The following is a 113,212-nucleotide window of genomic DNA, read 5'->3' as shown; positions in this document are numbered from 1 at the left end:
TCAGCGGTCTTTCGTTTGAAGAAAAAGAGAAAAGAATTTTGGAACTCATACCTAAGTACAAAAAAACAGCTGCTGTAGAAGGAGCTGGTACTGGTGCAGGCGGTATCCTTTTAGGTGCAGCAGATTTCCCGCTTCTTCTTTCCATAAAAATGAAGTGCTTATTTGACATTGCCGCTACATATGGTTTTGATGTAAAAGAAAAAGAAGAACGCATTTATATGCTGTATATTTTTCATCTTGCCTTTTGCAGCGACGACCATAGAACGAAGCTGCTCGAAGTAGTAGAAAACTGGGAAGAAAAGAAAGAGGAACTTCTTGAGCTTGATTGGAAAGCTTTTCAACAAGAATACCGTGATTACATTGATGTCGTGAAAATGTTTCAACTTATGCCGGGAATTGGAGCTGTTATAGGTGCATATGCTAATTATCAGCTTCTTGACCATCTCACAAAAGTAGCAATGAACGTCTATCGCTTCCGTATATTATCTTCGTCTCCAAAGTAGTCTAAAAACGTAAAAAAGCTCCTTTCGGAGCTTTTTTTTACGTTAATTTTTTATTTACATATGCATGTACAAATAAGTGAATAAATACAGCACCTGCTGCCACGGAAAGCAGTGCAGCAACTATATTAGAAAAAGCCACCGCTATGGCGAGCACAAGAATTTGTACATACAGCGCTTTTTTCCATACGTCCAAAAATGCCTTTTTCCGTTCTTTAGCTTCAACCGGATAAAGAGAAAGCCATAAAATCTGTTTGTGCTGCTTCCAAAGCGGGAGTAATTGAAAACCCGTCATGTATATAACAAATAAAACAACCACTATATTGCCGTATTGAAACGGCGCAGCTACAATTAAAAATCCGCCAATGACAGTTAAGCGAACGAGCAAACTTAAATAATCTCCTGATCGTAAAAATGTTCTGGTGTATAAGTAATGGTAAGTGGCACTTTGATGAAATGGAATACGTGCTACTAGCCAATCTAAATATCTACGGCGTTTGATTCGCTCTTTCACCTGAGGAACGTCCGTAAATAAATTAGCTAATCGATAAAAATAGCCCATACGCTTTTCTTCTAAGTCAATTAGCTTTTCCCATTTGATCGGCTTTCTTTTTGTAAGGGAGCGATAATAAATAGCTAGCGCAATCATAATCACCGCTACGACTCCTGTAAACAATACGTATGCATGGGAAAATAAGAAGTACGTAAAAACTGCGTTCAAGAAAAACCTGACGATATAATCTGTCCACTTCGCCCACTTTTCTTCAAACCATACAGCCCACCAAGACATGCCTAAGTTTACAACTTTCAAGATGAGTAATAGCAGAAAAAACACAAAAACGTTTGAGTAAGAATCATGCATTACCTTTACGTGAAGAGGTGCTGCTGCACCAGTTGCAAATAATAAAATATAAAGCTGAATCGTAAAGGTAAACCAAAAAGATTTTTTAAAATAAGGCTGCAGCTTCGTCTCTAAAGGAAGTAAAAAGACTAAATCAGGTCGTTTTAAAAACGTTTGAATTTGACCCATGGTTAAAATCAATCCCATAAGTATCGCAATCACTACAGCCGAAGGAAACGCAGGTGTTAATGTACTCAACCACTGTTGATAATAGTAGGCCAAACCGCCAATCGCAAAAATTAACACTAATTTAATGTGGTCATTTAAGATATATTTTGTATATCTTCTTACATCCACTAAATACTGCTGAAACCGTTGCTTCCATAATGCATCAATCTTACTCATAGCCTTCTTCCTTTGTTAATTCAATATAAATTTCATCAAGAGTAGCATTGCGCATCTGAAATTCTTCTTGAAGGTCTTTAAGCGTTCCTTGCGCTCTTACTTCTCCGTTATGTAGAATAACAAATTTATCGCAGTAGCGTTCCGCGGTCGCCAAAATGTGTGTGGACATTAAAATGCCTGCACCTTGCTTTTTCATATCCGTCATCAAATCAAGTAAAGATTGAATACCCAGCGGATCTAAACCTAAAAAAGGTTCATCAATAATATAAAGAGACGGCTGAACCAAAAAAGCGCACATAATCATAACCTTCTGCTTCATTCCTTTTGAAAAATGCGCAGGGAACCATTTTAACTTCCGGTCTAAACGAAACTCTTTTAAAAGCGGCTGCAGACGGGCTTCATATGTTTGAGGCTCAAGTCCATAAGCCATAGCTGTCATATCTAAATGTTCTTTTAATGTTAATTCATCGTATAGCACAGGAGTTTCTGGAATAAACGTAAACTGACTTCGATAACCTGTCGGATCTTGTTGAAAGGTTTTATTATTAATGGATACACTTCCTTTTTTTGTTTCCATTAATCCAATGATATGTTTAATCGTTGTACTTTTGCCGGCTCCGTTTAACCCGATTAACCCGACTAATTCACCTGCATTTACATCAAACGATACATCTTTTAAGACGGGAGTTTTTGTATATCCCCCTGTAATATTGTTAATTTGCAATAAAGAACCCATCACGATCTCCTTTTATTTGTTCTTTTTTGTCTCCAAGCGCAAGCGCTATTTGCTCTATTGTACCAAATCTTTTTCTTCCTCACATTGTTTTCAATTTTTTTTGGTTAATTTTTCAAGAATATAATCGAAATATCGGGACATTCTATATAGGGAAGAAGGAAAACAAGTTATTGATTACAACTAATCATTACAAAGCTTCTTACATTTGGGATGAGGTGTCTACAGCAGGCATATTTCAGAAAACCTTATTGTAAATCGATGTATGTTTGATTCATAAGGGGATGGTAGTCATGAACGTAGTAAGAATATATATAATGGGTAGACAATAATGTTCATTTATTACTGTGTAGATGAGGTGTTTGTCAAAGACCAAGAACGATTTCGTTCACATTGTATATTTTTTAGCTCAATGCTTAAATGAGGTGTTTGTTAAAGAGAATATACTTTTTCAAGTTACTGTTTCATTAGGCAATGCAATTACGTAAATGAGGTGTTCCTTAAAGATCATATGCTGCATTAAAAGCTATTTTTTCCTTCTTCACATGACGGGATGCATAATCGTTTGCATCCTGTTTTTGTGTATAAAATGCCAGCAGCTATTTCTTGCCTGCTGATTGCATTTCTACTTTGTGGTAAAATAAACATACATGTATACCCATACATTTATATTGGTAACGGAAGGTGAATATAATGAGCACACATGATGAAAACTGTATTTTTTGCAAAATTACTCGCGGTGAAATCCCAGGTGCAAAAGTATTTGAAAATGAACATGTATTAGCTTTTTTAGACATTAGTCAAGTAACAAAAGGGCATACGCTGGTGATTCCAAAAGTACATAAAAAAGACATTCACGAACTAACGCCGGAAATTGCGCGCAATTTGTTTGAAGTAGTTCCTCAAATCGCAAATGCAATTAAAGAAACATACAGCCCAATCGGCTTAAACATCTTAAATAATAATGGTGAAAAAGCTGGTCAATCCGTTTTTCATTATCATATGCACATTATTCCTCGCTATGGGGAAGGCGATGGATTCGGTGCTGTATGGAAAGAGCATACAAGCGAATACACGCCTGAAAAACTTCAAGAAATCGCTGGCAATATTTCTTCTCACCTTTCTTAAAACAAAAAAAGCTTACACATGTAAGCTTTTTTTGTTTTAACTATTCATTTAACACATGTTTAATCAGTTTGTGATATAAAATATCGTGCGGCTTTTCACTTATTATGAACGACTTTCCGCCTTAACTTCTAAATTCATACGTTCTTCAATCAATTTTGTTAATGCTCTTGATCCTTCAGGTACCAAGTGGACACCATCTGATGTAAAGTATTCAGGGTGCTTAGAAGCCTCTGAGTGCCAATCTACGAGCGTGACATGATCAAACTTTTCAGAAGCAGCTTTCAAATTCTTGTTCACGGTGCTTTCCCAGGAACGAGGAACGCGCGTATTCACTAAGTAAACGTCCGCGTGTGAAAAAGCTTTTAACAGTTGTTCCAGTTCTTCATTTGTAAAATAGCCATTTGTTCCTAACTCAATAATCACTGCGCTGTTCGGATTATTAAATGCTTGATAGCTAGGAGTTAGCTGCAGTGCTTCATTGAGCTGCCTTCCTACTTTTCCGTCAATCGTAATACTAAGCGGCATCTCTTTAAGATTAGGAGCAATATCCAGCATGACCGAGTCTCCAATCGCAAGAACATCTCTGTAAGAATTCGGCTGCTGTTTTTCTTTGGCATCAGATTTTTCTTCCCCGGAACTCTTTTCCGCGTTCTCTGCTTTTTTATCAGCCGCTTTGTTCTTGTCTTTGACAGAAGTTGAAGCATTTTCTTTATGATTCGTTTGAATTTTAACCTCTGTCTCTTTCGCTGTCGTTTCATCCTTTTGCTGCGTACTAATAGCAAAGCTTGTCATATCTGCTGTAAACAGCGCCAAAAAGAAAATGAGACTGCCCAAAACCGCTTGTCTCGAACGAGAGAGATTACGCCATTTAAAAAGCTCTCTCGGATGGTAGTGCCTGAAATAATAGCGAAAGCCGCGTGTGCGGATAGGCACTTCAATGTAACGGTAAGAAAGTTCAGCAATGATAAATGTAAGGCCTACTTGTAGCAGCGCATGCCAATAGACCGGGCGGCCAATCTCGGATACAGGTGTTGTAAGAACAATAACCGGATAATGCCACAAATAGATGCCATATGATCTAGTACCAAGCCAGCGAAGCGGTTTAAACGACAGAGCTTTTCCTAAAAAACTACTAGGATGACTAATCGTTGCAACCAGTACAGCAGCGTTTAAACAAATCAGCAGCATTCCACCTTGATAAAGAAAAGATGCATGAGTATACTCATCAACGCTCCATACGCAGAGAATAAATACAAAGAAACTCACCATACTTACCGCGTTTAATACTTGCTTGCCTACGGCTGGAAGATTTTTTGATGATAAACGATACATCGGCCAGGCAAATGCAAGTAAACAGCCGATTAAAAGGGCAAATAGCCGAGTGTCGGTTCCATAATAAATGCGGCTAGGATCTCCTCCTGGCTCATATAAAAAAGACATTAGAATAGCTGAGGCCATTACTCCAGCTAAAATGAATAGAGAAAGAATTCCTTTCTTTTTGATAAATTTTAAACCCAATAATAAAACAAGTGGCCACACAATATAAAACTGCTCTTCAATAGCCAGTGACCATAAGTTCTTTAATGGTGACGGTGACCCAAAACTATCAAAATATGAAACTTTATGAAAAATAAACCACCAGTTACTCATATAAAAAATAGACGATAATGCATCGCCTCGTAGCGTTGTTAACAACGGCCGGTTAAATAAAATAACCCAAGCTGCAGTTAATACTACCATCACATACACAGCTGGAAGAAGTCTTCTCGTTCGGCTAATCCAAAAATGCTTCAAATTTTTCAAAGGATTTTCCCAAGATTGCACCAGTAAAATCGAGGTAATTAAATACCCTGATAATACAAAGAAAACATCAACTCCTAAAAACCCTCCAGATGCCCATCCAAATCCTAAGTGATATGCAATGACAGACATAACAGCGAAAGCTCGAAGTCCATCCAAACTATATATATACCTATTTTTCTTTTCCTTTGCACTCATAAAAATGCCTCCAAGCAATATGTACAACAAATTTCTTTCTGAACCAACATTAAGAATATTACGTAATTGTTACATTTTTGTTACAAAAATCATTATATACAATATTATTACTTTCTTCAATATATCACTTACTTAAAATCAAAGAATAAGCAAAAAGAAACAAATTCATTATCTATCTTATTCATAAATTACTAATTTAGTAGTAGTCATATCGATTCTATCTGCGCAGTACTAAAGCCTAACATCTTTCTTTCATCTTACCCGTTTCAGAAATAGAAAAACTTCACACAATTGGTGAAGTTTCTAAGGTGTCTTTAGCATATCTACGTGGGGAAGCCCTTCATCTGAATAAATATCGGAAACAGGTCTAAAACCAAACGATTCATAAAATGTTTGAAGTCTGCTTTGAGCTTGAATTTTAATTGTCTTCTCGTGCAACTCATTCTCTAAAAAATCAATTCCTCTTGCTACTAGTTCTCTTCCGAGACCCGTACCGCGCTGTGCTTGTTTTACAATAATGCGCCCAAGAGAAGCTTCCTGGTAGCTAATTCCTTTTGGTAAAACTCTAAGGTATGCGATAATTTTCTCATTCTCTTTTTTGAACAAGTGATAAGCAAGTTTGTCTTTTCCATCTACTTCTAAGTAAGCACACTTCTGTTCAACAACAAAAATAGCGGTGCGAACCTGTAGAATTTCATAAAGCTCATCGTTTGTCAGCTCTTGAAATGATTTTATGCACCAAGTCATGATCCGCTCACCTTTTCTTATTGTTCTTTTTCAATTAAATTCAGCGTGCGTTCAAGCCAATTGATATAGCTTGTCTCCCGGTCTTGAGCGCGAGATAGCACCAAATAATGACCAAATTGAGGAGACGAAACGGTAATGTGATGATTAACTTGTTCCAAAAGGTCATCCATTCGTTTCTTTAAAAAAGTTAGCTTCACTTTCCTGCTTGATAGCTGATTATCTATTTGTTGCTTTAACTCTTCTATTGACATGGATGAAGCAAAATAAGCTTTTAACATAAATTCATCTTTAGTTGTTTCAGGAATAGGATCAATTGTAGTGAGCCACTTGCTTAACTCGGCTCTTCCTTCTTCCGTTATCGAATACATCTTTTTTTCTAATTTCTTGCCTTGAATCACGGTTTCATAGCGAATAAAACCCTCTTCTGTTAATCGCTTTAACTCGGGATAAATCTGGCTGTGCTTAGCACTCCAAAAATTACCGACCTCTTCTTTAAAAAGTCTGGTAATGTCATACCCGCTGAGCTCCTTCTGATCTAAGAGCCCTAATATGGCATATTTTAATACTCTCATTCTGTTCCTCCACATTATTTCTTCCATCAGTATAGCATATAAACATTTCATTTACATGTTTGCCAAAACATGTTTGCATATACTTTTCATTTATCTTTTTTCTATTATTTTCTCTTTACAGATTAATTTAAATTTTTGAAAAGTTACCTCCACAATCAATGGTTTTCATGATAGTATAATGATATTCTTTCTGACATCAGTCATTAGCCATTTTGTATGATGAGTGTTCGAACTAATTTGAGGAGGAATTAATGTGATTACGTTAAACAGAGCTTATAATTTTAATGCAGGTCCGTCTGCGCTTCCCCTACCTGTCTTACAACTTGCTCAAGAGGAGCTAGTTAATTTTAAAAATACGGGTATGTCTGTGATGGAATTATCACATCGCAGCAAAGAGTTTGAAGATGTATTAACACATGCTAAAGAAACACTCACGGAATTGCTTAACATTCCAGATACACATGAAATTTTATTCCTGCAGGGCGGAGCAAGCCTGCAATTCTCTATGATTCCAATGAACTTTTTAGCTCCCGATCAAGTCGGTGCATATGTCCTAACCGGAGCATGGTCGGAAAAAGCATTAAAAGAAGCAAAGAAACTTGGAAAAACAGCAGTTGTTGCTTCTACTAAAGAAGAAAATTACCGCTCTATTCCATCTCTAGATGATATAAAGCTTCCAAAAGAAGAGATTGGATACTTGCATATCACGTCCAACAATACCATCTTTGGTACACAATGGGCTGACTATCCGTCTATCGAAGGAGTAGACTTAATTGCCGACATGTCAAGCGACATTCTTTGCCGTCAAATTGATGTATCTAAGTTCTCTCTCATTTATGCTGGTGCTCAGAAAAACCTCGGACCATCTGGTGTCACGGTTGTCATTTTGAAGAAAGAATTACTTAAACGTATTCCTGAAGGTTTACCAACAATGCTGAATTATGAGACACATGTAAAGAGCAACTCTCTTTACAACACTCCTCCAACGTTTGGCATTTACATGCTTTCACTTGTTTTAGATTGGATTAAAGAACAAGGTGGCGTTAAAGCAATTGAAGCCCAAAACCATAAAAAAGCTAAGTTACTCTACACAAGCATGGAACGTTCAAATGGTTTCTATACCCCTCACGCTACAGAGGAAAGCCGATCAATTATGAACGTAACGTTTACTTTACCGACCGATGAGTTAACGGCTGTGTTTTTACAGCAAGCAAAAGAAAAAGGCTTCGTAGGATTAGCTGGACACCGTTCAATCGGCGGATGCCGCGCTTCTATTTACAATGCTGTACCGCTTGAAGCGTGTGAAGCTCTTGCCGCCTTTATGGATGAATTTGCACAAGCAAACGCATAATTGGCAGAATTAACTGATCCTTTTTTCACATAAATATGTTATAATCAGTATGTAAATATATGCAATGGGCATAGACGCACTATTGGTATATTTCGAGCTTAGCTTAGAAGAGGAGAGATGAGAAATGAATACAAAGGTTTTAGTTTCTTTAGCGTTATTAGTCGGAATTGGAGCGGTTCTCCACACGGTGGTACCTCCTATTTTATTTGGAATGAAGCCAGATATGATGTTAACAATGATGTTTTTAGCAATCCTGTTGTTTCCTAGCATAAAAAATGTTGCATTGGTTAGCTTAACCACAGCGGTTATTTCTGCTTTAACAACAAGCTTTCCTGGCGGACAAATTGCAAACTTGATTGATAAACCAATTACAGCATTTGTTTTCTTTGCATTATTTATGCTTGTGAAAAAAGCAACAGGCATTAAAACACCAGTTGCCGCTGCTTTAACAGCTGTTGGCACACTCGTATCAGGAACCGTATTCTTGTCTGCTGCCGCGCTAATCGTCGGCTTACCGGGCGGAAACAGCGTCATGGCGCTTGTTACTGCGGTTGTATTACCTGCAACAGTAGTGAACACAATCGTTATGGTCGTTATTTATCCAATTGTTCAATCCGTTCTAAAACGCACAAGCATCAAAGCAAAATTATCGTAACGTCAAGAGCCTGATTTAATTAAGAATCAGGCTCTTTTTTTACACCAAAAGCTCAGGCCCGCCAAAGCGTGGCGGACCTTTAGATAAAACGGTTCATTCATAGTATGTTGCTGATCTTTTAGAGACAATCTACAGTTCGACTCTTAACTTTTTGTTTAAAAAGAAATGGTACAGAATGCTTTTCACTTAAATTTCATTTGCAGCTCATACAATAGGTATGAAGACTTACTATGTAATAAAGGTTTAAGTTCTCCATCCTAGGTTACATAATAAAGTATAAGCGCCAATAAAAAACTCGCAAAAGCCACTGTCGCACATGTAAGAGACTTTTGTTTCAGTACATGTTTAGGTGGATATGATGCCGTTCTAGTCGTAAGGCTAAACCATTTAAAGGCAGCCAGAAAAAAACTCAGGCTAATTATCAAAAGAATGAATAAAGCTACCCCATGTTGATAACCTCCTTCTTTTGTATAAATTTATGCTATTTTTTTATGATTATGTCAGAAGGAAGTGTTAGCAATTACTTTACTACATAGGAGGAAATAAATAATGAGCAGAATGAAAAAACTAGCAGCTGGAGCAGCAATCGGAAGCACCGTAGCCGCTATTACAACGCTTCTTGTTACTCCATATTCAGGACGAGAACTTAAACAGCGTGTCAGCTCTCGAAAAGACCGAGTTAACGCTTCACAACAAGAGCTCTCAACAAAAATAAAAGCTGTTTCTCAACAAGTACAAATGACCGCCAGAGAAGGAAATACTATAGTGAAAAATATCGCAAGTGACCTTTCTACTACCCTTGGTCAGTTTAAAGAAGAAATTGTCCCTCATAAGGAATCCCTTCAGCATCATTTGAAAGAAATCCAAAATTCTTTGTCAAACCTAGAGGAACATGTACAGACAACTAAAAATCCCAATGAAAAAATTGACAAAAAAGAAGGTTAAAACGCCTTCTTTTTTAATTTTTTAAAATTTTGTAAATTTACATCTTTATAATTTTTTATTTTATTGGCATAATAGAAGATAAATAAAAAAAGAGACTAAGTAGGTGGGAGAAGATGAAAAAGACTAGTGATCAAGATTACAGTTTGAAAGAAGCACTTCTATTTAGCCAACGCATTGCCCAATTAAGTAAAGCCCTTTGGAAAACCGTAGAGAAGGATTGGCAGCAATGGATTAAGCCTTATGACCTTAATATTAACGAGCATCATATTTTATGGATTTCATATCATTTAAACGGGGCTTCCATTTCCGAAATTGCAAAATTTGGAGTTATGCACGTTTCTACTGCATTTAACTTCTCCAAAAAACTAGAAGAACGAGGTTTGCTTGAGTTTTCTAAAAAAGAAAGCGACAAGCGAAATACGTACATTCAGCTGACAGATAAAGGCGAGGCCATTTTATTAGATTTAATGGAACATTACGAACCTTCTAATAATTCAGTGTTCAGCGGCGCACTTCCGTTGCGCGACTTATACGGCAAATTCCCTGAGTTTATGGAACTAATGACCGTCATCCGCAAAATTTACGGTGAAGATTTTATGGATATCTTCGAGCGATCTTTCCATCATATCGAAGAAGAATTCACTGAAGAAGATGGCAAGCTTGTCAAGAAAGATAAAGAGAACCACCAGGAGACTATTTCAAACTCTTAATGGTTAGTCCCTTATCCATTGAATAATTTCAAAAAATTCATTCATCACATCTTGATAAGAAGGTTGATAACGAAGCGATTCGACCGTCTCTCTGGGAGTTAATTTATAATTCAGCATGCCAACAAATTGTGTAAGAAGCGGAACAAAGTCTGTTAGACCTTCCGCTTTTTGCTCAATATATTCGTTTTTTGTATCTTCACACAGAATTAAAATCTCCTCTACTTCCTTCTTTGTAAGCTGATTTCTTACCACTAAATCAATAAATGGTTTAGCTTCTTGTTCAGATGTCCCAGATAACAGTTTTATGTAATATTCTAAACGTGATACTCGAGATTCTAAAGTTTCCATCCGCTTCCCCTACTCCTTCAACGTTCATATACCTCTACTCCATATTGTACATGATTCATTCATGTTCTTCCAAATAATTCTTTCTGCGTCATTCACATTTCCTGTTTAAGTAGCACCGTATAAAGATTTTCATATACTGATTATGTGCTCACTGCATATATTAATATAAATCCCTCTGTCCTTTTTAACATTCCTTTTGCACAATGGGTAATTGTTACTCATTTCTTATTCATTCACTTTGCTATTTCGTTTAAAACCTATTTCTCAACTTCTTAACTACCCTTTATAAAATAAAAACCGCATTTCTGTGTAAATACCTTTTGAAATTCTTTGCTCAACTGTATATATAACTATCTATTTTACCGCTTTTTTGGTAATGTTAATATAGATATTTGTAAATTCATACAAAGCTGTACTATATAAATGACTATAAGACTTTTTGTCTTCGTCACACTGATTTTGTTAGGGGGATTTTTATGTACATATTCTTTATTGTATTTGCACTATTCATTTTATTCTACATCAATGCACTAACAAATACATTGTGTATTCAAAAAGAAGTTCCAGCTGAAAAACAGCCTAAAGTTTTTCGTACGATTAATATATTAATTACCATTTTATTAGTTTCATCTTATATTGAAGTATCATTTACATAAAAAACGGTGAGATGTCTCACCGCTTTTTTATAGGCTTAGCAAAAACAGCTAGCTCCGATGATAACTAATAAGATGAATAATACGACTAATAGCGCAAATCCACTGCCGTATCCGCATCCGTAAGAACCCATATCTATCACCCCTTTCCTTTTATATTCATCTGTTTCCTAGTGGTAACATGCACAACCAACAATGACTAATAAGATAAACAGTACAACTAATAGTGCAAAACCGCCTCCATATCCGCCTCCGCTCATTTGAGCACCCCCTTTGTTTACTAATACTGCATCTTATGCATCAGCTCAAAAAACGTCTAGGCTTTTAGCCCAAACTCCATAATTTATTTCTCTTGCTTCTCGTTTGGAGATTACTCTGTGAGTTTGTCCATCATTTTGAAAACGCTTTATAAAAAAGCCATCATAAGCGTATAATCACTCCATGCTTAGTGGAAAATAAATGTAAATTTACGTGGTTTTAACTTCATTTGCTAACATCAGGAAATGTGATATAGTAAATCTTGAGTCAAGCTACATAAGTAAAAATGATGAGTAGGAGTGTTTACGTATGAAAAAAAGCTTAGTTGCACTAACAACGGCAGCCAGCCTCGTTGCTTTATCAGCATGCAGTGGGGGAAATGATGCTTCAAATGCAAACGATTCTTCAAAAGTAATTGTAGAAACAAAAGCAGGCAATATCACTCAAGGTGATTTGTATAAGCAAATGAAAGATACAATCGGACAAGACCAATTTAATACACTCGTACGAAGCGTTACCGAAGAAAAAGTATTGAGTAAAAAATATAAAGTAACGGATAAAGAGCTTGATCAGCAGCTGAACATTCTAAGAGAACAATACGGTGATCAGGTGGATTCAGTTATTAAGCAAAAAGGCGAAAAAGAAGTCAAAGATATGCTAAAAGTTGATATTCTCCGTGAAAAAGCTGCTACGGCAGGCATTAAGGTATCGGACAAAGAGCTGAAAAAAGCTTATGATGAATATAAAGCTCAAAAACCTCAAATTCGCGCAAGTCATATTTTAGTAAAAGACGAAAAAACAGCAAACGAAGTAGAAGCGAAAATCAAAAAAGGCGAGGACTTTGCTAGTCTAGCAAAAGAATATTCAACGGATCAGCAGTCTGCAGCTAACGGCGGCGATTTAGGCTACTTCGGTGAAGGCCAAATGGTTAAAGAATTTGAAGAAGCGGCTTACAAGCTGAAAAAAGGTGAAGTAAGTAAACCAATCAAAACAGAGTACGGCTACCATATCATCAAACTAGTGGATAAAAAGAAAGTAGAATCGTTTGAGAAAAAGAAACCCGAACTTGAGCAGCAAATCAAACGTTCAAAAGTAGATCAAGCAGAAGCGAACAAGAAGATTCAAAAAGAGCTTGATAAAGCAAAAGTGAAACCAAAAGATAAGGATGTAAAACCAATTTTCGAAGAAGGTGCGACAGATAGTCAATCTGGCGTAGAAACTCCTCAGCAGTAATGCTAAGAGCCTGTCACTCATGTGACAGGCTCTTTTATATAATCAGATGGAATCGCTGTTGCGTCTTTCTTTTTCCACTTGCATTCTTTCGATGAAGACTTGTCCCTCTTTTTCAATAAACGAATCATCCACTTGCTTATCATGTTGTGCAGCACGAATCGCCATAAATCCACTAAAGAAAATGCCTGCTACAACTAAATAAATCCAAATTGGTAGTGTCACCATATATTGATCCCCCATCACAGTTATTTACAACCACTATATGCGAAGGAAGAAAGACTTATACCTTTTTAATCAATCGTTGGTTTATAAAATGAGCGATTATCAAGTGCAAAAATACGCTCTGTAAACTCACCGGGCTTCACTTTTGTTAATGCTCGGTCCAGCATATTCATTTTAGCGTCTACATTGTCAATCAAATGAAGCATCTCAGCCTCTTTAATTAACGGCTTTTTCGGACTTCCCCACTCTTCCTTACCGTGGTGCGATAATACAAGATGCTGAAGAAGCATAACCTCTTCTCCTTCAATCGCTAATTCTTCTGCCGCTTTTCCAATTTCATTCACCATAATTGAAATATGGCCAAGCAGGTTCCCTTCGACTGTGTATATCGTCGAAACAGGACCTGAAAGTTCAAATACTTTGCCAAGGTCATGAAGAATAACTCCAGCATAAAGCAAATCGCGGTTTAAGCTTGGATAAAGGGTTGAAAATGACTCAGCCAGCTTCAACATAGACACCACATGGTAAGCAAGTCCCGATACAAACTCATGGTGATTTTTAGTTGCTGCCGGATATTCTAGAAATTCCGTTTGATATTTTTTAAACAAATGGCGAGTAATGCGCTGGACATTCGAATTTTTCATTTCAAATATACTCTTTGTAATATGTTCGACCATTTCTTCTTGAGATAAAGGCGCCACTTCTAAAAAGTCAGATGTGCGCACTCCGTCTTGGGGCTGTGCAGGACGAATGTTGCGTATTTTCAGCTGGTTGCGTCCCCGGTAATTCATTACTTCTCCAGCAGCTCGCACAATCTTTTGAGCAGCATAATTTTCCTCGTCATCTGGGGAAGCATCCCACAGCTTGGCTTCAATATCACCTGTTTTATCTTGCAGGATTACCGTTAAAAATGGCTTTCCATTGCTTGCAATTCCTCTCGTTGAGGATTTAATTAAAAAATAAAGATCAACTTGCTCTCCTACTTCGTATTGAGCAATTCCTTTTGTCATGATCTTTTCCTCCTTACCACTTCATTCTATGTATTTGATAACGAAGCTCTTATCGCTTCTTCCGCTTATTTACAGCTCTTTACATTTCATTTTACCATCGCTTGCCACCGAATGCACGGGTAGACGCTTTTTCATAAAAGATGAGATTGCGACATAACAAAATCAATGCAATCTAAAGACGAACAAATTGGATAAAGGCGCTGAACTGCTTGAGACACCGCTGTTGATTTCCGTGCAAGACTTCGCTTTCCGCGAGCGGGCGCTGAGCCTCATCGTCCCTTCCGCTCCTGCGGGGTCTCACCTATTCCGCTTTTCCCGCAGGAGTCTTCGTCTTGCTCTCCAATACACAGCTAGAAGCAGCCACATATATATGAAAACTATGGTCACTATAGCAATAAAAAAATCCGAACGAGTTGGATTCTCCCTCAAGAATCTAGGTTGTTCGTTCGGAACTTCCTTCAACTAAACTACTTTTATCTCAGCCTCTCACTTCTTTATGTTTCTTTTTTCGTTAGCTGCAGCGCCTTTTTAATATCTTTAAAAGAGGTAGATTGCCCATACATAAGGACTCCTCCTTTATACACACGGGCACCAAATATAGCTAAAGCAGTAATCGTCACAACTAAAATCCCTATCGATACACTCACTTCCCACACAGGAACATTTAACATACCTACACGCAAAAACATAATCATCGGAGCAAAAAATGGGATAAAAGATGTGACCGTAATGATTGTGGTTTCAGGATCACCAAGTCCAAACATAGCAATTAAAAAAGCAGCCACAATCACAAGGGTCATAGGCGTAATCATTTGCTGTACATCTTCAATACGGCTCACAAGAGAACCTAAAAAAGCCGCGAGCGTAGCAAAAAGGAAGTACCCCAATATGAAGAAGACAAACGCATACACGAATGTAGTCAGCGGAACATCATTAAATCCGAGATAAGAAAAGATACCGTTATGATTTGTTTCCACACTGGCTTTTAACGATGTGTAGCCCACGCTCAGTATCACTGCAAGCTGTGTTAAGCTGAGCAGTGCAATTCCAATGATTTTAGCAAACATTTGTGTAATAGGTGATACGCTCGATACAAGGATCTCCATAACGCGGGATGATTTTTCAGTAGCTACTTCCATTGCGATCATGCTCCCATACATGATAACAGCAAAATAAATAACAAACAGCAGTACATACACAAGACCTCTTGCTTGATTTAGCTCTTGTTCTGTTTTGGCATTTTCAACTAACGCTTTCTTTTTAAATGAAACAGGGCTGTAAAGCTGATCAATTTGCTTTTCTTCTAACCCGATTTTCACTGTAGCCATAGCCACTTTTGTTTGCTGTACCGCCTGTTCTAAGGTAGAAGAAAGGTTTGATTCGGCCAAAGAGTTAGCTTTGTACACAGCTTGAGGCAGCTGCTTATCGTTTAAAGATAAAAGTAAATAGCTATCGAGCTCCCCGTTTTTTACCGCTTGTTTTGCCTTAGACTCAGACGTAAATTCTTTTAAATGAATGTCTTTATCCATGGCATTTACATTTTGTTTGAACAACGTATATACGCTTTCAACTTCGTAGATGACACCCACATTTGTTCCATTATCGTCTGAATTAAAAACGTCGATAATTTTCTCCATATTTGTAAGAGCAACTAGAATAAGAGCAGTAATAATCGTCGTAATAATAAAAGATTTTGTTTTTAATTTATTAAGATATGTATGAAAGACAATGACCCAAAATTTATTCATAGGAAGCACCTACCTTTTCAATGAAAATATCATTTAATGAAGGCTCTTCCACTGCGAATTTAGATACAAATGAAAAGTATTTAAGTTCTTGAAAAATGAGTTGTGATACGGATTCATGTTGAATTTGAACAATCATGCCCTCAGCCGTTTTTTTTACCTTTACAACGCCTTCAAGCTCTGTAATTCTCTCAAACGGACCTTTTCCATGTACAATGACGTTTTTCTTTCCAAATGAACGTTTGATCTCGGGCAGCCTTCCATACACTACAGGCGTGCCATGATGCATAATACATAAATATTCACAAAGTTCTTCCACATGTTCCATTCGATGACTTGAAAAAACAATCGTCGTTCCGCGTTTTTTTAAATCAAGCACCGCTTCTTTTAATACCTCTACGTTTACAGGATCTAAGCCGCTAAAAGGTTCGTCTAAAATAAGCAGCTCGGGTCGATGAATAACAGAGGCAATAAATTGAATTTTTTGCTGATTTCCTTTGGATAGCTCTTCTACTTTTTTGGAAGCATATTGGGGAATATTGAATCTAGATAACCAGTGCTCCATTTCTTGCAGCACGTTCGCTTTTTTCATTCCGCGCAACCGTCCAAGGTATACAAGCTGATCTTTGACTTTTAATTTCGGATACAGTCCCCTTTCTTCTGGAAGGTAGCCAACTAGATGACTTCTACTGTAAGTTAAAGATTTATCATTCCATTGGATATGACCTGAGGTTGGTTCAATGAGCCCTAAAATCATTCGAAACGTCGTCGTTTTGCCAGCACCGTTTGCACCTAAAAAACCGAACACTTCGCCTTTTGGAATTTGCAGGGATAGCTCGTTTACAGCTGTAAATTCACCGTACCTTTTTGAAACTTCACGGATAGAAAGAGACATTTAATTCCTCCTTTGTAAATAAACCTATGTTTATTGTATGGAAAAAAATGATATCTGTAAACCTTAGCAGGATTTAGGGGAATAGGAAGAGAAATATGTTGAATACGCTTACAATTATACTATAAGAGGAGAGTAGATTTTATGAGTACTTACACATTAACCGCTTTTGAAAAGACGGGGGAAAAATTAATAGATGAAAGTTTTGAAGCAGCTTCTGAGACAGAAGCAAAGACTATCGGCACCAAGAAGTTAGAAGAGCTTTCCTATTTAGAAAAAACGCATCGATGCGTTAGCTCTAGCGGAAAACTTGTATTGTTTCATCGTTAATACAAAACGCCGGAAAGTTTTAGCTTTCCGGCGTTTTATATTACTTTACAGCTTCTTTTAGTTCCTTACCAGCTTTAAATGCCGGTACTTTTGATGCTGGAATTTGCATTTCTTCACCCGTTTGAGGGTTACGGCCTGTACGAGCAGCACGCTCGCGTACTTCAAATGTACCGAAGCCGATTAACTGAATTTTTTCACCTTCACCTAGCGTCGATGAAATTGTTTCTAGTAATGCATCAACTGCTTTAGATGCATCTGCTTTTGTTAACTCTGATTTTGTTGCCACTGCGTTTACTAAATCTGTTTTGTTCATTTCCAATCACCTCATTAGTTTCTACATTATCTTGTGTTACCACTGTTTTGCAACTTTTAAACATGCTCTATCAATATGATAGACAAAAATATTGGCTTTTAAACTAGTTCACTTAATTTTCGGAAATATCTTTTTCACTTTGATTAAAAACAGGCACTCGCTTTTCTAGAAACGCACGTACACCTTCCTTATGATCCGAACTTTGGCTCATAGCAAACTGACTTCTTTTCTCAAGCGCAAGCACTTGCTTTAATTGTGAAACAGATGTCTCCACATAAATTCGCTTTGTTTCCTTCAAAGCACGTGAAGGTTTTTTTAGCCAATATGAGAGATAATCTTCTACATGCTTCGCCAAATCTCCTTCTTTTATTTCATCAATTATGCCAAATTGATGAGCTTCCTCTGCTTTTAATGTCTTTCCTTCCCAAATTAGCTGTTTTGCACGATGAGCACCGATGCGCTTTTCTAGTAAAAAGTGACCGCCTCCGTCTGGAATTAGAGCAATACCGATAAAGTTCATCGCAATTTTTGTGTGTCTTTCTGCAATAATATAATCAGAAGCAAGCGCGATGCTCAGTCCTAGCCCTGCTGCCGCACCGTGCAGTACACTTATTGTCATTTGAGGGAGGCTATATAAAGTCAGCACGGCTTCATTAATCAAATCCATTACCTGCTCAAAACGTTCTGATTGTGAAGGTGACATCATCATATTAATATCTCCGCCTGCTGAAAATACTTTTCCGTTTCCTTTTACTATTAAAAAGTCCGCTTCACTTTCTTCGACAACTTTTAAACATTGAATAAACTGCTCTAGCACTTCTTCGTTTAATGCATTTAACGCATCCGGCCTGTTAAACGAAATTGTGGCGATACGCTCTTGCAAAACTAGTTCTACTGCTTTTAATTCGACGGTCATCTTACTCACCCTTTCTGATAATGATTGAGGACTTGTTCACGAAGCGTACGTTTTAAGAACTTTCCTACCGTTGTCTTCGGGATCTCATCCATAAATAAAATGTCATCTGGAAGCCACCATTTTGCGAACTGCGGCGCTAAAAATTCGAGCAGCTCTTCTGACGAAACGATGCCTTTGTATGCATCTTTTAACACGACACAAGCCACCGGACGCTCTTGCCACACCTTATGAGGGACTGCTATTACACAGGCTTCGAAAACAGCTTCATGGGCAATAAGCGCGTTTTCTAGATCAACCGATGAAATCCATTCTCCTCCGCTTTTAATTAAATCTTTTGTTCGGTCTACGATTTTGATCGTTCCCTCTTCGTCAACCGTCACAATATCTCCGGTGTACAGCCAGCCGTCTTTAAACGTATCTTCTGTTCTTTTATCCTTGTAATATTCAGAAGCTACCCATGGGCCCTTTAGTAATAGCTCACCCATTTCGACTCCATCCCAAGCAATTTCTCCATTTTGACCTATTACTTTCATTTCAACGCCAGGAACTAAGAAACCTTGCTTCGCTTTTACGTTGAGCTGATACTCAAAGTCTTCGCTGTACTGATAGCTTTTTAAGCGGGAGACGGTCACCACAGGGCTTGTTTCCGTCATTCCGTATGCATGCATAAATTCAATTTGATATTTTTCCTGAAATTCTCGAATGACGCTTTTTGGGGCCGCTGATCCGCCACATAAAATAGCTCGCAAACTATCGACTGCGTAAGGCCTGGTTTCTATCTCTTGTAAAAAGTTTAACCAAACGGTAGGTACTGCTGCAGCCAGAGTTACTTTCTCTTCTTCAATCAAAAAAGCAATCGTCTCTGAAGTACAAAAAGCACCCGGCAGCACGAGCTTTGTTCCAAACCAAACGGCAGCAAAAGGAATTCCCCATGCGTTCACGTGAAACATTGGAACAATAGGCATAGCGGTATCAGCTTCTGATAATCCAGCACTATCAGCAAGCCCTAGCGCCATACAGTGCAGATAAATAGCGCGATGAGAATATACAACGCCCTTTGGCTCGCCTGTAGTAGCAGAGGTATAACAAAGACCTGCTGGTTCTTCTTCGTTTAAATCTTGAACAAAAGAATGCGATGCATCCCCTTGCTTAATCCAATTTTCGTAATGATAAACTGGCAAGTCTGTTTTTGGCAGCTTATTTTCATCTGACATAATGATATAGGCTTCAACATGTGGAAGCTTGTGATGAATGCTTTCAAATAAAGGTAAAAAACATTCATCAAATAAAATGACTTTATCGCGTGCATGGTTAATGATGTATACAATTTGCTCAGGATCTAACCGGATATTGATGGTGTGAAGAACAGCACCTATTCCAGGCACGGCAAAATAAGCTTCTAGATGTCTATGATGATTCCATGCAAACGTCCCGACTCTTTCTCCTCGATTCACTCCAATTCGTTCTAGCATACTAGAGAGCTGCCGAGTCCGTTTTATTAACTGATTATAAGTTAAACGCTGAATTCCTTTTGAAGATTTAGAAACCACTTCTTTTTTACTAAACAGCTTTTCAGCTCTTTCCATCATAGATGGTACGGTTAACTGTACATTCATCATTAAGCGGCACCTCGCATCGCCATAATAAGAAAACGCTTACAACTTTTTTATATATTCAACAGATTCCGACATTTCCCTGCCGAAAATAAAAAAAGATCACTAAAAAGTGACCTTTTTATTTCCTAAACAATTCATCTAAAATCTTGAGTTTCTCTTGCGTGTAGTGCTCGAATCCATCGTTGTACGATTTTGGGTCTTTTGGATTCGCAAACCTTGTGATAATGCCTGTTTCTGGATGCACGAACTTACTAGAGGCCCCGCATCCAAGACCAATAATCGTCTGCTTTTCTTCCATAATCATAATATTGTACAGGCTCTCTTGACCAGGGAATGAATATCCAACGTTCTCTAAATTACCTAAAATATTTTTTTGGCGATATAAATAATAAGGTTCATACCCTTGTTCTTGAGTCCACTCAGTCGCTAAATCCATCATTTTACCAATTTCATAGCGATCTGCCACTTTGTATTTCCGTTTATTTTGAGTCATTTCAGACGCGCGTTTAAACGATAGGGTATGAACAGTTAAAGATTCAGGAAGCAATTTTTTAGATTCGTCTAGCGTATGCTGAAATTCTTCTACACCTTCATTTGGAAGTCCAATAATTAAGTCCATGTTAATGTTATTCATCCCCATTTTTCGAGAAAGATGAAATTTATCAATAGTTTCTTCAACTGTATGATGACGTCCAATAGCTTTTAAGGTTTCTTGAATATAAGACTGCGGATTTACACTAATCCGGTCAATATTCCATTTGTTCAAAACAGCTAGCTTTTCTTCCGTAATCGTATCGGGTCTTCCTGCTTCTACCGTAATTTCACGGATATTTTGTACATCCGGGAACGATTCATACATCTCTTCATACAGCATGTCCATTTCTTCAGCGGTAATGCTCGTTGGTGTACCTCCACCATAATAGACGGTTGTAATCTTGACGTTATTGTCTTTTAGCCATTTTCCTACTTCACGCATCTCATAATGCAAGCCGCCTAAAAATGACGTAACGGATCCTTGACGTCCGTTAATTGCATATGCTGGGAATGTACAGTATGCACACTTCGTCGGACAAAACGGAATGCCTATATAAATGCTTACCTCGTTCTTTAACTCATGTAAATCGGGAATAGCTGCTAGTTGACGATCCACAATATGCTGCATTAAATTAATTTTGTCATCGGTGATTAAATATTCTTCCTTTAGCTCACGATGCGCTTGTTCTTTACTTTTACCTGACTGCAGTTTCATATGAAGCAGCTTCGTTGGACGTATACCAGTTAAAATACCCCATTTTTGAACAATGCTTGTATACTCCTGTAGTACAGATAAGTAGACGCGAAGCACCACATTTTTTATTTGCTTAAATTTTTCTTTTTCTGTTTCATATGGCGTAAACGATTTAGCAAGCTCTTCTGTAAACACTTTGTCCGTTTCAGCGTCATGGAGTACTGCTTTCGCATAAATTTCTTCATGAACTTTTAGCTCTACTTCGACTTTCAGCTGAGCTTCGTTATCATCCTCAAAGGAGACGTTGCTTTCTTCAAAAAACAAATCTGAAATTCGGTGAAGCGGACGTAAAAAACGTTCATCTTCTATACCTTTTATATAAATGTTCAATATAATCACCTTTCAAATCAATTCTATCTAAGTAATCAGTTTACAAAACCTACGTATGTCCGGTCAAGGTGCTCAGTTCAAGGGAATGCGCGGACAGGAAACAAACGGAAAAGAGATTGAGCCATAAACATTAATTCAATCTAAAGACGAACAAATGAGATACATGAGCTGAACCGCTTGTTACACTTTGTTGATTTCCATGCAAGGCTTTGCTTTCCGCGGGCGGGCGATGAGCCTTCTCGTCGCTTGCGCTTTTCGCACGGAAGTCTTCGCCTTGCCCTCCAATCAACTGCTAGAAGCACGTACATATATGAAAAACCTACGTTCACTCTTCCAATAAAAAAATCCGAACGAATTGGATTCTCTATCAAGAATCTCGATTCATCGTTCGGATCTTCCTTCGGCTAAACTGCTTTTGTACTAGCCTCTTTTTTCCTTTATTTATTTTAAACGAAAGCTGTCAATTTGATGAAGATAACCAAGGCGCTGCTGCTTTCTAAATAATTCTTTTACCATATAGGCTACACCATTTTCATTATTAGAACGAGTAACCCAATCCGCAAGCATTTTTAATTCTGTTGGTGAATTGCCCATGGCCACACCCATTCCTACATGTTCAATCGTTTCTAAATCATCATAGCAATTTCCAATTGCTACCACGTCTTCCATTGGTACCCCTAGACGATTTGCTACATAACGAACGCCGGCAGCTTTTGTGGCTCCTTTTGGCGTAATATAACATCTATTTTCATTTGGATACGAAAACCATTCAATATCCGGAACTGCACTAGCAATTGTTTGCTCGGCATATTCTTTTTCTCTACGATCTGCAAAATAAACTTCTATTTTTGGCGTAGAAACAGGTTCATCACGAAGTGTATCTCCTAATGAATCTACGAACTGCACGGGATAAAAGAGCGGTTCTCCCGTTTTCAACACGCTTTTAGCTACGATATTATTAGGAAGCTTTACACGATTTCCAATTGAAAACCTTTCATGTAAAATGCGGACATGACAATTAAAATTTTCAAAAAGCTGAATGAGATTAAATGTTTTTTCCTCGCTAATTCTCTTATCTAGTATCGGTTTGTCTATCGATGTTCCGATAAAGGCACCGCTATGAGTAATGAGCATTGCTGGATGAACTTTAAGTGACCGAGCAATTTTTTTAGCAGACGGAAAATGCCTGTTTGTTACTAACGTAACGTAAACCCCTTTATTTTTAACGAATTGAATTGCGTCTTTGGTTTCTTTTGTAACGCGCCCTTGGCTATTTAAAATGGTTCCATCAATATTCAACGCTAGCAATCGATAAGCCATATGAGAACCCCTTCTTTCATAGATGTCTAATCCGTTAGGATACGGTTATAAATGACCTTTTCATGATAGTCGGCATGTGTAGCCTTGTTACTAAGCTTATGAGCAGAACTGCACAATTAGAAGGAATTTCCGCATAAAAAAAAGAGGAAAAGATTTCTCTTTTCCTCTTTTCTCTATCTCTTATTCAGCCGCACCGTAAAGTTCTTCAAGTGGCTTCATGATAATTTTGTTTAATTCACCAATTACCATGCTCATACGTTGCTCAGCTTCCATTAGCTTCGCAATATTTTGATCTTGTTGAACGATTGCAACTGTTTGTTGAGCTTGCTGAACTTCTTCTTCAGTGATTTCTTGGCCCATCATTTGCTTTTGTTGCAACTCCATTTGCATTGTACGGAAACGCTCAAATAATTGTTTTGAACCTTGATCAGCGTTTACTGCTGCATATAAGTTTTTTAAGTTTGTGTAATCGTCGCTTTGACGAATTGCTTTTTCTAAATCATTTGCTACATCATGTAAGTTTACAGACACGTTAAGTTCCTCCTAATTAAGTTCTATAATTTCTTGACTTCCCTAACTATAACAAATTATTATATAAAATTCAGCTTAAGACCTTTATTTTCTTAGAAAACGATAAATTCTCTTCACAGATTGGGCTAATTCCTCATAGTATATATCAGCATTCGCCTACTAAAGGAAAGAAAAAGAGGATTCGTTTATGAATACTTTTACCATTTCTCTAAAACCACTAGAGAACCATATGAGCAGCGACATTTACATTAGTTCTGCTCTGTTCTCCCATGTGAAGTGCAAGCACGAGTTTACGTTAACAGTAGGCTCCATTACGAAAGAAGTCGAAGCCACCGTTTTTCAGCATCGAGAATGCTGTTTCATGATGTCAGAAGCTCTATTTACAGACTTTCGTTTTCCGTATGAAGCACATCAGCTGAGAGGCATTTATGAAGAGAACACGTTTAGGTTGGGACCCGTAATTAGCATCGTAACAGAAGTTCGAGAAGATGAAGAACTCTTTGGCTCCATTTCTGTATTTTGTAAGGAATTTGTTCAAGCTTGCAAGGAGTTAGGGTGTTTTTGCTATGTGAGTAAATTAAGCGACGTGAAGTCATTATCCCCTAAAGGATATGTTTATCGCGCTGATCGATGGGTTTATTCAGACGTTCCCTTTCCTGGAATCGTACACAATCGGATTCATGCCAGGAAAACGGAGCAAACCGCTGATTTTCAAACCTTTAAAACATTTTTAAAAGAACATGATGTTCCTTTCTTTAACGCACGCTACTTAAATAAATGGACGGTTTTTCAACAGCTTAAAGATGTCGTACACTTGCTTCCATATTTGCCAAAAACGTATCAGCTTCGTTCACGTCAAGATCTTCTTGACGCTTTGGAACTTCATGACGATGTTTTTTTGAAGCCTGTTCATGGTAGCCAAGGAAAAAATATTTTTAAAATTTCAAAAAAAGAGAAGTATATTTTAGACTATACAACGTTTACGCAGACATATGAAAAAGAATATGAATCTCTTTATGACTTATTTGAAACGCTTTATAGTCAATTAAAAAGGCAAGGATTCCTCATCCAAGAAGGAATTTCACTGCAGACATACAAACAGTGCCCTTTTGATTTCCGCATTCTCTGTCATAAAAAAGACGACTTGACGTGGAAAATCACGTCCATTGTCACACGTGTATCAAAACCCGGCAATTTCGTCTCAAATCTTGCCCGTGGAGGAGATATTCATCCTCCTCAGCAAGTGTTAACTCAGCTCTATGATTCAAAAACTACCCGCCATATCCTTTCACTTTTAAAAGAGATTGCGATTGAAATTTGCACGCAGCTTTCTCATCCGTCTGAACTTTATGCCGAATTCGGTATTGATTTAGCGATTGATCAAGAAGGAAAGCCTTGGATTATTGAAGTAAATGTCAAGCCTTCCAAACAATCTGATTCAAGCGCTTTCTCTGTCCGTCCATCAACAAAAGCACTGCTTGATTATTGTCTGCATGCAACGAATTTTCAATTTCCCAAGGAGGATTTATGATGATTTCATTAGGCTTTTTAACGATTCACCCGCAGCAAGAAGTGGAGTACGTGACCGAAATTGCTAAACATGCTTCTGAGTTTTCGATTGAAATATACCGTTTTACTCCTTTTAACATTCATCCTAACACCGAAAATATTGAAGGCTTCCGCTACGATTTACAACAAAAGAAATGGATAGAAGATTCCTTCTTACTTCCTTCGTTTATTTACGATCGCTGCTTTTATCGAAAAGACTCTCTGTCTAAAAAGGCTCGCCCTATTGTAAACTGGCTTAAACAGCGGGAAGATGTTACATTTTTAGGCCATGGATTACCCAATAAGCTAGATGTCTATGAAGTAATTAAAAAAGATAGCTATTTATCTTCATATATTCCTCCTACCACTCCAATCGAAAGTGTAGAGCAACTTGTTCAGCTGCTTCGAACAAACGATAGCCTAATGATTAAACCTGCCAACGGCTCACAAGGTAAAGGGATTGTGAAATTAAGACAGCGTGGACGTGAAATTGAAGCTTCTTATCAACAAAATGACATTGTAAACACCATTCTATTTTCCTCTTTTCAAGAGTTTAAGAACTGGTTTACGAAAACCACCCGTGATGTACTGTATATTGCTCAACCCCATATTTCATTTTTCCCTTATGAACGCACTCCTTTTGATATAAGACTGCTATTACAAAAAGGAAACGATGGTGCTTGGAAAGAAATTGGAAGAGGCATTAGACAAGGTGAACGGGACTCTATCGTAACAAATGTAAGTTCAGGAGCATCTATTGTACCTTTTGAGAACTTGCTGCCTCGCATTCCTCGCGTTCATCGTCAATATGTAAGGGATGAAATCAACACCATTTGTAAAACGATTCCGTCCGTGCTCGAAAATCACTTTCCTTCTCTTTTTGAATTAGGTATTGATTTATGTATCTCGAGAGACTTCAGCATCTGGATTCTAGATTTAAATTCGAAACCGGGAAGAAAAATAGTAATGGAAACAGCACCTGAACAAAAAGAAGTCATGTATAAAAATGTCCTGTCTTACTGCGTCTATTTAGCTAACACACTATCGTATCGTAAGGAGTAATGCTATGAAAAAAACTCTTACTCGCCTTGTTGTAGTAGAGCAGCTAGGCTGTGATCTTTCTGTTCCTGCATCTCTTTACAAAGACTCCTTGAAACAAGCAGCTTTTGGAACCATGACAGCTCCATGCCTTATACAATCTTCAGAACGTGAAGAAATTCAGATTTCAGCTGAGCTAATGACAAAACTTCAAATTCCTTTCGCCCATATGATGCATCCTATTATTGTGAATGAGACCATTCACTTAGGACCTTTAATCGGTGTGTTATCCGCTGGTTTTACTGGTTCTCTGCTGCGGCCAATTGGAAAGCGTTCCCTTCACTTAGCTAAACTTCTTTCTACTGCAAGTATAACAGGGGGCCTGCCTTTTATTTTTGGAACTCATCATATCAACTGGGAAACCGGGACCATAAACGGCTATTTTTATGAAGAAAGCGGCTGGACACAACATGAAATCCCGCTTCCTAACGTTGTATATAATCGTTTGCCAAATCGAAAAACAGAAGGGTTAGCTCCTTTTAAGTTCATTAAAGAAAAGATGATGACTGATTACGGCATTCCATTTTTTAATCCTGATTTTTTCAACAAGTGGGAAATTCATGAGCTTTTAAAACTGAACGAGCAGACAGCCTATTTGTTACCTTACACGGTTGAAAGTCCTTCGTGTGAGCAATTAAAAAAACTTCTGCTTCTTCATCAAACCGTTTATTTAAAACCGAAAAACGGAAGCTTAGGCCGGGGCATTTATACCCTATCTTTTAAGGATTCCATGTACACGCTGACTTACAAAGGAGAAAAAGGTCTTCATGTTCAAGAAAAAGAAACCTTAGAGGATCTATTATCAGAATTTGAGTATTTACTTACTAATCCTTCCTACATTGCTCAGCAAGGTATTTCATTAATCAAAAAAGAAAAGCGCTGTGTAGACTTTCGCGTGCATACGAATAAAGACGGGAATAACCAATGGGTGCTTACTGCTCTGGCTGCTAAAGTAGCCGGTCCCAACAGCATCACTACGCATCTTGATTACGGCGGAGAAATTGAAGCTACAGCTAAAATATTCACCAACCCTTCTTACAAAAAAGAAATTGAAAATAAGCTAAAAGATGCCGCTATCTCAATTAGTCATGTGCTTGAACAGGAGTTGAACGGATTAATTGGAGAGCTTGGATTCGATTTTGGAGTGGATTATCAAGGAAACGTATGGCTGTTTGAAGCTAACTCCAAGCCCGGTCGCTCTATTTTTTCACACCCTGCCTTACGAAAAGCGGATCAACAAACTAGAAAACTTTCTCTAGAATATGCGATTTACTTATCTGGATACTATCTAAATACACCTGAAGGCATCAGCATATGATTACAATTTACTATCACAAAGAAAAGCAGCAGTGGTTTCATCATAACCCTTCAGCATCTTACACATGGGGAGTTCAAGAAATTGAACTTCCCTTTACTCAAAACATTTCTTCTACTCAAGCTTTTCTTCGTTTAAAAGGAGAAAAAGTTGGTCCTATTGTGGGAGTTTTAACGAACAAAGCGGTTTTGGAAAAACTGAATGTAAAACAGCGCCCTTTATTGGAACTCTTACATCATACCCTGCAAGAAAAAGGCGGGCTTCTTGCTTTATTCGCTGAAGAAACAATGTCTCATCACTTCTTTGAAGGGTATTGCTTTGACGGTGCAAAAAAGCAGTGGATCAAAACAACTTTGCCGCTGCCAAACGTTATATATAATCGTTATCCAGGAAGAAAATCAGAAACTAAGAAGCTGACATCTTTACATCAAAAAATTAAAGGCAAGCACATCCCACTTTTTAATTCCGCTTTTTTTTCAAAATGGAAAGTATATCAATTATTTTCAAAGGAGCCACTACTATCTTCTCACCTTCCTAAAACCTATCGTTTAACACCAGAAATTGATATTGCTAAGCTTCTGCAAAAGCACTCTTCCCTTTACTTTAAGCCTATTAACAGCAGTAAAGGTGCTGGAATTTTTCGATTATCTTCCCATAAGCATACGATTATTTACCAAGATCATAAGCGCAAAGAAGAATTTTCTTCTTTACAAGCAATTGACCTTCCCAGGTCTGCTTATCTCATTCAAGAAGCGATTGAGACGCAACCATTCAAAGACAGGCGCTATGACTTACGTATTTTAGCGCATCACAAAGATAGCGGATATGTTATTAGCGGCGTCGGCATTCGACATAGTCCCTATCAATCCATTACAACACATACGTTAAACGGCGGCAGCATTTCATCTTTCCAAGATTTAGAATATGAGGTAGATACTTCCTTTCTTTCGTCCTTTGTAAATACGTGCGGGCAAGTCCTTCAAAAATCCTTCCCTCTAGTTGAAGAATTTTCTCTTGATATGGCAAAGTCAGCCCAAGGGCAGTATTATTTGTTTGAAGTGAATGCAAAACCGATGATTTTTGATGAAACAGATATTCAAACGCAAGGTGCTAAACACATATGCAACATATTTTACAAATTAACAAAATTTTTAGATTAAATGATTTTTCATCTCCTTTTCTCATGGTAAGCTTATAATAACTAATTGAGAAAGGAGATTTTCTTTATGGTTTCACACTTTCAGGTTAAACCGCTGTATCAAAATAATCGAATGCCGGGCTGGCATATCTCGTTTTATATGAATAGGGTTTATTATGAGGCTGATTATTTAAAAGATGGACAAATTGTATGGAAAACTGCGCCTTCTAATCAAATAGATGAAACACAATTAATTGATTATATTCATGAGCTTATGCTTTTTCACGTTTATGAATAGTAAGCTTTCACCGAAGGGAACGAGCACAGATGAAACAGTTGCACACACTATTTGGGGATAAAATGATTAAGGCTAAAATCCCTTCTCAATTTGAACGTTACAAATGGTTTTCATGTGATGAAGGCTTCATTGGAATTGAACACACCGCTTTATCTCAAAAAGAGCAGGCATTACTTTCTGCTTTTTTAACCCCTTATGATGAGAAAATTTCTTTACTGACGCCAGAACAATTGTATTGGTCAGACCTGTTATTTGAAGCACCTGAAAAAGTCATTCATTCTCATCATAAGCACCATTCTTTTCGCTTCACCCAGTTTTTAATTAAACGTTTGTTTGAACAAAAAATAGAGTTTAAAAATGCGCTTCACGCCTTGTATTCTACCTCGATTACTGTGTTGTGGATTGATAAACAATCAGGTATCGTTATCGAAACCTTTAATGATCCTAATGACTTAACTGAAAATTTATCAGATTCTATCGAGGTGCTATGTCATGATTTTGAAACTTCAATTCAGTTCTTTGAAGGACAAATTCACTTTTTTCCGTCTTCACCGCGATTAATTTTTGAGCGTGAAAAGAAATGGTTTTATCAAATTAAGCATACAGTCGAACAAAACCATGTTATCCATTTTACCGACGTTTTACCCCATTTGGTTCTGCAAGAGTCTTCAGAGGCAATCCAAAATCATATGATACATTTACTTGACTTAGTAAAAGATGATGGAGATCTTTTAGAAACGATTAAAGTTTATTTAGAATGTAATTTAAACGTATCTCTTGCTGCTAAGAAATTGTACATGCATCGCAACAGCTTGCAGTATAGAATTGAGAAATTTATTGATCGCACACACCTTGATATCAAACACTTTACAGGAGCTGTGTCTGCTTACTTAGCCATTCTTGCTTTAAAAAATTCGCAAGATGGAAAATAAAATGAAAGGGTTTTCGTAAATAGTGCACGAAAACTCTTTCTTTTTTTTGTGCATGTTTCCCATTTACCGTTTCATTAAAAAAAATTACACTAGATTTAAGAAAACGGTTTCACAGAGTACATACAAGGGGGAAATGGAAATGGCTGAATTACGTTTAGAACATATTTATAAAATGTATGATAAAGATGTGACGGCGGTAAAAGATTTTAACCTTCACATTCAAGATAAAGAATTTATTGTATTTGTTGGGCCTTCAGGCTGCGGGAAATCGACAACGCTTCGTATGGTTGCAGGGCTAGAGGAAATTTCCAAAGGTGATTTTTATATTGACAGCAAGCGTGTAAATGACGTTGCTCCAAAAGATCGCGACATTGCAATGGTATTCCAAAACTACGCATTGTATCCGCATATGAGCGTATATGACAATATGGCTTTCGGCTTAAAACTTCGTAAATTACCAAAAGATGAAATCGAACGCCGCGTAAAAGATGCCGCTCGTATTTTAGGACTTGAACAATACTTAGAGCGTAAGCCAAAAGCATTATCCGGCGGACAGCGTCAGCGTGTAGCTCTAGGTCGTGCAATCGTTCGTGATGCTAAGGTCTTCTTAATGGACGAACCTTTATCAAACTTAGACGCGAAATTACGTGTGCAAATGCGTTCTGAAATTGCGAAGCTTCACCAGCGTTTGGGTACAACGACAATTTACGTAACACATGACCAAACTGAAGCAATGACAATGGCTTCTCGTCTGGTTGTTATGAAAGATGGGATTATCCAGCAGGTTGGTACACCAAAAGAAGTATATGAAAAACCTGAAAATGTATTTGTAGGCGGGTTTATTGGTTCTCCTGCTATGAACTTCTTAACCGGAACGTTAAAAGACGGAAAGGTTCAAGTAGGCGATTCTCTTCTTGCAGTTCCGGAAGGTAAAATGAAAATACTTCGCGAGCAAGGATATTTAAACAAACAAATTATTTTAGGCATCCGTCCTGAAGATTTCCATGATGAGCCTGTATTTATTGAATCTTCACCTGGCACAAAAGTTACAATCAAAGTCGATGTATCCGAGTTAATGGGAGCTGAAACCATGCTTTATTCTAAACTTGGCGGACAAGATTTTGTAGCACGCGTAGATTCAAGAACAGATATTAAACCCCTTCAGTCTCTAGACTTAGCATTAGATATGAACAAAGCGCATTTCTTTGATGCAGAATCTGAACAGCGCATCCGTGCTGAACACGAATAAAAAAGACCCCCAGGGGTCTTTTTTTATTCCTGTATTTGCTTCAATTCTTCACTGTGACAAGTAGAGCAGTAAAAGAGATGAATACATTGGTGATTTGCTAAATCACTAGGATACCCATTTTCTACTTTTAACTGATCGATTTCCATGTAAGCACTGTAATCATCAAAATAATCGCTGACTTTTCCCATATCCCCCAGCACTCCTCCACATGTTTTGCACGTCATTTGTACATCACTAAACCCATTACATAAGGAACAAATCGACATCCGCACACCTCGCTTTACCTGATCAATATGTACCTATAATATGCACGGAATAAAACTCTCTTACTCTTTATCAAACTCTACACAAAAATTTCTATAAATTACCAATAGTTTTCTATGTATATGTTTTTTCCCTTTCGCCATAATACTAGTAACAACCGAGTACAACAGCTCGCAAGCATTGAGTTACGCCGCGGTAGGCAAGCGGATCTAATCGATGCATCTGCTCGGCTGGTTCAACTCCAGCTAACTCAACCATTACAATCTATTTTATCTAACGAGGAGATGAATACACATGGCAAATTATCAAAACGCATCAAACAGAAATTCATCAAACAAGTTAGTAGCGCCTGGTGCTCAAGCTGCTATCGATCAAATGAAGTTCGAAATCGCTAGTGAGTTTGGTGTAAACTTAGGACCAGATGCAACAGCTCGTGCGAACGGATCTGTTGGTGGCGAAATCACAAAACGTTTAGTACAATTAGCTGAGCAAAACCTAGGCGGCAAGTACTAATATTAACTAATTTCATATTATGGCTTTAGCGCTCCAAAATCTCTTGGAGCGCTTTCTAGTTTCTTTTAATCAGCTTCCTCATTCTTATTCCCAAATGATTTTACGGAAACTTTGCGAATACGTCGATTTTCTACTTCCTTAATGGTAAACAATATCTCTTCATATGAGAAAAAGTCTCCTTTAGCAGGGATATGATCAAACTGCTCATATATCCATCCCCCTAAGGTATGGCACGTACTGTCAGGAGAACTAACCGCTATATAGGTTAAAAATTCATCAATAGGGATGTCGGCGTTAAATTCGTACTCCTTTTCCCCTATCTGGTGTACATACTTAACAGCTTCATCATGTTCATCCCAAATCTCTCCTACAATTTCTTCTAATATATCCTCTAAGGTCACAAGACCGGCCGTTCCACCAAACTCATCAACTACAATTGCCATGTGCACCTTACTTTTTTGGAGCTCTGGCAATAGAACAGATATTTTCATGGATTCTACTACAAAAATAGGTTGTCTCACCAAATCACGAATAGAAATCTTTTTTCTTTGGATTAAACAGGTTAAAAATTCTCTTTCTGATAAAATGCCAATAATATTATCAATATGATCTTCATATACAGGGACTCTTGAATATCTCTCTTCAAGAAACATTTGACAAACCGAATCAATATCGGCATTTACGTCAACTGCTGTGACATCTATTCTAGGTTTTAAAATTTGCCCCACCACAATGTCATTAAAATTGAGTGAACGATGAACTAGCTCTTTTTCAATATTATTAATCGTTCCTTCTTCTTCGCTTAAATCTACCATCACTTTAATTTCATCTTCTGTAATCGTTGGTGTAGGAGCAGACGTTAACAAGTGAGAAGTTCCTTTTTTTACCTGTAAAAATAAGAAGGAAATCGGGGTTAACAATTTAATAATAATAAATAACAAGGAAGAAATCATCAGCGCAAAAGATTCGGCATGCTCTTTAGCTAACGATTTTGGCAAGACTTCACCAAAAATCAAAATGATGATGGTCATAACAATGATACTAATCACAAGTGCTAGGTTTCCTTTAAACATATCGAGGGCAATTTTAGCTGCCAAAGAGGACGCAGCAATGTTTACGACAACATTTCCTACTAAAATTGTCGATAGCGTCTGCTCAAAGTGTTCAGCAATATGCAGCGCTTTTTTACTTCCCCGATATTTTTTCTCAGCGTAATGTTTTAAACGAATTTTATTTACGCTTGAAAAGGCTGTCTCAGCAGATGAAAAGAAAGCTGATAACATAAGCAAAACGACTAGTATCATCATTTGATTCAGAGGCAAGTCTCCCAAAAGACATTCACTCTCCTATTTTTTTGATTTTTCTGTCTTTTTATCATATCAAATTTTTTTGTTGTTGAATATTTCATTCATCAACTTTGTATTACTTTATGCTACGCATGCTTTTTATTATGAATAAGTATACAGATTGTATATCCTAAAGAATAGATACTATCTTTTATAGAGGGGTGTAGCCAATGAAAATTTTACTATTAGGCTCTACAGGGCGAGTTGGACAGTCTTTATTAAAAATGATGCTAAAAGATGAAAACGACGTCACTGTACTTGTTAGAGACCGCAATAAGCTACAGGTTAGTCATCCAAACCTACATATCTTACAAGGCGATGTACTTCATCAAGAAAATATCAACTTTGCCCTCAAGCACCAAGATATCGTAGTCAGCGCGTTAAATACAGATGGTGCAGAGACGATTTCAAAAAGTATGCCGCTTATTATAAACAGCATGAAGTATTATGGCGTTCATCGTATTCTTACTATTGGAACTGCAGGCATCTTACAATCACGAACAGAACCAGAAAAGTATCGTTTTCAATCAAATGAATCAAAGCGTAAAACGACCAGAGCAGCAGAAGATCATTTAAAAGGATACTTACACTTGAAGGAAAGTGATCTAAACTGGACGGTTATATGCCCAACATACTTGCCTGAGGGTGAAATAACAGGCACGTATCGAATGGAAAAAGATATTTTACCAGCTGATGCCGTTAAAATTTCAACGGGAGATACCGCTCATTTTACCTACCATGAGATATGGGCTCAAAAATTTCCCAAATGCCGCGTTGGAATTGCCTATTAAAAAATCAGGAGAACTTTTCGTTTTCAAAACGAGAAGTTCTACATCCAGAAAATACCGATTATAGCTAATCCACCTAGAACAAAACCTCCTATTTGACCAACGAGAGCCGGTGTCAAAACAGGCTTTCCTTTTTCTTTCTCTAATGTGCTAATATCAAGCTTCAGCTGATACATTTCTTCTTTTAAATCTTCAATTTGGCCGTGCAGCGCTTGAATCTGACGTTCTTGGTCACTCATCCACTATCTTCCCTTCCCTTTTTTATTTTTATCATATGCGTAAAAAGTTAAAGCTTTACTTTTCGGCATCACTTTTTCTAAATGATAAAAACTCCTTTCCCCGCCTTTAGGATAAAAAACTCTTTCCTTCTCATAATAAAAAAGAATAGAGTCCTTAGTCACTGTTGAAAGGAGAACACGATGATAAAACTTGTGTTGATTCGGCACGGACAAAGCGCGTGGAATCTTGAAAATAAATTTACAGGCTGGACGGATGTAGATCTTTCTAAAAATGGATTGCAAGAAGCGCGAGAAGCTGGAAAAGTACTAAAGAAAAACGAATATACTTTTGATATTGCTTATACTTCTGTTTTAAAACGATCCATTCGCACTCTATGGATTGTCTTACATCAAATGGACTTCATGTGGATTCCCGTGTATAAATCTTGGAGGCTGAATGAACGGCACTACGGGGCTCTTCAAGGTTTGAACAAAGAAGAAACCGCAAAAAAATTTGGAGAAGAGCAAGTGCATTTGTGGAGAAGGTCGATGAACGAACGCCCTCCTGCTTTAGAGACAACAGATATTCGCTATGAAGCTTCCAACCCTAAGTATAAGGAATTAGCTAAGGGACAATTTCCTGTAACGGAAAACTTAGCCGATACAGAAAAGCGGGTTCTAGAATACTGGGACGAAACTATTGCTCCTTCTATTAAAGCTGGCAAAAAGGTTATTATTTCCGCTCACGGTAATACGATTAGGGCTCTGATGCAGCACTTGGATAACATTTCGCCTGATGGCATTGCGAACTTGAATATTCCTACAAGCGTGCCGCTTGTTTATGAGCTTGATGATAATTTAAAGCCCCTTAGACATTATTATTTAGGCATCGATGGAGAGATTCCTACCCATATTCCTTCTTCATAAAAAACGTGCCTAGATTGTAGGCACGTTTTTTTATATGTTTGAACGAAAGTATTTTCCATACGCCCAGTGATTAGTAGGACCGTGTCCGGAACCAATTTCAAGCGTGTGCTTAATCGCATAGTGAACAAAATCCGAGGCAGTTTGAACTGCTTCAACCACGCTTTTGCCTTTCGCTAGTTCAGCTGTGACGCAAGCAGCAAACGTGCATCCCGTTCCATGTGTATGCTTTGTATTCATCTTTTCATGTGTGATTTCAACGTACTTATGACCATCATACACTATATCAATCATATCTTGATGAGATTGATCATGTCCGCCTTTAATTACCACGTGCTTTACACCTAGCTCATGAATCTGTTTTGCCGCTTCTTTTCGGTCTTCGATCGTGTGAATTTCTTTACCCGTGATGACTTCCGCCTCCGGTATGTTCGGCGTAATGACTTCACAAAGAGGCAATAATTCTTTTAGAGCTTGTACGGCTTCTCTTTGAAGAAGAGACTGACCGCCTTTTGCAATCATAACGGGATCAACTACAACATTTTGCAGTCCGTACTGTTTGATTTTACGAGCCACTGCGTAAATAATATCAGCACTGAACAACATACCTGTCTTCACTGCATTAGGAAATAAGTCAGTGGCAATTGAATCTAACTGCGTTTCAACTGCTTCTACTTCTAAAGGATAAACTCCTTGAACGCCAACTGTATTTTGTGCGGTCACAGCTGTAATAACAGACATGCCAAAAACGTCACGCTCTTGAAATGTTTTTAAATCTGCTTGAATACCTGCTCCTCCACCGCTGTCTGATCCAGCAATGGTTAATGCTTTTGGTACTGTCATGCTTGAAACCTCCATCTCTTTCTTACCCAATATACCGATGATAAAGTGACTTTGCTTCTACTATATCGTTTGTTCCATGGACAAAGACGCGCCCATCTTGAAACATAACTAAACGGTAATCATCTACATAAAAAGAAAGCAGATACGGATTCTGTTCAATTTTATATCCTTTTTCTTTTAATCGTTCACCTAAAGACTGCAGCGGCTGCTTGGCTGATTTGCCCGGACGGATTTGTACCGTGTTTCTTCCGCATAACACAGCTGTTTTCGTTTGATTTTCATATTGTAAAAAGGGATACGTTTGTTCACTGCCGCATGAGCGGCAAGCAGATTTGCGAAACACGTTCACATTGATGCTCGTATACTCATTTTTCCATACGTCAAACGAAACAAGTTCCCTCCTGAGCGCATTCCAGTCTCCGACTAATATTTTTAACACTTCTGTTACTTGATGAGCGACTACCATTTGGACAGCAGGACTAATAATCCCCACTGTATCACATGTTAACCCTCCAAGCGGTACAGATTCAAGCAAACAGGATAAACATGGTGTTTCACTTGGTATGATAGTATAACTAATTCCATAACTTCCTACACATGCTCCGTAAATCCAAGGAATATCATATTTTTGTGATAAATCATTCATTACAAGGCGTGTGTCAAAATTATCGGTTGCATCAATCATAACATCTACCCCCTCAACAAGCTGTTCTAAAACTTGAGGGGTACCGTCTGCTACGTGCGCTTCTACTTTTACATCGTGATTAATATCGTGAAGCCGTTTTTTAGCGGCAATTGCTTTTGGAATTCTTTTATCAGCATCTTTTTCACTATACAATTGCTGCCGCTGAAGGTTGCTCCACTCTACATAGTCCCGGTCAATGAGCGTTATTTTCTTTACCCCCGCTCGCGCAAGTGCCTCCGCGTTCCCTGTTCCAAGAGCACCTGCTCCTACAATCAGAACATGCTTTTCTTGAATTTGCTGCTGTCCGCCTTTTCCAATAGGTTGAAACAATTCTTGGCGGGAATAACGATTAATCAACCGATACTCATCCCTTCTGTTGGACTGCTTGCCGTTGCATATTGTTTCTTTTCAATACGTCCTGCTTCAAATGCTGCTCGTCCTGCTTCAATCGCTAGCTTCATAGCACGAGCCATTTTCACAGGATCTTTTGCTCCTGAAACAGCTGTATTTAATAACACACCATCTGCTCCTAGCTCCATAGCTTGAGCTGCGTCTGAAGCCGTTCCAATACCTGCATCTACAATTACTGGAACAGTTGATTGTTCAATGATAAAACGCATGTTCAACGGATTAATAATACCTTGACCTGAACCGATAGGCGAAGCTCCTGGCATAATGGCATGTACGCCTAACTCCTCTAAACGACGTGCAAGTAAAACATCATCTGATGTGTAAGGTAAAACGGTAAAGCCCTCTTTTAACAGTTCTTCACTGGCTTTTAATGTTTCAACTGGATCAGGAAGCAGCGTTTTATCACATCCAATTACTTCTACTTTTACCATGTCACAAAGTCCAGAAGCCTTTGCTAATTTAGCAATACGTACGGCCTCTTCTGCATTTTTTGCTCCAGCAGTGTTAGGCAAAAGAGTGAAACGCTTCACATCAAGCGCTTCTAATAAATTAGGTTGATTTTGATCAAAAATATCCATTCGTCTCACAGCAAATGTTAAAACTTCTGTTTCTGACTCTTCTACCGCTTGACGCTGAGTCGTAAAGTCCGGAAATTTCCCTGTCCCTAATAATAAACGTGAATTAAATGTATATTGTCCAATTTTTAACATACTCTTCATCCTCCTCCGACAAATGAAACAACTTCTAATATATCGCCATCTTTTAAGCATGCATCGCTATGTTCTTCTTTTTGCAAAATGTTCTTGTTTAGCTCAACAATTACCACTCGTTCATGCAGGTTCTGAGCCTGCAACAAGTGCTCGACCGTTTCAATTTCATCTCCAAAAGTAACGGTCTTACCATTAATGATTAGATTCAATGAACTCCCTCCATTACTCTTGTTAGCTGAAATGATGTAAAAAACGAATGATTCGGCTTTTTCCCTAACAAAGCATCAGCCATAATTTTTCCAGTTGCAGCACTTAATAAAATACCGTTTCGGTAGTGGCCAAACGCCATGTGTAGATTCGCTATTTCAGGATGCTCTCCTAAATAAGGCCAGCCATCATTTGTTTGCGGACGAAGACCAGCCCATGCTTTTTCAAATGTGGCTTCTTTAATAGCTGGCAGAAGCGCCGAAGCTTTATTCAGCAAAAATTGAATACCTTGTGCAGAAACCGTCTTGGTAAAGTCATGCTGTAACTTAGTTGCCCCGATTACGATTCTTCCACCAGTCTTAGGCACTAAGTAAAAACCTTCATCTAAAAAAATCGTTTTAGAAAGCAGCGGCTTATGACTTCGAAGAGCAATACACTCCCCTTTTACGGGAAACACGTGACCTAAATGTTCAGAAGAAATAAAGCGTTTAGCCCATGAGCCTGCTGCGATAACTACTTTTTCTCCATAAAAAGAGCCTTTGGACGTCTGTACACCTTTTACTGTTTCACTTTCCATAATAAGAGAATGAACGTCACAGTATTCGAATACATCTGCTCCGTGATACAAGGCTCCATGAGCAAGAGCTTGCGTTAACTTAGCCGGAGCTAGCTGGCCGTCTCCCGGTATTGTAATGGCTCCGTATATGTCTGGAGAGAGCCCGGGTTCTAACAAACGCGCTTCTTTTACATCGATCCATCTTACATGTTCATCCCACCCGTGGTGCTGAGCGGCTTTTTTCTTTAATACGTGTGCATCTTCTTCTGTTACAGCAACTTTTAATAAGCCTTTTTGAATGAGCTCTACGTCGATGGCCGTTTTTTCTTTTAGTTCCTTCACCAGTTCAGGAAACATGCTTCTGCTCTTAATAGCAAGGTCTAAAAGAGGACCTTCTTCATCAATTTCAGCTTGAGCACCTAAAATACCAGCGGCTGCACTTGAAGCTTCACAACCAATTTGATTGCGTTCAAGAATAGCTACTGACGCTCCTTGTTTTGACAAATGATAAGCGATAGAAGAGCTGATTATACCTCCTCCGATTAACAGTACATCATAATGCTGCTTCATTTTCTCCACCTCCAGATGTCCATATATGAGAATATTGTTTAATCGCTTTGAGGGGATCTTGCGCAAGCATGACACCAGACATCACAGCTATACCGTGTGCTCCTGTTTGAAGCACCTCTTTGGCATTTACAGGTGTAATTCCTCCAATGGCAATAACCGGTATCTGCACAGCATCTACTACTTCTTTTAGTGCTGCTACCCCTCGACTTTTTAATCCTTTTTTTGAATGTGTTGAATAAATATGTCCGTATAGAATGTAGTGAGCACCATCTTTTTCAGCTTCTAAAGCCTCTTCCACAGAGTGAACTGATTTTCCGACAATAAGAGAAGGAAATGCGTCTATAACAATCGAAACGTCTAAACTATGATAAGCAAGCTGTACGCCTTTTACTTTTAAAGCATGCGCTACATCAACTCGGTCATTCACAATAATTTTAGAGCGACAAAATGGCAAGCTTTCTAGTAAACATTGAATCTGCTTTGCCGTTTTCTCTTTTTCTCTAATATGAACGGCGCCCGTAAAAGGCGCGATAGCCGTTAAAACTTTTTGAAGCTCTTCGATTGGCTGCTTATCTGTTGTAATGACATGAAATTTAGGAATATCCACATGATCGAAACCTTTCCATTCAGAATAAAGAGAAATTTCAATCACCTCATCTTGTGTAGAGGGCTTTATTACATACAAAAAACCACTCTACAACGTAGAGTGGTTAGCATGCATCGTTATGTAAACATGATCGCCACTTCCCTACGCTGGTCCAAACCAGATCAGGTTCAAAGGGTCCGAAATACATTCGTCTCAGCTTCAAAAAGCTCCCCTAGTGATTGCTATTTATTGATTTTGTTTTCGCACTTAAAATTATAACACAACTAGATGTAAATACAATATCTCTTTATGCTCTTACGGCTCTCTTCCTTTTATAGATGTATCTTTTATGCTTCTTTACTAAGTAAGAGGTCCGGCGCACCGCATCATTCTGCTTTTTATATGATTAGTAATCGGTATAGTCGTCAAATTCTTCCTTGTCTTTTTCCTTTTTCCGATCCCATATAAACAGCAGGAGTAACATAATAAAAGTTAGAATATAAAAACCGTAAAAAATAAATGCCGCCACAACATTTATAAATAAAAATAAAAAACCGATGATCTGACCTGCAACAGCTACAATCAACAAAATGTATTTCCAAACTTCTGCTTTTCTATCCATTCTCTACTTCTCCGTCTTTTTGTTTTTCCCTACTAGAAACGTTCTCTTTACTTAAATAAAAACGTTCCTGCCAGTAAACCGACTGTAAATAAACCAACTGTTCCAAATGCTGAAATCCCCACGTACGCCAGCATTTTCCGATAAGATTTTTCTCGAATTAACTGTACGGTTTCCACACTGAACGTTGAAAAAGTGGTAAAGGCACCAAAAAACCCAATGCCAATCATTAAAAATATTGAATCATCATAAGCATGACTCGGAACCTTTCCATAATAACTACCGTAAAAAAGACCAAGCCCAAACGCACCGAGCAAGTTTACAAACAGCATTGATACTGGAAAAAGAGGGTTTGAAACTGTTTTTGTAACTTTTAAACCCAAAAGATAACGGCATATTCCTCCAGCTGCCCCGCCAAGTGCCAAGCTCACTATGCTCATTTACTTCACCTCATGTACTTTCACTAAATTTTTCCCTGCCGCTTCACCGCATAGATAGCCTGCTAAAGCAAGAAGGATTCCACCTACTAAAGAGACCATTACATAAATGGCTCCCCAAAATAAATGGCGCTGAGTGAGAAAAATGACGTCTCCTGCAAACGTTGAATACGTTGTAAAACCGCCGCATACGCCAACTCCTAGTCCAAGCTTTATCCATTCTTTTGGCTTTTTCCACACAAAAAATCCTGTTAATAGGCCTAGTATGAAGCTTCCTAATAGGTTTTCAATTACCGTTCCTATTGGGTAGCCCGCATATAATAAGGAAAGATTCAGCAAATAACGTGCATATGTACCAGCGATAGCACCAAAGGCAATTGAGATTAAGTTTATGGCTTTCATCATATCGCTCCGTTTCATAAATTCTTCTTTAAGTGTACCATAAGGAATTTATTTCTACCTTAACATTTAACTATATGTTTATTGCACCAAAAGTCATGAAAAAATGAAAGAGAAAATCGTCGCATGAAACTTCCTTTTTACTCCTCAAATCTCCCTTAAAAATCCACTTAATCCAAATTTTAAAATCTTTCTGTATCCTTATGACAAACCGTGTATAGAAGGTATATTTCCCTTATTTTAAGTCACATTAATTGTATAAGTTTTTTTTGTTGACTTTTGCTGTGTTCTTGTTTAGTATCACAGAGTATCATTTCCTATCAGAATACTAGGGGGTTTAGAAAATGAAGAAATTTGCTGCACTTTTGTCGCTACTATTAGCTTTCACAGTTGTGCTTGCCGCATGCGGTTCTAGCTCAAAAAATGAAGCAAACAATGGAGACAATAAATCTTCACAAGAGGATTTATATAATAAAGTGAAAAAAGATGGCGTATTAACAATTGGAACTGAAGGTACATACCCTCCGTTCACTTTTCATGATGACAAACAAAAGCTAACTGGGTTTGATGTAGAATTGGCTCAAGAAGTAGCTAAACGTCTTGGCGTAAAAGCTGAGTTCAAAGAAACACAGTGGGATGGCATGTTTGCCGGATTAGATGCTAAACGCTTTGACATGATTGCTAACGAAGTGGGTATTCGTGAAGATCGTCAAAAGAAATACGATTTCTCTGATCCATACATCCAGTCAGGCGCTGTATTAATTGTTCGTAAAGACGAAAAAGATATCAAATCATTTAAAGATTTAAAAGGAAAAAAATCAGCGCAGTCATTAACAAGTAACTACAAAGACATGGCTCAATCTTATGGTGCAAACATTACGAGTGCTGAAGGTTTTGCTCAAGCAGTAGAACTAATGAGCGCAAACCGTGTTGATGCTACAATCAACGATAAATTATCGTTCCTTGACTATAAGAAAAAGCACCCTAACGCACCTATCAAAATCGCGGATGAAAAATCCGATGGTGCTGCAAGCGGCTTTATGTTTAGAAAAGACAGCGGTAAGTTAGTGGATGAAGTAAACAAAGCATTGAAAGATATGAAAAAAGACGGAACATACGCAAAGATTTCTAAGAAATGGTTTGGCGAAGATGTTTCTCCTAAATAATATTTTTCCTGATGGAGAGCGATTGAATCAATTGATTTCAATCGCTCAATCATCTCTCTTACCAATGCTAAAGGGAGCTATTCAATATTCTATTCCACTAACATTAATCACGTTTGTACTCGGTATCATTTTAGCTGTCTTAACAGCCTTGGCTCGTTTATCATCTATAAAAGTTTTAAATATAATTGCGCGCATCTATGTATCGATTATTCGAGGTACACCGCTGCTTGTGCAATTATTTATTATTTTCTACGGCTTACCCAATTTAGATATAACAATTGACCCATTTATCTCTGCTGTTATTGGATTTTCATTAAGTGTAGGTGCGTATGCATCTGAAATTATCCGAGCAGCGATTCAATCTATTCCTAAAGGACAGTGGGAAGCTGGTTACTCACTTGGTATGACCTATTCCCAAGCGTTAAGACGGATTATTTTACCGCAAGCAGCACGTGTATCGATTCCGCCATTATCTAACTCTTTTATTAGCCTTATTAAAGATACGTCACTTGCATCGCTTATTCTTGTTTCTGAGATGTTCCGTAAAGCTCAAGAAATTGCTTCGACTAACTATGAATTTTTACTTCTTTATAGTGAAGCAGCGCTCTTGTACTGGATTATGTGTACAATCTTATCCATTATTCAAGGACGCATTGAAATAAGACTAGATCGTTACGTATCTAAATAACCGTTTCGAGTAGCTAAAGGAGTTTTTTATATGATTAATATCAAAAATTTGCATAAATCATTCGGTGATTTGCAAGTATTAAAAGGGATTGATTTAGAAGTTGAACAGGGCAAAGTAATTGTATTAATCGGTCCTTCCGGATCGGGTAAAACTACTTTTTTACGTTGCTTAAACCTTTTAGAAATCCCAACAGACGGCACGATTGACCTTGATAAAAAAAGCATGAATTTCACCAAGCCTGTTCGTAAAAAAGACATTACTTCATTTCGAAGTCTAACAGGTATGGTCTTTCAAAACTATAACTTGTTTCCTCATAAAAGTGCGCTTGAAAATGTTATGGAAGGGCCTGTAATTGTAAAAGGTGTTTCCACTCAAGAAGCAGAAAAAAGAGGGAAAGAATTATTAACACGAGTTGGCTTAGGAGATAAGCTCGACTTTTATCCTTTCCAGCTGTCTGGCGGACAACAACAGCGTGTTGGCATCGCCAGAGCAATGGCGATGGACCCAAAAGTTATGCTGTTTGATGAGCCTACTTCAGCTCTTGATCCTGAGCTTGTAGGAGACGTTCTTCAAGCGATGAAAGACTTGGCAAAAGAAGGAATGACGATGGTGGTGGTAACTCACGAAATGCGCTTTGCCCGTGAAGTAGCAGATGAAGTTATTTTTATGGACCAAGGTGTCATTATGGAAAGAGGTACACCGGATCAAATATTTTCAAATCCTCAGCAAGAGCGGACACGTCAGTTCTTGAATATGATTCACTAAAAAGGTTGCACACTTTCATGTGCAACCTTTTTCTTTATTTGGCTACTGCTTTTTTCATTAAATCTGTAATGTACGTAAAGAATGCTTCAGCTGTGACATCATATACGACATCTACAGGTCGTCCCTCTTCGGAAATTTCTGTTCTTCCTTGACTCGGTGTTTCTGTATGCACAATACTCGAAACCGTTTTTACCTTCACAAGTGTTGAATTCCCTGTAAATGCTGTTGTGAGTACATCCCACAAATAATATGTTGAATTGGTTTCAACATGCACAAGCGGCGGGCAGGCCGCGTAGCACTGCCCTACAAAGTCTACTCCTTCATATCTTCGAAGTGAAGCCCACATTTGACGAATAGCCGGTGTTAAAGGAACTTGATTCGTGCTTTCTAAAGCAACCATCTCAATTTTAATTTTGCTTTCCCATACTTTCGCTACTGCTTCTGGATCCCAAAAAGCATTCCACTCCGCCGTTCCATCGTGTTCGGGCTCTTGCACGTTTCCTACCTCTTGAAATGTACCGCCCATCCATACTAACTTGTCAATTTTCTCTTCTATTTCCGGCATTTTTTCCAATGCTCTTGCTAAATCTGTTAACGGTCCTGTAAACAATAAAGTTGTTTTCCCGGCTGTGTGCTGCAATGTCTCGATTAAATGATCATGGGCAGGGAGCTGACTTATTTTTGTTTGTACTTCCCCTTTTTCATTTAAAATCGGCAGTGCATCTACATAAAACGTATGCATGCGCCACTCCTTTGGAAATGGATTCATACCGCGTGAAGTAGATTTAGCGACCTCGATATCATAACTTCCAAAACGATCAATAATCTTTTGGCTTGCGCTGATACCTGGCTCTAGATATCCGTCAGCGGGAATGACAGATACTCCCGTTACTTTTACATCATCCATTTGCAGCAGTAAAAAAAGCGATACTAAATCATCGATGCCTGCATCATGGTTAAAATATACATTCGTGCTCATTTCCCTTCTCCTCTTTTCTATGTATTGCTAACTAATAGCTATACCGCTATTTTATAATGAAATGATCTCTTTCGTAATCAAATTATTAGGAACTTCTTTTACTATTTTCTATAATGGGTATAGAAATAAGGTAATCTATGTATAGATGTATACATCCCAGTATAGAAAGGAGAAATAAAATGGAGCAATCATTTTCAGCATTAATAGTAGATAAAAAAAGTGAAGACCAAGTGGAGGCGTCCGTCCAAAAACTGACGCTAAACGATTTGCCAGAAGGCGATGTACTTATTCGCGTTCATTATTCAGGAGTGAATTATAAAGATAGCTTAGCCAGCATCGCAAACGGCAATATTGTGACAAGCTACCCATTTGTCCCAGGAATCGACCTAGCAGGCGTCGTTGTATCTTCTGACAGCCCTGATTTTAAAGAAGGTGATCATGTCATCGCAACAAGCTATGACATTGGCGTATCACACTTTGGAGGCTATAGTGAGTATGCGCGCATACTCAGCGAATGGATTGTCCCTCTCCCTGAAAATTTAACGTTAAAAGAAGCAATGATTATCGGAACAGCTGGCTTTACAGCTGCTTTATCTGTGCATCGCTTAGAGGAAAACCATACTAGTCCATCTAATGGCTCTGTGCTTGTAACAGGCGCTACGGGAGGTGTAGGAAGCTTTGCGGTTGCCATTCTTTCAAAATTAGGCTACACAGTGGAAGCAAGTACGGGAAAAAGCTCGGAAGCAGCTTATTTGAAAAAGCTTGGCGCTTCCTCTATTGTAGCGCGTGAAGACGTTTTTAACGGCAAATTAAAAGCATTAGGCAAGCAAAAATGGGCCGCTGCGGTGGATCCTGTAGGCGGAGAGCCTCTAGCTTCTGTTCTCAGTCAAATTCAGTACGGAGGCTCTGTAGCTGTCAGCGGGCTAACAGCTGGAGGCAAAGTGCCAACAACCGTCTTTCCCTTCATTTTAAGAGGGATTAATTTATTAGGTATCGATTCTGTTTACTGTCCAATGCCTACTCGAAAAGAGATTTGGAATAGACTCGCTAATGACTTTAAGCCTGAAAGCTTCGAACCTTTCATTCAGCAGGAAATTTCACTACAACAGCTCCCTGAGGTACTTCCGACTTTATTAAAAGAACAAGCTCGGGGACGAACAATTGTGAAGCTATAAAAAAACGGAGAAACCTAGGTTTCTCCGTTTTTTTACGAACAGAAGCATGTTATTATGCATCTATTTTTACTATTAAATCCGTCACTAATTCTTTCATGGTCACATCAGCTAAGACTTGTTCCATGGCATCTTGAGAACGTTTTAAAATCAATTCAAGGACACTTTGAATATTGGCTCCTACAGGACACTCCACATTCGGATTTTCATGCATTTGAAACAATTCTCCTTCTTCCACTGCCGCCACCGCTCGATAAACGTCTAACAACGTTATCTCCTCTAGATCTTTCAATAGATAAGCTCCGCCAGCTCCGGCTTTTACACCCACGAGTCCAGCTTTCTTTAACATCCCAATTACTCGTCTTATAACAACAGGATTTGTATTTACACTGCTAGCAATCCACTCTGAAGTACTAGGATGACTGCTATCTACTTTAATTAAAGATAGTATGTGAACGGCCACGGTGAATCGACTGCTAATTTTCATTGCTCTCACTCCTATTTTGTTGTAATCATTATAGTTACAACATTTATGAAAGTCAAGCATGCTTTTTTAGGAAAGAATGTCCTCTTCTACCGCCTCATAAAAGCGCAGCGTTTTCTTGATTTCCATAGCTTCAGTACATGCTTTCGTTTTCTTTTTATTCGCTTCTTTATGTTCGTTCACATGTTCTTCTCTTGAGATCCACGCTTGAAAGAACTGCTTGTCTTCCCACTTGGATACAAAGACATATTCAACTTTATCTGCGGAATCTTTTTTCCAGCATTCGAACGATAAATTTCCTTTGGCTGCCTCAATTTCTATTTTGTTTTTCTTAGCTTTTTGCTTGAGCTGTTCTTCAAATTTCTTTTCTGTTTCAAAAGTTGCGTTTACAACAAACATCTTATCTTCCTTTCTAAATGAAAGTAATTCTCATTCGATTATTGCATAGTAATTTTATTTTTTCAATTTATATGGATAAGTTACAGAAGCCCAAAAAGACCGCTGTTTAAGCGGTCTTCTTTTTACAAATGTTTTCTATGCACTGTTTTTCCATCATACGTAAAGGCGATTGGCTTGCCTTCCATTATCGTTTCTAAATGAACGGGGCGGCCCCAAAGCTGATGAACGTACGGTACCACTTTTTCTAAGTATTTGACATCTAATTCAATTCCTTCATACCAGTGTTTTAAATAGAGCTCGCCATTTTTTAAATAGTCTCCATTGGTTACTGTGATATAAGGAAATCCGCCGTTTACGCGCATATTAACAAGCTGATCTCTAACTTCTGTCCACTCTTTGTCGACGATTTTATAGTCTTTTCCTTGTTTTTGGAATAAGTACATATCCTCCCGCATGACTAAATCTTTTGTTAAGTAATTGCGAATAAAGGAAATATCTGATTCAACCTCACGTACCTCAAACATCTTCTCTCTTCCTGAACCCGGCTCCACGCCCCGGCGAATCATATCTTCTGTTGGATTATTGTAGCGTTCTTCAATGTCTTCAAAGATTTTTAAACCTAAATAATATGGATTGATTCCCGTCTTAGACGGCTGCACAACCCCTGCATTTAGCTTGGCGAATTCTATCGCTTCATCACTCGTTAAGTCCATTTCTCGAATAATGCGCTGATGCCAGAAAGAAGCCCAGCCTTCATTCATAATTTTTGTTTCAAGCTGCGGCCAGAAATAAAGCATTTCTTCTCGCATCATCGTTAAAATATCTCGCTGCCAATCCTCTAAATAAGGGCTGTATTCTTCGATAAATAATAAGATGTCTTTTTCAGGCTGAGGCGGAAATTTTTTAAAAGACTTTGGAGGTTTTGGTTTTTTCTTTTCTTTATAATCCAAATTCCATAAATCATCGTAAGGAGAAATGATTTCTTCTTCCGATGATTCTACATCATCTATGCTCCAAGAAAGCTTGGCACGCATAAGGGACGGATCAATATGTTCCTGAATCGATAGAACAGCATCCAAAAATTTTTCTACTTCACGCTTACCGTGCTTTACTTCGTATTCTTTAATTCGATCAGCGGTCGCTGCCATACTTTCTACCATATCCCGTTTAGTGTTGGCAAAACGGCTGTTATTTTTAAAGAAGTCACAGTGGGCTAACACGTGAGCTACAATTAATTTATTCTGAATAAGCGCATTGGAATCCAATAAAAATGCATAACAAGGATCTGAATTGATAACTAATTCATAAATTTTACTCAATCCAAGATCGTAGTGTAATTTCATTTTGTAAAATTGTTTTCCAAAGCTCCAATGTGAAAAACGAGTTGGCATCCCATATGCACCAAACGTATAAATAATATCTGCCGGGCAAATTTCATAGCGCATCGGATAAAAATCTAAGCCGAAACCGCTAGCTATTTCCGTAATTTCATCAATCGCACGGTATAATTGCTTATAATCTGCTTCTTTCACGACAGCTCCCCCTTTCACTCCTTACTTCAATCTATGTACAAACATGTCAATTCATGTGTTTTCATCAAAAAGAAGCTTTATTTTTTCAAGAAAAGGGGATTTTTATTTAGTTGTCTTAAATAATGGATGTAATATAACTGTTATACTGCATCATTCTTTGCCTTTCTTATCATTTATCCGGTCCTGTACGTTTATTCTTCTTGCATAATGACTACAACCTCTTTTAATTATGCACTGGTCTTTTGCCCAACATTTACAGCGTAAGAATTCCCGCAAATATCATACACTAATTTCAACTCCTCAAAAGGAGGAACGTTATTAATGGATGTAATTGATTATGATCGAGCTTTATATTACACACACCGTTCACAATGGGATAACTTATTAATTTTAATGGTTCGAACAGACGACGATTTTCTTTCAAAAAAGATTGAACATTTTTTGCACGCCTACAATTTTGAACGAAACTACCGCATCATTCAAGAAGAGCTTTATTCTTTACTACGCTACATTGATCATGCAACGGAATATTCGGAGCACAACCCGGAGCTTCTGGAAGAATCATTGTACTAGTATTTTTGATACACACACTTGGACAAAGAAGGGATGAATTCCCTTCTTTATTTTTTTATGTTGCACTAAAAATATGCATACTTTATTTCAAAAAACATCAAATGATATATGTAAACATATTTATTTTTATCGTTGACATAAAAGTGAATTCGACGTACAATTTTCAGTACATACGCTAAGATATTTCAGTACATACGCTAAGATATTTCAGTACATACTGGGAGGAACATATATGAGTACTAATAAAAGGTTTCGCACATTAGATTTAACGCTAGCCGGTATGTTTGCGGCTCTTATGGCTATTGGTGCAAACATTACTTCTTGGGCACCTTTTTTACAAGTAGGCGGCGTGCCTCTTTCACTTCAGCCTTTTTTTGTTATATTAGCAGGACTTTTACTTGGGAGCAGAATGGGTTCTATTTCGATGATTGTATACGTATTAATTGGCATTGCCGGCGCCCCGGTATTTGCTCAATTTAAAGCAGGAATTGGTATTTTATTTGGAAGCACCGGCGGCTTTTTGCTTTCTTATATCATAGCAGCATTTATCACAGGAAGAATTATGGAGATGCGCGGCAAGCCAACTTTTTCTATCTTTTTAATTTCATCACTAGTTGGTATTGCCGTTATTTATTTAATAGGTACTACGTATATGTATGTAGCGGTTAATTACTGGCTTGAAGCTCCTGCAATGACATATGCAGCCGCTTGGAAGATTATGTCGTGGTTTGCGGTAAAGGATCTTATTTTTACTGTTCTTGGGGCTATGCTTGCTCCGAAAATTTATAAAGCCCTACGATCTTCTTCGTATTTGTCAAATACGCAATCAAATAAAGTATCATAAAAGAAGCCTGCTCAATTTTGAGCAGGCTTTACTTTTATACCGTTTTCACTTTATCTAATACACGTTCTACTTCACCCATTACAGCTGTTTGTACAGCTTCTAAATGAGCAATGCTTGTTGCCTCATCTTCTGAAACGACGCCAAAATAGAACTTCACCTTTGGCTCTGTACCAGACGGACGAAGGCAAAACCAAGAACCGTCTTCTAAGATATATTTTAATACATTTGATTTTGGTAATGTAATTTCTTCTACTTTTCCTGCTTTAATATGCTGACGCTCACTTAATGTATAATCCTCTACAACCGAAACATTTAATCCTGCAATGTCAGTAGGAGGTTCATTTCTAAATGTAGCCAAAATATGCTGAATTTGCTCAGATCCTTCTTTTCCTTTAAGCGTTAAAGATTTCAGACCTTCACGATAGAAACCATATTTAGTAAACACTTGCTGTAGCGCTTCATATAGCGTCATGCCCTGCTTTTTATAATAAGCACAAGCTTCTACTGCTAGAATGGCTGCTTGTACAGCGTCTTTGTCACGAGCAAAGTCACCAATTAAATAGCCGTAGCTTTCTTCATAACCGAATTGGAATGTATACTCGCCCGTTTGCTCATATTGCTTAATTTTTTCACCGATAAATTTAAAACCTGTTAGAGTGTCAACAACTTGCAGTCCAAATGAACGAGCAATTTGTGCGCCAATTTCTGACGTTACAATCGTTTTTAACACAACACCATTAGCAGGCAGCACGCCTTTTTCTTTCTTTTGAGAAAGCAAATAGTGAAGCAATAAAGCACCCGTTTGGTTTCCTGTTAATAACGCATATTCGCCGCTTGGATCTTTGACAGCAATTCCTAAGCGGTCTGCATCTGGATCCGTTGCGATTAAGATATCTGCATCAATTTCTTTACCTTTACGAACAGCATATTCAAATGCAGCCGGTTCTTCAGGATTCGGAGATTTAACCGTCGAGAAATTTGGATCAGGAAGTTCTTGTTCTTCAATCACCGTGACATTTTCGTAACCGATGGATTGAAGCGCGTTGCGAACTGGCTTATTAGCTGTACCATGTAGAGGTGTAAAAACCACTTTTAAATCTTTACCTGTTTCAGAAGCTAACTCTGGATTAATTAAAATCGTTTTTAGTTTCTCATTGTATGCTTCGTCAATCGCTGAACCAATCATTTCAATAAGACCTTTTTCTTTTAGCTCCGCTTCAGATTGAACAGCTAATGTAAGTTCATTTTCCACAGCATTTACAAAGCCAACTAGTTCATCAGCTTCTTTTGGCGGCAGCTGACCACCGTCTGGGCCATATACTTTGTATCCGTTATATTCAGGAGGATTGTGGCTCGCTGTAATAACAATACCTCCAAATGCGTTTAACTCACGCACTGCAAATGAAAGTTCAGGTGTTGGTCTTAGCTCTTCAAATACATACGTTTTAATTCCGTGACTTGCTAATGTTTTTGCTGCTTCCATTGCAAATTCAGGCGATTTGTGGCGAGAATCATACGCAATGACTACTCCTTGGTTAATAGCTTCTTCGCCAGCTTGTTTAATGTACTCAGCAAAGCCCTCGGAAGCTTTTCGGATTGTATACGTATTCATACGGTTTGTACCCGCTCCAATTTCCCCACGCATTCCGCCTGTTCCAAACTCCAACGTTTTGTAAAAACTATCTTCTAATTGTTTTTCATCACCTTTGATTGCGTCTAAATTTTGACGTAATTCAGGATCTAAATTTTGATAATTAATCCAAGATGTATACGTTTCTTTCCAACTCATAAAAAAAGCCCCCTTATATAGATGTAAATATGTATGAAAAGAGAAAAACGAGTAATCGTCTTTCTCTTTTTTTAACAGTCATATTATATTTCTTCGTCAAAATTTGACTTCCTGCTATTATATTATGGCTGTATTGACAAATTTTGAGGTACTTTTTTATTTTATCATGAAATACCTGTCATACGGTTAACTTTTTCATCTACTGGTACAACTGCGTCATGAAGGTGCTGTTCTAATTCATCCGTATAAGCTTTTGTTTGCTCAGGCGTCCACTTTAACTCTTCGGCCATATGAGCAATCACTTGTTTTTTCCAGCTTCTTACCCAGTTGATATCAAAGAATAAAGCGCCCGTACGTCTAATGAAGAAGTCCACTGGTTTTGAAACCATTTCTTCTTCTATGCCATATTGAATTTGCAAAAATACACTAGCTGGAAGGTCGCTGTTTTTTAGCTGATCAGGACGTTCAATCATGTAGCGGTATACTTTATCTACGTTTGAGCCATAGCGTTTTACAAGCTTTTCAGCAGCGTCACGTGATAACCCTAGTTTGATGCCTTCTTTGACTTTTTGCTCTACAAACGTTGGGAACCCACCTGAACCGCCTACATTACCTCCAGAAATCGGTAAATGTTTAGTTTGACAGCTTTCAAATTCGCTTCCTTCTGCTTTAAAATCTTCAGCTACACGATTTACGACAATTTCAGCCATTTTACGATACCCAGTTAATTTCCCTCCAGCGATTGTAATTAAACCTGATTCTGATGTCCAGATTTCATCTTTACGCGAGATTTCAGAAGGATCTTTTCCTTGTTCGTGAATAAGTGGACGAACCCCCGCCCAGCTTGATTCTACGTCGTCTACTGTAATATCAACCGTTGGGAACATATAGTTAATCGCATCAATAACATATTGACGGTCTTTTACAGTCATACGCGGATGTCTAGCGTCCTCTTTATAGACCGTGTCCGTTGTGCCTACGTATGTTTTTCCATCACGCGGAATCGCAAATACCATACGTCCATCAGGTGTATCAAAATAAATGGCTTGCTTTAACGGAAAGCGCTCTTGATCAATAACTAAGTGAATCCCTTTTGTTAATTGAAGCTGCTTGCCTTTTTTTGAATTATCTTTTTCACGCAGCGTGTCCACCCATGGACCTGCAGCGTTAACGATTTTTTTCGCATAGATATTATATTCTTTATTCGTAAGCTGATCACGAACAACAGCCCCTACTACTTTTCCTTTATCGTAGATGAAGTTTTCCACTTTTGTGTAATTGACTAAGTCTGCTCCTCTTGCTGCAGCTTCTTTAGCTACTTCAATCGTTAAACGTGCATCATCTGTTTTATATTCAACGTAGTAACCGCCGCCTTTTAAATCTTTAGATTTCACCAATGGCTCACGGCTAAGAGTTTCTTCTGCGCTAAACATTTTGCGGCGCTCTGAGCGTTTTACACCAGCTAAAAAATCATATACGCGCAGTCCAATTGAAGTTGAGAATTTACCGAATGTTCCACCCGTATGGAAAGGTAACAGCATCCACTCCGGAGTCGTTACATGAGGACCATTTTCATATACGATGGCACGTTCTTTACCAACTTCGGCTACCATTTTAACTTCAAACTGTTTTAAATAGCGTAGACCGCCGTGAACAAGCTTCGTTGAACGACTAGATGTTCCTGCTGCGAAATCCTGCATTTCAACTAATGCTGTTTTCATGCCTCGATGAGTCGCATCAAGTGCAATACCTGACCCAGTAATTCCCCCACCAATTACTAGTAAATCATATTGATTTTGTGTCATGTCTACCAATTTATTCGAACGTGTTTGACTTGAAAACATACGTCATTCCCCTTTCATTTTTTAAAGATATCAAAATTTCCCAATATACAAAAAGAGAGACCACAAATCACATATATAGTATGCCTACATATGGATCTGTGGTCTCTCCGATTCTCCAACCAATTTATTAACTTGAGTAAATTATATCATACATGCACTTTTAATTAAAGGGTTTTCATCAAATAATTATTTAAAAGCCATTGTTGCATGTACAGCTTTTTTCCAGCCGCTATATAATTCTTCACGCTTTTCTTCTTCCATATTTGGTTCAAAAGATTTTTCCATATTCCACTGCTGCGCAATTTCATCGCAATCTTTCCAGTAGCCGACCGCAAGACCCGCTAAATATGCTGCCCCAAGAGCGGTTGTTTCATTCACTTGAGGACGCTCAACCGGAACGTTTAACACATCACTTTGGAACTGCATTAAGAAATTATTCTTAACTGCTCCTCCGTCCACACGCAATGTTTTTAATGTAATTCCAGAGTCCGCTTCCATCGCGCTTAATACATCTCTTGTTTGATAAGCTAATGATTCAAGCGTTGCACGAATAAAGTGTTCTTTTTTTGTACCGCGAGTTAATCCAAACATCGCCCCCCGTACATCGCTATCCCAATATGGCGTTCCAAGTCCTACGAAAGCTGGCACAATATATACGCCGTCTGTAGACTCTACGCGCGTTGCATAGTTTTCAGTTTCAGCCGCATTTTTAAACATTCTTAAACCGTCGCGAAGCCACTGAATAGCAGATCCTGCTACAAAAATACTGCCTTCAAGCGCATATTCTACTTTGCCGTTAATCCCCCATGCCAATGTAGTTAACAAACCGTGATCGGACTTAACTGCTTTTTCACCCGTATTCATGAGCATAAAGCAGCCTGTTCCATACGTGTTTTTCGCCATTCCTTTTTCATAGCACGCTTGTCCAAATAAAGCGGCTTGCTGATCCCCTGCTGCTCCAGCAATTGGAATATTTTTACCAAAGAAATGATAATCTACTGTATGAGCGTAGACTTCAGAAGAAGGCTTTACTTCTGGAAGCATGGATTTCGGTACCCCTAAGATATCTAGCAGTTCATCATCCCATTTTAAATCGTAGATATTGAACATAAGCGTGCGGGATGCGTTTGAGTAATCCGTTACATGCGCCTTTCCGCCTGATAGCTTCCAAATTAACCATGTATCAATTGTTCCGAATAACAATTCACCGTTTTCTGCTTTTTCACGTGCACCTTCTACGTTATCTAAAATCCACTTCACTTTTGTTCCAGAGAAGTATGCATCAATTAATAATCCCGTTTTGTCGCGGAACGTATCATTTAATCCTTTTGCTTTTAATTCTTCACAAATACCAGACGTTTGTCTAGACTGCCATACAATTGCGTTGTACACCGGCTTCCCTGTTGCTTTTTCCCATACTACTGCTGTTTCACGCTGATTGGTAATCCCAATTCCTTCGATTTGATCCGCATGAACACCTGACTCAGATAAACAAGATGCGATAACTGCTAGGATAGAACCCCAAATTTCACTGGCATTATGCTCTACCCAACCTGGTTTTGGAAAGTACTGTGTAAACTCTTTTTGAGCTACATGTACAACTTCACCTTTTTTATTAAATAACATTGCTCGTGAGCTTGTTGTTCCTTGGTCTAAAGATAAAATAAATTTTTCCATATCAATATCCCCTATTTTCTGTATAGTGTCGTTTCTTTATTGTACATAGTTAGATGGTAAAGCGCATTCATTTTTTCGGTACTACTGCTGATTGAATCTGTGCTGCCTTTTGTTTAGAAACAGCGTAGATAACTGCTAAAACAATCAGGGCTAGACTTAAAACAACCCATAAGCTGCTTGACATTTTATTTAAAAATGCCGCTTGGTAAAATACTGCCCCGATTGATCCGCCTACTAAAGGACCCACTACTGGCACCCAAGCATATTTCCAGTTCGAGCTGCCTTTGCCAGGTATCGGCAAGATAGCATGAGCAATACGAGGTCCTAAATCACGAGCCGGGTTGATGGCATAGCCTGTTGTTCCTCCTAATGATAAACCGATACTTACAATTAAAAATCCTACTACTAAAGGATTTAATCCATCTGTAAATTTATTTGCTCCAATTGCTAGGATTCCTACTACTAATACAAACGTTCCAATTGCCTCACTTAAAACGTTTGCAAATGGGTTAGCAATTGCTGGCCCCGTTGCGAATACACCTAATTTTGTACCAGCATCTTTTGTTTCTTTCCAGTGTGGAAGATAGTGTAAATATACAACTGTTGCACCAAGAATGGCTCCAATAAACTGAGCTAAAATGTACATTGGTACTTGTGACCACGGAAAATCCCCTGTAATAGCAAGCGCTACGGTTAACGCTGGATTTAAGTGTGCCCCACTCATATTACCAACCGCATATGCTGCCATTGCTACTGCCATTCCCCATCCCATTGTGATAACGATCCATCCTGAATTAGCAGCAAACGATTTTTTTAAATTGACGCCCGCACATACACCAGCGCCAAGGATAATTAAAATCATTGTTCCAATTATTTCTCCTAAGAATGCTTGCATATAAATAACCTCCCCTTTGTATGAAAACGATTAAAATAACAAGAAAATAAGAAAATCCACAATACATCCCCCTAATAAAATCATTAAAAGGCTATACCGTGGATCTCCTATTCTCCCTCACATCTATTAACTTATCTAGAAGTTTACTAGATGATGAAAGCGTTGTCAAACAATTTTTTTAAGTTGAAATACTCCACAGTTCTCTATTTGATGTTGTAACAGCGGAAGCCCCGGCTCCTAAAGCATTTCGCACTTCTTTTTCGGTTCGTATTAAACCTCCAGCTAACACTGGAATGCCTGTTTCAGCTTTGACTTCTTGGATTAAAGTGGGCACTATTCCAGGAAGAAGCTCAATATAATCGGGTTTTACTTTCTTCATTAACTCGTAGCTTTTCTTCAAAGCCGTGCTATCTAATAAAAAGACCCGTTGAATGGCATAAATCCCTCTTTGTTTAGCTTTTAAAATGACGTTTGTTCTTGTCGAAATAATCCCTGCAGGCTTAAACTCCTGACACAAAAAATCAACCGCATACTCATCGTGCTTTAATCCATGAATTAAATCTAAATGAATAATTAGCTTCTTTTCATGCTTATGGACCTCTTTCATAATTCCTTTTAGCATGCCCACTTGATTGTCTAAAAGAACTCCGTACTCATAATTGCTTGCTAAAAATTTTTCCAATTGCTTCATATCTCGAACAGCGGGTAATACCGATTGTCCATGAAAACTCATGTTTTCCCCTCTTTTCCATGGTTAGTCCACAAAATTCATTGTAATAGTTTTATTATGGCAAAAGTTGAAATAAAAAACACCATGCATTTGCATGATGTTTTTAGAAACTGCTTTATTTTTTATATTTAATATTGTAAACGTCATGGCGTCGGTCTTTTAATTGACGAACCGTTCCTGATTGACGCTGGCGGCGAAGAATTTCTAAATCTACGTCTCCAATAACTACCATTTCAATATTAGGATTACATTCTCCTACAATGCCGTCTCGTGCAAATTCAAAGTCAGAAGGTGCAAAAATAGCAGACTGAGCGTACTGAATGTCCATGTTTTCTGTTTCAGGCAGGTTTCCAACTGTACCTGCGATAACCGTATAAATTTGGTTTTCGATTGCGCGCGCCTGAGAGCAGTATCTTACGCGCAGATAGCCTTGACGGTCTTCCGTACAGAATGGTGTAAAAATAATATTTGCACCTTTATCGGTAGCAATACGGGCAAGCTCCGGAAATTCGATGTCATAGCAAATTTGGATCGCAATTTTACCGCAATCTGTATCAAATACTTCAACTTTGTCTCCTGGGCTAATTCCCCACCATTTTCTTTCATTAGGTGTAATATGCACTTTGTACTGCTTTTCAATTGTTCCATCTCGGCGGAATAGATAGGCAATATTAAAAATATCTCCATTATCTTCTTCAACGAAGTGGGATCCTCCAATAATATTTACGTTATATTTAACCGCTAAGTTAGTGAATAGCTCAATGTACTCTTCCGTATATTCTGCTACGCGCTGAACCGCTTTGCTTGGAATCTTTTCATTCAAGAAAGACATTAGCTGAGTTGTGAAAATTTCCGGGAATACGCAGAAGTCGGCTTTTGCATCATAAGCAACATCTGTATAATATTCTACCTGTGTTGCAAACTCTTCAAATGAATTGATCTGTTTCATCATATACTGAACAACACAAATACGCACTGGGAATGACGTTTTAAAATGGCGTTTTGAACGGCGAACGTAATCTACGTTGTTCCATTCCATCAGCGTTGCATACTTATTAGAAGCTAGATCATCAGGAAGATAACCAGGGTTTATACGCATAAGCGTAAATCCGTTCATTAGCTGAAAAGATAGGACTGGATCATAAATTTTATGATGAATAACTTGCTCTACATATTCTCTAGGCGACATTTCAGCTGAATGCTTATGGTAATTAGGAATTCTTCCTCCGATAATGATACTTTTCAGGTTCAATTCACGAGCTAAATCTTTACGCGCTTCATACAAGCGGCGTCCTATTTTCATGCCGCGATACTTTGGATGAACCATTACTTCAATTCCATACAGATTGTAGCCTTCCGGGTTATGATTTGTAATGTATCCTTCGTCTGTAATATCGTCCCACGTATGCTGATCATCGTACTCATCAAAGTTCACAATCAAGCTTGAACAAGATCCGATAATTTCCCCGTCGTACTCTGCACATATTTGTCCTTCTGGAAAAATGGCCAGGTGACTTTCAAGCTGTTCTTTTTTCCACGGATCCATTCCCGGGAATGATAGCTTTTGAAGTGCTAAAATTTCATCTATATCGTCCGATTTGATGTTACGAATAATCATTTTTTTCTCAAATTTTGATAAATCTATTGTAGACATACGTTAAAACAACCCTTTCTCTCTCTTCATTAGGCAATTAGTTTCCCTGTTTTTTATTATAATAAACATTATTAAAAATTCAAAAAATGAGGTTGAGACATAAAGAAATAAATACAATCTAAAGACGAACAAATGGATGCATTAGCTCGTATGAATAGCTTGTGACACCGCTGTTGATTTCCGTGCAACTGCTAGAAGGAACAAAACGGATGAAACCTACGTTCACCATAATAAAAAAACGAACCATGAATCAAACATTTTGATCAATGGCTCGTTTTTCACTTAGGCTAAAATACTTTTGTCTCAGCCTCATTTTCTATTTGCAAATATCTAATTTTATGGATGTTTTTTTATTGGGATAATTTTCAATAAACCCTGGTCCTAAAGAGACTTTAATGCCATTTATTTTATATACATTATATCGTTCACCGCGATTTAACGTACGAATCTTTACCCATTTTCCTTTTTCTTCTTTTAACAAAACCATCGGTGATTGAATCGTTACAAAACCAATTTGGCCTTTTGAGAGCTTTTTCGTTTTACAAAGATTCTGGGCGACTGAAGCACTGCTTACTTTGTATTTGTTTTTAACAGCGATTGAATCAAAACTTTGAGAATGAAATTGACCAATAACCACTTTTGTACCGGTTTGAACGCGGTCAAACAGCCAGCGTACCTCTTCATCATACATACGAATGCACCCTGAACTTGCGTAAGTCCCGATAGAACTTGGATTATTATTTCCATGAATAGCATACGTCGTTCCATATGTTCCGCGCGCATTTAATCCTAGCCAGCGATCACCTAGCGGATTCCTAGGATCTCCTCCCCGAATGTTGTCTTTATAATAAGGCCGGTTTTTAATTTTATTCACAATGCTAAAGGTACCCTCTGGTGTATAACTCATCTGCCTCCCTGTCGCAACTTTGAACGTCCTGACTAATTTTCCTCCATCATAAAAAGCAAGGGTGTTAGTAGATTTGTTAATAATAATAAGTTGATTTGACGCCGCAGACGCATTGCCTGTCAGACCCATCCCCGCGAGTAAAAAAACAAGCCCAACAAAAAAAACAGCCACCTTTTTCATTTATCGACTCCCCCAATTTCTCTTATATCTATATAAGAAGAGTATAGGATGAAAGGCAAACCATCAGAACACTTTTTATCTTATAAGTCAAAATACAATAAAATCTTTCACGCACCCCTTTTTACTGACAAGAAGCAATAAATGTACATAACAAAAAAACGGCCCTTTAAAGGGCCGTTTCATTTGTATTTAAAGCTTCACTTCAACTTTTGCATTTTTCTTAAGTTCTTCAACTTTTTTCTCTAATGCTTCTTGTTTCTTTTGTTGTTCAAGCTGCTGCTTAATTTGTGGCTTTACGTCTTCAAGCTTTGGCATTTGAGATTGTTCTTTACCGCCGCTTGCTTGACTTTGGCTTTGTTTTGCAAATTGATCGTAATAATCTTGAATTTCTTTATCTGTTACTTCTGGTGTTTGAATGTCTTTATCTACGTACTGCTGATATTTAATGCTGTCAGCCAGCTCAGACTTTAATTGTGATTGAGTTAGTCCTGCATCTTTTAAAGCCGCTTTAAACTGTTTATCTGTTTTGAACTGCTTTTTCGTTTCTTTTAACTTTTTATTTACTTCTTCATCAGTTGCTTTATAGCCTTTGTTTTCAGCTTCTTGCAATAGCAGCGTTTGCCCTACTAAATTGTCAATTGTTTGCTGCTTTACTTGTTTAGCTGCTTCTTTAGATGTTGGGTCTTGTCCCATTTGTTGATATTGGGCTTGTGATGAAGATAATGCCGCATTATATTCTTCACCAGAAACTTTTTTACCGTTTACAACCGCTACGGTTTTCTTCTCATCTACTTTTTGTTTATCTAATTTCTTCTGCATTTCTTTTGCTTGCTTTTCCTGCTTTTCCTGAGCCTCTTTTTGCTTCTCAGTTTGTGCAGTTTTCTGATCATCACTTTTTGATTGCTTTGCATCATCGTTTGAACCGCATGCTGTTAAAGCTGCAGCAATTACCCCAATGAGCAATGTATACATCAGTTTTTTCATGATTAATCTCCTTTCATAATCCCAAACGATTATTAGCTATTCGAAAAAATCATCTAGGGGGCATTGTATATGATATAGGCGTAAAAAGAAACCATTTAGGCTAATTTTAAACATATGTAATAAGATTGAAACGTTCTGTAATCTTATGAAAGGTAAATGCTCTTCTTTATACGGCCTGTCTAATCATAACATTATTTAGTATGATTTACATAATTTACAGTACGTTATACATCTGTATTATTTCAATTTATTTGTTATATGAAAAGCAATAGTATTTGATTTCATGTTTCTCTAAGAACTTTATACGAATTTAACGATATCACAAGTTCTTTTTTTATCCAATTGAAAGCCAAAATTCATTAAAAAAAGAAAAAAGCATGGGATAATCATGCTTTTTTCTTTTCAATTTATGTATGAATTATAAAACGATTCATACGAATACGTAATCAAATTGTTTTCTTTTGCAAAACACTCAATGGAAACAGGAAATAAGAACCCGTATTTTTTTAAAATTGCAATATTTTTTTTGAATTGCTCGCCGTCGCTTTCTTCAATCGGCCGATGCTGGATCGCTTCAATCACGGCAATTATTGTCTGAAGGCTACTAATGACTTGCAATGCTTCATCGAGTAAGCCATTATATAAATGGTCTGTACAATAATCTGGGTTCAATAATTCATCAGGATTAAGCTTATCTACAGATACATACCGAGGTAACAAGTCATAGCGAAGCTGTTCAGTCAACTCTTCTATGTAATTCTCCATTTCTGGCGGAGCTGCTTGGGCAATTTTCATGGTTACCCCCCCTTTTTTCTCTTAACTTATGTCTCTTTATTTAGCATAACATAAACATAAAACGAGAACTTCAGGTAGTTATTTCCTCCTAATTATTTACAAGTTCTTTTAAAAGATTAAAGGATATTTACTAGTATGTAAGGAAGGGATTAAATATGAGTATACACGGCCAATGGCTAGAAGATAAAATCGCAAAAAATGATGCAGGGCAAACAATTGAAGATTATTTAAAAACGAAATGGCGTATTCCTAAAAAAACGCTGCATCAGTTCCGGATGAAGAAAAATGTGCTTATAAACGGCGAGCCTTTACCATGGAGAAACACTCTTAAGGAACATGATAAAATGTCACTTCCTTTTTTTGAAGCAGAGCCTAATGAAATAACACCTTACAATATTGATATAGAGATTTTGTTTGAAGATGAGCACGTACTAATCGTAAACAAACCAATCAACCTAGATACTCATCCTTCATCAGAACAAGACCAAAAAACTCTTTTAAATGCTGTAGCTGCTTATTTTCAAAAAATAGGCCTCAAAACAAAGCCTAGACACGTTCACCGTTTGGACAGCGATACATCAGGTGCTATCTTATTCACGAAGCATTTTGTAGCAAGCTCTGTGTTTGATCAGCTGCTGGCTGAACGTAAAATTAATCGGACTTATATTGCCATCGTCCAAGGAATCATAAAAAAAGAGGACGGAATCATCAATGAACCCATTGGACGCGATCGTCATCACGCTACAAGAAGAAGAGTATCTAGAACGGGACAAGCTGCCAAAACACGTTATCGGGTGTTAAAACGCAATACGGCGAAAAACGAAACGCTTATTGAACTTTCGCTCGAAACCGGACGCACTCACCAAATTCGTGTTCATATGAGTCACATCGGCTATCCATTACTTGGTGATACTCTTTATGGAGGAAAGAGATTAAAAGAACAGCAGCAAGCTTTACATGCCACTAAGCTTTCTTTTATACACCCGTTTACACGTCAGCGCGTGTCAGCTGTTGCACCTCTAACTCAGCAAGTCTTTTCGCCTTACAGCAAGTTGTTTTCTTATTAAACATAAAAGAGAGGTTAAGACACAACCAGCTAAGGGCAAACAAATAGAAGAAGTGCGCTGAACCGCTTGAGATACCTACATGAAACCTGCGTTCACCATATCAATAAAAGAATCCGAACGAGTTGAATTCTTTATCAAGAATCTCAATTCATCGTTCGGATTTTCCTTTAACTAAAATACTTTTGTCCTAGCCTCTTTTTTTCTATTGAATTTTAAATTGACGAATCAAGTTCGCCAATTCTTCACTAATCTCTTGCAGATGTTCCGCTGATTGAGAAACAGTAGAAATAGCTCTAATTTGTTCTTCTGTGGAAGCGGTAATCTCTTCAGTTCCTGCTGCTGATTGCTGTGCAATGGCTGCTATGCTTTGAATTGCCGCTACCACGTCTTCCTTATGCTCATCGATACTGTCCATGCTGCTTGTCACATGTTCGACAGCCGCCGCCACTTGTTCAATCGTAGTTGCAATTTCATGAAAAGCTCGTTCTGTATCTCCTACCACAAAGTCTTGAGACTTTGAAAGCTCTTCTGTACGGTTGCATTCTTCACGCGCAGCAGCGACTTCACCTTGAATCGCTGCAATCGTATGACGAACTTGTTCAGTGGCCTGAGAGGACTGTTCAGCAAGTTTTCGCACTTCTTCAGCTACTACCGCAAATCCTTTGCCATGTTCTCCTGCACGAGCTGCTTCAATACTAGCATTTAATGCAAGTAAATTTGTCTGATCTGAAATACTATTAATCGTGAAAATAATAGATTCAATTTTTTTCATCTTATTTGTTAACTCTTCCATTACAGCTTGAACAGCGTGAATCGTTTGAGACGATTCAGTGGTTTGGCTGCGAAGGAGCTGCATCTGTTTTAAACCTTTTTCATTGATGCTTACAGCTTCAATCGTCATTTTATTAATCTGTGCATTTTGTTCAATGACTTCTTCAATTTGCGAAGATAAACTCATCGTTTTATGATTAGTAGAGTCAGCGTCAGAAGCTTGCTGCGTGGCACCGCTGGCAATCTCATGGATAGCCCGGCCGATTTCTTCACTGGATGCAGTTGCTTCTTCAGATACGGCACTCAAGTCTTCAACAGACGTTTTTACTGTCTCAACAGATGTCTGAACCGTGCCAATCAATGTTTTCATTTTGGCTACCATATCATTAAATAAATGAGTAAGCTCACCAATTTCATCTTTTGACTTCGTCTTCACCTGAACCGTTAAATCGCCAGCTGTTACTTTGGCTACTTCATTTTTCAAGCGGCGAATCGGATTAGTAATAATTCTTGAGAAAAAGATGGTTAACACCACTGATAATAAGATGCCAATTAACGCAATCCAGACAATAACAGTCAGTAAATGATGAGCGCTTGAGAGCATTTCATTATAAATAAAGGCATTTCCTATCTTCCAATTCGTCCCTTCGAGAGTATCATATGCCATCACTCTCTCTTCACCTTGAAAGGTATACTTCATGAAATCTCTATTCCGGTCTGCTTCGTACATTTTTTTCATAAATGGCTGATTCATCAAATTTTTCCCAGCTTCTGTTGGATGAACGAGCGCTGTGCCATTTTGATCAAATAAAAATGCATACCCACCGTGATTTACTTCTGCTTTACCTACAATGTTTTTTAATGCATCTAAGTCTAAATCAGTAGCTATAACGCCCAGCACATTTTTAGTATCTGGATCTAAAATAGCCTTTGCAATTGTCACGACCGTCTTTTTTGTTGCTGCATCTTCATATGGATCCGTATAAATAACCTCATTAGGTGATTCTACTGCTTGTTTGTACCATACCCTTGAAGTCGGATCATAGTTTGAACCAAACTCTTGTTTAGGAACAGAATACATTCCTTTATTTTTAGTGCCTATGTATTCAAGTGCTAGGTTTGGATACTTTTCTTTAAACTGCGTAAACTCTTTTTGAACTGTGTTCCATGTAAAATACGGATTTTTCTCTTGGTTTGTTTGATCTCCTTCCTGCTTAACAAAATTAACAATTACATCGTTTTCACTATACGTTAGCAAAGAACGACTATACATGTCTAAGTACGTATGAATGGTTTCTTTTAACTCTTTCACTTGACTTTGAGACTGAATTTCTACATCTTTTTCTATTTGCGTTTTGGTAAATTGATAAACAGCCCCTGAAACAACTAATAATAAAATAGCTATAAAAATACTAAAAAATACTACGAGCTTCGCACTTAACCTCTTCATTCCCTCACCCTTCTACAAAAATCTTTATATTACTAATAACGGCTTTTCATTTTCATTTTTGAAGAAGTTTTTGTGATTTATTTCAAATTCCCGCAAAATAAAACCAGCGCATCCTTTCATAACGAAAGAACGTGCTGGTCTTATTTTTGTTTTTCGTATGCATCAGGTTCAATATGAACAAGCGTATCTTTAATTTGATGCTCATCGTTCATCATATGTTCAATTTGATCAGCAATTTCATGGCTTTTGATAACATTTAAATGGGGATCTACTTTAACAGTTACATCAATCACGACTTGATTACCAAGCTTGCGCGCTTTCACATCTTCTACTTCTTTTACACCTTCTACAAGCTCGATGCTTTCTTTGTAGTGCCCTAACTTTTCTTCATCAAATCCGTCCGTTAAAGAATGAGCCGCTTCTTTAAAAATCTCAATGGCTGTTTTACAAATAATAATTCCCACAGCAAAAGCAGCTACCACGTCCAGCCAGGGCAGGCCGAATTGTGAGCCGAAAATTCCCACGACAGCCCCTATACTCACAAGTGCATCAGACAAATTATCTTTAGCAACCGCATATAAAGACTGGCTATCAAGTTTTTTAGCAAGCTTAATATTATATCGGTAGACACCACCCATAACAGCAGCCGCTCCAAGACCTACCCAAGCAGCCAGTAAATTAGGCGCTTCAGATTTGTCCATAAATAATGACTGACCCGCATCGACCAATACTTCTAGTCCGATTACCATCATGATAAAAGAAGCAATAAGTGAAGAGATATGTTCCGCTCTGGAATGTCCATAGGGATGATCATTATCGCGAGGTTTTTTAGAGATTTTTAAGCCGACTAAGACGGCAATTGATGCAATAATATCTGTAACATTATTAAGACCGTCGGCTTTTAATGCAGAGGAAGCGGTGACACCCGCAATGATAAGTTTACATGTCGATAAAAAGATATATGATAAGATACTAACCCAAGCGCCTTTTTGGGCTTGCTCATAGTAGTTCTCCATCCCTTCCACTCCTTTATTCAAAATAAGCAAACTTAGTGTAACAAATGGATTTCGTGTGGGTCTATAGAAACATTATTGGCTGCTAACATACAAATAGAGAATGTTAAACTCTTTAGCTTTCTGCAAAACAAGTTGCCTTTACTCAACACTTTAAACGTTTAAGATCTTTCTAAATGTGGCACTTCATGTAGAAGGACATTTTTTTAAATCGCCCTGTAAAATTGTTTACTATTTTTTAAAGGGTGTGATTTTTATCACAGCTGAAGCAATTTATTCTTGTTACACTAACATTGTGAAAAACATCACAAAATAAAATTCAAAGGATGATACAAATGAAAACACAATTTACACCAAAAACACGAAAAGTTGCCGTTATCGGAACTGGTTTTGTGGGCTCAAGCTACGCTTTTTCAATGGTGAATCAAGGTATTGCCAATGAATTAGTGTTAATCGATATGAACAAAGAAAAAGCAGAAGGTGAAGCACGTGATATCAATCATGGAATGCCATTTGCCACACCGATGAAAATCTGGGCTGGAGATTATAAAGACTGTGCTGACGCTGATTTAGTAGTTATTACAGCGGGCGCTAATCAAGCTCCAGGGGAAACACGCTTAGATCTAGTTGAAAAAAACGTTAAAATTTTTGAATGCATTGTAAAAGATATTATGAACAGCGGATTTGACGGCATCATTTTAGTGGCAACAAATCCAGTTGATATTCTCGCACACGTTACACAAAAAGTATCAGGATTACCAAACGAACGGGTAATTGGTTCAGGAACGATTCTTGACACAGCTCGCTTCCGCTACTTGTTAAGCGACTATTTCGAAGTAGATTCTCGCAACGTCCACGCTTATATTATGGGGGAACATGGAGATACGGAATTTCCTGTTTGGAGCCACGCGCAAATTGGCGGTGTGAAGCTCGAACATTTTATCAATACTGCCGCTATTGAAAAAGAACCCGATATGCAGCATCTATTCGAACAAACCCGCGATGCGGCTTACCATATTATTAATCGAAAAGGAGCGACTTATTACGGAATTGCAATGGGGCTTGTACGTATTACCAAGGCTATTTTAGATGATGAAAATTCTATTTTAACAGTATCTGCTTTATTAGAAGGACAATACGGTATTTCTGATGTGTATATCGGCGTACCAGCTATCATTAATAAAAACGGCGTGCGTCAAATTATTGAATTGAATTTAACCCCTCACGAACAGCAGCAGCTCGAGCACTCTGCTAGCATTCTTAAGCAAACTCGCGACAGAGCTTTTGTGTAACATCTAAAGATTTTTGCGGGGGACTCCCCCGCTCCCTTGTTTTAAATATGTAGTAGAGGTGTATGAATATGACGTGGACTCAGGTATATAATCCGTTAGATAATATTTGGCTTTCTGCACTAATTGCACTCATCCCCATTATCTTTTTCTTTATTGCTTTAACTCTTTTGAAATTAAAAGGACATATTGCTGCTGGTATTACAGTGCTTCTTGCTATGATTATTGCTATTTATTTTTATGATATGCCTGCTTCAATGATCTTAGGAGCCACAGGCTATGGGTTTCTGTATGCACTTTGGCCCATCAGCTATATTATTATCGGAGCGGTGTTCTTATACAAGCTAACTGTCAAAAGCGGACAGTTTACTACCATCAGACAATCTATTATTTCAATAACCGACGACCCCCGCTTGCAAATGCTGCTTGTTGCTTTTTCCTTTAATGCTTTTTTAGAAGGGGCAGCGGGATTTGGAGCTCCAATTGCCATTACAGCAGCGCTTCTAGTTGGACTTGGGTTCAAACCGTTAAAAGCAGCGGCGCTATGTTTAATTGCTAATACAGCTTCAGGAGCGTTTGGCGCCATGGGGATTCCTGTTATTGTCGCAGGACAAGTATCTGGCATAGATCCAAAAGAAATTGCTCATTTTCTTGGCACGCAGCTTCCGATTATTTCTTTTCTTATCCCTTTTTTACTTGTCTTTATTATGGATGGGATAAAAGGATTAAAAGACGTATGGAAAGCAACGAGCATCACAGCCGTTTCCTATGCACTGACACAGTATTTAACTGTTACATACATCGGCCCTGAACTTCCAAATATCACATCTTCTATTGTGAGTTTACTTGCTCTTGCTTTTTATATTAAACGAACAAGCCCGGCAGCGGCTAAAAGCTTCAGCCTGTCACCAAAACAGATTTTAAAGGCTTGGTCTCCTTTTATTCTATTAACGATACTCGTTACGGCTTGGAGCATTTCTTTTGTCAAAACAATGCTTGAACATATGAACCTGCTTATTAACGTCCCATTTTTACACAATCACGTAATTAAAGCAGCGCCTTTAGTAAAAGATCCTACGCCTTACGCTGCTATCTTAAAAATAGACGTATTTGCAGCAACAGGTACAGCAATTCTTATTGCTTGTATCCTTTCAGTTTTCTTGCTTAACATATCGCCAAAAGTGGCATGGACCACTCTTTTAGAAACCGTAAAAGAATTATCAAGGCCTATTATTACTATTATGATGGTCATTGCTTTTGCTTTTATTTCAAATTACTCAGGACAGTCTTCTACACTTGGATTGGCGCTCGCTACATCAGCTGCTTATTTTCCATTTTTATCCCCATTTCTTGGCTGGATCGGCGTATTTCTAACGGGGTCTGTCGTATCAAATAATGCGCTGTTCGGCAACTTGCAGCTAACTACAGCTCAGCAAATTAATGTCTTGCCGGTTATTCTCGTAGCGGCCAATACTGCCGGCGGCGTGATGGCTAAAATGCTTTCTCCTCAATCAATTGCTGTCGCTGCCGGAGCAGTGGGACTGGCTGGAAAAGAAGGTGAACTGTTTAAATACACGCTCAAATACAGCATGGGATTTTTGATAATAGGAGGATTTGTTACCTTTTTATTGGCGTGGTGGTTATGATAAAAAAGCGCTAAAAAACTGTTATTACCGTGTTTCTTTCATTTAAACAAACGTTTGATTATATAAAAAAGTCCCCAGTTAGCACTGGGGGTTTTTTTATTCTGAAATAAGTAAACCTATATTGCCGAATTGTTTTCCTTTATCTAATCGTTCGCAAGCTGCAACTGCCTCTGACAGCGGATAGAATCGATCGACGATTGGTTTAATTTGATGTTTCTCTATAAAATCCATCATGTCCACGAATTCTTCCTGACTTCCCATAGACGTACCAAGTATGTTGAATTGAGGATAAAAAATGGTTCTTAGAGGTAATTCAACTTCATTTCCAGAACTTGCACCAAAATTAACAATTCTTCCATTTGGCTTTAATATTTCAAAATAAGTAGGAAATAAAGCTGCCCCCACACTATCAAGTATGATATCTACTTTTCTATTGTTGGTTTCTTCTTTTAAGTTGCTTCCGCTATCTAATGCATAATTCGCTCCATGCTTTAGAGCTTGCTTTCTTTTTTCACCACTTCTAGAAGTGACTGTTACGTTAGCTCCGATAGCTTTTGCGAATAACAATCCATAGGTCGCGACTCCGCTTCCTATACCGGGAATAAGGAGGTGCTCTCCTTTTTTTAATTGGCCTTTTGTAAATAGAGCTCTATAAGCAGTTAAAGCGGATAGTGAAAGAACCCCCGCCTGTTTCCAAGATAGATAAGCTGGCTTTTGTACAACGTTATTCGCTTGTATGATTACATACTCTGCAAATGTTCCATGTGATGGACCGCCTAAAATTTTAGGTGTAAGTGGAACGTGTTCTACACAATCCCACTCTAGACTCGGATTAACAATTACTTCCATTCCTTTTTTTAAACCTTTTACGCCTTCTCCCAATTCTTCTATAATGCCTGCACCGTCTGAACCGGGAATAATCGGCTTATCTCCTTTACCTCTATTTTTCATAACGAACAAGTCTCTCCGGTTTAAACCTGCTGTTTTTAACCTTATTTTTATTTCTCCCCTTTGAGGATGCATCTCCTGAAGGTCTCTGTACTTCATGCCTGCTATTCCACTTTTTTCACTATGTATAATGCCTTTCATCCTTTCGCCTCCTCTTAATCTACCCTACTAAAAAGCTGTAAATGGCAAAAGAAATATGCCTAAAAAAAGGAAAAAAACAGTTTTCACATTCACTTTTTCACCGTTTTATCTTTATTTTTCTGTATCGTAAAGGTATTAAGCTTCTTTTATTACATTTTCATTACAAACAATATTTTTGTAATAAAAAGATTAAAAAGTAGAAAGAAACGCCTGAAAATGTTAATAAATCAACCTTTAACTGGTAATTCTCTTACTATACCTAGTTTAGAAACTAGTAAAAAACTAAAAAAAATTAAGAAAAAAAAGCCAAAACACTTTCTTTTGTTACAGATTTATTGTAATATAAATGTAACAAAAGAAATATAAAACACATAATTGTTACATAAATAAGGTTAATTAATTAGGAGTGAGTTAGAAATGAAAAAAATTGGACTAGTTTTATCATCAATCGCTATTTTCTTTACACTAAGCACTGGAGTTACAGCACAAACAACATCTACAACATTAACGGATGCAAATGCTGTCAAAATTGCAGCTAGTGCCAGCAATCATTTCTGGAGTGCTCTGCACGGTTATAAAAACAAACCATGTACAGAACGTACATTTGAATATAAAGGAACTGAGTACGTGTATCTTTGCCCTGAATTTGATACAAAAGCTGAGCTATCAAGCTACTTATCTGAGACATTTACAAATAGTGCAGTAGAAAAAGGATTAACAAATTACGGCTATATCACATATAACGGCAAACTTGCACACCCAATCGGCGACGGATTCAGCATGTTAGAGTGGTCAAAAGCAAAAACAAAGCTTGTGTATCAAACAGCAACAGTTCGCTCTTATGAATTCACAGTTCCAACTGTAGATGGCGGCAGCGTAAAACGAACTGTCACATTCTATAAATCTAATTCTCAGTGGAAAGTAAATAAATTTGACGCTGTTCAATAATAAAAAAAGCAGGCCTGCTTGAGCAGACCTGCTTTTTTTATTTTTGATCGATAACATAAATAAAACTTCTACTTACAGCGCTCTAATAGCTGTAAATAGAAGTTGAGATCACAAGTTTAAGTAAATCAAATTTTGTCGAATCCTGTAGAAACAGTGATAAGTTACGTTTTATATTACAGGCTAAATTGCTTATTGTCAACATAATTCAGCAAAAAGATAGGGCAATATATTCAGAGCATAATAAAGACATTAACTTGGATTTTGTTCATGTTCCTCTGGGTTATCATGTACAGGATGAGCGCCTGGAAATAATCTCTGCGCTTTTTCATGAAGATTTTTGTTTTCATAATTAAATGCGCTATACGTTCGCTGCCCTTCTTCCCATGAAGTAGATTTCCCCAGTTTTTGATTAACAGGAGAGCCGAAAGGACCGTCTGGAAATTCTTCAGCGGTTATATACTCATGGCTTTTTTCTACTGTAGAGAAATCATCATACGATGGTTGTTTGTCTTCTTTCAATGATTTCACCCCTTCTTTCTAGAAGATTTTCTACTAGTATGCACACTTCTTTGTAAAAAACCCTCTTAAATTAGTCTAAATCAGGGTATGATAACTATACATTTATTTTTAAAAGGAGTTGAACAGCTTGGAACCTAGACCTCAGAAAGGAACTTTTTTCCGAGAAAAAATCTTAAATAATAAATTTGTTGTATATACAATTATTATTTTTATTCTCAGCATGACTATTTTTTCGTTATCAAAAATCGGATTTATTTTAATTCCTATCTCTATTTTTATTAAAACAATCGCATTGCCAATTATCCTAGCAGGAATTTGCTTTTATTTATTTAATCCGCTTGTTGACTTTTTAGAACGAAAAGGTGTAAAACGAATTATTTCCATTCTTGTTTTATACATAGTGATTATCGGCGCATTAGCCATTATTATTTCATCGGTTATTCCGCCTCTAAAAAATCAAGTTGACCGTCTTATTGATAATATCCCAGAGCTGACGCATGACGTTCAGCATGCGGTGACGAACCTTTCGAATAACCGATATGTCGAACAAGGTCTTCAGTCGGCTAACACGGACCTAGATAAGATTTCAAAAGATGCATCAAAACACTTGAGTAAATATGTTTCTGGATTTTCAAGCGGTATTGTGAACTTTGTCGGCACCATTACAGAAATTATATTATCGGTTGCCGTTTTACCCTTTATTCTTTTCTACTTATTAAAAGATGGGAAAAACTTACCTAATTACATTGTAAAACTGCTTCCAAACCGCTCTCGTTCTGAAGCTAAATTCATTTTAGCCGACATGAACCACGCATTAAGCGCATATATTCGCGGGCAAATTTTTGTTGCGATTTGTATAGGTGTACTGCTTTTCATTGGCTATCTGATTATTGGGTTAGATTATGCATTACTTCTAGCGATTATCGCCATGGTAACCAATGTTGTCCCTTACCTTGGTCCTATTATCGCCATTATTCCAGCCATTATTATTGCGTTTATTACGTCTCCTTTCATGCTTGTAAAACTGGCCATTGTCTGGGCAGTTGTTCAATTGCTTGAAGGCAAAGTAATCTCTCCGCAAATTATGGGAAGAAGCCTGGATATTCACCCGATTACGGTCATTTTTGTCATTCTAACCGCCGGAAACTTATTCGGAATCATCGGTATTATTTTAGCCGTTCCTGGATATGCCGTTTTAAAAGTTATTATTACGCATATTTACCAATTCATCCGTTTGAATTCTACTATGTATCCAGATAAAAAAGCATAATAAAAAGCCCATCGATTTTCGATGGGCTTAACTTTTTACTTTTGTTCTTCTTCATCTTCACGATCAAACCAAAGGAGCTCTTGATCATCTTCATCTCCATTATAGTTGATGAGAATTTCTTCTCCTGCTTGGATATCCGTATATGCATAAAAATCAAAGGTATGATTGTCAAAATTAATTTCATACGTAGCATTTGGTGTATACGAGTGATTAAACAGCATACCGTATCCCAAAAGAATAGCCGTATGATTCACTCCATATTCAAAAGCATAATCCGCTAGTGTTGTTTTCTCAATAAAATCATGCTCTTTATTAGGATAAGCGATTACGGGAGCTTCGTGAATAAGCGTTCCTTTTTTTATATCTTGCTTAGCAAATACACCTCTATTAAATTCTCCGTCGCTTATCGTAGACTTTTTTATTTCGATCATATTCGTCACCTATATATTCTTTCCTCTAAGATTTTCTTCTTCCCTAAGCTTGACAGTTTCTAATGGGGAAATCAACTGTTTTTCATAACCACTTGAATATAAACTGAAGGAACGCATATCATGCGCGCTTGTGTAAGCACTTACCTTAGTAGGAACATGCGATGTGGTTTTATTTTAGACATGGAGTCGCAATGATTTGGTTAGCTCTTGTTATTTATACGTTTTCATCTATTACTAAATGGGGGAACAAAAAAACAAATAAGAAATAAAGTGGAGGTCTAACAGAAGCATACGTTTTCTTACCTATTATTTTTAAACAAAATGGGCTGGGAGGAGCAGTATTTATGAAACGAATCATTGACTCGCATATTCACCTCGATCAATATGAACCGAAAAGATGGAAAGACATAATAGAGAAGGATCGTTCGTTACAAGCGCTTATTTCTGTATCTTCTACATTACACTCTTGCCAACTTAATCAAAAAATCAGCAAGTTATATTCCTGCGTGAAACCCGCCTATGGATTTCACCCTGAACAAATGCTGCCTTCTCCAAATGAATTAGCGGAGCTATTTGCTTGGATCGATCAAAACAATGAAGAAATGATCGCTGTTGGTGAGGTTGGTCTACCTTATTACTTAAGGCAGACATACCCTCTTTCTCTAGAACCCTATTTGGAGCTGCTTGAAGCTTTTATTATTCATTCAAAAAAGTGGAGAAAGCCGTTAATTCTGCATGCTGTATATGAAGATGCTGAAATTGTGTGTGACTTACTAGAAAAACATTCCGTGTCTAAAGCTCACTTCCACTGGTTCAAAGGAGCTAAACAAACCGTTGAACGAATGAAAAACAACGGTTACTATATTTCAGTTACACCCGATATTGTATATAAGCCTAAAATCCAAGCGCTTGCCATGGAATACCCTCTTGACTACTTGATGGTCGAAACAGATGGTCCGTGGCCATTTGAAGGACCTTTTCAAAACCAGACAACGGTTCCATCAATGATACATCAGTCCGTTGAGGAAATAGCACGTCTCAAAGGAGTTTCTGGAATGGAAGCATATGATTTTTTATATCAAAATACGTCTTGTTTTTATAATCTCTCCACATAAAAGGCCTTTCCCTAAGGAAAGGCCTTTTATATCTAAATTCGTTTCACAAGTTTTACGATCAGCACAATCACTGCAATGACAAGAAGAATGTGAATGATGCCGCCGCCAATATGAAAAACTAATCCTAATAACCAAAAAATAAATAAAAGTCCAATAATCGTCCACAACATAATTTTTTCTCCTTTTTTTATATGTAGTATTTGTTATAATTTTATATTTCCCTAAATGTGCATAAATAAACGCATTTCATATACATCTTTTCACTAAAGAAGGTTCACATAATGTACAAAAAGTACTCATGTTCTCTGTGGTAAAATAAGTATGTAATCTTATTTCATTTAAACTATAGCGGAGATGATTAACTATGACGTGGATTGTACTACTTTCCATTATTCTTGTAAGTGCGCTCAAAATATTAGTAACGTGTCTTCCAACTCCAGTGGTCAAATGGCTTATGACTAAATTTCAATTACATCCAACACTTGATGACCAAAGCGTTACTATCACAGTTGATGGGAAACCTTTAGAAGGCAAAAATAAAATGCAAGTGATTGATTATTTTAATAAAGCAACATTTTTAAAACAATATTATGTCCATGAAGGAAATAAGGACTATTATAAGCACCTAGAAGACAGTGAAACTCCACTGGTTATCGATACGAAAAAAGGAAAAAAAGATGTTCGATTATGCGTATACAGTTATGATGATCATGTCGATGTCGTAAAACAGTATAAAAACAAAATTATTGCTTACAGCCTGCTGTCTGATCACCTTCAAAAGCAGTCCATAACAGCTGACCTAGCTTAAACCAGTCGCCTATAAGGCGGCTTTTTTAGTTTTAGTTTTAATTTGAAGCTATCTTATTTAAAAATACCAAACTTTAACATTAAATCTAGTGCTATAATATAAATTAATATAATTTTCTAACTTTTTAAGAGGTGATGGATAATGCTTTCTTTGTTAGGGTTTGGAATGATTGCGACTTTTCTATTTCTTGTCATTAGTAAACGCTTATCCGTGGTTGTTGCTTTTATTTTTGTCGCTATCCTCTTTGGTATAATTGGAGGTTTTAGTGCCGATATGGGCGATATGATGATGAAGGGTATTTTAAAAGTAGCTCCTACGGCCATTATGATCGTTTTTGCTATTTTATATTTTGGACTAATGATTGACGTCGGTTTATTTGATCCTATGATTTCTCGTATCCTAAACATTGTGAAAGGCGATCCTTTAAAAGTCGTAATGGCAACTGCCGTTATTACAATGCTTGTTGGCTTGGACGGAGACGGCTCTTCTACATTTTTAATTACAGTTTCCGCCTTGCTTCCTTTGTACACAAAACTGGGAATGAACCGACTAATACTGGCTTGTGTTATTAGTTTAAGCGCAGGTGTTATGAATATGATTCCTTGGGGAGGTCCTCTCGTAAGAGCCGCAGCAAGTTTGCAATTAGAAGTATCAGATCTATTTAACCCTCTTATTCCAGCTATGGCAGCGGGATTGATGTGGACTTTATTTTCAGCATACTTACTCGGAAAGAGAGAGAAAGCGCGCTTAGGCACCATTCATTTAAAAGGTTCATCAATGGCTTTTGCTGAACAGCTTTCAGTTCATGAGACCCCTGGGAAGCCACCTAGACTCTTTTGGTTTAATGCCTTATTGACACTGTGCTTAATGACTCTCTTGGTCGTAGACATACTCCCTATTCCTATTTTATTTGCTATTGCTTTTGCCATTGCTTTATTTGTTAATTTTCCTCACCCAAAAGAACAGCAGGAAAGAATCTTAAGTCATGCAAACAGCTTTGTAATGGTTAGTACGTTGGTTTTTGCAGCCGGAATCTTTACAGGCGTTTTTACAGAAACAAAAATGATGGATGCCATGGCTAATACCATTGTCAGCCTCACTCCTGAATGGCTGGGATCTCACCTTCCCTTAGTTGTAGCAATAACGAGCCTTCCTCTCAGCTTTGTATTTTCACCTGATGCTTATTACTTTGGCATTTTACCTGTTATTAGCCATACAGCAGCTAATTTTGGTGTAGACCCTGTAGAAATAGGACGAGCAGCTTTATTGGGACATTCCACAACTGGGTTTCCCCTATCTCCTTTAGTACCCGCTACTTTCATTCTGATTGGGCTGGTTGAAGTAGATTTCGGGGAGCATCAAAAGTTTCTTTTCAAGTGGGCCTTTGGGACAACTATTGTGATGACAATTACAGCCATTTTAACGAATGCTATTTCCCTTTAGACTCTATCATAAAAAAGGAAGCCGACTACCATAAGGCAATCGGCTCACACATGTAGGATATTGATTTAACACTAACAAAGTACAACACAACACTAGTAATTATATAATATATTTCATTATTTTGAAAGCGATTTCATAGATATTTTTAAAAATATTTTGTTATTTGTTTTTCATAGAAAAAAACCACGTTTCAGCCAATTCGAAACGTGGTTTTTTTCTGTAAGGACTTGCCCTACAGGCTATAAATGGAAGTACGCTCATTATAGCATGAGCTCTTATCTAGATTCTATGGTAATTACTGTATAATATCGTTACATTACGACCGGTTGTATTTTTCTGTCCATGTGCAGCGTATTCCATGGCTCATCCTGTTCAGCAAGCCTTTCGATAAAATCTTGTGAAGTCCAGAATGGAATAGCCCCCGGTAAAAAAGGATGAGTATGCAGATACAACGTGTCATAAAAATGACTTTGAGCAAATTGTTCCACTGCTTTTAACAGCTGCTGTCCAATGCCTAGACGCCGGTATGCTGGATCGACATAGCATTTTACAATCTCGGCTGCAGTTTTATGTTCATATCGCTTTTTTAATGCATGAAACCTTCCATCGTAAGCGTATAAACCCATTGTTCCAATTACTTGTTGATTTTCCGTGACAGCTGCAAAAAAAGCAGCGCCTTTCGCTTGAACATAATATTCATTAAAATGAAGCAAATCCACAGGAAGCTGATTTTTTTCCATCATAGGAAATAGCTCATTCCGCATATTCATGACAAACTGAATCACTTCAGCATCCTTTTCTGTTACTTCTTTAATTTGATACATTTGTACTTCTTGCACGTTTACTGTCACATCCTTTTATCTATCATTGTATACTTTCTCTTTTTCCTATAGGAACAACACAATATTGACTATGGCGTTACGTCTAAATGCTGAGTGAGCATATAATACTCGCTTGGATTTGTGGTCCAGTTTTTCACTTTTTGATTATAAGCAACAACAATGTTTGGATGTACAATCGATGATGTCAGCATTTCCTCATTAATCAAAGCGGTTGCTTGCTTAGCTAACTGATCTCGCTTTGCGTCATCTATGGTTAAATTTAACTGCTGAATCATTTTTGTTAGCTTATCATTATCAATCCGGCTGGCATTTAAACCACCGCCCGGCAAATAGTTCGTACTTAAATAATAGCTTGCATCTCCTCTAGGTGCAGTGATAAGACTGTACAGTGCTAAATCCCAATCGTCTTTTGCCATTACATATTCATCGCTGTCCTCAACGAGATGAATCTTAATAGTAATTCCTAACTCTTTCGCATTAGACTGTATAAGCTGAGCAATCAAAGGAAGTTCCGGCAGAGAGCTGTATGTGACAAGAGAGAGGGATAATGGCTTTCCATTTTTGATTGTTTTGCCATTTTTAATTTGATAGCCTGCTTTCTCTAAATATTTTTTAGCAGATGGCATACCTCTTTGCTCATTAGCATTATTATCAGCAAAAGGAAATTGGGGTAAAAATGGACCTCGAGCGGCTGCCGCTTGATTGTTCATGATGCTGCTGACAATTTCTTTTCGGTTCAGTAAGGTATCGATAGCTTTTCTTACATTTTCGTCTTTTAATGCGTCATTGGTTTGATTATAAAGTAATAAATGTGTACGCACACTGGGTACTCCACTTACCTTAAAAGACGGATCTGTTTGTAAAGTGCCCAAACTTTCTAAAGGCGGGCGATAAATAATATCGGCTGTTCCGGACTGAAGAGCCGCAACTCGCGCATTAGCATCTTCGTTAAATGCAAAGATCGCATTTTTCAATTTTACTTTCCCATTCCAATAATGTTCATATCTTTCTAACTTCACTTGATTTCCTTGATCGAAAGTCAAAACTTGAAATGGACCTGTGCCAATAGGCTTCTTAGCTATATTAGAAACATCAATATCTATAATAGCTGTGTTTGGATGCACTAACTCAGAAGGAAATTTAGGCATTGGTTCTTTTAATGTAATTGTCAGCGCATGACCGTTCGCTTTCATTTCTTTAATATTTAAAGCGTTTTTCATCGCATAACTTTGATCTATCGTTCTTTGAAGAGAAGACTTAACGGCATTTGCATCTAGCGCTTTACCATTTTGAAACGTAATATTCTTTCTTATCGTAAATGTCCACGTAAGACCGTTATCTTCCGTTTTCCACTTTTCAGCAAGCCAGGGCTTTATTTTTAAATCATTGCTGATTTTAACAAGCGTCTCCCCTACTCCCGCACGAACTGCTGTATAATTATCATCCGTATGAGGATCAAGCGTTGCAGATGTAAAATTAAATAAAAACGTCACACTTTTATCCGTTTTCTTTCTTTCTTTTATACTTATGCTCTCTTCATTAGGAGCGCAAGCAGTGAGGCAAAGTAACACAAGAAATATCATAGATACGAATTTTTTATTATTTATCATTGCTTTTTCCACCTTCTATTTTAATACACAAAAAAGCACTTCTAAAAAGAAGTGCTTGTCTTCACAACAAATTCAGATAAACGTATTCCTTGTTTATCCTATTTTTGGTTCTGCCAAAACACCTCCCTATCCTCGTAGGTTATTGTGTGTTGCGATTTATGGCAGGTCTCCTGGCTTCAAGTCATTGCCTTATACCGCCTTCCCGTCTCTAAATAGACAGTGGCTTTTTGGCATAAGGCTCCTTGTTACAGTGGCGGGACCGCTCCGGATTTGCACCGGATTCCCTTTTAAGGCAATTGAAAAACAATTGCCACCATAAAAGCTGGTTATTTAATTTAGTAGCGTGCTCTTGAAACTCTAGAAGTAGAAGCTGATGGTGAAACATCTTCATCATCAAATCCAGTGGCAATAACGGTTACCATCATTTCGTCCTTTAAATCTTCATTAATCACGGATCCAAAAATCATATTTAAGTCCTGATCAGAAGCCGACGTGACAATATCTGCTGCTTCCTGTACTTCGTAAAGACTCAGGCTGCTGCCGCTTGTAATGTTCAACAGCACGCCTCTTGCTCCATCAATCGATGCGTCTAGCAGCGGACTAGAAATCGCTTTTTTCGCTGCTTCAATTGCCCGGTCTGATCCGGAAGCTCGTCCGATACCCATAAGCGCAAATCCTTGATTAGACATGATTGTTTTTACATCAGCAAAATCAAGGTTAATCAGCCCCGGAACAGCGATTAAATCTGAAATACCTTGAATACCTTGGCGAAGAACATTATCTGCTTCACGGAATGCTTCAAGCATAGGCGTCTTTTTATCGACAATTTCAAGCAAGCGGTCGTTTGGAATCACAATAAGGGTATCTACCGATTCATTCATCGCAGTAATACCGCCTACTGCTTGCTTCGTACGTTTATTTCCTTCAAACTTGAACGGGCGAGTGACTACTCCAATTGTTAAAGCATTTAGTTCACGGGCAATTTGGGCAATAACCGGAGCTGCTCCAGTACCGGTTCCTCCGCCCATGCCAGCTGTTACGAATACCATATCTGCGCCTTGCAGTACTTCTTGAATTTGTTCTCTGCTTTCTTCGGCTGCTTCTCTTCCCACTTCTGGATTAGCTCCTGCACCTAATCCTCGCGTTAAGGCCGCACCAATCTGCATTTTCACATCTGCTTTAGATAAGTTAAGCGCCTGAGCATCTGTATTAACGGCGATAAATTCTACCCCTTGTACACCATGTTCAATCATACGGTTAACGGTGTTATTTCCTCCACCGCCGACTCCAATTACTTTAATTCGCACTAATGGCGATACATCTGCATCAAATCCAAACATTCTAAGTTCCTCCTCAATGATCAAAATTACTTTCTCTTATTATCCGAAAAAACACGTGAAGAACCTTTTACTACTATATTTAAGGCGTAACTGTTCTTTTGTTTTACAGATTTTATACATTTCTCTTTTAACCTTTAAATCTTTACATCTTTATGTAAAATTATTGTTGTTCTGCAGTTAGTACGCCGAACTCTTTTTTGGTTTTTCTACTCAAAACGGCATATAAGCTTATTGTATCATTCATTTGACAGATGTCTGTATTTAATTTTGAGTAAGATGTGACTAAGAGAATAATATTTTTATAGACAAAATGAGAAAAAGCCCTTAGAAATAAGGGCTTCTCTAGATAATAAACCGTTTTATAATTTCCCAGTTAAGAATTGAGCTTCTCCCATGCCAAAGCTCCAGTCAGCATTACCGTTCTCAACAATTGAAATCATAATGTCGTTTGGCTGAATACCGCAGCTTTCTCCCAGCTCTTTTACAATTAATTTGTAAAGAGCTTGTTTTTGCTCTTCTGTTCGCTGTTTACTCGTTACACTTATAATAACCAAATCCTTGCTTCTCTCAAAGCCAAGACCTGTATCTTCAATAATCATTTCATGAGCAGGATGCTGATGTACAATTTGATAGCGGTCGCGTTCTGGGACGCCAAAGGCTTCTAGTATCGCTCGGTGAGTAGCGTCTAGTAATGCTTTTAACTCTTTTTCATCTCTTCCTTCTATTACATCAAATCTAAGTAATGGCATACTAAGTAACCTCCAGCTTTTTGTCTAATATATTATTGCTTTATCATATCACAACTATCATTTGTAAAAAAAGATATGCTATTCCAAATGTGCTCTCTAGTGAAAGAGCGCTCAAACTCTTCACTAAAAGCTGAACCGAATAAAAAGAAATGAGCAGCATAACGGCTCATTTCATTAGTACAAAAATATTTATAATAAGAGCTAAAATACATACAGATACAATGGCAATGAGTACGTTCATCACAAGGTTTTGCGAGGATGTTTTAGCTTGTTTTTTCATATCAGCCCGACTCATCTGTTGCTTTTCATGATCACTTTTAGACATCACGTAGCCTCTCCTATTCATCAAAATGTCAGCAGTGTGTAAATGATTTTTGAGAAACCTTGATCCAGTTTTTTTGTATAAACAGCAGCACATGCAGGTTATCACCAGTTATTTTAGCATGTTTTGTCAAATAAGTGGACTATGTAGCGCTTCAATTTAGTATTCACGGCCAAATATATTTAAATTCGTTGCTTTTCTCTTCTTTTCTCGCTATTGTTTGAGAAGAAGGATAATTAGATACGATAAAGGATGATACGATATTGAATAACCATACGCAGCTGCCTCAGTATATCTACACATACGCATGCAGCGAAGAGGAACTCTCACTATGTCAATTAGAGAGACGCTCTCTTTTTGAAATTGAAACTGAGAAACCTATCATAAAAAGTGCCGTTAAACTTGATCCAAGCAGAAGCCCTTTTATCAAAGAGCGATTAGATATTATGTATGAATCAGATGACCTTGCGGATATTTGCAAACAAGTAGAAGATATTGACCTTGGAGATCAAACATTCAAACTCATTTTTATGAAAATTAATGACTTGGAAAAAGATCAAAAAATAAGTTATAAAGGTCAGCGTGCTGTTGAACGTGATGTGGGTTGGCATTTTGTAGCAGAAGCAGACTTGCATAACCCTGACCATTTGTTTGGCATTGTTCCATTTGAAGGACGCTGGTATTTTGGAAAATATCAAAAAAGTGAAGCTGTATGGCTGCATCATTTGAAGAAACCGCGTGAATACTCTACGGCACTCAGTACCCGCCTTGCAAGAGCTGTAGCTAACATTGCCGTTCCAAATCCTGAAGGAATCAAAGCGATTGATCCATGCTGTGGTATTGGTACAGTTCTGGTAGAAGCTCTTTCAATGGGCATTGATATTGTAGGACGGGATATCAATCCACTTGTGACCGACGGATCTCGTGAAAATATTGCGTATTTCGGCTTAAGCGGTGATGTCAAAACGGGACCGATTTCGGATGTTACAACTCACTATGATGTAGCTATCATCGACATGCCTTACAATCTCTACACCCATGCGACGCCTGAAGATCAGCTTTCTATTTTGAAACACGCTCGCCGCTTTGCGGATAAAGTAGTCGTGATTACAGTAGATACGATTGACCATATGATTCATGAAGCTGGCTTTTCTATTTCAGATCGCTGCGTAGCGCGCAAAAGCGTATTTTCTAGACAAGTAGTCGTATGCGAATAAAAAAGACACCAGTCTAACAGGCTGGTGTCTTTTGATTTACCACTCTTTAGGTTCATAGTCTAATTCTTTGAATAGCTGCGTACGCTCTTTTTTCGTTAAATCTCTCCATTGCCCAACAGGTAAGTTATTTAAATGGATATTCATAATACGAGTGCGCTGAAGGCGGTACACTTCATATCCGAGCACTTCACACATACGGCGAATTTGACGATTTAAACCCTGTGTTAAAATAATTTGAAACTCATACTTAGACAGCTGTGTCACTTCACAAGGAAGCGTTTTTGTGCCTAAAATTTTCACTCCCTCAGACATGTTTTTGATAAACTCTGGTGTAATTGGCTTATCTACTGCAACAATATATTCTTTTTCATGCTTGTTTTCTGCACGTAAAATTTCATTAATAATATCGCCGTCATTTGTAAGTAAAATTAAGCCGTCTGAATCCTTATCAAGTCGTCCAACGTGGTGAATACGCAAAGGGTGATTGACTAAATCAATGATGTTTCCCTTTACTTTTTTTTCACTCGTACTTGTAATGCCGACTGGTTTATTAAGCGCAATATATACATTATTTCGAGCAATCCGAAGCTGTTGGCCGCTTACTCGAATATCATCGCCAGGCTTAACTTGATCTCCGACTTTTGCAACCTTTCCATTAACGGTTACTCTTCCTTCACTAATTAACTTATCTGCCCCTCGTCTTGACGCTTTGCCAGATTCGCTAATAAATTTATTCAGTCTCAGGTGAATCACAACCTTACATTTAAAAATTTTAAAATTTGTCTCTTCTATTCGAAACAGATATGTGTCAATTTCTATACCGTCCCTATCGTAACATGCTATACGCTTCTCGTCTTCTTTTAATTTCATTACTGGATCATATTTTTTTAACAGTAATAGAAGTATAGATCCAAAATACTTTGTAATCTTATTCTTAACATTTCAAGCAATGCTTACACCTGTCAAACTAACGTCAATCTCCACTCCTATACAAGACCTAAACGTCTAGATTGACTGATCCGTATAGGGTTGCTACCATTATACTGACCGATCAATTAGTAATTATATCAGGGAGCTGTTTTCATGGAATCAACCAATGGCGTAGGTTTAAACATCGGTCCCGTGATGACGCTTGCTTTAAATCAAGTGCCAAAACCGCTTCATGCTCACGGTTCAGCCATTTCAAATACGATTAACCAAGTTTCAGGCGCGATTGGACCCGCTTTGTATACAAGTATTATGACCATGGCTTCTCAGCACTTTATTCAACAATCAAATGAAACGAATAAAACGCTGTTACAAATAAAAAGTATGACAAGCGGGGTACATACCGTCTATTATGTAGCCATCGCTTTCGCCGTCGTTTCGTTCCTGCTCGCTCTTACGTTAAAGAAAAAAGACCAGCAGCTGGAGACGCAATAAATAAGAAACTAACAAGAGCTGCTCATGATTTGAGCAGCTCTTGTTACATGCAGAATTTATATTATAAATGTAAGAGCAATCATAGATACTATTAAAACAAGGATAACAATACTATTCTTTCTTTTTACCTTCCATGCTTCAATAGCGCCAACAATACCACCCATTGCTAAAATAAAAGCACCTATAACCTGGAGAGGCAGCAGAGATAACAACCTCCCTAAACTCGCTATCACTCCTCCGGTCAATATAAAACCTGTTGTTACAATAGATTTTAAAGATATTAAGTCTCGTATCGCTTTATTTTTTTCAGTTTTACTCAGTTTAAAGTACTCTACTATACTAAAAACAGCGGGTGTTCCCCATAAAATAAAGAAGCTAATCAATCTACCCGTGTCTACACTCACTGTTCATTCACCGCCTTTATCAATCCCTTACGCTCAGTTCCACCATTTAACAAATAGTTATATATTATTCTTGCTTCAAGGATCCTCCAAAAGAAAATTGATGGTAATCATCAAGCTTATTCCAATACCCTATGCACTTTACGTCAGGCTCATCAATACCTAACGCTTCTTTATTAGTTCCTTTGTAAGGAAGAAATGCCGTTAACTTCACCTTTTGTTTTGGCTTGATATTTAATTTATTTCCTTCTGCTAACACCTTAAATTTATTATCAGAATAACCGTTTTTCATTTTTAAAGGATAGGATAAAAATACATTATTTTGTTTGATGGTCAAATCGCTCTTGTTTACTAATTCCATTTCATATGAAATTCCTTGCTTCATTTTTTGTTCTTTGATTACGTTAATACTTATCTTTTCTAGTTCTCTTAAAGGAACGTTGTCTTCTTCTTTTGAACACCCGGCAAATAAGATGGCTAAAGCTAATAAAACAAGAATTCCTAACTTTCTATTCAAAAAACAATCCCCTCTCTAGTAACAAAGGTTATTTTACAATTATAACCCAAAAAGTTATTTAATGGTAAAATATAATTAAAAAAGCAAACCGTCATCGGTCTGCTTTTTTAATTGCTACGCATAGGTAATGTGTTGTTGTGCGAAAAACTTTTCGATAAGGAGTTTGCCAACTATATGTATATCGTAACAAAAGAAAAAAGAATGCGCTGTGAGATTTGTCACTCCTTCTTTCAAAATAATCTAACCGAATACTTCCTATTGCCTTACGCAAAAAGAGCAGATCGCAAACGCGACCTGCTCTTTTCACATGCTAGATATGGGTAATTTGTCCATGCGTGAAAAGCTCTTCAATAATAAGGGGTTTATCACTACACTTATAGAATAACAAAGAAAAAAAGATGGGGCTGTGAGATTTATCACAGCCCCATCTTTTTTATCCAACTAGCTTATTAAATTGTACACGTTTATTAATTGCAGCCATAATTGGTGCTCCAACAAGCATGACAATGAACTCACCAACAGCCGTTGTTAACCATGTAAAGAAAAATGGTAAATCAAATGCTAAGTGCAGTTCAAACGCAATAATAAACATCGTGAACGTAAATACAAGTGTATTAACAAGCATACGAGCCCACATATTTTTAATGTAGCGCATAGAAAAAATGGTAATGAGTAATGATAGCACGGATTGTCCTACCCCAAACACCAGATCATAAGCGACCATTGGTGAAAAAAACAAATTCGTCAGAAATACTCCTAGCACAATGCCATACACGTACTTTTTATTAAACACAATTAAGTGATTGAACATTTCCGATATACGAAATTGGATATTGGTGAAGCCAAACGGCTGGATTAACATACTGACAGCAATATACATAGCAGCTAAAAGACCGTTAACGCAAAGTGTTCTTATATTCATCTTACTATTCTCTCCTTAGTTTTTTAACGTGGGATGGTTACGAACCACGTAAACACTCAAAGAATCATACAGCAAGCTTAAGCTTTCGTCAATCTAGCTGTTTACAAACTACTGCCGGTTTCTATATCTTACATATTGACGGCTCTTTTTTCTTACTTTTCTTTAGTATAAAATAGAAGACGTATCAGTATACATAGGTGACATCAAGTAGTTAACCCTTTTGATTTGAAATACGAAAGGATTTGTAGCGATGTTAGATAATACAGATAAACGCATACTAGAAGAGCTATCAAAAAATGGACGTATAAAGATGAAAGAATTAGGAGAAAAAGTGCATTTAACCGGACAAGCCGCTTCTGCTAGAGTATTAAAGTTAGAAGATGAAGGCATTATCAAAGGCTATACAATTAACATTGATGAACGAAAACTCGGCTACATCATCCATGCATTTTTAAATATCTATACGCAGAGCATTCATCACCACCCCTACCTTACATTTTTAGAAAGTCAGCAGGAGCACGTTATCAACAACTTTAAAATCAGCGGCGATGGCTGCTACTTATTAGAATGCAAATTTCATTCAAATGAAGAACTAAATGATTTTTTGACAGAGCTAAATCAGCATGTGAATTACAAACTTTCAATCGTCATTAACAAATAAATTTTTTTGAAAAATTAAGGTATATTAATTTATGAAAATGGTAATCCTAATAACGTATTCCCCCTATTCCAATAAATTTGAAAATCCTTTGCACCATCGCAAAGGATTCTTTTTTTTATGTAGGAAACCGCCTTCTATTTTTTGAAAAGTTGAACATCTCTCACAGCGTTGACATAGCGGTCAGAGGTTTATATAATCGGTGACATCGAAGCATAGAAAAGCCGGATTAAGACCTATACACGTATCGTAATTCTTCGTCTTAGAAGTTGATCAGTTTTATAACTAGACAATTTCTAAGACGTTTTTTATTTTATCATTTATGAAACACTAGTAAAAACAAGATTCCACATGAAAATATCCTAATAATCAAGGAGGTTTGCATATTGAAAACAATCTATAAAGACATTATCTTAATTATTATTGGCGCACTTTTAGTTGCTGCATCCATTGATTTTTTCGTCATTCCAAATAAATTAGGTGACGGAAGTACGGTTGGTATTGCCCTTGTTTTATATTATTTATTTCATATCCCTACAAGTATCAGCACATTTCTTGTAAACCTTATATTTATTGCCTTAGCCTATAAATTTCTAACCAAAAAAACGATTCTTTATACGATTCTAGGAGCTGTCATGACATCCGTTTTCCTCGGTCTAGTCAGCTATATTCCTTTTCACGTTCATGACATGATTTTAGGAATTGTATTCGGCGCCTTACTAATGGGAACAGGACTGGCTCTCATTTTTATAGCGGATGGATCGACTGGTGGAACAACTCTTTTGGCTTATTTATTAAACTACACAAAAGGCTATAATATCTCTAAAAGCATGTTCTACATGGACAGTGTAATTATTTTAGCATCGGTTTTCGCTATTGGCGTCAATAACATGCTCTATACTTTTATATTCGTCTATCTTTGTGCCAAAATCGTAGATGTCGTTATCGAAGGTTTCCACAACAAAAAAGCAATGACGATTATGTCCGATCAATACAAAGACATAGCGCAAGTCATCACCAGTGAATTTGGAAATGCAGCCACCATCTTTTACGGATACGGCTACTACGCCAACAAAGATAAACGTATTATTTACGTTGTTATTAAAAAGAACGAGCTATTAAAAATTAAAAAGAAAATCCAGCAAATTGACCCGAATTCTTTTATTGTCATCCACGAAGTAAAAGAAGTTGTCGGCGGGAAATTTGGATTTATCGGCAATTCGCCTCATGAAACAAAAGCCGCTGCTAAATAAAAAATCCACCTCTTGGTGGATTTTTTTATGAAAAAACCGTTAAGAAAAATGAAAAGATACCTGCTAAAAAGTAAACCGACCCTAACGCAATTGCTCCTGTAACGACCGTAAATACACTTAATCCGATAACCACCTTCATTTTCATCCACATCCCTTTTTAGATTAGTAGTATAAGTATGTCCAAGAATAGAAGATTTATAACTATGCCATCCTATTTATTTCATATATCGATGCAACAATTGTCTATTCAATGTGTTCTAAAACCACCCCTGGCGACATAATGTATAGGAAGGATTTCATATACACATCTTTGTATCACACATATCATATGAAATTAGGTGAGATAAAATGGTGGCTGTCCACTTTTTTGAAAACAGAAAGCTTCTATTAAGCCAGCTGAGGGAAAACATTCCTTCTAAAGGCGATGATTTAAAGATTAAAGGACGAAAAGGAACTGTCGTGCTTGTGAATGACATCGATGAAAAAAATGTTCACGTGGAAGTTGCTTTAGAAAAAGTAGTGAAAAAGAACTTAGCATTAGATAACGCTAAAAAGAAAAGGAGATAAGCGGCTTACGCTTATCTCCTTTTCTTTTTAATTTATATACGAATCGTCTGTATCTTTTGCTTCAGTTTCCCCAAAAAAAGAGACTCCTAAAAAGGAATCTGCAGCAAAGAGCGATATCATCGCCTGAATATTAATACAAACTATATTTTAACATATAAAAACATATTTTACAAAAATAAACTATTATTTTACGCATAATTATTTTTTATTCGAGGTTTTTCAACATCAGCAACCCATTTCGTATAGAGATCTTTATTTATTTTTCAGGCCAAATTTTTGCATCTGGCTCTAATAACCACTTATGCTCTTCTTCCATAATACGGTCTGTCCACGGATTATTGTCGAGATGGCGAATCATCCAGCAGAAGTACATCGCATAGCCGGGAGCCGTTGCTTGAGGATGATCCAATTCACCAGGAATTGTAATAAAACTATTATCAACTACACGATACGCATCTTCTCCAACCATTGCGCAGCCAAATCCTTGTGGCTTGTCAAAACGATAGTAATACACTTCGGGCTGGTCATGATGATGAGGCGGATAACTCGACCATCTTCCTGGATAAGAAATAACTTCTCCAATAACAAGGTTAGAGTAAGGAGCGCTATTGTAGTCAAAAATTGTTCGGATTACACGCTGAGCAGTACCTTCCCATACTCCTTCACCAGCCACTGTGTTTTGACAATCTTCGGGGGTATATAATTTTGATGAAAACTTTTTTTCATTATCCGTTTTTTGAACTAGTACTTCACTATCGGCAAGCCCGGTAATTTTGACCTCCACATTTTTTGAAACGTGCAAACACCAAGGCTCTTCTTCAAATAGGGACTGGCGCTGAATTTCTTTCGAATGGCCTTCCCACTCTAGCTTTACCTTTCCTTCTAGTAAAAGAATAGCCGTTTCACTACTGCTGTCTAGTAAAGTTTCCTCTTTTCCTTGAAACATTTTATAAATCCCAATATCCATCAGCATATCTTTGTGCTGACCGGTCATTTCTGTAAGTACGTTGTATCCTTTATTTAATTCACCTAATTTACCTAACATGCTTGAATTCCTCCTTTATGTAGTAGCGCAATAAGAATTTACTAATTGCTCATTTTTTCTTCATAGACTCTCTAAATTCTTTTGAATATGTGACTATGAGGATTTTTTATTAACGGCAATATTCTTGATTGTGTTCAATTATTTGTAGATGCTGTGGCGCCCCTTTTTAACGGAGCCGTTGATTTACGAATAATCAATTTTGGCTCAAGAAGCAAATGTTCTTTATGAATCGCTGGATATTTCATTTCTCTAACCAGCAAATCCACTACGTTTACAGCCATTTCTTTTGTCGGCTGTGCTACCGTTGTCAACATGGGCGTGATGGTAGTAGAAAGAACCGTATTATCAAAGCCAATCACTGATAAGTCTCGCGGCACATCAATTTTGAATTCTTTTGCAGCTTGCATAACGCCGATAGCCAATAAATCGTTACAAGCAAAAATAGCCGTCACTTTTTCCTTCATTGAAAAAATTTGCTTAGCACTTTCATATCCTTTTTGAATACTGGCTTCGGTCGTAATAACGTGCTGAGGCGGCACGATGATTCCATTTTCTTGCATAGCGTCTTGAAAAGCATCTAAACGGGCGTAATTACTTTTTGCATTTTCTGTAATAATCGCAATTTTTTTATGATGCAAAGACAATAAATAATCAGCCGCTAAATAGCTCCCTTTGTAATCATCCACTGTCACTGTATTAACGGATATGTGAGGAATTTCTGAAGCAATAACGCTAATCGGTATATCTTGCTTAAGCATATTTTTTAAAAGATTAGCATTGCGAAAAGCAGAAGCTACAATTAAACCGTCGATTCTCTGACGTATTAACAGCGACAGATATTTTTTCTCTTTTTCCGCATCGTTATCGGTATTGCACATTACAACATGGAAACCTCGCTCATGACTTCGGTCTTCTATGCTTCTTGCCAAATCGGCAAAAAAAGGGTTGGAGATGTCAGGTACGAGAAGCCCAATCGTTTTAGTGGGTTTTCCTGTTAAAGCAGATGCTACGACGCTTGGATGGTAATTCAACTGCGCCATAACCTCAATTACTTTTTGTCTTGTTCTTTCACTAATATGACCGGTTTGATTGATGACTTTTGATACGGTAGAAATTGATACACCTGCTTCTTCAGCCACACTATAAATGGTTGGCTTCATTTCCTCTCCTCCTTTCCTTTCATAAATACATAAAAGGCGTAAAATCTTTTGCAATGGAAATTAAAGACCGCTTTTTTCTTTAATAAAGTTTCTTGCTTTTAACGCATATTCAAAAGGATTAGCAAGGGCTGGATCCTGTTCTGCTTCTACGACAAACCATCCGTTATAATCCGAAGTGGCAAGCGTAGTAAATACTTCATCAAATTCAATAGCTCCGTCACCTGGAACAGTAAAGGCTCCTTCTTTTACCGCTTGCAAGAAGCTTAAGTCCTGTTCTTTGACTCGATCAACTACTTCTTGACGAATATCCTTTAAATGAACATGCTTAATACGGTGCAGATATTTTTTTAGGATATAAAGAGGTTCTTCTCCTGAAAAGACAAGATGACCGGTATCAAATAGCAGCGAAACAAGCTCCGGATTGGTAAGCTCCATTAGCTGCTCAATTTCTTCTGTTGTTTGTACACCTGTTCCCATATGGTGATGATAGACAATATGCATATCTTTTTCTTGTGCCAGTTTCCCAAGATGGTGCAGGCCTTCTGCAAGTCTGCTCCACTCTGTTGGCGTGAACACAGGCTTTTCTTTAAATAAAGGAACATCCATCAGCCCTTGAATGCTGTGCCCTTGTTCAGACACAACAATTACTTTTGCTCCCATTTCGTATAAAAAATCGCGATGTTCAATAAATGGCGTTACCGTTTCTTCCAGCGGCTTTGTTGTTAAAAATGTACTAAACCAGGCGCTTGCAATTTCCAAATTCCGAAGCGATAATGCCTTTTTTAAGATTGAAACATTTCGCGGATATTTGTTTCCAACCTCACTTCCTCTAAAACCGGTTAAAGCCATCTCACTGATACACTGTTCGAATGTATTTTCAGCTCCCAGTTCAGGCATATCATCATTTGTCCAAGCAATTGGAGCAATCCCCAGTTTGACCGTATTTTCCTTGAACATCTCTTCCTCTCCCTTATATGAAATTAAAACCTCTTTTATATTTATCGAATGTTTCTCTTCAACAACCTCATTTTCTCCTGCTCCTTAATAAACTCTTGCCATTTCAAGGTTTTTCACCTTATCTTCATAAGCTTCCTGTACATGCTGATTTTTAGATACCTCTGCTACTCCTACATGCCACCATGATTCATAACCGTTCGTCATAGTTTTTGGCAGCACTTTAATATCAATTAGCGTAGAAATCTCTTGTTTTTGTGCATCTTCTATCGCCGTTTTTAATTCTTCAAGAGAACTCACGCGATACGTTTTTACACCGTAGCCTGCGGCGCTGGCTGCAAAATCAATTTTCATCACGTTTCCGTTTAGTTTTCCTGTTTCATCGTTTCGATAACGAAACTCTGTTCCAAAGCTCCCCATACCATTTGACATTTGCAGGTTATTAATGCACCCGAAGCCCGAGTTATCAAACAGTAAAATGTTTATTTTTTTTCTTTCTTGAAGGCTTGTAATAAGCTCTGAATGAAGCATTTGATAGCTTCCATCTCCAACCATCGCATACACTTCTTTAGCTGGTTCTGCCAGCTTAACTCCAAGTGCGCCTGATACTTCATATCCCATACATGAATATCCATATTCCATATGATAGGTATTAGGTTTAGTAGACTTCCACATTCTCTGTAAATCGCCTGGAAGACTTCCTGCTGCACCAATAATGACGGAGTTGTCATCAAGGAGCTTATTTACCTCTCCAATTACTTCGGTTTGCGTTAATTGAGTACCAAGTGATTCTACATATTCAGCTAAGCTTTCATCTAAATGACCTTGTATTTCTGGAACAAAATCTGCACCAGTAAAACGTATGCTATGCAGACGCTCTAATTCTGTTTCCCATGCGTCTTTAGCATTTGCAATTTCTGTTGTATAACCAGACTGATAGCCAATTGATTTTAGCTCTTTCATAAGAGCAAGCAACCCTTCTTTTGCATCAGCTACAAGTTTCACAGCATCAAGTTTATTTGCATGAAATTCAGACGTGTTAATGGTAAGAAATTGCACGTTGGGATGTTGAAAAAGCTGTTTAGATGCTGTTGTAAAATCAGTAAATCGTGTGCCTACTCCAATTACTAAATCTGCTTCTTTAGCGATTGTATTAGCAGCTGAGTTCCCTGTTACACCTATTCCGCCCAGATTATAGCGATAGTCACTTTCAACGGCACTTTTCCCTGCTTGAGTTTCTCCAAATGGAATATGGAACTCACTAGCAAATTGTTTTAACTCTTTTGCAGCTTCTGAATACCGAACGCCTCCTCCACAAATGATGATTGGCTTTTTCTTTGTTTTCATTAATTGAATTGCATCTGCTAGACTGTCCCTAGTCGGAAGGCGGCGCTCAATGCGGTGAACGCGCTTTTGGAAGAAATAAGCTGGAAAATCCCATGCTTCTCCCTGCACATCTTGAGGCAAACAAATAGTTACAGCTCCCGTATCTGCTGGATTCGTTAATACACGTATCGCATTAATCATAGCTGTCATCAATTGTTCAGGGCGGCTTACGCGATCCCAGTACTTACTCACTGGTCGAAAAGCATCGTTTGTAGAAATAGATAAATCATATGACTGTTCAATTTGCTGCAAAACGGGATCTGGCTGTCTAGTTGCAAATACATCACCAGGAAGCAGCAAAACTGGAATATTATTAGCTGAAGCAGTGGCTGCCGTTGTAACCATATTTGCTGAACCTGGCCCCACTGAAGATGTGCAAGCCATAATCTGCTTTCGATGTTTTTGTTTTGCAAAAGCCATCGCTGCATTGGCCATTCCTTGTTCATTACGTCCTTGATATACATCTAGATGTCCTGGGTCTTCTTCCAAAGCTTGCCCAAGACCTACCACATTTCCGTGCCCGAAAATTGTAAAAATCCCTTTGATAAACTGATGCTGCTTTCCATCAAATTCAACATACTGCTGATTTAAAAACTTCACTAATGCTTGTGCCGTCGTCATTCTAACTGTTTCCATGCTTCTTTCTCCCTTCTAGTACTAGATTGCGATTTTAAAAAAGGAAGCATAAGGAATATCTTTAATTCCTGATACTTCCTTTTTAAATGAGATGCGATTTTTAATGAATCACTTACCAGCGCGTTGTTACCATTTTCTTTCTTGTATAAAACTCCACGCCGTCCGTACCATTTGCATGAAGATCACCATAAAAAGAGTCTTTCCAGCCAGAGAATGGGAAGAATGCCATAGGTGCCGGCACCCCTACATTTACTCCTAACATACCAGATTCAATATTTTCACGGAACTCACGTACACTTGCGCCGCTATCTGTATAAATACAAGCACCGTTTGCAAATCGAGAGTTATTAGCTACTTCAATAGCTTCTTCTAATGTTTTCACACGTACAATGGACAGCACAGGTGCAAAAATTTCATCTTGCCAAATTTTCATTTCTTGCGTAACATGATCAAAAATCGTTGGTCCTACAAAGTAGCCATTGCCATTTACTGCTGCATCAGTACGACCGTCACGAATTAGCTCTGCTCCTTCTTGCACGCCTGATTCAATATAGCTGAGCGTACGCTCTTTATGATTTTCACGAATAACTGGTCCTAAGAAGACGTTTTCTTCTAAGCCGTCGCCAATTACAATATCATTTGCTTCCTCTACTAATCTTTCAATTAGCTGATCCGCAATTTCTTCTTGTACAGTAACAACAGATGCTGCCATACAACGTTCACCTGCTGAACCAAAAGCGGCTCCGATAATTTGTTTTGTTGCTACGTTCAAATCTGCATCCTTTAATACAATTGAATGGTTTTTAGCACCGGCTAAAGCTTGAACACGCTTTAAGTTTTCCGTACCTTTTTTGTACACGTACTCAGCTACAGGCTGGGAACCTACAAACGAAATAGCTTTCACTAACTTATGTTCAAGAAGACCGTTTACCACATCATGCGCGCCGTTTACAATGTTTAGCACGCCTTTTGGCAAACCAGCTTCTTCAAACAGCTCAGCTAACCTTGCAGCTAAAAGCGGTGTACGCTCGGACGGCTTTAACACAAATGTATTGCCGCAAGCAATCGCAAGCGGGAACATCCAGCAAGGAACCATCATTGGAAAATTGAACGGTGTAATTCCCCCAATTACACCAATTGGATAGCGGTACATGCCAGACTCAATGTCTGTTGCGATGTCAGGAAGCTGTTTACCCATCATTAACGTAGGAGCACCCGCCGCAAACTCTACGCATTCAATTCCGCGCTGCACTTCACCTCGCGCTTCATTAAAGCTTTTTCCGTTTTCAACTGTCACTAACTTTGCTAATTCATCCCAGTTATCTACCAATAGCTGCTGATACTTGAATAAAATCCGTGCACGTTTAGGCACGGCTGTTTTTGCCCACCCTTTGAACGCTTCATTTGCTGCTTGCACCGCTTGATCTACGTCTTCTTTTGTAGAAAGAGGTACCTGGGCGATTAATTCACCTGTCGCTGGGTTATACACAGGTTCCGTTTTTGATGTAGCTGATTCAATCCATTGTCCACCAATATAGTTTTTTACTGTTTTTACTGCTGTCTGTGTCATAGAATATCTCTCCCTTTACCTCATTTTAATAAGCTGCTATTTCTTTAATCTCTCAAGATTTTCCCTTTTTTTATTAAGCTTCCTGCAAAACTTCTGTTGCTGTCTCCATAAAGTTGAAGAGCTCAACCCTTGTCGGCATAGCATCTGAACAGCTGTGTTTTGAAATTACAATCGAAGCGGAGGCACCCCCCAATCGCATTGCCTGTGGAATTTCCAGCCCTTGCATCAATCCGTAAATAAAGGCTGAAGCATATGAATCACCAGCGCCAAACGTTTTCAGAACTTTTGTTTTAAATATTCCTCCGCGGTGAGACTTACCATCTCTTGTATAGGAAATAGACCCTTCTCCACCGTGCTTAATCACGACGATTTGAGCATGGTGAGAAAACCAGCGCTCTGCTGTTACTTGATCATTAGATTCTTTATAATTTAAAAGTTTTTCCATCATGTCAAACTCTTCTCGCGTACCAATAATTACATCTGATTTTTCAGCGGCTAAATTAAAATAGACTGCCGTTTCAGCTTCCGATTCCCATGTATATGGCCGATAGTCGATATCAAAAAACACTACAACTTCATGCTTGCGTGCGTGTTCTAGTGCTAAAAACACTGCTTCACGAGAAGGACTTTGCGCAAGAGCCGTTCCAGATATTAAAAGTGCCTTTGACTGTTTGATATATTCTTCGGATACTTCTGTAGGACTTAACTTTAAATCCGCTACGTTATCACGATACATTAAGATGCTGCAATCTGTAGGGCTCTTGATTTCCGTAAAAGCAAGCCCCGTTACGGCCCCCGTTTTATCAACAACAATGCTATCTGTATTAATCTTATTTTTTTGCAGATAATCCGTAATGAAGCGTCCCATTTGATCATCTGATACTTTTCCGATAAAACCGGTTTTTAAGCCTAGCCTTGCTGCTCCAATCGCAATATTAGCCGGAGAGCCTCCTACATATTTAGTAAATGTTTTAGTCTCTTCCATTGGACGCTGTGTTTCATTTGCATTTAAATCAATACATAAACGGCCAACAGCGATGAAATCTAACCCACGGTTTTCTTTAAAAACAAGCGGATTCATCTTTATTCCTCCTTAGTTAAGCGCTTTCCTAAAAAGGCGAAAAGAGCAAATATTCTCTTTCAGCCCACATTTCTATCATTAATTCACTGCGTATTTTTTATGTTCAATCTTCACTGGCTGCCCGGATAGTAAAGATTCTTTTGCTGCTTTAGCAATTCGTTCTGCTTGTAACCCATCGTTCCCTGTACAAATAACGCTTTGTTTTTCCATAATTGCTCTTGCAAATTGTGTCACTTCCGCTATGTACGCTTGTGTATAGCGCTCAAGAAAGAAATACAGCGGCTTCTCTTTAACTACACTGTCGCCTGTTGATATTTCTACTGTAGTAGGACGGCAATTGTCAGCAGCAGCTGCACCTTTTTCACCAAAAACTTCAAGGCGCTGATCGTAACCGTAGACAGCTTGACGACTGTTATCGATTACACCTAAAGCTCCATTTGCAAATTTTAATGAGACAATTGCCGTATCTATATCCCCTGCTTCTTCAATAGCAGGATCGATGAGCGTCGTGCCGTAAGCCAATACTTCGATTACTTCACTGTCCATTACATAACGAGCCATATCAAAATCATGAATCATCATATCCATGAACAATCCTCCTGAAGCGCGAACGTATTCCAGACTCGGAGGCTGAGGATCTCTGGAGGTGATTTTTAAAATGTGCGGCTGTCCTACTTCTCCTTGCTGTACAAGATCATGCACTTTTTTAAAGTTGGGATCAAAGCGTCGGTTAAAGCCAACTTGAAGCTGCACGCCATGTTCTTTTACTACTTCTAACGCTTGGATTGTTTCTTCTACTGAAAAACTAACGGGCTTTTCACAGAAAATATGCTTTTTCGCTCGAGCTGCTTCTTTAATAATCGATGCGTGCGTATTCGTTGGCGAACAAATGAAAACGGCATCAATTTGTGGATCAGCTAATAAATCTTGATAATTTGTTGTTAACGTCGAAATTTCTTTACTTGCAGCCCATTCATGTAAATGGTCTACTACCACATCTGAAACCGCTTTAATTTTTATTTGCGGCATTAATTTTAAATTATCAACGTGTAATTTCCCTATGCGTCCAGCACCAATTATTCCAATTGTAAGAATCCCCATCTTATTTTCCCCTTTAATTAAAAGTTAAGAAAACATTCGCTCAAACCTCTATATAGGTTAAGCGCTTTCCTGATTCCAATTATACATAACGTTTTCTGAAATGCAAACAGTTTTTATAGATTATTTAGAATATTTATTTTTTAACAATCTAAATTCATACTATAAAAAACTATTTTTATTTTTTATCTATTCATCGATGAAACTAAATAAATTCTCTATATTTAAGTATTTTTATCATGAATTCAGTAATTATTGCCTTACATACTAATATTTTTATGATTAAAATAATTTAATTGAAAATTATATATATTTAAAATTTTAATTGACGTTCAAAAAATGTAAGCGTATACTTTTTATCAAATAGATTAAGCGCTTAACCAAATTAGTTTGATGTTTTACACAAAATAATCGATCTGGTGGTGTGGAAAATGAATGAATTTATTTCCAGAAAAACGGCTTTAGACAGGATTGGCATCCCTTCTCATTTAACGTGGGGATACATAGGTATTATTGTTTTTATGATTGGCGATGGTTTAGAACAAGGATGGTTATCTCCTTATCTTGTAGAACGAGGTTTAACCATTGAACATGCTGCTTTACTGTTTACTGTTTACGGCATTACGGTCTCCGTTTCTTCCTGGTTCTCCGGCGTATTGGTTCAACTGTGGGGTCCTAGAAAAGCAATGGCATTCGGCTTGATCTCCTTTATTATTGGTTCAATTGGATTTATAGGTTTAGGACTTCATATTATGAATTACACAATTATACTAATTTGTTATGCTCTTAGAGGGTTTGGTTACCCTTTATTTGCTTACTCATTCTTGGTCTGGGTGTCTTACCGCACACCCCAGGAAATGCTTTCAAAAGCAGTAGGCTGGTTTTGGTTTGTTTTCCAGCTCGGATTAAGCGTAATCGGAGCCTTTTACTCAAGTTATACGGTTCCAAAAATTGGAGAAATCGCTACCTTATGGAGTGGTTTACTTTTTGTTTTGATCGGTGGAATCTTTTCAATTATTATGAATAAAGACAAGTTTACCGTACAAAAAGTAAACGATAATAAAACAAAAGAATTAATGAAAGGGATTACAATTGCATTTGAGAACCCTAAAGTAGGAATCGGCGGCATCGTAAAGATTATTAACTCTGCTGCTCAATTTGGATTTGTTGTTTTCTTGCCAACATATATGATGAAACATGATTTTACGATGAGTGAATGGTTGCAAATCTGGGGTACATTGTTTTTTGTGAATATGGCTTTTAATATTATTTTTGGTATTGTTGGAGATAAGTTTGGCTGGGTAAATACAATCAAATGGTTTGGCGGAGTTGGATGCGGAATTGTAACACTTGCTCTCTACTATGTACCGCAATTCGTCGGACATAATTATTGGGTAATGATGATTGTCGCATGCTGTTACGGTGCAACACTAGCAGGTTATGTCCCTCTTACAGCGTTAGTGCCTTCTTTAGCTCCGGAGAATAAAGGAGCTGCAATGTCTGTGTTGAATTTAGGATCTGGACTTTCTGCTTTTGTAGGTCCTTTAATTGTGACCGTTTTTATTGGTCTTTTGGGCACGAGCGGCGTAATTTGGATCTTTGCTTGCCTATACTTCTTTGGTGCTTTTCTAACTGGTTTCCTTACGATTCCAACAGAGACAACTATTAAAGGCGAAACAATAAACGAAGTCAAAAGTCCGGTCTCTCTATAAATATGCTTAAGAAGAAAAAGCTGCAGGTGTCTCAACACCTGCAGCTTTTTTACCTTCTCTATTTTATAACTTTTTTACCGACGCACGTTCTACTAGTTCGGGAATAATCGTTACTCGCTGTTTCGCATGCTCTTCTTTTTTCATAGACTTTAACAGCTGTTCAAACGTACTAGTAGCCATCTGAGAAATGGGTTGTTCAATCGTTGTCAGACCGGGCTCAGCAATATCGGCATAAATCGTATTATCAAATCCAATTACCGATAGATCTCCGGGGATCGAAAGCCCCTGCTTTCTTGCCTCGTTTATGAGCGATACCCCAATCAGATCTGTACATGCAAAGACTGCTGTTGGCCTATTAGGCAAGGAAAGCAGCTGTTTACTTGCTCTCCTGCTATCTTCTACTGTTGAATAACAGCTGATAATGGATTGATTTTCTAGTGATAAATTTGCTTCTGTGAGCGCTTGTTTAAATCCCTCTAATCGTCCCTCACTGCTTTTTCTATCTTTTTCAGTCATAATCGTTACCGATTGATGACCTTTTTCTATTAAATACGTACCTGCGATATATCCTCCGCGAACGTTATCAATTGTCACTACATGCGTTGAGATAGAAGGATGGTCAACTGAAAACAATACAAGCGGTACATCATGCTTCACGATCTTCTTTACGAGCTTCGTATCATTTAGTTCGGTTGCGATAATGATTCCATCTACTTGTTTTTTAAATAAAAGATCTATATATTCATGCTCGCGCGCAGTTTGATGATCTGTACTGCATAAAAAAAGCGTGTATCCCGCTGCTCTAGCACTATTTTCAAAAGCTCTTGCTACCTCTGCAAAAAAAGGATTCGAGATATCAGGAACTAGAACACCGATTGTGTACGTCTTTTTTCCTGTTAACGCCGCTGCCACACTGCTAGGCTGATAATCTAATTCCATCATTACTTCATTCACTTTTTTTATCGTTTTTTCACTAATACGGCCTGTTTGATTGATTACTTTGGATACAGTGGCTATTGATACCCCTGCTTTTTTCGCAACATCGTAAATGGTTGGTTTCACTTTCACTGTTCCTTTCTTCTTGATCTCTTTCCTTATTTTATCACGAAAGTATTCAATCGTTTATTTTAGATACAATCTTTCGTTTTAAAAGAGAAATAAAAAAGCTGTTCAATGTGCAACAGCTTTTTTTTAAAATGATTAATTTTTCAACGATTGTTTGCTTATCCATTCCATTATGCTTGTTGTGCTTCCGTTTATTTTAGCGTTGGGTTCATTATTATACAGATATATCCAAGATGAATGCCCGTTATACTGATAGGGCGAACCATCATTATTTTTATACAAACCTGTGGTGTCATGGACATCCTCAAATAGTGATAAATAAACATTATTTGAATGGCTTTTCACCAAACGTTCATAAGTTGGAAGAGTGTTAATTGTTGGCGGAAGGACCGTATCATTCTTGGCGGCTACGAACCAAATAGGTGTTTGTTTCATCTTTTCAATATCTTGATTCGTAATTAATCTATCATTTAGTCCTTCACATACTGGAAATGCTGCTGCAAAGTATTTTGGATAATCACGAATCATAAGCATAGTCATATATCCGCCGTTAGATGCTCCTCCGATATAGATTCTATTGGGATCAATATCAGGGTTTTTAGAAACATATTCTTCAATTAAGGCCATCAGTGATTCTTTATAAATAGAAGTTCCATCCGCTTTACCCGTATAACCATCCATCCATTTTGTTGGCGCTTGCGGTACTAAAACGTAGGCACCTTCAAAATAAGCCTGAGTTTCTTTTGTGATAAAACTAACAGCTTTATTGGCAGATAAGGGAATTGTTGCATCTGTTCCTCCCTCTCCTCCACCATGTAGCCAAATGATTAATGGGTTCTTTTTCTTATCCTTTGCCGGCGCATGACTTGCGTATGCTAATTCTATATTTTGATATATACCTTTTTTAATTGTAAAATCATCTACGAGTTCTTTTTTCTCTCCTGCAAACTGTTTCACTACAAGCCCTGACAACTTTCCTTTATTTGTTATTATGTCTTTTTGCTGAGTAATGGTATATTGACTGTCTATCCATGCATTTAACCCTGTACCATATTCATCGTAATTTAGTGGTGCTCCTAATGAAACAGCTGGTCCAACTTCCATTTCTAAAACTGCATATTTTCCAGTATGTACGGCTGGTTGTCCATCTTTATCAGATACATAGGCTTTTTTTACTGTACGATCTCCTTGTTCCAATAAAGACGGTTCTAATCGACTATCACTTCGAGCCACATGCACCTTAAACGTTTCTTTTGTAAGTGAATTGGTTGGAACAGGTTCACCTAAGTCAATAATAATTTTTGTGATCGCCGCTCCCCAGTCATAAATCTCTGTCACTGTACGATAGGATGTAGCTTTTTCGTGCGTCTGCTTCGCCAGCGCTGCTTTCTCATAAGAGAGTACAATGCCAATTGCTAAACTCAATGTAATAGCCAATAGTACAGACTTTTTTAACCTTTGATACATAGCAAACCTCCTCCTTTTAAATAGAATAGGAATATTAACATTCTCCTTCTATTTTAATCGTTTTGTAATCGCTTACTTTCTTGTGTTCTATTTTACTTGCCCCCTCTCTCTTTCTACACATAATTATTTTCCGTTACCTAGCGGAAACTTTTGGTTCTTTATTCCAATAAGCATATTCTATAAGTCCTTGAAAAAATTTTTTTATTTTATGTATAAAAACTATCTATTAATCAAATCATAATCTTAACCTTATAAAAGGAGTTGATTATGATGGCAAACAGCAGAAATAAGAGCAGCAACGAATTAGCAGTACACGGTGCTCAACAAGCAATCGATCAAATGAAATATGAGATCGCTAGCGAATTTGGCGTAACTCTTGGTCCTGACACAACTGCACGCGCAAACGGCTCAGTAGGCGGCGAAATCACAAAACGTCTTGTGCAAATGGCTGAACAGCAACTTGGCGGCGGACGTTTCTAAATCACTATCATAAGCAATACGGCTGGAGGAAGAGCGAATGACCGTTCTTCCTTTTCCCATTTTTACATAATCTCTTATCGCGTTTCTTCTTCTCTATATGTATCTAAAACAAAACTTCTCCATAATGTTTACGTTCCGTTATATAAGGTTCTCTTTCTCTCACAATAGATTGTTTATGATAAAACATAAAAAGAAGTCCCTTTTATAGGAACTTCTTTCATCTCACTCTATAAGTGTGCAAGCTCTTTAGATATCTTTTCGGTCTTTGCTTTTAGCTGCTCTTGCTGACCTTCTAAGTCAGCAAGAACAGCTAACACTTCCGTATTCTCTGGTTCTTCTTCATACTGTTTTAACGTAGCAACAAGAGACTGTGAAACTTTGATGAGCTCTTGATTAACTTCTTGCTGCTGTTTTAAATAGTCAAGTTCATATTCCGTTTTTTCTAGATTTCTCATCGGTCCCCTTCCTTTCGTTAACTAGCTTTTATTTAAGAACGCAGTCTTTTATTATCGCATTTGGTTACTTCAACATTACCTTATTTTATTTTCGTGATTGCCGTATAACATTTTTTCATTCATTGGGTCAGCTGATTTTTCAGCAGGTGTCACTGTTTTTCCTAGAGCTGAATTGTGTTTATCATGCTCAACTGCGTCTACCATCAGCAAAACTTTTCCTTTTTTAAGATCAGATACATATGAGGAAGCTTCTGCAGCAGGTACACCATATTCGGTTAATTGATTTTCGATTCGATTAACATCTTGATCCATTTTTTCTTCAGACGGCGTAAAAGCATTTTTTATTTTCTCCATAAAGGATTGATGGTGCTTTGAGTGTTCATCTGTATCAACTGTTTGCACATCAATTCCTGCAGAATGCTCAATCGCTTCTGTATTTTCATGACGCAGACCACTGTTTGTCAAGACAGAAAGTACACTGTCCGGATATCCCTGTGTTTTTAAATTTCGAATCGCTGTAATAACCGCTGCCTCTGAATCATACGTACCTACTACATTTTTTGTCATTTTCTATTCCTCCTAGGTATTATCATTTTTTAGCTTGTTATAGTATTAATACCCTTGAATTTTTTGGTAAAACTTTTTAATTTTATCTCTCGCTCTCCTTACAAGGAGAAACCAATAAAATAACAGACCTGAATCTAAAAATTCAAGTCTGCTTCATGATATCAATGATTTGTATTATAAAATTGGTGACAGTAAGCGAGATACCGCTTCTTTAAATTTTATAAGAAGAGAGCGCTCTTTATATCGTTCGAGCGTTAATTTTGAACTGTATTGCACATCTTCAAGAAACAGGTTCTGCAACTTTTTGGCAATAGGCTGGTCATATACAACTGCATTCACTTCAAAATTAAGACTGAAACTTCGTGGATCAATATTCGTCGTGCCTACAGAAGACACTTCATTATCTACTACAATCGTCTTAGCATGCAAAAAGCCTTTTTCATAGAGATAAATATGTGCACCATACGTCAGCAGTTCGCCTACGTGAGACCACGTAGCCCAATAAACAAAAGGATGATCGGGTTTGTTTGGAATCATAATATGAATCTCTACTCCAGATAATAAAGCAATTTTACAAGCATCCATAAAGCTTGCGTCTGGAATAAAGTAAGGCGTTTGAAGGTACACACTTTCTTTGGCCGACATAATCAATGAGATATACATGTTTTTTAGATGCTGAGTAGTCGAGTTTGGCCCGCTTGCTACAATTTGTACAGGAACCGTTCCAGAATGAGTTTCTGTACGATGCAAAAATTGTTCCAGTTCAATTGGTTGTTTTGTTGCTTGATGCCAATCTAAAATGAACCTCCCTTGAATATCGTTCACTGACTCTCCTTTAATGCGAAAATGAGTGTCTCTCCAATAACCCATTTTTGGATCTAACCCTAAATATTCATCTCCTACGTTAAATCCTCCTATGTATGCTACTTCACCATCAATAATACAAAGCTTTCGATGATTTCGATTGTTAATCCGAAAATTAATTAAGCGAAGAATTGAAGGGAAAAATGCCTGTGCTTCGCCGCCATATGAAATAAGCTCCTTAAAAAATGATGGCGTCATTTTTCTAGATCCTACTTCATCATAAAGAACACGAACTTTTATGCCTTCTTTTGCTTTTTTTGTTAGCTCATCTCTTAATTTTTTCCCAAGATTATCTCGTTGAATAATATAATATTGAATATTAATTTCTTTTTTAGCATTTCGAATGTCCTCAAACAATGCATCAAATTTCTGATTACCATCACTAAAGATATCAATTTCATTGTCGGTGCGCACGAGTGACTTAGAAGAATTTAAATTGGTGAACAGCAGTTTATTATGTTGAATCAATAAATCATTTCGATATTCATGGGTAGCTTTAAGTTCTTTTAATTGTTCATCTACTGAAGATCTTAAATATTCCCGCTCATCAGATGATAACTTATAAAAGTTCTTCTGTTTTAGCTGTCTTCCAAAGAATAGATATACAATAAAGCCGACAATCGGTATAAAAAATAAAATAAGAAGCCACGCCCATGTAGATCCTATATCTCTTCGTTCGATGAAAATAAGAATACCGGCTAATAAAACATTAATAGCTGTTACAACAGATACACTTAGTGTAAAGATATGGGCAAATTCCATTCGTTTACTCCTTTCTTTCTACTGCATTGCTTTATTAACTCATTTCCGTTTTTAACGCTTTCATTCACTTTACTATACATAACACAGATCTCTTCCTTTTTCATCTTTAGTATCCAAATTTTATTGTTTTTTTATTTTTTGCTATACTAAAAATGTAAAATATTTCTTTTCATGATGTATTAAAAAAAAGGAGGAAATAATTTGTTTTTTCCTTTTATTTTTCTTAGCCTCATCAATGTATTTATCAGTATTAGCCTGGGGTATACGGCTTATCAATTGTTTAGAAAAGCATTTATTGGAGGTATTCTTACGTGTATCCTTGTTTGCAGCGCTCCTATCATGTTTGTATGGCCTTCCCTGTTTCTATCAACGGGCATATCACTTTTTCTCTACTTTCTCATTATTTACTCAAAAAAGCACATATCATCTAATATATAAATAAAAAACACGAAAATCTAAGATTTCCGTGTTTTTTATCTACAAGTTGTATACGTAATAATCTTGCACGTGATATGAATTGAAACCGCATGTTTCGTAGAGTTGCAAAGCGCGTTTGTTTTTCGCTTCAACCTCAAGAAATATATCATATCCTAGCCGAAGCTGCTTTAAAACAACTTGTTTTAAAGCAGCTTTTCCTATTCCCAATTTTTGATAAGAAGGTAAAATACCAAATCCATAAATCCATGCTTCGCTTTTATTATAAGATACCCTTAACTTTCCAACCGCTTGACTATTGTACTCTACAATAAAATGGTTTTGCTGTTCTTTCGTTTTCGTTTGTTCATAATAAGCAGCTGCTTCTGTTAAAGACATACCAAAGCATTCCACATCAACTTGCATTTCCATTTTCATATCGGTATCTGATTGGGAAGAGCGAAGTGTAACAAAGGGATTATCATCTTCCAATTCTTTTTTTGTCCACTTCATTTGATATTCTGAAAAAGTAAATGAACATGGAATTTGCTTTAAGAACTCCCTGCCTGAAACCGAATCGCCAGGAGCATTTAATAAAATCTCTGTATACCCACGCTTCTTACATATATGTAAAGCTTGAGAAAACAGCTTTGAAAAAATCCTTTTTCGGCGATAGCTAGGAGCGACCATTCCGCATATTTCTACTGTATTCCCAAACCCATAAAGACCAATAAACCCAACAAGCTGATTATCTTCATAATGAAAAAAATCGTTAACTTCATTTTGTTTTCGACTTCGTAACATATCAAAATTCAGCTTCAGCTCTATGTGCTCTTCTTGTTCGCAAATAGACTGTAGCTTTTTTATATCTTCTAACACATGTTGTTCTAACATAAAACGCCCCCTGCATTCTTCTTTTTATTATAAGTTCGGCTTTATTTAACTTTTTCCTTTCATCTTTAGCGCAATAGTCGAATAATTATAGGGTAAAAGCAAGATCAAAAAGCATATAGAGTAATCAAACTAAATAGGCGGGGTGCTTATGAAAAAGACCATTTTGATAAGTTTTATTGCACTAGTTGCTTTAACCATTATTTATTGCCTGCAGAAAGAATTTATTTTCGCTTTAGCTTTGTGGAGCATTTATGGAACAGTATTATCTGTTTTTGTATATTTTTCTTTTTACAAATCAACGGAAGATCGCGAGGAGGAGTAACAATAAAGCTATTAAAAGGTCGGTGAAATAAACTTTTTTACAGACCTTTTATAAATTTACAACTGGGATATATGTTGTTAACAACTTAGAAACAAGTAACCCTTATTCTTAGTGTTATAGAAAAGTTATTATCTATTTCACTAAGGAGTTGGATATTTGTATGAAGACAATTACAAAATCTATATCGGTTTTAGCATTAGCAGCGGGCTTTACTTTTTCATCTCTATCTGGAACACTGCCATTCACTCACGAGCAAACAGCAAGTGCAGCAGAAAAAATAAACGCGCCGTTCAGCGTATATGAAGTGACCGCAAACGTACTCAATATACGTTCAAAACCTAGCACTCAGGGAAAGATTCTTGATACATTAAGAAAAAAAGATCAAATTGAAGTAGTCAAGTTTGTAAATGCAGACTGGGCTGCCATTAAAATAATTGGCGGCACCGGATATATCAGTACTTCCTATTTAATGAAAGTCCCTACTACTGTTCATACAACTGCTAACCTTAATTTACGCACAGGGCCTAGCACAAGCAACAAAGTTGTAACAACTATTCCTAAAGGAAAAAGCCTCAGCTTCTTAGCTTGGGGCTACTCAAAAGATAAAAAGCTTTCATTTGATTGGGCTTTTGTAGAATACAACGGTTTTAAAGGATATGTAAGCACTGCGTACTTACAGTTACCTACTTATAGATAAAAATAGATAGCTCCCTTGAATTATTTCAAGGGAGTTTATTTATGGACACCTTATTAATAGTGCCCTGCCCATGAAGCACCGATGATAATTAGTAAAATAAATAGCACAACGATTAGCGCAAAGCTACTTCCGTGACTTGATCCGTATCCGTATCCGTACCCATAACCATAACCTCCGTAAAAACTCATTTTCTTTCACCTCCCTTTTTTGTAGAATATGTGAAGGGAAATGAAAACGAACATGAGTATTCTTTATCACAAAATTCATTATAATTTATAAACGTTAACTCTTTTACTAGTAAGGCATAGGATATATCATCCCGTGCTTCATCTCTACATCTTTCCCTCGTTCCCCCTTTTAAAGTAAGAGTATATTTCAGCAATACACAAAAAGAAGAGTTTATATAACTCTTCTTTTTTATTGAACCAGATTATCAACTTGCATGTAGTCATTATAATATTCTTCTAACGTAATTCCTTTCTTAGACACCTTAGAGGCGAGTTCTTTTCCGACAAATCGTATATGCCACGGCTCATATTTATAACCTGTAATCTGCTGCTTTCCTTCTGGATAGCGAACAATGTATCCGTATTTATATGAATTTGCTTCAATCCATTTGGCTTCAGGAGTATCTTTAAAACAATCTTGAGCCGCACACTTACCGGTGCTGCTTGAGACATCTATACTTAAACCAGTTTGATGTTCACTGCTGCCTGGATGAGCACTGTAATGATTAGCTGCCGCTTCTCCATCTTGTTTTATATACGCTTGATAAAGAGATTCTTGACGGCTTTGAGAACGATAGGCAGAAACACCGGCTAGGTAAATTCCTTCTCGTTCAGCAGCTGAAAACATCCTTTCTAATGCTTTTGCTGCTTCTGTACGCATTTGGCGCTTTTCAATTTTTTCTTTAAATATAAACCGAACGTCTGGGTATACAAGGTCATTGGGTTCATAGTGATCAGGAAGAAGATTTTGCTTGTTTACTAACACACCAATGGATTCTGGGTTCCCTACAATTTCTATACTATTCTGCTTCTGTTTAGAAGAAGATAAAGGATTATGATCAGACGTATTCAAATGATCATCGTGCTGAAATAATCCCTGATGGCCTAGATACGAGAATCCTGCGATAACACCCAGCACTATTAGTAAAGGCATTTTTTTATAAAGTTTCATATTTCTATACTCCTGACATCTTTTCAGCTTTTTAGGACACTCAAACATTGTATATAAATCAAGAAATAATTACTAATATAACAAACTAATTCCTATTATAAATTTTAGTATGCCCGGACCTAATTTTTTCAAACGTTCATTTTAAGCATAAAAAAGAGATGTCTCCTAAAAGACATCTCTCTTTACTTCTATTCTATAAGACTAGTATTAGTCGATAACTGTAATTTTAACTGATCTTCTGCCCCAGTCTTGTGCAGCACTATCTGAAGAAACGAATACATCAATTCGATTTCCTTTAATTGCGCCACCTGTATCTGCTGCTACAGCTTGACCATAACCTTCAACGTATACTTTTGAACCTAATGGAATAACGCTAGGATCAACCGCAATTACTCGTTGATTTGGATTTGATTTTAAATTTACTCCAGTAGCTGTTGTACCACTGCATCCAGCACAGTTAGCTGTATAAGCTGTTGCTTCAACAGTCATAGACTTGCCGCTAGCTTGCTGTTGAGACTGCTGTTGTTGCTGTTGAGCTGCTTGTTCTTTTTGTGCTTGCTCTTGTGCTGCCTGTGCTTGTGCTGCTGCTTGAGCTTGCTCTTGTTCTTTTTGTGCTTGCTCTTGTGCTGCCTGTGCTTGTGCTGCTTGAGCTTGCTCTTGTTCTTTTTGTGCTTGCTCTTGTGCTGCCTGTGCTTGTGCTGCTTGAGCTTGCTCTTGTTCTTTTTGTGCTTGCTCTTGTGCTACCTGTGCTTGTACTGCTTGAGCTTGCTCTTGTTCTTTTTGTGCTTGCTCTTGCGCTGCCTGTGCTTGTGCTGCTGCTTGAGCTTGCTCTTGTTCTTTTTGCGTTTGTTCTTGTGCTGCTTGTTCTTGCTGAGCTTGTGCCGTTTGAGACTGCTGCGCTTGTGGAGCTGCCTTTGCTACTGGCGCACTAGCTGTTTGAGATTGAGCTGCTTGTGCCGTTTTAATTTTAAATTGTTCTCCAGGGAAAACTAAGTCTGATGTTAAACCGTTCCATTCTTTAATTTCTTCTACTGTTACGCCATAATGTTGACCGATTGACCACAAAGTGTCACCACGTTTTACAGTATGTACGATTTCTTTTATGCTAGATAAGTTTAGTGTCTGATTTGGATAAATTAGTGTTGATGTTAAGTTATTAGCATCTTTTAGCTCGTCTACGCTCACATTATGATTTTGAGCGATTTTCCATAAAGTGTCACCTTTTTGTACTTCATACGTTCCGCTTGTAGAGGCAGATGCTGCACCTACAAATCCTGCTGAAAGAATTGCCGTTGTCCCTAGAGTAAATACAAATTTCTTCATTTTCCGAATACCTCCTTATTTACTCAATGACTGAATGATACCACCTGTTCATTTCACTTCCATTACAGGAATATTTTACTTTTATTACGGATTTAATTAATTTTAAACATTTTCTTGTAATATTTCTGACAATTCATTTTTGAATAATGATTAAATTTCATCAAAATCATGTTAAAATTTGAAGAAAACTCTATAAAAAGTTGGAGTTGTATTCGGTGATAAAAGTAACTTATCAGCAAAAAAACCTTCTAAAAGCTAACTGCTTTTAGAAGGTTTTTTTACTTATATGAAACAGTTAAAGTTGGAGCACATGCAGGATTGTCGCCCCCATAAATTTCAACTACATCACTTAAAAAGTCCGCTGGACCTGAGCTTGACAAGCGAAATTGAGTTTTGCCGGTCCTATTCATATATCCCCAAAGTGAGGAAGGAAGTTGAATAGTTGTATATCCATTATTGAGTGGAGGCACTGACATTTGGAAGCCCGCTGAAATAGATGGTGAAGCCTGATAATCTATTTGTTCTAAAGCACTGCTAGTTCCAAATACACCGCTTTTAATATCGCCTTTCAAAGATGAAATATTACCAGTTGAAGATTTGCGATAAATTTTTAAAGATACATCCGTAATGATTGCATCATCAGGTAAAGAACCCGTGTCAAAAGATAAAATGGTTCGGTATGTGTCGTTATTGTACATTCCTTTATCCCCAATTTTATGAATAGAACTACTCATACCGTCAGCTGATAAGTTTCCGATAAATCCATCTTCAGCAGCAAGTGAAGAAAATACTGAAGATTTCTCTGAAGTTCCAGAAATTTGATAAACTTCCGTCTTTACTTCCTCTTGGTTACCCGCTGCGTCTACACTAAAAAACTTTACTGTTTTGCTAGAGTTGATGGTAATAGGCTCAGAGTACTTTAGAGAATTAACAGTTGGTATGCTTCCATCTAATGTATAGTAAGTGGTGGCAGGTTCATTGGTTGATAATGTAACAGAAACAGAACTTCCATACGTTCCTCCCGCTGGTGAAGCAGCTGTAACCGGTGGGGATATATCTCCTGGATTAGGAGCATCGCCATTTTTCGGATGGCTTTTAAAAAAGTTCCAGCTTAATTTAGTTGCATTTGGTCCTTTAGGATCTGTATAAGAACCGGATGTACTTCCCCCTGACCAAGCATGTCCCATTCCTTCTATCATATACTTTTCCATTACTGTTTTTCCTGCTGTATCTTTGTAAATATATTGCGTATAGCTTCTTCCACCAGATACTGTACCTGTTGCAGTTTGATCTGCCGTATCATCAATATTGTTATTATCCAGCCCATCAGACGCTCTATCATTTGTTTGAGCCCATTGCGATAATATTTGATGCGCATTTATAGGCGCAACAGTGTAGTCAGCTGTCCCATGAAACAAAATAACTGGAACCACTCGTTTATGATCTCCCATGGCTGAATAGGCTAAATCTCCTTGTTGGATAGGATTAGGACCTCCACTGCTCATTGCTGTATAAGCACCTGTCACATTAGTCGCTGCTTTATATTCTAAGCCAGCCCCAACGCTGATAGCCGCAAATATGTCTGGATAAGTAGCTCCCATAATAACACTCATAGCTGCACCAGCAGATAGCCCTCCAACAAAGACTTGGTTGGCATCTATTGAATAACTGCTTTTTATTTGATTGACCATTCCAGCAATTAACGCTGGTTCACCGCTTCCCCTTGATTGATGAGCAGTATCAAACCAGTTCCAACACTTATTTGAATTGGCAGAAGAGGGTTGTTCTGGATAAAGAACAAGAAACTTCTCTGTCTCCGCCAGTTCATTCATTTGTGTTCCTGCTGCAAATTGATCAGGGTCTTGAGTACAGCCATGTAGCATAACTACTAGAGGTAAGGCAGCACCTCCCTGATAACTGCTAGGTACATACAGTTTGTATGTCCTTCCGTTATATGTTTTAGAGGTAAAACTTCCTGCGGCTGAAGAAGATAAAGCACCTAAAGATAAAAAAAGTATAAAAGTGATCCCTGCTATAAATAATCGTTTCATCTTCCTGCTTCCTCCTTATATTGATATGATTATACTTAGCAGCAAACGTACATATCGGTATGGTATGGAAATGAATAAGAGTTATTAGTAAGATGATAGCAAGGTTTTATGTAATAAAATTTATATTAACTGTACGATTTGCCTACGGTTATGAGGACGAATAAAATCATTCATCTCCTAAAAAAGAGAACGCTTACATAAAATTGTAAACGATTGTGCCGATAAATACTATAAAAAAGACATACCTTTTAAAAATAGGCCGGTATGTCTTCTATGGATTGCTTACTTAAGTATTCATATTGTGACTCGCTGCAATTTACCATAGCAATGGATTGAGGATAACGTTGTAAATGAGAAGGGAGCTCCTTAAACCCAAACTGATGATAATATTCAGGAAGAATATCGCTATACAGCATAAAAATAGCGCTGCGCTTCTCTATCTTCATCTTTTTAAAAAAGTCTTCAAGCATATCACGGCCATACCCCATTCGTTGATAAAGCTGGTGTACAACAACGGATCCAATACCATGCAAAGCAAACTTTAATCGAGGAGTTTGTAAAAGAAGCAAAATAAATGAACCAATAATTTGATCCTCTTCATTTACGTATACATATCGAATTCCATATGTTTCTTCTTTTTGATTATCTCTCACATACTCTTTGTACGTCCTGCCTTTAGGCCATGCGGCATATCCCATTTGATAGACTTCCGCCAATTCTTCAGACTTTATTTTTCTTAATAACATGAACATCCCCTCTTTATTTATAATCCCATACGTCAGCAGACATTTTTTATAAAGTTAAAAATAGTTCCTGTATGTATATATTATACTTCATCCTACGGAAGCTTTCTTGCTCTGAGGGCTATTAACAGCTAATATGTGAGCTACTTTCTCAAAAAACTAGAAAGATCCCTGATAGTTGTTCCTTACTTATAGCAGTCATATAGGTAAAGATACTCTTTATCATTCCATAAAAACATAGAGATGTAAATGTATTTCCAGCTTCATTTAGCATTCATTACGTATTACTCATCAAAAAAAGCATAGAAACTACGTTCTATGCTTTACAGTGAAAGTAATCATCATTTCTTAAGCTTTTTCGTTCTCTACATACTCCACTAGATGAAAGAAAAAACGATATGTAAGAACAAGAACTTCACCTATCGACATTTTCTCATTAAACTCTTTTATAGCATCTAATTCAATATTCACATCCCATAATCCATCTTTATCATTAAATAAAAGCTGGACGCTTGTTGGACTTTCATTAAATTCTTTAGCAAAAAATTGTTTTAGTAAAGAACCGAATTTTTTTTGCATATGTAGCCCCGTTAATACTTTATATGTGCCAAACACATCATCCACTTCAAAAGAACATCCCTCAAGCTTAATAAATTCGAACCATTTTGATTCTACATATAGAAATTCACTTCTGTGTTCTTTCAAGTAAGAAATGGGCGTATCTAAAAACGAAAGAGGAAATTCTTCTGCGATCAGCTCGTCCGTTTCTTTATCTACTCTTTCGATATAAGAATCTTTAAAACGTAAAGATTCCTCTTTTTCTTCTATCATCAGGTTTTGCGGTACCAACTTTTTTTGCAACGCATATTCCTTTTCTTCCTGGTATAGAGATAAAGATTGACCTTGAACGTTCATTTCTTTTTCAATATAAGTTTGAATATTACTTTGTAACATGAAAAAACCTCCTGATTAATCTGCATCACTATCTTATATCATAACCTAAACAAGTGTTTATAAATATAGCCAAACAAAAAATCCTTAGGCTATGCCTAAGGATAATAATGATATATTCAAGTATGTATAAAAGATAATTTGGTTGCGGGGACAGGATTTGAACCTGCGACCTTCGGGTTATGAGCCCGACGAGCTACCGAACTGCTCCACCCCGCGATAATAAAAATGCCTGGCAACGTCCTACTCTCACAGGGACAAAGTCCCAACTACCATTGGCGCTAAAGAGCTTAACTTCCGTGTTCGGTATGGGAACGGGTGTGACCTCTTCGCTATCGCCACCAGACAAGAGATTG

General features: G+C 37.6%; 121 protein-coding genes, 2 tRNA genes, 1 rRNA gene and 3 riboswitches (1 of these 127 cut by a window edge). Of the genes, 43 read left to right on the top strand and 81 right to left on the bottom strand.

Annotated features, from left to right (window positions below):
• Window positions 1-503, top strand: the 3' portion of a protein-coding gene (locus tag AC0C45_RS25425; RefSeq protein ID WP_047931558.1) for an EcsC family protein. 217 nt of this gene lie to the left of the window's left edge; only the last 503 of its 720 coding nucleotides appear in the window; its start codon lies off the left edge, out of view; its stop codon occupies window positions 501-503.
• A 37-nt stretch (window positions 504-540) separates the two neighbouring features.
• Here AC0C45_RS25425 and AC0C45_RS25420 read toward each other — a convergent pair whose 3' ends face one another.
• Both AC0C45_RS25420 and AC0C45_RS25415 read right to left on the bottom strand, forming a co-directional pair.
• Window positions 541-1,746 (bottom strand): ABC transporter permease, encoded by a 1,206-nt coding sequence (locus AC0C45_RS25420; protein ID WP_047931557.1) that lies wholly within the window; start codon window positions 1,744-1,746, stop codon window positions 541-543.
• Window positions 1,739-2,482, bottom strand: a complete 744-nt coding sequence (locus AC0C45_RS25415; RefSeq protein WP_013081681.1) for an ABC transporter ATP-binding protein — start codon at window positions 2,480-2,482, stop codon at window positions 1,739-1,741. The genes AC0C45_RS25420 and AC0C45_RS25415 overlap by 8 nt, the downstream gene beginning before the upstream one ends.
• A gap of 690 nt (window positions 2,483-3,172) precedes the next feature.
• On the opposite strand from AC0C45_RS25415, the gene AC0C45_RS25410 reads away from it, so the two are divergent.
• Window positions 3,173-3,607 (top strand): HIT family protein, encoded by a 435-nt coding sequence (locus AC0C45_RS25410; RefSeq protein ID WP_013081680.1) that lies wholly within the window; start codon window positions 3,173-3,175, stop codon window positions 3,605-3,607.
• Window positions 3,608-3,709: 102 nt separating this feature from the next.
• Here AC0C45_RS25410 and AC0C45_RS25405 read toward each other — a convergent pair whose 3' ends face one another.
• From AC0C45_RS25405 to AC0C45_RS25395, 3 genes are all read right to left on the bottom strand, one after another.
• Entirely contained in the window at window positions 3,710-5,605 is a 1,896-nt protein-coding gene (locus AC0C45_RS25405; protein WP_095380408.1) for an acyltransferase family protein, read from the bottom strand.
• A gap of 303 nt (window positions 5,606-5,908) precedes the next feature.
• Complete coding sequence (locus tag AC0C45_RS25400) at window positions 5,909-6,352, bottom strand: GNAT family N-acetyltransferase (RefSeq protein ID WP_013081678.1); 444 nt, start codon at window positions 6,350-6,352, stop codon at window positions 5,909-5,911.
• A 17-nt stretch (window positions 6,353-6,369) separates the two neighbouring features.
• Window positions 6,370-6,924 carry a PadR family transcriptional regulator gene (locus AC0C45_RS25395; protein WP_025752934.1) on the bottom strand — a complete coding sequence of 185 codons (555 nt, stop codon included), beginning with the start codon at window positions 6,922-6,924 and terminating at the stop codon, window positions 6,370-6,372.
• 253 nt (window positions 6,925-7,177) lie between these two features.
• Here AC0C45_RS25395 and serC point away from each other — a divergent pair, with 253 nt between their 5' ends.
• Entirely contained in the window at window positions 7,178-8,275 is a 1,098-nt protein-coding gene (gene serC / locus AC0C45_RS25390; RefSeq protein ID WP_034654485.1) for a 3-phosphoserine/phosphohydroxythreonine transaminase, read from the top strand.
• Between the two features lie 124 nt (window positions 8,276-8,399).
• Window positions 8,400-8,930 carry a tryptophan transporter gene (locus tag AC0C45_RS25385; RefSeq protein ID WP_034654488.1) on the top strand — a complete coding sequence of 177 codons (531 nt, stop codon included), beginning with the start codon at window positions 8,400-8,402 and terminating at the stop codon, window positions 8,928-8,930.
• Between the two features lie 257 nt (window positions 8,931-9,187).
• Here the strand turns inward: AC0C45_RS25385 and AC0C45_RS25380 are convergent, their stop codons facing one another.
• Entirely contained in the window at window positions 9,188-9,361 is a 174-nt protein-coding gene (locus AC0C45_RS25380; RefSeq protein WP_472797451.1) for a hypothetical protein, read from the bottom strand.
• A gap of 118 nt (window positions 9,362-9,479) precedes the next feature.
• Between AC0C45_RS25380 and AC0C45_RS25375 the strand changes: the two genes are divergently transcribed.
• Both AC0C45_RS25375 and AC0C45_RS25370 read left to right on the top strand, forming a co-directional pair.
• Window positions 9,480-9,875 carry a YtxH domain-containing protein gene (locus AC0C45_RS25375; protein WP_013055314.1) on the top strand — a complete coding sequence of 132 codons (396 nt, stop codon included), beginning with the start codon at window positions 9,480-9,482 and terminating at the stop codon, window positions 9,873-9,875.
• A gap of 113 nt (window positions 9,876-9,988) precedes the next feature.
• Window positions 9,989-10,585 (top strand): HTH-type transcriptional regulator Hpr, encoded by a 597-nt coding sequence (locus AC0C45_RS25370; protein ID WP_014461677.1) that lies wholly within the window; start codon window positions 9,989-9,991, stop codon window positions 10,583-10,585.
• 3 nt (window positions 10,586-10,588) lie between these two features.
• Here the strand turns inward: AC0C45_RS25370 and AC0C45_RS25365 are convergent, their stop codons facing one another.
• Window positions 10,589-10,933: a DUF1878 family protein gene (locus AC0C45_RS25365; protein WP_013081673.1), complete on the bottom strand. Its 345-nt coding sequence runs from the start codon at window positions 10,931-10,933 to the stop codon at window positions 10,589-10,591.
• 476 nt (window positions 10,934-11,409) lie between these two features.
• On the opposite strand from AC0C45_RS25365, the gene AC0C45_RS25360 reads away from it, so the two are divergent.
• Window positions 11,410-11,589, top strand: a complete 180-nt coding sequence (locus AC0C45_RS25360) for a hypothetical protein (RefSeq protein WP_472928951.1) — start codon at window positions 11,410-11,412, stop codon at window positions 11,587-11,589.
• Window positions 11,590-11,624: 35 nt separating this feature from the next.
• On the opposite strand, the gene AC0C45_RS25355 is transcribed toward AC0C45_RS25360, so the two are convergent.
• Both AC0C45_RS25355 and AC0C45_RS25350 read right to left on the bottom strand, forming a co-directional pair.
• Window positions 11,625-11,720, bottom strand: coding sequence for a YjcZ family sporulation protein (locus AC0C45_RS25355; protein ID WP_016762974.1), 96 nt, complete (start codon window positions 11,718-11,720; stop codon window positions 11,625-11,627).
• A 36-nt stretch (window positions 11,721-11,756) separates the two neighbouring features.
• Window positions 11,757-11,846 (bottom strand): YjcZ family sporulation protein, encoded by a 90-nt coding sequence (locus AC0C45_RS25350; RefSeq protein WP_016762973.1) that lies wholly within the window; start codon window positions 11,844-11,846, stop codon window positions 11,757-11,759.
• A gap of 307 nt (window positions 11,847-12,153) precedes the next feature.
• On the opposite strand from AC0C45_RS25350, the gene AC0C45_RS25345 reads away from it, so the two are divergent.
• On the top strand, window positions 12,154-13,077 hold the full coding sequence (locus tag AC0C45_RS25345) for a peptidylprolyl isomerase (protein WP_016762972.1): 924 nt from the start codon (window positions 12,154-12,156) through the stop codon (window positions 13,075-13,077).
• A gap of 42 nt (window positions 13,078-13,119) precedes the next feature.
• On the opposite strand, the gene AC0C45_RS25340 is transcribed toward AC0C45_RS25345, so the two are convergent.
• The 4 genes from AC0C45_RS25340 to AC0C45_RS25325 all read right to left on the bottom strand — a co-directional run bounded on the left by AC0C45_RS25340 (window position 13,120) and on the right by AC0C45_RS25325 (window position 16,949).
• The gene (locus AC0C45_RS25340) at window positions 13,120-13,302 is read right to left on the bottom strand and encodes a sporulation YhaL family protein (protein ID WP_013055310.1); all 183 of its coding nucleotides are present in this window, start codon (window positions 13,300-13,302) and stop codon (window positions 13,120-13,122) included.
• 65 nt (window positions 13,303-13,367) lie between these two features.
• Window positions 13,368-14,309 (bottom strand): 3'-5' exoribonuclease YhaM, encoded by a 942-nt coding sequence (gene yhaM, locus AC0C45_RS25335; protein WP_013055309.1) that lies wholly within the window; start codon window positions 14,307-14,309, stop codon window positions 13,368-13,370.
• A gap of 494 nt (window positions 14,310-14,803) precedes the next feature.
• The gene (locus AC0C45_RS25330) at window positions 14,804-16,057 is read right to left on the bottom strand and encodes an ABC transporter permease (RefSeq protein WP_016762971.1); all 1,254 of its coding nucleotides are present in this window, start codon (window positions 16,055-16,057) and stop codon (window positions 14,804-14,806) included.
• Complete coding sequence (locus tag AC0C45_RS25325) at window positions 16,050-16,949, bottom strand: ABC transporter ATP-binding protein (protein WP_047931555.1); 900 nt, start codon at window positions 16,947-16,949, stop codon at window positions 16,050-16,052. Before AC0C45_RS25325 ends, AC0C45_RS25330 begins: the two co-directional genes overlap by 8 nt.
• A gap of 141 nt (window positions 16,950-17,090) precedes the next feature.
• Between AC0C45_RS25325 and AC0C45_RS25320 the strand changes: the two genes are divergently transcribed.
• Entirely contained in the window at window positions 17,091-17,276 is a 186-nt protein-coding gene (locus tag AC0C45_RS25320; RefSeq protein WP_013055306.1) for a YhzD family protein, read from the top strand.
• A 40-nt stretch (window positions 17,277-17,316) separates the two neighbouring features.
• Here AC0C45_RS25320 and AC0C45_RS25315 read toward each other — a convergent pair whose 3' ends face one another.
• From AC0C45_RS25315 to AC0C45_RS25285, 7 genes are all read right to left on the bottom strand, one after another.
• Window positions 17,317-17,589: an HU family DNA-binding protein gene (locus AC0C45_RS25315; protein WP_013055305.1), complete on the bottom strand. Its 273-nt coding sequence runs from the start codon at window positions 17,587-17,589 to the stop codon at window positions 17,317-17,319.
• Between the two features lie 112 nt (window positions 17,590-17,701).
• The gene (locus AC0C45_RS25310) at window positions 17,702-18,505 is read right to left on the bottom strand and encodes an enoyl-CoA hydratase (protein WP_047931554.1); all 804 of its coding nucleotides are present in this window, start codon (window positions 18,503-18,505) and stop codon (window positions 17,702-17,704) included.
• A 5-nt stretch (window positions 18,506-18,510) separates the two neighbouring features.
• Entirely contained in the window at window positions 18,511-20,124 is a 1,614-nt protein-coding gene (locus tag AC0C45_RS25305; protein ID WP_016762968.1) for a long-chain fatty acid--CoA ligase, read from the bottom strand.
• Between the two features lie 115 nt (window positions 20,125-20,239).
• The gene (locus AC0C45_RS25300; RefSeq protein WP_170943847.1) at window positions 20,240-21,742 is read right to left on the bottom strand and encodes a coproporphyrinogen III oxidase; all 1,503 of its coding nucleotides are present in this window, start codon (window positions 21,740-21,742) and stop codon (window positions 20,240-20,242) included.
• Between the two features lie 127 nt (window positions 21,743-21,869).
• Entirely contained in the window at window positions 21,870-22,028 is a 159-nt protein-coding gene (locus AC0C45_RS25295) for a hypothetical protein (RefSeq protein ID WP_162837677.1), read from the bottom strand.
• A 152-nt stretch (window positions 22,029-22,180) separates the two neighbouring features.
• Window positions 22,181-23,059 carry a Cof-type HAD-IIB family hydrolase gene (locus AC0C45_RS25290; RefSeq protein WP_472928950.1) on the bottom strand — a complete coding sequence of 293 codons (879 nt, stop codon included), beginning with the start codon at window positions 23,057-23,059 and terminating at the stop codon, window positions 22,181-22,183.
• 180 nt (window positions 23,060-23,239) lie between these two features.
• The gene (locus AC0C45_RS25285; RefSeq protein WP_013055299.1) at window positions 23,240-23,590 is read right to left on the bottom strand and encodes a YlbF/YmcA family competence regulator; all 351 of its coding nucleotides are present in this window, start codon (window positions 23,588-23,590) and stop codon (window positions 23,240-23,242) included.
• A gap of 187 nt (window positions 23,591-23,777) precedes the next feature.
• Here AC0C45_RS25285 and AC0C45_RS25280 point away from each other — a divergent pair, with 187 nt between their 5' ends.
• The 7 genes from AC0C45_RS25280 to AC0C45_RS25250 all read left to right on the top strand — a co-directional run bounded on the left by AC0C45_RS25280 (window position 23,778) and on the right by AC0C45_RS25250 (window position 31,168).
• Complete coding sequence (locus tag AC0C45_RS25280) at window positions 23,778-25,121, top strand: YheC/YheD family endospore coat-associated protein (RefSeq protein WP_034654508.1); 1,344 nt, start codon at window positions 23,778-23,780, stop codon at window positions 25,119-25,121.
• Window positions 25,118-26,200 carry a YheC/YheD family endospore coat-associated protein gene (locus tag AC0C45_RS25275; RefSeq protein WP_230586591.1) on the top strand — a complete coding sequence of 361 codons (1,083 nt, stop codon included), beginning with the start codon at window positions 25,118-25,120 and terminating at the stop codon, window positions 26,198-26,200. The genes AC0C45_RS25280 and AC0C45_RS25275 overlap by 4 nt, the downstream gene beginning before the upstream one ends.
• Before the next feature lie 4 nt (window positions 26,201-26,204).
• Window positions 26,205-27,554 (top strand): YheC/YheD family endospore coat-associated protein, encoded by a 1,350-nt coding sequence (locus AC0C45_RS25270; protein WP_472928949.1) that lies wholly within the window; start codon window positions 26,205-26,207, stop codon window positions 27,552-27,554.
• The gene (locus tag AC0C45_RS25265; protein ID WP_472928948.1) at window positions 27,551-28,711 is read left to right on the top strand and encodes a YheC/YheD family protein; all 1,161 of its coding nucleotides are present in this window, start codon (window positions 27,551-27,553) and stop codon (window positions 28,709-28,711) included. Before AC0C45_RS25270 ends, AC0C45_RS25265 begins: the two co-directional genes overlap by 4 nt.
• 66 nt (window positions 28,712-28,777) lie before the next feature.
• Entirely contained in the window at window positions 28,778-28,987 is a 210-nt protein-coding gene (locus tag AC0C45_RS25260; protein ID WP_013081659.1) for a YheE family protein, read from the top strand.
• Between the two features lie 29 nt (window positions 28,988-29,016).
• The gene (locus tag AC0C45_RS25255; RefSeq protein ID WP_472928947.1) at window positions 29,017-29,919 is read left to right on the top strand and encodes a PucR family transcriptional regulator; all 903 of its coding nucleotides are present in this window, start codon (window positions 29,017-29,019) and stop codon (window positions 29,917-29,919) included.
• A gap of 139 nt (window positions 29,920-30,058) precedes the next feature.
• Complete coding sequence (locus tag AC0C45_RS25250; protein WP_025752961.1) at window positions 30,059-31,168, top strand: ABC transporter ATP-binding protein; 1,110 nt, start codon at window positions 30,059-30,061, stop codon at window positions 31,166-31,168.
• A gap of 23 nt (window positions 31,169-31,191) precedes the next feature.
• Here the strand turns inward: AC0C45_RS25250 and AC0C45_RS25245 are convergent, their stop codons facing one another.
• Window positions 31,192-31,356 carry a hypothetical protein gene (locus tag AC0C45_RS25245; protein ID WP_013055291.1) on the bottom strand — a complete coding sequence of 55 codons (165 nt, stop codon included), beginning with the start codon at window positions 31,354-31,356 and terminating at the stop codon, window positions 31,192-31,194.
• A 257-nt stretch (window positions 31,357-31,613) separates the two neighbouring features.
• On the opposite strand from AC0C45_RS25245, the gene AC0C45_RS25240 reads away from it, so the two are divergent.
• A tRNA-OTHER gene (locus AC0C45_RS25240) sits at window positions 31,614-31,689 on the top strand.
• A gap of 37 nt (window positions 31,690-31,726) precedes the next feature.
• Complete coding sequence (locus AC0C45_RS25235; RefSeq protein ID WP_013055290.1) at window positions 31,727-31,945, top strand: alpha/beta-type small acid-soluble spore protein; 219 nt, start codon at window positions 31,727-31,729, stop codon at window positions 31,943-31,945.
• Between the two features lie 65 nt (window positions 31,946-32,010).
• On the opposite strand, the gene AC0C45_RS25230 is transcribed toward AC0C45_RS25235, so the two are convergent.
• Window positions 32,011-33,276 carry a hemolysin family protein gene (locus tag AC0C45_RS25230; RefSeq protein WP_047931551.1) on the bottom strand — a complete coding sequence of 422 codons (1,266 nt, stop codon included), beginning with the start codon at window positions 33,274-33,276 and terminating at the stop codon, window positions 32,011-32,013.
• A 185-nt stretch (window positions 33,277-33,461) separates the two neighbouring features.
• Between AC0C45_RS25230 and AC0C45_RS25225 the strand changes: the two genes are divergently transcribed.
• Window positions 33,462-34,082 (top strand): NAD(P)-dependent oxidoreductase, encoded by a 621-nt coding sequence (locus tag AC0C45_RS25225; protein ID WP_016762959.1) that lies wholly within the window; start codon window positions 33,462-33,464, stop codon window positions 34,080-34,082.
• A gap of 38 nt (window positions 34,083-34,120) precedes the next feature.
• Here AC0C45_RS25225 and AC0C45_RS25220 read toward each other — a convergent pair whose 3' ends face one another.
• Window positions 34,121-34,318 carry a hypothetical protein gene (locus AC0C45_RS25220; RefSeq protein ID WP_047931550.1) on the bottom strand — a complete coding sequence of 66 codons (198 nt, stop codon included), beginning with the start codon at window positions 34,316-34,318 and terminating at the stop codon, window positions 34,121-34,123.
• Between the two features lie 180 nt (window positions 34,319-34,498).
• On the opposite strand from AC0C45_RS25220, the gene gpmA reads away from it, so the two are divergent.
• The gene (gene gpmA, locus AC0C45_RS25215; RefSeq protein ID WP_472928946.1) at window positions 34,499-35,224 is read left to right on the top strand and encodes a 2,3-diphosphoglycerate-dependent phosphoglycerate mutase; all 726 of its coding nucleotides are present in this window, start codon (window positions 34,499-34,501) and stop codon (window positions 35,222-35,224) included.
• A 30-nt stretch (window positions 35,225-35,254) separates the two neighbouring features.
• On the opposite strand, the gene thiD is transcribed toward gpmA, so the two are convergent.
• The 9 genes from thiD to AC0C45_RS25170 all read right to left on the bottom strand — a co-directional run bounded on the left by thiD (window position 35,255) and on the right by AC0C45_RS25170 (window position 41,265).
• A complete protein-coding gene (gene thiD / locus AC0C45_RS25210) occupies window positions 35,255-36,064 on the bottom strand; it encodes a bifunctional hydroxymethylpyrimidine kinase/phosphomethylpyrimidine kinase (protein WP_016762957.1) in 810 nt (269 codons plus the stop codon).
• Window positions 36,065-36,086: 22 nt separating this feature from the next.
• Window positions 36,087-37,106, bottom strand: a complete 1,020-nt coding sequence (locus tag AC0C45_RS25205) for a thiazole biosynthesis adenylyltransferase ThiF (protein WP_013055284.1) — start codon at window positions 37,104-37,106, stop codon at window positions 36,087-36,089.
• Window positions 37,103-37,870, bottom strand: a complete 768-nt coding sequence (locus tag AC0C45_RS25200) for a thiazole synthase (RefSeq protein WP_016762956.1) — start codon at window positions 37,868-37,870, stop codon at window positions 37,103-37,105. The genes AC0C45_RS25205 and AC0C45_RS25200 overlap by 4 nt, the downstream gene beginning before the upstream one ends.
• Window positions 37,871-37,875: 5 nt before the next feature.
• Entirely contained in the window at window positions 37,876-38,079 is a 204-nt protein-coding gene (gene thiS, locus AC0C45_RS25195; protein WP_013055282.1) for a sulfur carrier protein ThiS, read from the bottom strand.
• Window positions 38,076-39,203 (bottom strand): glycine oxidase ThiO, encoded by a 1,128-nt coding sequence (gene thiO / locus AC0C45_RS25190; protein WP_034654527.1) that lies wholly within the window; start codon window positions 39,201-39,203, stop codon window positions 38,076-38,078. The genes thiS and thiO overlap by 4 nt, the downstream gene beginning before the upstream one ends.
• Entirely contained in the window at window positions 39,187-39,810 is a 624-nt protein-coding gene (locus AC0C45_RS25185) for a thiamine phosphate synthase (RefSeq protein WP_034655313.1), read from the bottom strand. The genes thiO and AC0C45_RS25185 overlap by 17 nt, the downstream gene beginning before the upstream one ends.
• Window positions 39,811-39,931: 121 nt before the next feature.
• Window positions 39,932-40,033: riboswitch (TPP riboswitch) on the bottom strand.
• A 162-nt stretch (window positions 40,034-40,195) separates the two neighbouring features.
• Window positions 40,196-40,411 (bottom strand): hypothetical protein, encoded by a 216-nt coding sequence (locus AC0C45_RS25180; protein WP_013055279.1) that lies wholly within the window; start codon window positions 40,409-40,411, stop codon window positions 40,196-40,198.
• 47 nt (window positions 40,412-40,458) lie between these two features.
• On the bottom strand, window positions 40,459-40,848 hold the full coding sequence (gene crcB / locus AC0C45_RS25175; protein ID WP_034654530.1) for a fluoride efflux transporter CrcB: 390 nt from the start codon (window positions 40,846-40,848) through the stop codon (window positions 40,459-40,461).
• Entirely contained in the window at window positions 40,849-41,265 is a 417-nt protein-coding gene (locus tag AC0C45_RS25170) for a fluoride efflux transporter FluC (protein WP_237893406.1), read from the bottom strand.
• A 323-nt stretch (window positions 41,266-41,588) separates the two neighbouring features.
• Between AC0C45_RS25170 and AC0C45_RS25165 the strand changes: the two genes are divergently transcribed.
• The 3 genes from AC0C45_RS25165 to AC0C45_RS25155 are packed head-to-tail and all read left to right on the top strand — an operon-like array spanning window position 41,589 to window position 43,863.
• Window positions 41,589-42,410, top strand: a complete 822-nt coding sequence (locus AC0C45_RS25165; protein WP_013081647.1) for an amino acid ABC transporter substrate-binding protein — start codon at window positions 41,589-41,591, stop codon at window positions 42,408-42,410.
• Entirely contained in the window at window positions 42,394-43,098 is a 705-nt protein-coding gene (locus tag AC0C45_RS25160; protein ID WP_016762949.1) for an amino acid ABC transporter permease, read from the top strand. Before AC0C45_RS25165 ends, AC0C45_RS25160 begins: the two co-directional genes overlap by 17 nt.
• A 30-nt stretch (window positions 43,099-43,128) precedes the next feature.
• Window positions 43,129-43,863, top strand: a complete 735-nt coding sequence (locus tag AC0C45_RS25155) for an amino acid ABC transporter ATP-binding protein (RefSeq protein WP_171777724.1) — start codon at window positions 43,129-43,131, stop codon at window positions 43,861-43,863.
• Window positions 43,864-43,897: 34 nt separating this feature from the next.
• Here the strand turns inward: AC0C45_RS25155 and AC0C45_RS25150 are convergent, their stop codons facing one another.
• A complete protein-coding gene (locus AC0C45_RS25150) occupies window positions 43,898-44,842 on the bottom strand; it encodes a nucleoside hydrolase (protein WP_016762948.1) in 945 nt (314 codons plus the stop codon).
• 179 nt (window positions 44,843-45,021) lie between these two features.
• Here AC0C45_RS25150 and AC0C45_RS25145 point away from each other — a divergent pair, with 179 nt between their 5' ends.
• On the top strand, window positions 45,022-46,017 hold the full coding sequence (locus tag AC0C45_RS25145) for an NADPH:quinone oxidoreductase family protein (protein ID WP_221786805.1): 996 nt from the start codon (window positions 45,022-45,024) through the stop codon (window positions 46,015-46,017).
• Window positions 46,018-46,069: 52 nt separating this feature from the next.
• Here AC0C45_RS25145 and AC0C45_RS25140 read toward each other — a convergent pair whose 3' ends face one another.
• The 3 genes from AC0C45_RS25140 to AC0C45_RS25130 form a co-directional block, all read right to left on the bottom strand.
• Window positions 46,070-46,501: an Rrf2 family transcriptional regulator gene (locus tag AC0C45_RS25140; RefSeq protein ID WP_047931544.1), complete on the bottom strand. Its 432-nt coding sequence runs from the start codon at window positions 46,499-46,501 to the stop codon at window positions 46,070-46,072.
• A gap of 66 nt (window positions 46,502-46,567) precedes the next feature.
• Window positions 46,568-46,897, bottom strand: coding sequence for an antibiotic biosynthesis monooxygenase family protein (locus tag AC0C45_RS25135; RefSeq protein WP_034654541.1), 330 nt, complete (start codon window positions 46,895-46,897; stop codon window positions 46,568-46,570).
• Between the two features lie 122 nt (window positions 46,898-47,019).
• Window positions 47,020-48,429, bottom strand: coding sequence for a SpoVR family protein (locus AC0C45_RS25130; RefSeq protein WP_013081640.1), 1,410 nt, complete (start codon window positions 48,427-48,429; stop codon window positions 47,020-47,022).
• A gap of 321 nt (window positions 48,430-48,750) precedes the next feature.
• Here AC0C45_RS25130 and AC0C45_RS25125 point away from each other — a divergent pair, with 321 nt between their 5' ends.
• Together AC0C45_RS25125 and AC0C45_RS25120 are read left to right on the top strand one after the other, a co-directional pair.
• Window positions 48,751-49,002 (top strand): YhdB family protein, encoded by a 252-nt coding sequence (locus AC0C45_RS25125; protein WP_013055267.1) that lies wholly within the window; start codon window positions 48,751-48,753, stop codon window positions 49,000-49,002.
• 232 nt (window positions 49,003-49,234) lie between these two features.
• On the top strand, window positions 49,235-49,846 hold the full coding sequence (locus tag AC0C45_RS25120; RefSeq protein ID WP_237893402.1) for a biotin transporter BioY: 612 nt from the start codon (window positions 49,235-49,237) through the stop codon (window positions 49,844-49,846).
• Window positions 49,847-49,880: 34 nt separating this feature from the next.
• Here AC0C45_RS25120 and AC0C45_RS25115 read toward each other — a convergent pair whose 3' ends face one another.
• The 9 genes from AC0C45_RS25115 to AC0C45_RS25075 all read right to left on the bottom strand — a co-directional run bounded on the left by AC0C45_RS25115 (window position 49,881) and on the right by AC0C45_RS25075 (window position 61,301).
• On the bottom strand, window positions 49,881-51,635 hold the full coding sequence (locus AC0C45_RS25115) for a phospho-sugar mutase (protein ID WP_095380399.1): 1,755 nt from the start codon (window positions 51,633-51,635) through the stop codon (window positions 49,881-49,883).
• Between the two features lie 164 nt (window positions 51,636-51,799).
• On the bottom strand, window positions 51,800-53,479 hold the full coding sequence (locus AC0C45_RS25110; protein ID WP_047931541.1) for a glycerol-3-phosphate dehydrogenase/oxidase: 1,680 nt from the start codon (window positions 53,477-53,479) through the stop codon (window positions 51,800-51,802).
• A 186-nt stretch (window positions 53,480-53,665) separates the two neighbouring features.
• On the bottom strand, window positions 53,666-55,156 hold the full coding sequence (gene glpK, locus AC0C45_RS25105) for a glycerol kinase GlpK (protein WP_034654548.1): 1,491 nt from the start codon (window positions 55,154-55,156) through the stop codon (window positions 53,666-53,668).
• Between the two features lie 67 nt (window positions 55,157-55,223).
• Window positions 55,224-56,051: an MIP/aquaporin family protein gene (locus AC0C45_RS25100; RefSeq protein ID WP_013055262.1), complete on the bottom strand. Its 828-nt coding sequence runs from the start codon at window positions 56,049-56,051 to the stop codon at window positions 55,224-55,226.
• A 178-nt stretch (window positions 56,052-56,229) separates the two neighbouring features.
• Window positions 56,230-56,784, bottom strand: coding sequence for a glycerol-3-phosphate responsive antiterminator (locus AC0C45_RS25095; RefSeq protein ID WP_025752996.1), 555 nt, complete (start codon window positions 56,782-56,784; stop codon window positions 56,230-56,232).
• Window positions 56,785-56,896: 112 nt separating this feature from the next.
• On the bottom strand, window positions 56,897-58,435 hold the full coding sequence (locus AC0C45_RS25090) for a carbon-nitrogen hydrolase family protein (protein WP_016762941.1): 1,539 nt from the start codon (window positions 58,433-58,435) through the stop codon (window positions 56,897-56,899).
• A gap of 316 nt (window positions 58,436-58,751) precedes the next feature.
• Window positions 58,752-59,522: a L,D-transpeptidase gene (locus AC0C45_RS25085; protein WP_016762940.1), complete on the bottom strand. Its 771-nt coding sequence runs from the start codon at window positions 59,520-59,522 to the stop codon at window positions 58,752-58,754.
• Window positions 59,523-59,711: 189 nt separating this feature from the next.
• Window positions 59,712-60,506, bottom strand: coding sequence for a SurA N-terminal domain-containing protein (locus AC0C45_RS25080; RefSeq protein WP_034654560.1), 795 nt, complete (start codon window positions 60,504-60,506; stop codon window positions 59,712-59,714).
• Window positions 60,507-60,908: 402 nt separating this feature from the next.
• On the bottom strand, window positions 60,909-61,301 hold the full coding sequence (locus AC0C45_RS25075) for a DUF5365 family protein (RefSeq protein ID WP_047931540.1): 393 nt from the start codon (window positions 61,299-61,301) through the stop codon (window positions 60,909-60,911).
• A gap of 155 nt (window positions 61,302-61,456) precedes the next feature.
• Between AC0C45_RS25075 and AC0C45_RS25070 the strand changes: the two genes are divergently transcribed.
• The gene (locus AC0C45_RS25070; RefSeq protein WP_047931539.1) at window positions 61,457-62,368 is read left to right on the top strand and encodes an RluA family pseudouridine synthase; all 912 of its coding nucleotides are present in this window, start codon (window positions 61,457-61,459) and stop codon (window positions 62,366-62,368) included.
• Between the two features lie 202 nt (window positions 62,369-62,570).
• Here AC0C45_RS25070 and AC0C45_RS25065 read toward each other — a convergent pair whose 3' ends face one another.
• Together AC0C45_RS25065 and AC0C45_RS25060 are read right to left on the bottom strand one after the other, a co-directional pair.
• On the bottom strand, window positions 62,571-64,589 hold the full coding sequence (locus tag AC0C45_RS25065; protein ID WP_047931538.1) for a methyl-accepting chemotaxis protein: 2,019 nt from the start codon (window positions 64,587-64,589) through the stop codon (window positions 62,571-62,573).
• A 140-nt stretch (window positions 64,590-64,729) separates the two neighbouring features.
• Entirely contained in the window at window positions 64,730-65,605 is an 876-nt protein-coding gene (locus AC0C45_RS25060; protein WP_016762935.1) for a cation diffusion facilitator family transporter, read from the bottom strand.
• 332 nt (window positions 65,606-65,937) lie between these two features.
• Here AC0C45_RS25060 and AC0C45_RS25055 point away from each other — a divergent pair, with 332 nt between their 5' ends.
• Both AC0C45_RS25055 and AC0C45_RS25050 read left to right on the top strand, forming a co-directional pair.
• Window positions 65,938-66,894 carry an L-lactate dehydrogenase gene (locus tag AC0C45_RS25055; protein ID WP_013081626.1) on the top strand — a complete coding sequence of 319 codons (957 nt, stop codon included), beginning with the start codon at window positions 65,938-65,940 and terminating at the stop codon, window positions 66,892-66,894.
• A 62-nt stretch (window positions 66,895-66,956) separates the two neighbouring features.
• Window positions 66,957-68,537: a lactate permease LctP family transporter gene (locus AC0C45_RS25050; RefSeq protein WP_034654572.1), complete on the top strand. Its 1,581-nt coding sequence runs from the start codon at window positions 66,957-66,959 to the stop codon at window positions 68,535-68,537.
• Window positions 68,538-68,633: 96 nt separating this feature from the next.
• Here the strand turns inward: AC0C45_RS25050 and AC0C45_RS25045 are convergent, their stop codons facing one another.
• Window positions 68,634-69,626, bottom strand: coding sequence for a zinc-binding dehydrogenase (locus tag AC0C45_RS25045; RefSeq protein ID WP_047931536.1), 993 nt, complete (start codon window positions 69,624-69,626; stop codon window positions 68,634-68,636).
• A 417-nt stretch (window positions 69,627-70,043) separates the two neighbouring features.
• Between AC0C45_RS25045 and AC0C45_RS25040 the strand changes: the two genes are divergently transcribed.
• On the top strand, window positions 70,044-70,574 hold the full coding sequence (locus AC0C45_RS25040) for an IseA DL-endopeptidase inhibitor family protein (RefSeq protein ID WP_013055250.1): 531 nt from the start codon (window positions 70,044-70,046) through the stop codon (window positions 70,572-70,574).
• Between the two features lie 249 nt (window positions 70,575-70,823).
• Here AC0C45_RS25040 and AC0C45_RS25035 read toward each other — a convergent pair whose 3' ends face one another.
• Window positions 70,824-71,093, bottom strand: coding sequence for a hypothetical protein (locus AC0C45_RS25035; protein ID WP_014461729.1), 270 nt, complete (start codon window positions 71,091-71,093; stop codon window positions 70,824-70,826).
• 127 nt (window positions 71,094-71,220) lie between these two features.
• On the opposite strand from AC0C45_RS25035, the gene AC0C45_RS25030 reads away from it, so the two are divergent.
• Complete coding sequence (locus tag AC0C45_RS25030) at window positions 71,221-72,363, top strand: AI-2E family transporter (protein ID WP_013081622.1); 1,143 nt, start codon at window positions 71,221-71,223, stop codon at window positions 72,361-72,363.
• Between the two features lie 35 nt (window positions 72,364-72,398).
• Here AC0C45_RS25030 and AC0C45_RS25025 read toward each other — a convergent pair whose 3' ends face one another.
• Window positions 72,399-72,794, bottom strand: a complete 396-nt coding sequence (locus tag AC0C45_RS25025; protein WP_016762930.1) for an SET domain-containing protein — start codon at window positions 72,792-72,794, stop codon at window positions 72,399-72,401.
• 344 nt (window positions 72,795-73,138) lie between these two features.
• On the opposite strand from AC0C45_RS25025, the gene AC0C45_RS25020 reads away from it, so the two are divergent.
• On the top strand, window positions 73,139-73,909 hold the full coding sequence (locus tag AC0C45_RS25020; protein WP_237893395.1) for a TatD family hydrolase: 771 nt from the start codon (window positions 73,139-73,141) through the stop codon (window positions 73,907-73,909).
• Window positions 73,910-73,941: 32 nt separating this feature from the next.
• Here the strand turns inward: AC0C45_RS25020 and AC0C45_RS25015 are convergent, their stop codons facing one another.
• Window positions 73,942-74,079, bottom strand: a complete 138-nt coding sequence (locus tag AC0C45_RS25015) for a lmo0937 family membrane protein (protein WP_013055244.1) — start codon at window positions 74,077-74,079, stop codon at window positions 73,942-73,944.
• 194 nt (window positions 74,080-74,273) lie between these two features.
• Between AC0C45_RS25015 and AC0C45_RS25010 the strand changes: the two genes are divergently transcribed.
• Together AC0C45_RS25010 and AC0C45_RS25005 are read left to right on the top strand one after the other, a co-directional pair.
• The gene (locus AC0C45_RS25010) at window positions 74,274-74,717 is read left to right on the top strand and encodes a YfmQ family protein (protein WP_472928945.1); all 444 of its coding nucleotides are present in this window, start codon (window positions 74,274-74,276) and stop codon (window positions 74,715-74,717) included.
• A gap of 141 nt (window positions 74,718-74,858) precedes the next feature.
• Window positions 74,859-76,160, top strand: a complete 1,302-nt coding sequence (locus tag AC0C45_RS25005; RefSeq protein WP_047931533.1) for a CitMHS family transporter — start codon at window positions 74,859-74,861, stop codon at window positions 76,158-76,160.
• 311 nt (window positions 76,161-76,471) lie between these two features.
• On the opposite strand, the gene AC0C45_RS25000 is transcribed toward AC0C45_RS25005, so the two are convergent.
• From AC0C45_RS25000 to AC0C45_RS24980, 5 genes are all read right to left on the bottom strand, one after another.
• On the bottom strand, window positions 76,472-76,999 hold the full coding sequence (locus AC0C45_RS25000; RefSeq protein WP_047931532.1) for a GNAT family N-acetyltransferase: 528 nt from the start codon (window positions 76,997-76,999) through the stop codon (window positions 76,472-76,474).
• A gap of 71 nt (window positions 77,000-77,070) precedes the next feature.
• On the bottom strand, window positions 77,071-78,612 hold the full coding sequence (nikA, locus tag AC0C45_RS24995) for a nickel ABC transporter substrate-binding protein (RefSeq protein WP_047931531.1): 1,542 nt from the start codon (window positions 78,610-78,612) through the stop codon (window positions 77,071-77,073).
• A gap of 143 nt (window positions 78,613-78,755) precedes the next feature.
• A riboswitch (cobalamin riboswitch) is annotated at window positions 78,756-78,945 on the bottom strand.
• Between the two features lie 2 nt (window positions 78,946-78,947).
• On the bottom strand, window positions 78,948-79,952 hold the full coding sequence (gene ftsZ, locus AC0C45_RS24990) for a cell division protein FtsZ (protein WP_013055240.1): 1,005 nt from the start codon (window positions 79,950-79,952) through the stop codon (window positions 78,948-78,950).
• 359 nt (window positions 79,953-80,311) lie between these two features.
• A complete protein-coding gene (locus AC0C45_RS24985; RefSeq protein WP_016762924.1) occupies window positions 80,312-80,701 on the bottom strand; it encodes a tautomerase family protein in 390 nt (129 codons plus the stop codon).
• 166 nt (window positions 80,702-80,867) lie between these two features.
• Complete coding sequence (locus AC0C45_RS24980) at window positions 80,868-81,026, bottom strand: hypothetical protein (protein ID WP_013081614.1); 159 nt, start codon at window positions 81,024-81,026, stop codon at window positions 80,868-80,870.
• Between the two features lie 260 nt (window positions 81,027-81,286).
• Here AC0C45_RS24980 and AC0C45_RS24975 point away from each other — a divergent pair, with 260 nt between their 5' ends.
• Window positions 81,287-82,240 carry a TRM11 family SAM-dependent methyltransferase gene (locus AC0C45_RS24975; RefSeq protein ID WP_047931529.1) on the top strand — a complete coding sequence of 318 codons (954 nt, stop codon included), beginning with the start codon at window positions 81,287-81,289 and terminating at the stop codon, window positions 82,238-82,240.
• 36 nt (window positions 82,241-82,276) lie between these two features.
• On the opposite strand, the gene rluF is transcribed toward AC0C45_RS24975, so the two are convergent.
• A complete protein-coding gene (rluF, locus tag AC0C45_RS24970) occupies window positions 82,277-82,984 on the bottom strand; it encodes a 23S rRNA pseudouridine(2604) synthase RluF (protein ID WP_025601719.1) in 708 nt (235 codons plus the stop codon).
• A gap of 339 nt (window positions 82,985-83,323) precedes the next feature.
• On the opposite strand from rluF, the gene AC0C45_RS24965 reads away from it, so the two are divergent.
• On the top strand, window positions 83,324-83,662 hold the full coding sequence (locus AC0C45_RS24965; RefSeq protein WP_051975641.1) for an MFS transporter: 339 nt from the start codon (window positions 83,324-83,326) through the stop codon (window positions 83,660-83,662).
• A gap of 56 nt (window positions 83,663-83,718) precedes the next feature.
• Here the strand turns inward: AC0C45_RS24965 and AC0C45_RS24960 are convergent, their stop codons facing one another.
• From AC0C45_RS24960 to AC0C45_RS24950, 3 genes are all read right to left on the bottom strand, one after another.
• Window positions 83,719-84,066 carry a hypothetical protein gene (locus tag AC0C45_RS24960; protein WP_472928944.1) on the bottom strand — a complete coding sequence of 116 codons (348 nt, stop codon included), beginning with the start codon at window positions 84,064-84,066 and terminating at the stop codon, window positions 83,719-83,721.
• Between the two features lie 64 nt (window positions 84,067-84,130).
• Window positions 84,131-84,580 carry a hypothetical protein gene (locus AC0C45_RS24955; RefSeq protein WP_034654597.1) on the bottom strand — a complete coding sequence of 150 codons (450 nt, stop codon included), beginning with the start codon at window positions 84,578-84,580 and terminating at the stop codon, window positions 84,131-84,133.
• 433 nt (window positions 84,581-85,013) lie between these two features.
• Window positions 85,014-85,502: a QueT transporter family protein gene (locus AC0C45_RS24950; RefSeq protein ID WP_013081607.1), complete on the bottom strand. Its 489-nt coding sequence runs from the start codon at window positions 85,500-85,502 to the stop codon at window positions 85,014-85,016.
• A 9-nt stretch (window positions 85,503-85,511) separates the two neighbouring features.
• Window positions 85,512-85,556: riboswitch (PreQ1 riboswitch) on the bottom strand.
• Between the two features lie 196 nt (window positions 85,557-85,752).
• On the opposite strand from AC0C45_RS24950, the gene AC0C45_RS24945 reads away from it, so the two are divergent.
• The 3 genes from AC0C45_RS24945 (at window position 85,753) to AC0C45_RS24935 (ending at window position 87,980) form a co-directional block, all read left to right on the top strand.
• The gene (locus AC0C45_RS24945; protein WP_016762919.1) at window positions 85,753-86,163 is read left to right on the top strand and encodes an Lrp/AsnC family transcriptional regulator; all 411 of its coding nucleotides are present in this window, start codon (window positions 85,753-85,755) and stop codon (window positions 86,161-86,163) included.
• A gap of 383 nt (window positions 86,164-86,546) precedes the next feature.
• Complete coding sequence (locus AC0C45_RS24940; RefSeq protein ID WP_047931527.1) at window positions 86,547-87,413, top strand: YitT family protein; 867 nt, start codon at window positions 86,547-86,549, stop codon at window positions 87,411-87,413.
• A gap of 348 nt (window positions 87,414-87,761) precedes the next feature.
• Window positions 87,762-87,980, top strand: a complete 219-nt coding sequence (locus tag AC0C45_RS24935; protein ID WP_016762918.1) for a hypothetical protein — start codon at window positions 87,762-87,764, stop codon at window positions 87,978-87,980.
• A gap of 256 nt (window positions 87,981-88,236) precedes the next feature.
• Here the strand turns inward: AC0C45_RS24935 and AC0C45_RS24930 are convergent, their stop codons facing one another.
• The 7 genes from AC0C45_RS24930 to iolG form a co-directional block, all read right to left on the bottom strand.
• Window positions 88,237-89,025, bottom strand: coding sequence for a 5-deoxy-glucuronate isomerase (locus AC0C45_RS24930; protein WP_016762917.1), 789 nt, complete (start codon window positions 89,023-89,025; stop codon window positions 88,237-88,239).
• Window positions 89,026-89,159: 134 nt separating this feature from the next.
• Complete coding sequence (locus tag AC0C45_RS24925) at window positions 89,160-90,185, bottom strand: LacI family DNA-binding transcriptional regulator (protein WP_336439321.1); 1,026 nt, start codon at window positions 90,183-90,185, stop codon at window positions 89,160-89,162.
• Between the two features lie 60 nt (window positions 90,186-90,245).
• Window positions 90,246-91,142 (bottom strand): myo-inosose-2 dehydratase, encoded by an 897-nt coding sequence (iolE, locus tag AC0C45_RS24920; RefSeq protein ID WP_034654606.1) that lies wholly within the window; start codon window positions 91,140-91,142, stop codon window positions 90,246-90,248.
• A gap of 84 nt (window positions 91,143-91,226) precedes the next feature.
• Window positions 91,227-93,161, bottom strand: coding sequence for a 3D-(3,5/4)-trihydroxycyclohexane-1,2-dione acylhydrolase (decyclizing) (gene iolD, locus AC0C45_RS24915; RefSeq protein ID WP_047931523.1), 1,935 nt, complete (start codon window positions 93,159-93,161; stop codon window positions 91,227-91,229).
• Between the two features lie 112 nt (window positions 93,162-93,273).
• Window positions 93,274-94,731, bottom strand: coding sequence for a CoA-acylating methylmalonate-semialdehyde dehydrogenase (locus tag AC0C45_RS24910; RefSeq protein WP_047931522.1), 1,458 nt, complete (start codon window positions 94,729-94,731; stop codon window positions 93,274-93,276).
• A 73-nt stretch (window positions 94,732-94,804) separates the two neighbouring features.
• Window positions 94,805-95,812 carry a 5-dehydro-2-deoxygluconokinase gene (iolC, locus tag AC0C45_RS24905; RefSeq protein ID WP_034654613.1) on the bottom strand — a complete coding sequence of 336 codons (1,008 nt, stop codon included), beginning with the start codon at window positions 95,810-95,812 and terminating at the stop codon, window positions 94,805-94,807.
• A gap of 78 nt (window positions 95,813-95,890) precedes the next feature.
• A complete protein-coding gene (iolG, locus tag AC0C45_RS24900; RefSeq protein WP_280168814.1) occupies window positions 95,891-96,913 on the bottom strand; it encodes an inositol 2-dehydrogenase in 1,023 nt (340 codons plus the stop codon).
• 428 nt (window positions 96,914-97,341) lie between these two features.
• Here iolG and AC0C45_RS24895 point away from each other — a divergent pair, with 428 nt between their 5' ends.
• Window positions 97,342-98,622, top strand: a complete 1,281-nt coding sequence (locus AC0C45_RS24895; protein ID WP_472928941.1) for an MFS transporter — start codon at window positions 97,342-97,344, stop codon at window positions 98,620-98,622.
• 63 nt (window positions 98,623-98,685) lie between these two features.
• Here the strand turns inward: AC0C45_RS24895 and AC0C45_RS24890 are convergent, their stop codons facing one another.
• Both AC0C45_RS24890 and AC0C45_RS24885 read right to left on the bottom strand, forming a co-directional pair.
• Window positions 98,686-99,684, bottom strand: coding sequence for a LacI family DNA-binding transcriptional regulator (locus tag AC0C45_RS24890; protein ID WP_034655319.1), 999 nt, complete (start codon window positions 99,682-99,684; stop codon window positions 98,686-98,688).
• A 138-nt stretch (window positions 99,685-99,822) separates the two neighbouring features.
• A complete protein-coding gene (locus AC0C45_RS24885) occupies window positions 99,823-101,154 on the bottom strand; it encodes a prolyl oligopeptidase family serine peptidase (RefSeq protein WP_171777735.1) in 1,332 nt (443 codons plus the stop codon).
• A gap of 270 nt (window positions 101,155-101,424) precedes the next feature.
• Between AC0C45_RS24885 and AC0C45_RS24880 the strand changes: the two genes are divergently transcribed.
• Complete coding sequence (locus AC0C45_RS24880) at window positions 101,425-101,634, top strand: alpha/beta-type small acid-soluble spore protein (protein ID WP_016762907.1); 210 nt, start codon at window positions 101,425-101,427, stop codon at window positions 101,632-101,634.
• Window positions 101,635-101,861: 227 nt separating this feature from the next.
• On the opposite strand, the gene AC0C45_RS24875 is transcribed toward AC0C45_RS24880, so the two are convergent.
• The 4 genes from AC0C45_RS24875 to AC0C45_RS24860 form a co-directional block, all read right to left on the bottom strand.
• Entirely contained in the window at window positions 101,862-102,089 is a 228-nt protein-coding gene (locus AC0C45_RS24875) for a hypothetical protein (protein WP_013055216.1), read from the bottom strand.
• Between the two features lie 75 nt (window positions 102,090-102,164).
• Window positions 102,165-102,656: a YflT domain-containing protein gene (locus AC0C45_RS24870; RefSeq protein WP_047931519.1), complete on the bottom strand. Its 492-nt coding sequence runs from the start codon at window positions 102,654-102,656 to the stop codon at window positions 102,165-102,167.
• Between the two features lie 174 nt (window positions 102,657-102,830).
• Window positions 102,831-104,282, bottom strand: a complete 1,452-nt coding sequence (gene cls / locus AC0C45_RS24865; protein ID WP_034654626.1) for a cardiolipin synthase — start codon at window positions 104,280-104,282, stop codon at window positions 102,831-102,833.
• A 477-nt stretch (window positions 104,283-104,759) separates the two neighbouring features.
• A complete protein-coding gene (locus tag AC0C45_RS24860) occupies window positions 104,760-105,590 on the bottom strand; it encodes a GNAT family N-acetyltransferase (RefSeq protein ID WP_034654631.1) in 831 nt (276 codons plus the stop codon).
• Between the two features lie 148 nt (window positions 105,591-105,738).
• On the opposite strand from AC0C45_RS24860, the gene AC0C45_RS24855 reads away from it, so the two are divergent.
• Together AC0C45_RS24855 and AC0C45_RS24850 are read left to right on the top strand one after the other, a co-directional pair.
• Complete coding sequence (locus AC0C45_RS24855; protein ID WP_013081589.1) at window positions 105,739-105,912, top strand: hypothetical protein; 174 nt, start codon at window positions 105,739-105,741, stop codon at window positions 105,910-105,912.
• A 160-nt stretch (window positions 105,913-106,072) separates the two neighbouring features.
• Window positions 106,073-106,609, top strand: coding sequence for an SH3 domain-containing protein (locus tag AC0C45_RS24850; RefSeq protein WP_013081588.1), 537 nt, complete (start codon window positions 106,073-106,075; stop codon window positions 106,607-106,609).
• A gap of 53 nt (window positions 106,610-106,662) precedes the next feature.
• Here the strand turns inward: AC0C45_RS24850 and AC0C45_RS24845 are convergent, their stop codons facing one another.
• The 8 genes from AC0C45_RS24845 to rrf all read right to left on the bottom strand — a co-directional run bounded on the left by AC0C45_RS24845 (window position 106,663) and on the right by rrf (window position 113,202).
• Window positions 106,663-106,797 carry a YjcZ family sporulation protein gene (locus AC0C45_RS24845; RefSeq protein ID WP_080967547.1) on the bottom strand — a complete coding sequence of 45 codons (135 nt, stop codon included), beginning with the start codon at window positions 106,795-106,797 and terminating at the stop codon, window positions 106,663-106,665.
• Window positions 106,798-107,026: 229 nt separating this feature from the next.
• A complete protein-coding gene (locus AC0C45_RS24840; protein WP_034654636.1) occupies window positions 107,027-107,788 on the bottom strand; it encodes a M15 family metallopeptidase in 762 nt (253 codons plus the stop codon).
• 207 nt (window positions 107,789-107,995) lie between these two features.
• Window positions 107,996-109,111 (bottom strand): 3D domain-containing protein, encoded by a 1,116-nt coding sequence (locus tag AC0C45_RS24835; protein WP_472928937.1) that lies wholly within the window; start codon window positions 109,109-109,111, stop codon window positions 107,996-107,998.
• A 278-nt stretch (window positions 109,112-109,389) separates the two neighbouring features.
• The gene (locus AC0C45_RS24830) at window positions 109,390-111,162 is read right to left on the bottom strand and encodes an extracellular catalytic domain type 1 short-chain-length polyhydroxyalkanoate depolymerase (protein WP_047931516.1); all 1,773 of its coding nucleotides are present in this window, start codon (window positions 111,160-111,162) and stop codon (window positions 109,390-109,392) included.
• Between the two features lie 248 nt (window positions 111,163-111,410).
• Complete coding sequence (locus AC0C45_RS24825; RefSeq protein WP_013081583.1) at window positions 111,411-111,908, bottom strand: GNAT family N-acetyltransferase; 498 nt, start codon at window positions 111,906-111,908, stop codon at window positions 111,411-111,413.
• Window positions 111,909-112,253: 345 nt separating this feature from the next.
• Window positions 112,254-112,859: a hypothetical protein gene (locus tag AC0C45_RS24820; RefSeq protein ID WP_034654643.1), complete on the bottom strand. Its 606-nt coding sequence runs from the start codon at window positions 112,857-112,859 to the stop codon at window positions 112,254-112,256.
• Between the two features lie 139 nt (window positions 112,860-112,998).
• Window positions 112,999-113,075, bottom strand: a tRNA-Met gene (locus AC0C45_RS24815).
• Window positions 113,076-113,086: 11 nt separating this feature from the next.
• Window positions 113,087-113,202: ribosomal RNA gene (rrf, locus tag AC0C45_RS24810) — 5S ribosomal RNA — on the bottom strand.
• Window positions 113,203-113,212: the final 10 nt, after the last annotated feature.

This window comes from Priestia sp. VA7 (genome assembly GCF_055710015.1).
Note: the sequence above shows the minus strand (reverse complement) of the source record. Positions and strands in the feature narration are given on the sequence as shown.

Excerpts from the sequence above, each read along its gene's own strand:
- iolG (WP_280168814.1), bottom strand. The coding sequence starts at position 96,913 with ATGGGGATTCTTACAATTGGAATAATTGGTGCTGGACGCATAGGGAAA.
- AC0C45_RS25415 (WP_013081681.1), bottom strand. The coding sequence starts at position 2,482 with ATGGGTTCTTTATTGCAAATTAACAATATTACAGGGGGATATACAAAA.
- AC0C45_RS24880 (WP_016762907.1), top strand. The coding sequence starts at position 101,425 with ATGGCAAACAGCAGAAATAAGAGCAGCAACGAATTAGCAGTACACGGT.
- AC0C45_RS25360 (WP_472928951.1), top strand. The coding sequence starts at position 11,410 with ATGTACATATTCTTTATTGTATTTGCACTATTCATTTTATTCTACATC.
- AC0C45_RS25305 (WP_016762968.1), bottom strand. The coding sequence starts at position 20,124 with ATGATGAATGTACAGTTAACCGTACCATCTATGATGGAAAGAGCTGAA.
- AC0C45_RS25005 (WP_047931533.1), top strand. The coding sequence starts at position 74,859 with ATGCTTTCTTTGTTAGGGTTTGGAATGATTGCGACTTTTCTATTTCTT.
- AC0C45_RS24860 (WP_034654631.1), bottom strand. The coding sequence starts at position 105,590 with ATGTTAGAACAACATGTGTTAGAAGATATAAAAAAGCTACAGTCTATT.
- AC0C45_RS25150 (WP_016762948.1), bottom strand. The coding sequence starts at position 44,842 with ATGAGCACGAATGTATATTTTAACCATGATGCAGGCATCGATGATTTA.
- AC0C45_RS25370 (WP_014461677.1), top strand. The coding sequence starts at position 9,989 with ATGAAAAAGACTAGTGATCAAGATTACAGTTTGAAAGAAGCACTTCTA.
- AC0C45_RS24845 (WP_080967547.1), bottom strand. The coding sequence starts at position 106,797 with ATGAGTTTTTACGGAGGTTATGGTTATGGGTACGGATACGGATACGGA.
- AC0C45_RS25315 (WP_013055305.1), bottom strand. The coding sequence starts at position 17,589 with ATGAACAAAACAGATTTAGTAAACGCAGTGGCAACAAAATCAGAGTTA.
- AC0C45_RS25410 (WP_013081680.1), top strand. The coding sequence starts at position 3,173 with ATGAGCACACATGATGAAAACTGTATTTTTTGCAAAATTACTCGCGGT.
- AC0C45_RS25320 (WP_013055306.1), top strand. The coding sequence starts at position 17,091 with ATGAGTACTTACACATTAACCGCTTTTGAAAAGACGGGGGAAAAATTA.
- AC0C45_RS24830 (WP_047931516.1), bottom strand. The coding sequence starts at position 111,162 with ATGAAACGATTATTTATAGCAGGGATCACTTTTATACTTTTTTTATCT.
- AC0C45_RS24820 (WP_034654643.1), bottom strand. The coding sequence starts at position 112,859 with ATGTTACAAAGTAATATTCAAACTTATATTGAAAAAGAAATGAACGTT.
- crcB (WP_034654530.1), bottom strand. The coding sequence starts at position 40,848 with ATGAGCATAGTGAGCTTGGCACTTGGCGGGGCAGCTGGAGGAATATGC.
- AC0C45_RS25020 (WP_237893395.1), top strand. The coding sequence starts at position 73,139 with ATGAAACGAATCATTGACTCGCATATTCACCTCGATCAATATGAACCG.
- AC0C45_RS25365 (WP_013081673.1), bottom strand. The coding sequence starts at position 10,933 with ATGGAAACTTTAGAATCTCGAGTATCACGTTTAGAATATTACATAAAA.
- AC0C45_RS25080 (WP_034654560.1), bottom strand. The coding sequence starts at position 60,506 with ATGAAAAAACTGATGTATACATTGCTCATTGGGGTAATTGCTGCAGCT.
- AC0C45_RS25135 (WP_034654541.1), bottom strand. The coding sequence starts at position 46,897 with ATGTTTGTTGTAAACGCAACTTTTGAAACAGAAAAGAAATTTGAAGAA.
- AC0C45_RS24945 (WP_016762919.1), top strand. The coding sequence starts at position 85,753 with ATGTTAGATAATACAGATAAACGCATACTAGAAGAGCTATCAAAAAAT.
- AC0C45_RS24840 (WP_034654636.1), bottom strand. The coding sequence starts at position 107,788 with ATGAAACTTTATAAAAAAATGCCTTTACTAATAGTGCTGGGTGTTATC.
- AC0C45_RS25085 (WP_016762940.1), bottom strand. The coding sequence starts at position 59,522 with ATGAAAAAGGTGGCTGTTTTTTTTGTTGGGCTTGTTTTTTTACTCGCG.
- AC0C45_RS24950 (WP_013081607.1), bottom strand. The coding sequence starts at position 85,502 with ATGAATATAAGAACACTTTGCGTTAACGGTCTTTTAGCTGCTATGTAT.
- AC0C45_RS25235 (WP_013055290.1), top strand. The coding sequence starts at position 31,727 with ATGGCAAATTATCAAAACGCATCAAACAGAAATTCATCAAACAAGTTA.
- AC0C45_RS24930 (WP_016762917.1), bottom strand. The coding sequence starts at position 89,025 with ATGTTAGGTAAATTAGGTGAATTAAATAAAGGATACAACGTACTTACA.
- AC0C45_RS24850 (WP_013081588.1), top strand. The coding sequence starts at position 106,073 with ATGAAGACAATTACAAAATCTATATCGGTTTTAGCATTAGCAGCGGGC.
- AC0C45_RS25025 (WP_016762930.1), bottom strand. The coding sequence starts at position 72,794 with ATGATCGAAATAAAAAAGTCTACGATAAGCGACGGAGAATTTAATAGA.
- nikA (WP_047931531.1), bottom strand. The coding sequence starts at position 78,612 with ATGATAAATAATAAAAAATTCGTATCTATGATATTTCTTGTGTTACTT.
- AC0C45_RS25110 (WP_047931541.1), bottom strand. The coding sequence starts at position 53,479 with ATGTTTTCAAGTCAAACACGTTCGAATAAATTGGTAGACATGACACAA.
- AC0C45_RS25070 (WP_047931539.1), top strand. The coding sequence starts at position 61,457 with ATGAGTATACACGGCCAATGGCTAGAAGATAAAATCGCAAAAAATGAT.
- AC0C45_RS25280 (WP_034654508.1), top strand. The coding sequence starts at position 23,778 with ATGAATACTTTTACCATTTCTCTAAAACCACTAGAGAACCATATGAGC.
- AC0C45_RS25270 (WP_472928949.1), top strand. The coding sequence starts at position 26,205 with ATGAAAAAAACTCTTACTCGCCTTGTTGTAGTAGAGCAGCTAGGCTGT.
- AC0C45_RS25050 (WP_034654572.1), top strand. The coding sequence starts at position 66,957 with ATGAATATGACGTGGACTCAGGTATATAATCCGTTAGATAATATTTGG.
- iolC (WP_034654613.1), bottom strand. The coding sequence starts at position 95,812 with ATGAATCCGCTTGTTTTTAAAGAAAACCGTGGGTTAGATTTCATCGCT.
- AC0C45_RS25125 (WP_013055267.1), top strand. The coding sequence starts at position 48,751 with ATGGATGTAATTGATTATGATCGAGCTTTATATTACACACACCGTTCA.
- AC0C45_RS25060 (WP_016762935.1), bottom strand. The coding sequence starts at position 65,605 with ATGGAGAACTACTATGAGCAAGCCCAAAAAGGCGCTTGGGTTAGTATC.
- AC0C45_RS25340 (WP_013055310.1), bottom strand. The coding sequence starts at position 13,302 with ATGGTGACACTACCAATTTGGATTTATTTAGTTGTAGCAGGCATTTTC.
- AC0C45_RS25010 (WP_472928945.1), top strand. The coding sequence starts at position 74,274 with ATGACGTGGATTGTACTACTTTCCATTATTCTTGTAAGTGCGCTCAAA.
- AC0C45_RS25160 (WP_016762949.1), top strand. The coding sequence starts at position 42,394 with ATGTTTCTCCTAAATAATATTTTTCCTGATGGAGAGCGATTGAATCAA.
- AC0C45_RS24855 (WP_013081589.1), top strand. The coding sequence starts at position 105,739 with ATGAAAAAGACCATTTTGATAAGTTTTATTGCACTAGTTGCTTTAACC.
- thiD (WP_016762957.1), bottom strand. The coding sequence starts at position 36,064 with ATGACAGTACCAAAAGCATTAACCATTGCTGGATCAGACAGCGGTGGA.
- AC0C45_RS25375 (WP_013055314.1), top strand. The coding sequence starts at position 9,480 with ATGAGCAGAATGAAAAAACTAGCAGCTGGAGCAGCAATCGGAAGCACC.
- AC0C45_RS25155 (WP_171777724.1), top strand. The coding sequence starts at position 43,129 with ATGATTAATATCAAAAATTTGCATAAATCATTCGGTGATTTGCAAGTA.
- AC0C45_RS24985 (WP_016762924.1), bottom strand. The coding sequence starts at position 80,701 with ATGCCATTACTTAGATTTGATGTAATAGAAGGAAGAGATGAAAAAGAG.
- AC0C45_RS25310 (WP_047931554.1), bottom strand. The coding sequence starts at position 18,505 with ATGACCGTCGAATTAAAAGCAGTAGAACTAGTTTTGCAAGAGCGTATC.
- thiO (WP_034654527.1), bottom strand. The coding sequence starts at position 39,203 with ATGAAGCAGCATTATGATGTACTGTTAATCGGAGGAGGTATAATCAGC.
- AC0C45_RS25055 (WP_013081626.1), top strand. The coding sequence starts at position 65,938 with ATGAAAACACAATTTACACCAAAAACACGAAAAGTTGCCGTTATCGGA.
- AC0C45_RS25250 (WP_025752961.1), top strand. The coding sequence starts at position 30,059 with ATGGCTGAATTACGTTTAGAACATATTTATAAAATGTATGATAAAGAT.
- AC0C45_RS25180 (WP_013055279.1), bottom strand. The coding sequence starts at position 40,411 with ATGGATAGAAAAGCAGAAGTTTGGAAATACATTTTGTTGATTGTAGCT.
- gpmA (WP_472928946.1), top strand. The coding sequence starts at position 34,499 with ATGATAAAACTTGTGTTGATTCGGCACGGACAAAGCGCGTGGAATCTT.
- AC0C45_RS25165 (WP_013081647.1), top strand. The coding sequence starts at position 41,589 with ATGAAGAAATTTGCTGCACTTTTGTCGCTACTATTAGCTTTCACAGTT.
- AC0C45_RS24935 (WP_016762918.1), top strand. The coding sequence starts at position 87,762 with ATGGTGGCTGTCCACTTTTTTGAAAACAGAAAGCTTCTATTAAGCCAG.
- AC0C45_RS25260 (WP_013081659.1), top strand. The coding sequence starts at position 28,778 with ATGGTTTCACACTTTCAGGTTAAACCGCTGTATCAAAATAATCGAATG.
- AC0C45_RS25145 (WP_221786805.1), top strand. The coding sequence starts at position 45,022 with ATGGAGCAATCATTTTCAGCATTAATAGTAGATAAAAAAAGTGAAGAC.
- AC0C45_RS25325 (WP_047931555.1), bottom strand. The coding sequence starts at position 16,949 with ATGTCTCTTTCTATCCGTGAAGTTTCAAAAAGGTACGGTGAATTTACA.
- AC0C45_RS24875 (WP_013055216.1), bottom strand. The coding sequence starts at position 102,089 with ATGAGAAATCTAGAAAAAACGGAATATGAACTTGACTATTTAAAACAG.
- AC0C45_RS25400 (WP_013081678.1), bottom strand. The coding sequence starts at position 6,352 with ATGACTTGGTGCATAAAATCATTTCAAGAGCTGACAAACGATGAGCTT.
- AC0C45_RS25405 (WP_095380408.1), bottom strand. The coding sequence starts at position 5,605 with ATGAGTGCAAAGGAAAAGAAAAATAGGTATATATATAGTTTGGATGGA.
- iolD (WP_047931523.1), bottom strand. The coding sequence starts at position 93,161 with ATGGAAACAGTTAGAATGACGACGGCACAAGCATTAGTGAAGTTTTTA.
- cls (WP_034654626.1), bottom strand. The coding sequence starts at position 104,282 with ATGGAATTTGCCCATATCTTTACACTAAGTGTATCTGTTGTAACAGCT.
- AC0C45_RS25140 (WP_047931544.1), bottom strand. The coding sequence starts at position 46,501 with ATGAAAATTAGCAGTCGATTCACCGTGGCCGTTCACATACTATCTTTA.
- AC0C45_RS24980 (WP_013081614.1), bottom strand. The coding sequence starts at position 81,026 with ATGTCTAAAAGTGATCATGAAAAGCAACAGATGAGTCGGGCTGATATG.
- AC0C45_RS25170 (WP_237893406.1), bottom strand. The coding sequence starts at position 41,265 with ATGAAACGGAGCGATATGATGAAAGCCATAAACTTAATCTCAATTGCC.
- yhaM (WP_013055309.1), bottom strand. The coding sequence starts at position 14,309 with ATGACAAAAGGAATTGCTCAATACGAAGTAGGAGAGCAAGTTGATCTT.
- AC0C45_RS25255 (WP_472928947.1), top strand. The coding sequence starts at position 29,017 with ATGAAACAGTTGCACACACTATTTGGGGATAAAATGATTAAGGCTAAA.
- AC0C45_RS25245 (WP_013055291.1), bottom strand. The coding sequence starts at position 31,356 with ATGGGAAAAGTCAGCGATTATTTTGATGATTACAGTGCTTACATGGAA.
- AC0C45_RS25385 (WP_034654488.1), top strand. The coding sequence starts at position 8,400 with ATGAATACAAAGGTTTTAGTTTCTTTAGCGTTATTAGTCGGAATTGGA.
- AC0C45_RS25395 (WP_025752934.1), bottom strand. The coding sequence starts at position 6,924 with ATGAGAGTATTAAAATATGCCATATTAGGGCTCTTAGATCAGAAGGAG.
- AC0C45_RS25065 (WP_047931538.1), bottom strand. The coding sequence starts at position 64,589 with ATGAAGAGGTTAAGTGCGAAGCTCGTAGTATTTTTTAGTATTTTTATA.
- AC0C45_RS25350 (WP_016762973.1), bottom strand. The coding sequence starts at position 11,846 with ATGAGCGGAGGCGGATATGGAGGCGGTTTTGCACTATTAGTTGTACTG.
- AC0C45_RS25330 (WP_016762971.1), bottom strand. The coding sequence starts at position 16,057 with ATGAATAAATTTTGGGTCATTGTCTTTCATACATATCTTAATAAATTA.
- AC0C45_RS24825 (WP_013081583.1), bottom strand. The coding sequence starts at position 111,908 with ATGTTATTAAGAAAAATAAAGTCTGAAGAATTGGCGGAAGTCTATCAA.
- AC0C45_RS25290 (WP_472928950.1), bottom strand. The coding sequence starts at position 23,059 with ATGGCTTATCGATTGCTAGCGTTGAATATTGATGGAACCATTTTAAAT.
- AC0C45_RS24835 (WP_472928937.1), bottom strand. The coding sequence starts at position 109,111 with ATGAAGAAATTTGTATTTACTCTAGGGACAACGGCAATTCTTTCAGCA.
- AC0C45_RS25015 (WP_013055244.1), bottom strand. The coding sequence starts at position 74,079 with ATGTTGTGGACGATTATTGGACTTTTATTTATTTTTTGGTTATTAGGA.
- AC0C45_RS25225 (WP_016762959.1), top strand. The coding sequence starts at position 33,462 with ATGAAAATTTTACTATTAGGCTCTACAGGGCGAGTTGGACAGTCTTTA.
- AC0C45_RS25220 (WP_047931550.1), bottom strand. The coding sequence starts at position 34,318 with ATGAGTGACCAAGAACGTCAGATTCAAGCGCTGCACGGCCAAATTGAA.
- AC0C45_RS25090 (WP_016762941.1), bottom strand. The coding sequence starts at position 58,435 with ATGTCTACAATAGATTTATCAAAATTTGAGAAAAAAATGATTATTCGT.
- glpK (WP_034654548.1), bottom strand. The coding sequence starts at position 55,156 with ATGGAAAAATTTATTTTATCTTTAGACCAAGGAACAACAAGCTCACGA.
- AC0C45_RS25275 (WP_230586591.1), top strand. The coding sequence starts at position 25,118 with ATGATGATTTCATTAGGCTTTTTAACGATTCACCCGCAGCAAGAAGTG.
- AC0C45_RS25355 (WP_016762974.1), bottom strand. The coding sequence starts at position 11,720 with ATGGGTTCTTACGGATGCGGATACGGCAGTGGATTTGCGCTATTAGTC.
- AC0C45_RS24895 (WP_472928941.1), top strand. The coding sequence starts at position 97,342 with ATGAATGAATTTATTTCCAGAAAAACGGCTTTAGACAGGATTGGCATC.
- AC0C45_RS25120 (WP_237893402.1), top strand. The coding sequence starts at position 49,235 with ATGAGTACTAATAAAAGGTTTCGCACATTAGATTTAACGCTAGCCGGT.
- AC0C45_RS25095 (WP_025752996.1), bottom strand. The coding sequence starts at position 56,784 with ATGAGTTTTCATGGACAATCGGTATTACCCGCTGTTCGAGATATGAAG.
- AC0C45_RS24910 (WP_047931522.1), bottom strand. The coding sequence starts at position 94,731 with ATGACACAGACAGCAGTAAAAACAGTAAAAAACTATATTGGTGGACAA.
- AC0C45_RS25115 (WP_095380399.1), bottom strand. The coding sequence starts at position 51,635 with ATGAGTTGGAAAGAAACGTATACATCTTGGATTAATTATCAAAATTTA.
- ftsZ (WP_013055240.1), bottom strand. The coding sequence starts at position 79,952 with ATGTTTGGATTTGATGCAGATGTATCGCCATTAGTGCGAATTAAAGTA.
- AC0C45_RS24965 (WP_051975641.1), top strand. The coding sequence starts at position 83,324 with ATGGAATCAACCAATGGCGTAGGTTTAAACATCGGTCCCGTGATGACG.
- AC0C45_RS25200 (WP_016762956.1), bottom strand. The coding sequence starts at position 37,870 with ATGTTAAAAATTGGACAATATACATTTAATTCACGTTTATTATTAGGG.
- AC0C45_RS25075 (WP_047931540.1), bottom strand. The coding sequence starts at position 61,301 with ATGAAAATTGCCCAAGCAGCTCCGCCAGAAATGGAGAATTACATAGAA.
- AC0C45_RS24925 (WP_336439321.1), bottom strand. The coding sequence starts at position 90,185 with ATGAAGCCAACCATTTATAGTGTGGCTGAAGAAGCAGGTGTATCAATT.
- AC0C45_RS24870 (WP_047931519.1), bottom strand. The coding sequence starts at position 102,656 with ATGACAAAAAATGTAGTAGGTACGTATGATTCAGAGGCAGCGGTTATT.
- AC0C45_RS24885 (WP_171777735.1), bottom strand. The coding sequence starts at position 101,154 with ATGTATCAAAGGTTAAAAAAGTCTGTACTATTGGCTATTACATTGAGT.
- AC0C45_RS25265 (WP_472928948.1), top strand. The coding sequence starts at position 27,551 with ATGATTACAATTTACTATCACAAAGAAAAGCAGCAGTGGTTTCATCAT.
- AC0C45_RS25420 (WP_047931557.1), bottom strand. The coding sequence starts at position 1,746 with ATGAGTAAGATTGATGCATTATGGAAGCAACGGTTTCAGCAGTATTTA.
- AC0C45_RS25040 (WP_013055250.1), top strand. The coding sequence starts at position 70,044 with ATGAAAAAAATTGGACTAGTTTTATCATCAATCGCTATTTTCTTTACA.
- AC0C45_RS25345 (WP_016762972.1), top strand. The coding sequence starts at position 12,154 with ATGAAAAAAAGCTTAGTTGCACTAACAACGGCAGCCAGCCTCGTTGCT.
- AC0C45_RS25045 (WP_047931536.1), bottom strand. The coding sequence starts at position 69,626 with ATGAAAGGCATTATACATAGTGAAAAAAGTGGAATAGCAGGCATGAAG.
- AC0C45_RS25100 (WP_013055262.1), bottom strand. The coding sequence starts at position 56,051 with ATGCAAGCATTCTTAGGAGAAATAATTGGAACAATGATTTTAATTATC.
- iolE (WP_034654606.1), bottom strand. The coding sequence starts at position 91,142 with ATGTTCAAGGAAAATACGGTCAAACTGGGGATTGCTCCAATTGCTTGG.